Here is a 115,343-nt window from a genome sequence, read left to right as displayed (position 1 = left end):
CAATATCGTGCGCCTGATTGACCTGGCGCAGCAGCAGGGCCTGACGGTGTTTGATATTCAGCTGCCCTATGCACTGGAGACTCAACAGCTGGCGGCCATTCAGAAAGAGTGCGCGGAAGGCATCGCGATTGCCCTGGTGGGTGAGCGTATGACCGTCACCATTCCCCCTAAAAGCTGACCGGTTGCATCGACCGGCCGCCCGTTCATGGTTAGGCAATTGACTGACCGCGATGGCCTAACCATGAACGTGAAATTCCGCGCTGCGTAGCGGCCTGCCTTAAAGCCGGGTCCCGGCATTGGGGCCGGAGCGCAGGGTATAAATACTGTCTATATGAATGAGCACCGCGTATTTCGGCGGCTTCATTCCATTTTTTTCTGCAAATGCCAACGCGTCGTCAAACGGCTTGCCCGCCAGGAACAGTTCTGGGGTGCCGACGAAGCGGTAACCGTCCAGCGCCTCGCGGTCGATGACCACGACGGCCATTTTCGATCCCTCCCTGATATTTTGCAGCGTCTGGCCACCGGTATTTTCGTTGTAAATCAGCGTACGGTTATCATAGAGGCGCAGAGAACGTTTGGGGCCGATATCGGGCACGCCGTTCGGGCTGCTGGTTGCCTGTACAGGCAGCTGTTTGGCCAGCATTTTCTTCATGTCGTCATTCAATTCATTCATTGGCAGATTACCCCTCAGGTCGTGGTGTCGTTGTTAATGCACGGTGGCGGAATGGTTTACCGTGGGTGCGCAGACGCTGGTTTCCGGCAGCCGGTGTTCGCGCAGCACCTGCAGCGTTTCTATTCGGAAACGCAGCAGGTGCCGTTCGGCGACCTGCTGCATCTGTTCGCACAGCGAGGTATCGTCCATCACCTGCTCGATGGCGAGCCGGGCCTGATGCACGTGCGGCTCAATGCCGCGCAGGGGCTTTTGCCGCAGGCGCAGATGGGTCATGTTGTTGAACGTGACGATCAGCGCGGCAAGGGCTGACTCGAAAATATTCAGGGCTTCAAATCTGGCGGTATAGTCCGCATTTAGCCAGGGTTTCTCGGCGAGGATCGCCTGAGCGACTTCCAGCGCCTGTTGATAGTGCGTCATTGCCAGGCGATCGCGTTGCTGATTGAACGCCGTGTTGCCTTCGGCGATCAGCGCTTCCCAGGCGGCAAACAGGGGGAGTGTGTGCAGCAGTTTTTCAGCCATGAAATGCCTTCCATTTTCAGCCTGTCTTAACAAGACCTCCTGATGTTTCTCATCGGGGGCCTCACCTGTGTCCTGACGGTGATGCTATAAATGATAATGATAATTAATTGCATTTAAGATCGCAAGCGTGGCAATTGGCGGATCAATAGCGTGGAGAGAGGTAAAAAAGAGGAAAGCGGGGAAACGAAATGCGGCTGCTGGGCAGCCGCATTGGCAGGCGATGTTAGTGCAACATAAACCAGCCGGCAGGCAGCGTGGCCACCAGCAGCAAGAAGATGCTGCTCTTTTCCAGGCGATTCAGCAGATTGATATCCCGGTGGCCGCGGCGGGCATACATGAACACCAACAGCCCTGGCGCATACAGCAGCACCGACATCAGCAGGTGCATCAGCCCGGACGCGTACAGCAGCCACAAACCATAGACGCAGGCGCCGGTCGCGGCGAAGATCAGGCGCTTGTCGCGGCGGCGGTAAGCCACCTTGAACAGAAACGCGCCGACCAGGAAGTAAGGCACCAGGATCATTTCTGAAGCGATGGTCAACAGCGAGTTGTAGTTGCTGCCGGTCAGCCAGATCAGCACCAGCGCCAGCTGCACTGCAATGTTGGTCAGCCACAGCGAAGAGGACGGGGCGTGATGGCGGTTCTGCTTGCCGAACACGCGCGGAAACGCGCCGTGCTGCGCGGCCAGCAGCGGCACTTCGGCCGCCATGATGGTCCAGCTCAGGTAGGCGCCGCACACGGAAATGATCAGGCCGGCGGCGATAAGCACGTCTCCCCACGGGCCGATCAGTTCCACCATCAGCACCGCCATCGACGGGTTGCGCATTTCGGCCAGTTCGCTGCGCGGCACCACGCCCAGCGACAGCAACGTGACCATCAGATACACCGCCAGCGCCGACAGCACCGCCAGCATGGTGGCGCGGCCCACGTCTTTCTTATTGCGGGCGCGGGCGGAAACCACCACGGCGCCTTCCACGCCGATAAACACCCACAGGGTGATCAGCATGGTGTCCTTGACCTGTTCCCACACCGGCTTGCCGAGGGCGATGCCTTTGAAATCCAGCGTGAACACGTCCATTTTAAAGGCGATCGCCGCCAGAACGGCGAACATCCCCAGCGGCAGCAGCTTGGCCAGGGTGGCCGCCAGATTGATGCTGGCCGCGGTTTGCACGCCGCGCAGCACCAGCGCATGCACGATCCACAGCAGGGCGGATTCAGCGATCAGCGCCTGCCAGGTATTGCCGTCACCGAGAATGACGCTGCCGCCGCGATCGGTGAAGATACTCAGCGCCGCGAACACGATCACCAGATACGAGACGTTGGCGATCACGGCGCACAGCCAGTAACCCCAGGCGGAGCAGAAGCCCACCAGCTCGCCGAACCCTTCCTTGGCGTAGGTGAAGATGCCGCCGTCCAGATCCGGACGCAAACGCGTAAGCAGCAGCATGGCGAAGGCCAAAAACAGAATGCCGACGCCGGTGATCCCCCAGCCCAGCAGCAGCGCGGCGGGGCTGGCGACCTGCGCCATGTTTTGCGGCAGACTGAACACGCCGGCGCCCAGCATCGAGCTGAGCACCAAAGCGGTTAGCGCGGTAAGACCGAGTTTTTTTTCCAATGACGGATCCTGAACGCAGAATAAACAACTGGAAGGGAACTGCTTGGCGGCAACAATGTATTAACAACCACTGCGCGAATAGACAATAGCCCTAAAAATTGGCGCAAATTTTACGGAGGGATGATTAGAGATGCAATGATTGAATATGCGGAATTTACAAAAAACTATTCAACGTGCGATGAAAAAAGCGGCAATAAAAACGGGCAGCTCAAGGGCTGCCCGATGGTAAACCGAAAAGCGGGTTTTATTTGAACAGATCGGCGCTGACGGTCAGGTTGCCGCCGCTCTTGTTCTGCCACTGGCGGGTGACGTGGTAGTACTTGGCGCCTTTCTCGGCCGCGCGTTTCGCCACTTCGGTGGAGACATCGGTCATGCTGTTGAAGTGGCCGGTGAAGGTGACGGAATCGAACGGCACCATCTGCGCGGCGGTCACGTTGTTCACTTCCTGGATCTTGGTGCCGTTAGGCAGCGTGACGGTATAGCGCTGGCCGGTAGAGGACTGGGTTTCGAAGAAACGGCCCACGTCGCGGCTTGGCGAACCGGAAGACGCGACGCCAGGGATTTCGACTTTCGCGGCAGCGGCGCCACCGGCGGCCAGCGCGGCGCGGCCGGCGTCAGAATCGGCCGGAATGGCATCCGGGCTCTGCACGCGGCGTTTTGGCGCATCGGCCTTATAGATGTAGGCGGTGACGAACTGGTTACCGCCGGAGTTGGCGTCAACCTGGCGCACGATGAAGAAGGATGCAGCGCCTTTTTTCTTCGCTTCTTTGGAGATGGCGTCGTTGATGTCCGGCTGGCTGCGGTAGAAACCGCTGACGCTCACGGTATCGTAAGGCTCCAGCAGATAGGCTTCATCTTTAGGCAGTTCGTTCACGCCGTTAAATACGCGGTATTTTGGTGTTTTGCTCACTTCTGGCGCATCTTTATGATAAAGGTCTGCGGTGACGCGCCAGTTGCCGCCGTTGTTGCTGTTGTTGCTGTCCTGGATATAGAAGGAATCGGCACCCAGTTTGTCTGCACGGCGGGATACGGCGTCGACGGCTTCATTGATGGCATTGAAGCGGCCGGTAATCGTGATGCGATCAAACGGCTTCAGCGCCGCTGCTTTCTCAGGAGTTAACTCTTGCGCCGCATGAGCAGACAGCGCGGTGAGTGATAACAAGGCTGACGCGATGATCGTGGTCTTCAGCTTCATAAAAAATCCTTTCGCCTAGCGCATTAACGTTTATAACGTACTGAACTGTTTAAGTGTAATTCAGCCGTCGATTATTACATGTAATTCTGAAAACTGTCTCAGCATTTTATGTTATCCCGTGCGACAAATCGCCGACGTTGACGCGGGCCGCACGGATGGCGCCATCGTCATAAGTTTCCATAATAAAGGCTCTGGTGTCATTAATGTTAATTATTCACAAAATGATAACTTTTATGCTTTTTCGCCGCGAGTGGCCATAAATCGTTACGCCGAGCGTAAACCTCTTGTCACGCAGAATGCGCTGTTCTGTATGGGTTTTTTCACGGTAAATTGCGATTTGTCATATCACGCGCGGCGTTTTTATGTAAAAACAGAGCTGAATGCGTAAGCAATTATGGATCATCGACCTTATTTTCAGTAGGTTATAGTTGGCGTCTGAAATCAGTGCGGGCAAGTTAACGCCTCGCTCGCCGCTGGCGTCATGCTATGGGCAGGAAAATAATAAACATCATCCAAGACAGGTGAGAAGGGAACATTATGCGTATTGGTGTACCAAGAGAGCGGTTGGCCAATGAAGCCCGGGTCGCAGCCACGCCGAAAACGGTGGAACAACTGCTGAAGCTGGGTTTTACCGTCGCGATTGAACGCGGGGCGGGCAAACTGGCCAGTTTTGAGGACGTCGCCTACGAAGCCGCCGGTGCGGCGCTGGTCGACGAAAGCGAAGTGTGGCAGTCGGATCTGATCCTGAAAGTCAACGCGCCGCAAGACGACGAGATCGCCTTGATGCGCGAAGGCAGCACGCTGGTCAGCTTTATCTGGCCGGCGCAAAACCCCGAATTGATGGCCAAGCTGGCGGCGCGCAACGTCACCGCGCTGGCGATGGACTCGGTACCGCGCATCTCGCGCGCCCAGTCGATGGATGCGCTGAGCTCGATGGCTAACATCGCCGGCTACCGCGCGATCGTCGAAGCGGCGCATGAGTTTGGCCGCTTCTTCACCGGCCAGATCACCGCCGCCGGCAAAGTGCCGCCGGCCAAGGTGATGATCATCGGTGCCGGCGTGGCCGGCCTGGCGGCGATCGGCGCCGCGGGCAGCCTCGGCGCCATCGTGCGCGCCTTCGACACCCGCCCGGAAGTGAAAGAGCAGGTGCAGAGCATGGGCGCGGAATTCCTCGAGCTGGATTTTGAAGAGGAAGCGGGCAGCGGCGACGGCTACGCCAAAGTGATGTCTGAAGCCTTTATCAAGGCCGAGATGGCGCTGTTCGCCGCGCAGGCCGCGGAGGTCGATATCATCGTCACTACCGCGTTGATCCCGGGTAAACCGGCGCCGAAGCTGATCACCAAAGAGATGGTGGCGTCGATGAAACCGGGCAGCGTGATCGTCGATCTGGCGGCGCAAACCGGTGGCAACTGCGAACTGACGGTGGCCGACACCATTACCGTGACCGACAACGGCGTGAAAATCATCGGCTATACCGACCTGCCGAGCCGCCTGCCGACGCAATCTTCGCAGCTGTACGGCACCAACCTGGTCAACCTGCTGAAGCTGCTGTCGAAAGAGAAAAACGGCGAGATCGACATCGATTTCGACGATACGGTGATCCGCGGCGTTACCGTGGTGCGCAGCGGTGAAGTCACCTGGCCGGCGCCGCCAATCCAGGTCTCCGCCCAGCCGAAAGCGGCGCCTGCCGCCGCACCGGTGGCCAAACCCGAAGCCAAACCGACCTCGCCGTGGCTGAAGTACGGCCTGATGGCCCTGGCGATCCTGCTGTTCGGCTGGTTGGCGGACGCGGCGCCGAAAGAGTTCCTGTCGCACTTTACCGTGTTCGCGCTGGCCTGCGTGGTCGGTTACTACGTGGTCTGGAATGTCAGCCATGCGCTGCATACCCCGTTGATGTCGGTCACCAACGCGATCTCAGGGATTATCGTGGTCGGTGCGCTGTTGCAGATCGGCCATGGCGGCTGGGTGAGTTTCCTCTCCTTTATCGCCGTGCTGATCGCCAGCATCAATATTTTCGGTGGGTTCACCGTCACTCAGCGCATGCTGAAGATGTTCCGCAAGAACTAAGGGGTAACAAATGTCTGGAGGATTGGTTACAGCTGCATACATTGTTGCCGCTATTTTGTTTATTTTCAGCCTGGCGGGCCTGTCGCGCCATGAAACGTCGAAGCAGGGCAACCTGTTCGGCGTCGCCGGTATGGCGATCGCGCTGATCGCCACCATTCTGGGGCCGGATTCCGGCAACGTCGGCTGGATCATCATCGCCATGATCATCGGCGGCTCGATCGGCGTCTATCTGGCCAAGAAGGTCGAGATGACCGAAATGCCGGAGCTGGTGGCGGTGCTGCATAGCTTCGTTGGCCTGGCAGCGGTGCTGGTCGGTTTCAACAGCTACCTGGATCACGGCGCGCCGATGGAGCCGGTGATGGCGAATATCCATCTGACCGAAGTGTTCCTCGGTATCTTTATCGGCGCGGTAACCTTCACCGGTTCGATCGTCGCCTTCGGCAAGCTGCGCGGCATCATCTCTTCCAAACCGCTGATGCTGCCGAACCGCCACAAGCTGAATCTAGCGGCGTTGGTGATCTCGTTCCTGCTGCTGGTGGCGTTCGTGCGTACCGACAGCGTGGGCTGGCAGGTGGTGACGCTGCTGCTGATGACGGCGATCGCACTGGCGTTCGGCTGGCATCTGGTGGCCTCGATCGGCGGCGCCGACATGCCGGTGGTGGTGTCGATGCTCAACTCCTACTCGGGGTGGGCGGCGGCCGCGGCGGGCTTCATGCTGAGCAACGATCTGCTGATCGTCACCGGCGCGCTGGTGGGCTCTTCGGGGGCGATCCTGTCTTACATTATGTGTAAGGCAATGAACCGCTCGTTTATCAGCGTGATCGCCGGCGGTTTCGGCAGTGACGGTTCGTCTACCGGCGATGCCGAAGAGATGGGCGAATACCGTGAAACCACGGCGGAAGAGGTGGCCGAGCAGCTGAAGAACTCCACCTCCGTGATCATCACCCCGGGTTACGGCATGGCGGTGGCGCAGGCGCAATATCCGGTGGCGGAAATCACCGAGAAACTGCGGGCGCGCGGCGTGAAGGTGCGCTTCGGCATTCACCCGGTCGCGGGGCGTTTGCCGGGCCACATGAACGTGCTGCTGGCGGAGGCGAAGGTGCCGTACGACGTGGTGCTGGAGATGGATGAAGTCAACGAAGATTTCCCGGATACCGACACCGTGCTGGTAATTGGCGCCAACGACACGGTGAACCCGGCGGCATTGGAAGATCCGCGCAGCCCGATCGCCGGCATGCCGGTATTGGAAGTGTGGAAAGCGCAGAACGTGATCGCGTTTAAACGCTCGATGAACACCGGCTACGCCGGCGTGCAGAACCCGCTGTTCTTCAAGGAGAACACCCAGATGCTGTTCGGCGACGCCAAAGACAGCGTGGAAGCGATTCTGCGGGCATTGCAGAAGTAGTTGAGCAACCAAAAAAACGGGCCGCTTATTAGCGGCCCATTTTTTTATGCGTGAAGGCTAATCTTCGTCGTCGTGCTCATCGTCTTCATCCGCCTCGATCGGGCAGTTGAAGTTCTCCGGCTTAATCACCAGCAGATCGCATTTCAGATGGTCGATCACATGTTCCGCGGTGTTGCCGATAAAGGCCGCCGAAATGCCGGTGCGGCCCAGGGTGCCCAGAACCACCACGCCGGCCTGCAGGTGTTCGGCCAGATCGGGGATCACCTCTTCCGGCAGGCCTTTTTCCACGTGGGTGAACTCTTCCTTAATGCAGAATTTCTGCCGCAGCGCCTTCATGGCGATCAGATGCTGGCCGCGGATGGCGTCGTTGTAGACGCTCGGATCGAAGTCGGGCAGCTCGATGGCGATGTTGATCGGGGTAACGGGATAGGCGCCGACCAGGTGAACCTCGGTCTGGTTGACGTTCTGCGCCAGTTCGACGGTTTCTTGCACCAGTTTGATATTGAGCGGGTCGTGATAGGGTTCTTCGCTGGCCAGGTTGACCGCCACCAGCGCTTTGCCGCCTTCTGGCCAGGGTTGGTCTTTTACCATCCACACCGGGCAAGGGCATTTGCGCAGCAGGTGCCAGTCGGTGGGGGTGAAGATCACCGACTCCAGCCGGTCGTGCTGGTGCGCCATTTTCAGCAGCAGATCATGCTGGCCGGAAAGCACTTCCTGAATGATGGCTTCGAAGGGGCGGTTATGCCAGACCACTTTGATTTCGATCGGCACGCCGTCGTTGAGATAGAAGCGGCACTGCTCGTTGATCCAGGCGGCGCGTTGGCTGATCACACCTTGCCGCATCGCCGTTCTTTCGTCCGGGGAGAGCAGGGTCGTCATTTCGTAAGAGAAGTCATAAATGGGCAGGAAGGCTTTGATGCGCCCGCCGTTCCGTTTTACCAGGTACACGGCGCGGCGCAATGCCGGCTGATCGTCCTGATTGGGGTCAATAGCCACCAGAAGATTCTGATACTTCGCCATAGGGCCTCCTTACAGCTGAAATCAACAGTCTGTTAATTTACAGAGTAACCCAACATTGAAAAACAGAACAACAACAGAAGCGTGCCGGATCAACAATTTCGGTGAAATGTTGATCCGGCAGGGGAATCAGGCGTTGACGGTCACGTTGATGCGTGGCGTACCGGCCAGCACCGACAGGGCGTCGGCGTTTTCGATGGTGATGTATTTGCCTTTCACGCTGAGGATTTCGCTTTTCTGGAAGCGGCCCAGCAGGCGGCTGATGGTTTCCACCGTCAGGCCGAGGTAGTTGCCGATGTCGCCGCGGGTCATGGTCAACCGGAACTCGCGCGGCGAGAAGCCACGCTCCGCGAAGCGGCGCGACAGGTTGTAAACGAACGCCGCCAGGCGCTCTTCGGCATTTTTCTTCGACAGCAGCAGGATCATGTCCTGGTCGCCTTTGATCTCGCCGCTCATCAGTCGCATGATCTGCTGACGCAGATTAGGCATTTTGCCGGACAGATCGTCGAGGGTTTCGAATGGGATCTCGCACACCATCGAGGTTTCCAGCGCCTGAGCGAAGCTTGGGTGCTTCAGACCGCCGATGGCGTCGAAGCCCACCAGGTCACCCGCCAGGTGGAAACCGGTGATCTGCTCGTCGCCTTGCTCGGTGATGGTGTAGCTTTTGATGGTCCCGGAACGGATCGCGTACAGCGATTTCAGCTCGTCGCCGGCCTTGAACAGGGTCTGGCCTTTCTGGATGGGCTTTTTCCTCTCGATAATGTTGTCGAGCTGGTCCAGCTCGTGGGCATTAAGGGTGAAAGGAATGCACAGCTGGCTGATGCTGCAGTCCTGGCAATGGATCGCACAACCACCAGACTGGATACGACGAATCACGCGTTTTTCCGGGATCATAGATTACGCTCATTCAATAATTGATATGAGTCAATTTTAACATCTTTTGCTGCAGCTGATAAGGGTGGCATTAGCATGAATAGGGGTATTGTGTGCGAATTTTGCGCACACATGCCGCCGATTATTCTGTATCGCGCTGAAGTCGCTAGATTTATTTGGCACTTATGCGCAACGTGCGGTCGCCATTCCGGCGGCATAAGGCAGGGCAATCGGCGCGGGTGGTCTGCGCGGCTCGCATTGACAGGTTTTAGCGGCGTGAATCAATCATCCTTTGACACATTTACTGGCGAAAGCTTGTCGCATTCATCCGAATCCTCACCGCAAAGCCGCGCCGCATCGGCGTTAAGCTGAAGGTCAGAAAGGCAGGTGAACGATCCTGTTCGGGAGTGGATGATGAAAAAGCGCATACTGTTGATGGCGGCCGCCGCGGTGTTGATGACGGCCAGCGCCGCCGCCTTCGCCCACGGCTATTACGGCCACGGCTACTACCGGCACGGCTATTATTACGGCGGGCCGCGCGTGGTGATCGGCGTGCCCTGGGGGCCGCCGCCGCTCTATTACCCGCCGCCGCCGGTGGTGTATGTCACGCCGCCGCCGCCGCAGACCTATATCGAAAAGCCGCCGAGCTATGCCTACTACTGCCGCCGCCCGGCGGGCTATTACCCCCAGGTGCCGCGTTGTCCTGACGGTTGGATGAAGGTGGTGCCAGACGGTCCGTTCTCCCGGTGATTAAAGGCGGTGCGTGATGAGACACTCTTTTGCTTTCCCGATAGTGGCGCTGGCCGGGCTGTTGGCCGGCTGCGTCTCTGCGCCTTCCGGGCCCGGGGTCACCGCGCTGCCCGGCACGGGGAAAAGTTACGAACAATTCAATCGCGATGAGGCCATGTGCCGCGGCTATGCGCAAAACAGCCTTGGCAGCGGAGCGCAAACGGCGGCCAATTCGGCGACGGGAACGGCGGTGGCGGGAACGGCCGTCGGCGCGGCGGCAGGGGCGTTGATTGGCGCCGCATCCGGTCATGCCGGCCCCGGCGCGCTGATCGGCGCGGGTGGCGGGTTGCTGGTCGGCAGCGCGATGGCCAATAACTCGGCCTGGCGCAGCAGCGATGACCTGCAAGACCGCTATGATACCGTGTATACGCAGTGCATGTACGCCAAAGGTAACAAGGTGCCGGTGGCCTACGGTTATGGTGAGGCCACCTCATCGCCGGTGCCGCCGGACTACTATCCCGCCGCCCCGGCGGAGGGCGTCCCGCCGGACTATGTGCCGCGCTAGCGCGAGAGCAGATCCTGCGGCAAGTAACCTTCGTGCTGCAGCAGCCACTGCTTTCGCTGCACGCCGCCGGCATAGCCGGTCAGCGCGCCCTGCGAACCGATCACCCGGTGGCAGGGCACCACGATGCTGATCGGATTCGAACCGTTGGCCATGCCGACCGCGCGTGAGGCGGTCGGGCGGCCGATACGTTGCGCCAGCTGGCCGTAGGTCAGGATCTCGCCGCAGGGGATTTGGCGCAGCTGTTGCCACACGGTGCGTTGGAACTCGGTGCCGGCGGTCATCACCGGCAGCCGATCGATAATGCTCAGCTCACCGGCGAAATAGCGTTGCATCGCGTCGGTCAGCCCGCTGGGATCGCGCTGCTCGCGCAGGGTGAAGCGATCGGCGCGGTAGTGGGTATTCAGCAGCTTCATCAGGCGCGCTTCGTGATCGGTCCAGTCAATCGCCCGCAGGCGCCCCTGTTCATCGGCAATCAGCACCAGTTCTCCCACCGGCGTGGCGGTACGATCAATCAAAAAAGTCTGCATCTGGATCACTCCTCGGGTTGGTATGGCGATTATCGCATGAAAGCGGGGGAAGCGATGGCGGATTTCGGACATGCTGATGGGCAACCGCAGGGTTGCCCAAATAGCCGGCTCAGGGTAAGCCGGGGAGTCATTGCACGTTAAATTTATAAAATAAATTTATAAGTCATCAAGACAAGTTGTGTCTTGTTTATTATTTCATCAGACATTAACGCGTTGGCGTTACTTATAGCTGATGGTCACGCGCTTTAAATGGGGATCGTTATTCACCATTTCGCTGGTGACGGCAGAGACTAATTCTTTTGGCATTTCTTTTAACGAAGAGGAAATATACCCGTTCTGATATTCCGTCACTTTACCGAAGCAGTTGGAGATAAGCTGTTCATCCTGATGTGTGATGGTGCAGGCCGGGGTGGTAATGGCGCCGGTGAAGCGCACGACGCCGGAGGCGACCGGGCTGCCGGAAAGCGGTTTTGCTTGCAGAGCGAAGGGCAGAATGACCAATGCGCTTAATACGGCTAAGTAATGGTTCATACGCTTTTCCTCTCAGAGTAAAAATGCTGCCAATTAAAAAACAAGCACGCTTGTTTTCATCAAATAATCTATTTCGCCTGGCGAAATAAAAACGAATGGGCAAAAATCCTACTGCCTGCATCCAATGAATTTGATAATAGGGAGGTAGGGTGAGTAAAACCATGATTTGGATCATAGTGAAGACCGGTTAATGGTTTCCGGCGCGGGCAGGGTAAAAGGCTGTGATCGTTCTCTCAGGAAAGCGGGAAATGGCGGGATGTTTTCGCCCCCGTGGTGCAGCCACGAAACCGGGGGCGAGCGCGGGGTTACAGCATGCCGCTGCTGCCGCAGATGCGGATCTTTTCCGCCACCACTTCTTTCATCGCCAGCTTGCCGGGGACGATATATTTGCGCGGGTCGTTGGCATCCGGGTGCTGTGAAAAGTAGCTTTTCACCGCATCGGCGAAGGCGATTTTCAGTTCGGTGGCGACGTTGACCTTGCAGACACCGAGCGAGATCGCGCGTTTGACCATCACCTCCGGAATGCCGGAGGCGCCGTGCAGTACCAGGGGCACGTCCACCTGTTCGCGGATCAGCGCCAGGCGCTCGAAGTCCAGCTTCGGCTCGCCGTGATACAGCCCGTGGGCGGAACCGATCGCCACCGCCAGCGAATCGATGCCGGTGGCGGCGACGAACTCGCGTGCCGCCACCGGGTCGGTATAGAAACTGTCCGCCGTATCGACGATCAGATCGTCTTCCTGCCCGCCCAGGCGGCCCAGCTCGGCCTCCACGCTGGCGCCATAGCGGTGGCACAGGGCCACTGCGGCAGCCACTTTGGCGATGTTCTGCTCGAACGGCAGATGGGAACCGTCGATCATCACCGAGCGGATGCCGCTTTTCACCTTGTGCTCGATGTCGTCCAGCTCCTCGTGATGATCCAGATGCAGCGCCAGCGGCAAATCGTAGCGGTGCGCGGCCGATTGGCAAATGCCGATCAGGTAGTCGGTGCCGGCGTAGCTGAAGGTGCCGGGCGTGCCGGCCATGATCACCGGCGAGCGCAGCTCGGCGGCGGTTTCCGCCACCACCTGCACGGTTTCCAGATTGTGGACGTTAAACGCCGGGACGGCGTAACCCTGGCGCTGCGCCTTGAGCAGCATTTCTCGGTTGGATATCAGATACATGGGATCTCCTTACAGCACGGGGGAAGGGAAACGGTAAATCGTCACGCCTTTCACCACCCGGTTAACCTCGCCGGTTGGGCAAGGGTTGTCTGGGGTCAGCCCCAGCGCCAGCGAACTCTCGAAGGCCAGCATCTGGGTGAACAGCAGATATGGGAACAGCAGCCAGATATCGTCCGTGGCTTGGTGCATAGGCAGCAGGGCATCGGACGGCGTCTGGAGATCGCCGGTCAAACCGACCAATTGCATCGCCAACCCGTCGCGCTGCAGCTCGTTCCACAGATCGCGGTCATACTGGCGGGCGTAGTCGTCGTGGGAGAACATCACCACCACCAATGTTTGGCCGTCGACCATAAATTTCGGGCCGTGGCGCAGGCCGAGCGGCGAGTCGTAGCGCGTCACGATGCGCCCGGCGGTCAGCTCCAGCATCTTGAGCGAGGCCTCTTCCGCCAGGCCGGTAAAGCAGCTGCCGCCGAGGGTGATATAACGGCGGAAACCGCTGGCGGCCAGCGCCTTTACCTGTGGCTGCAGCGTTTCGCGCAGTGCGCGGCAGCGCTGCACCATGGCGTTCAGCGGCGCCTGGGCGGCCTCGAGCGAAAGCGGGCCGAGCAGCAGCGCGGCGCTCAGCATCATGCAGCTGAAGCTGGAGGTCATGGCGAAGCTCTGATCGTTGGAGCCTTGCGGCATCACCAGCGAACAGACGTTGTCGCGCCGATGCGCATACTGCGCCAGCTTGCTGTCCGGGTTGCAGACCAGCATCAGGTGGTAGCTTTCCGGCAGCAGTTGGTCGGCCAGCTCCACCGTCGCCACGCTCTCCGGGCTGTTGCCCGAGCGGGCGAAGGAGACCAGCAGCGTCGGCCGCTCAGGATCGAGGTACTGCCGCGGGTTGGCGACGATATCGGTGGTGCCGTAGGCCGCCACGTCGCGGCCGGTTCGTTCGCGCAGCCAGGGCGCCAGGGCGCGGCCGGCGAACGCCGAGCTGCCGGCGCCGCACAGCACGATTTGCAGCCGAGGATTGGCCAACAGCGGCGCCAGGAACGGCTGCCACTGCGCCTGTTGATCCTGCAGTTGCCGGTGCAGCGCCGCCCACAGATCCGGCTGCTGCCAAATCTCTGCGGCGGTGTGCCAGGCGTTGCGCTGCTTCAGCCAATCCGCCTCGTAAGAGAAATACGCGTTCATGATGACAACTCCTTAAAAGCCTCGGTTAACGGTCGGCGATAATCACGTCGATCCCTAAATGGTGCAGCGCCTGCAGATAGTGTTCCGGAATGCGGCTGTCGGTGACCAGGCGGTGGATCTGGCCGATTTCGCGGATCATGCAAAAGCTGGTGCGGCCGAATTTGCTGGCGTCGGCGATGGCGATCACTTCGCGCGCCACCTCGCACATCACGCGGTTCAGCTGCGCTTCGCCCGGATCCGGCGTGGTGATGCCGCCCGCCAGATCGAAACCGTCGACGCCGAGAAACAGCTTGTCGAACCGGTACTGGCGCAGCTGCTGTTCGGCGGCGGGGCCGTACAGCGACCAGGCCTTGCGGCGCACGCTGCCGCCGACCACCATCAGATCGATCTGCTCGTTGTTGGCCAGCTCGAAGGCGATGTTCAATGCATTGGTCATCACCACCAGATCCTTTTTCCCCGCCAGCTGCGGCGCCATCTGGCTGGTGGTGGAGCCGGAGTCGAGGATGACGGCATCGCCGTCTTCAATCAGCGCCGCCGCCGCGCAGGCAATGGCGTGTTTTACGTCGCGGTTGATGCGGCCCTTGTCTTGCAGCGGGCGATCGAAGGCGAACTGTTTGTTCAACATGGCGCCGCCGTAAGCGCGCACCGCGCAGCCGTGTTTTTCCAGCTGGCGCAGATCGCTGCGGATGGTGACGCTGGACACCGAAAACTGCTGGCTGAGCTGTTCCACGCGCACCGAGCCTTCGCGGCACAGCTGGTCGATAATTAATTCCCGGCGTTTTGCGGTATTGATCATTAACGCAGACTCCTGATTTACCTGTAGCCGTGCCCGACCGCGGCTTAATAAGCCGCAGCGATACCGACCGGAGCGCTTTCAGTTGTTCGTGGCGAATTACAGCAAACGAAACACTGAAATGCAATCGATTAATTTAAAAATATCTATATCTATCAGTTGGTTATATTTAATTTTGCTTTCGGTTTAGCGGTAACCGAAAGCGGTATTAACACAAAGTGAAAACGGCAAATTCGTTATTTTTCAGTCGACAATTCTCGCGATGGCTTTATTCGGCCCTGCGGCGGCGAAAGCCGCAGCGATCATTCGACAGCCGCCGGGCTTTCACTGTTTTTTTTATGCCGCCGTCTGTAATAGCGCCGCGCCACGCACGCCGCTGCTGTCACCGTGCACCGGAGGGAATACCGCTGCCGGTTCCACGCCCGGCAGCAGCCAGTGCCGCATCGCCGCCGGCAGCAGCCGATACAGCTCGCCGACGTTCGACAACCCACCGCCCAACACGAAGGCATCGACGTCCAGCAGCAGCTGCAAACCGGCCAGCGCGCTGGCCAGAATGTCGACGTAGACGGTCATCAGCCACTGTGCGAGCGTATCCCCCGCGCGATAGCTGGCGACCAGCGCCGGCACGTCGGCGGCCGGATGGGCAAAGTGGCGGCTCAGCGCCAGCAGCCCGCTGCCGGAGACGTAGCGTTCAAAGCAGCCGGTCAGCCCGCAGTTGCAGCCGAACAGCGGCAGATCGTAACGCTGCGCCAGCTGGGCGGAGATCGGCATATGGCCCCATTCGCCCGCCAGCCCGTTGCGCCCCTTGTGCAATTGCCGGTTCACCACCAGGCCACCGCCGGCACCGGTGCCGATGATGGCGCCGAACACCAGCGGCAGATGGGCGGTTTGCGGCGTGCTGGCTTCCGACAGCGCGAAACAGCGGCAGTCGTTCTCGATGGCGATTGGCCGCGCCAGCGCCTGCGTCAAATCATCCGCCAGGCAATGCCCGGTCAGGCAGGGCACGTTGACCGCCAGCTGGCGGCGGCTGACGGGATCGGTGATCCCCGGCAGGCCGATGCCGATGCTGCCGCGTGTATGCAGCTCGCGGTCCGCCTGCTCGACCAGCCCGGCGATGCAGGCCACGAACTCGCCATAATCGCCGGTTGGGGTGTGCACGCGCTGAAGCAGCACCTGATTGAGCCGGCGATCGTAAGCGGCCATTTCGATCTTGGTGCCGCCGATGTCGAAGCCGTAACGCATCTCTCTCGTGCTCATGGTCAGGCTCCGTTCAGGGCGATCACCGCGGCTTCGCGGCGCGAGCGTTCGGCGGCGAACACCATCAGGTGGCTCTCCAGCGCTTCCGCCGGGCCGGCCAACACCTGGCTCGGATCGTTGGTGCGAATGGCCGCGATAAAGTGCTGCATCAGGTAGTAGTCACCGCCGCCGTGGCCGGCCATGGCGTGCAGATCCTGGCCGGCGTCGGTGTCGTAATGCGTTTCGCCGTCGTCGAGGAACGAGGTGATGCGGATATGGCGGCCGTCGCCCTCCAGGCAGCCGCGGCTGCCGAAGATGCGGGTGTGGCGATCTTCGTGGCGGGTAAAGGCCGTCATGGTGAACGACGCGGTGCGGCCGCCGGCGAACTGCATGTTGACCACCTGATGATCGACCACGTTATTGTCGCAGCGGTAAACGCAGCGGCCGTAGGGCCCGTCGCGCAGCGCCGCCCGCAGCGTCGTCTGGTCGGGTTCTGGCGTCAGCACGCGCAGAAAGCCGGGCGTGGCCTTGTGGTCGTCGCCCAGATAGATGCGTTTGGCGGAATAGGGGCAGGACGCCTCCACCGCGCAATCCAGGCAGTTGTCCGCCGCGCCGGCCGGTTGGTTTTCCCGGCGGAAGTGGCGCAGGTTGCCGAAGGAGCTGACCTGTTCGCAGGGCTGCTCCATCACGTAGCGGATCCAATCGATGTCGTGGCAGGATTTCTGCAGCAGCATAAAGGCGGCCTGCCGATCGTTGCGCCAGTTGCCGCGCACGAAGGAGTGTGCCTGATGCCAGTAGCCGACCGGCTCCAGGTGTTGCAGGCTGACGATGTCGCCGATCGCGCCGTCGCGCAGCAGCTGCTTGAGCTTTTGGGTATAGCGGGTGTAGCGCAGCACGTGGCCGACCGAGAAGATCAGCTTTTGGCGCACCACCTCGGCGACGATGGCGCGGCACTCGTCGGCGTCCGGCGACAGCGGCTTTTCCAGCAGCATGGCGTAGCCCTGGCGGGCGAAGGCCAGCGCCGGTTCCAGGTGCATCTGATCCTGAGTGCAGATCAGCACCGCGTCGGCCAGCTTGCCGGCATCGGCGGCCTGGCGCCAGTCGGTGAAGACGTTTTCCGGCGCGATGGCGTGCTGCGCCACGAACTGCTCGCGGTAGGCGTCGCGCGGTTCCGCCACCGCCACCACCTGCATCAAATCGGGGTGCGCCAGCGCATAGCGCGAGTAGATTTCACCGCGCGCGCCGGCGCCGACCACCAGCACCAGCACCGGGCGCTGGGCAACGTTGTTGGGTTGTGTTGACGACATTGCTGATACTCCGCTGTTGTTATTTGAGGTTTTGGCCGCTGAGCTCGTCGAACAAATGCGCGCGCGTCAGATCGAATGCCAGATGAACGCTTTCGCCGAGGCGCGGCTCCCAGTCCGGCAGCGACGCCATGCGCAGCACGAAGCGCAGGTCGGCCAGTTCACAGTGCAGCAGCTCTTCGTTGCCCATGCGCTCGATGGTGACGATCTGCGCCGGGAAGCAGTTGGCGCTGCCGGGCGCGCACAGCCGCAGGGACTCCGGCCGGATACCGAGGCACACCCGCGCATGCGGATAGTCCGTCAACTGCCGCTGCAGCGCCGGCGGCAGCTCGAGCGGGTGCTGCAGGCCGATGCGCAGCCGCACCGTTTGGCCGTCGCGCACGATCGCCAGATCGTGCAGGTTCATCGACGGGCTGCCGATAAACTCGGCGACGAAACGGTTGGCGGGGTGGTGGTACAGGTTGATCGGTTTATCCACCTGCATGATGGCGCCGCGGTTCATCACGCAAATGCGATCGCCCATGGTCATCGCTTCGACCTGATCGTGGGTGACGTACACCATGGTGGCGGCGGCGCCTTCCTGCTTCAGCTGATTGTGCAGTTCGATCAGCTGCACGCGCATCGACACTCGCAGCTTGGCGTCGAGGTTGGACAGCGGCTCATCGAACAGGAACACTTTGGGTTTGCGCACGATGGCGCGGCCGACCGCCACCCGCTGGCACTGGCCGCCCGAGAGCTGGCCCGGCTTGCGCTGCAGCAGGTTGGTGATCTCCAGCTTTTCCGCCGCGTCGCGCACCCGGCGGTCGATCTCGGCCTTGCTCTCTTTGCCGATCAGGCCGAACGCCATGTTCTTGTACACCGTCATGTGCGGGTACAGCGCATAGTTCTGGAACACCATGGCGACGCCGCGATCCTTCGGCATGCTGTCGTTGACGCAGCGATCGTGGATCAGGATCTGCCCCTCGCTAACGCTCTCCAGCCCGGCGATCATCCGCAGCAGGGTGGATTTGGCGCAGCCGGACGGGCCGACGAACACCATAAATTCCCCGTCCTCAATGTCCAGATTGACGCCGTGCAGCGCGTGGAAACCGTTGGGGTAGACTTTTTTAACGCTGTTTAACTGAATTCCGGCCATGTCATTTACCTTGTCTGCGCGTTAGCCTTTCACCCCGGCGCTGGCGATGCCCTGGATGAAATAGCGTTGGAAAATAATGAACAGCATCAGCATCGGGATCACCGCCATCAGCGCCCCGGCCATCAGCAACGGGTATTCCACCCCGGCGCGGCTGGAGAGCGAGGCGAGGCCAACCGGCAGCGTCAGCTTCTCGGTGGTGGTATTGACGATCAGCGGCCACATCAGGTTGTTCCAGCTCCACAGGCCGTTGATGATGACGCAGGCGATAATGCCCGGCCGGATCAGCGGCAGCATGATGCGCCAGAAGATGGCGAAGTAGCTGTAGCCGTCGATCAAGGCCGCTTCTTCCATCTCCTTCGGCACCGCCAGAAAGAACTGGCGCAGCAGGAAGGTGGCGTAGACGCTGAAAATGCCCGGCAGCACCAACCCGGTGATGCTGTTGACCAGCCCCAGCTTCTGTACCACCAGAAATTGCGGGATCAGAAACGCCTGGCCGGGCACCATCAGGATCGACACGCACACCAGGAACACCGCGTCGCGGCCGCGAAAATGCAGGCGCGAGAAGCCATAGGCGGCCAGGGTGGCGATCGCCATCTGCAGGGTGACGGTGAAGAAGGTCGCCAGCAGCGAGTTGAGATAAAAACCGGCGAACGGGATTTCGTGCATCACCCGGCCGTAGGCCTGCAGGCTGGGGTGCGCCGGCAGCAGCGTCAGCGGGATCTGGATGCTCTCGGCCTGGGTTTTCAGCGAGGTCACCAGCATCCAGATAAAGGGCACGACCGAGGCCAGCGCCGCCAGCCCCATAAACAGGTACACCAGCGTTTTCTTGCTTGCGTTCATGTGCAGCTCCTCAGCTGACTTTCAGGCGCTTGCCGATCGCCATTTGAATCAGGGTGATCACCAGCGTGACGGCGAACAGCACCACGGTGATGGCGGAGGCGTAGCCTTTTTCCTGCAGGTAAAACGCGTACTTGTAGAACAGGTTGGTGACGGTCATCACGTCGTTTTCCACCAGCGCGCGGTCGAACATCAGGAACACCACGTCGAAGATTTGCAGGATCTCGATAAAGCTCATCACCGACACGAAGAACAGCGTCGGCACCATCATCGGCAGCGTAATGCAGAAGAAGCGCCGCAGGGTGCCGATGCCGTCGATATCCGCCGCCTCGTACAGCTGGCGCGGAATACTCTGCAGCCCGGCCAGCAAAATGATGATCTTCAGCGCCAGCGACGACCAGATGATGATGATGGACACGCTGATGCGCACCACGTCCGGATCGGACAGCCAGGCGACCGGCGCAATGTGCAGCAGGCCCAGCGCCTGGTTGATCAGGCCGAAATCCTTGTTGAACAGCCATTGCCACACCATGGCCACCGCCGCGGGCATGGTGACCGCCGGCAGGAACAGCAGGGTGCGCAGCAGGCCTTTGCCGCGGATGTTCTGGTTGAGGCCGATCGCCAACAGCAGCGACAGGCTCAGGCTGATCGGTACGCACACCACCACGTAGAACAGGGTGTTGGCGGCGGCGGTGTAGAAGTCGTCGTCTTCGAACAGGTTGAGATAGTTATCGACGCTGATGCTGCTCCAGCGCATGAACTGGTTCAGATCGGTAAAGCTGTAAAAAATGTTCTGCAAAAAGGGGATTAGGTAAAACACCGTGACCCCCAACAGCAGCGGCAGGATCATCACCCAGCCCCAGAAGCGTTCGGCGCGTTCGAGCCGATTGAGCGCGGGGCGGGCGGTGCGCCGGGATGATTTCAGGGTGACCGTAGCCGTTTCTGCCAGCGACATGTTGCCATTCCTCACCTATCACTTTCAGCGTGGGTCCACCGCGGCGCACACTCGGGGTAGCGCGCCGCGGCGGGGCGATTACTGATCCATGACGCGCGCGATCTTCTTGACCGACTTGTCCATTTCCTGCTTGGCGTCCGCGCCCATAAAGATTTTCTTCAGGCTGGCGATCCACATGTTCTGCCATTTCGGCGTATTGGTGCCGGCGGTGGGGTAAGCCTGGGTCACTTCAAGGGTCTGGATATAAGGCGAGACGTCGACTTTCTGGATCTGCTGCGCCCAGACCTTGGCCGCCGTCTTGTTGGCCGGGATCACCACCTTGGCCAGCTCCGCCTGCGAGGCTTCGCTGCTCATGAAGGCGATATATTTCCAGGCGGCCTGTTTGTGGGCGCTTTTGGCCGACATGGCGAAGGCCAGGCTGTGCGCTACGCCGGACTGGCGTTCAATTTTCGGCATCATTACCACGCCGATGTGATCGTTGATCAGCGGGTTGTTGGCGAACGGCGCCGCCAGCCAGGAACCGGCATAGACCATCGCGGCGCGGTTGGACTGGAAGATGTTCTCGGTTTTGACTTCGCTCATTTGCTGGGCGCTCGGCATCAGGCCGTCTTTCATCATGCCCTGCAGCTGCTGGTAGACCCAGATGGATTTGTCGTTGGCGATGTCGGTGGGTTGGCCGTCTTTCGGTACGATGTGATTGCCGTTTTGGAACAGCAGGTTCATATAGCTGTCCTGGCCGTCGATGCTGAGATCCATCACCAGCGGGAAGGCGGCGCCTTTCAGCCCGCTTTTCAGGGCGGTGGCTTTGTTTTTCAGATCGTCCCAGCTCCAGTCGCTGGTGGGGTAGCTGACGCCGGCCTGATCGAACAGTTTTTTGTTGTACCACACGGCGATGGAGTCGACGTCGCGCGGAATGGCCATCTGTTGGCCGTCGTACTGGTAGGCTTTTACCGAACTGGCGACCACGTCGTCCAGCTGAAGGCCGCTGTCCTTAATATAAGGCGCCAGCGGTTCCATAATGCCGTTTTTGGCGTATTGCACAAAATAAGGCATATTGATCCAGAATATATCCGGCGCCACGCCGCCGGCAGCGGCAGAATCCAATTTAACGAAATATTGCGCAGAGGGCGTTAATTCTATTTCTATTTTTATATCCGGATTGGCCTGTTCAAAGCGTTTGGCGATCTCCTGTTCGGCAGGTAATTGGTTTCTGTCCCAAACGGCATAGCGCAATGTTATTTTATCTGCAGCGTGGAGCAGGGTGGGTAATAATAATGCGCTGGCAAGAATAGAGTGCGCCAGCAGGCGTCCGGTATTTTTTATCGGTGACATTGCTTTCCCCTCGGTGAGCGACGAATAACGTTTTTCGCAACGTAAATTCTTTCTATCCCTTAACTTTCAATGTGTCAATACACCCCCGGATGCCCAAAAATGGGGCGAGAATGTTTCACTGTTGTTAAAATCGAAAGGCTTTCACGGCCAAGTGAAAGGTATGTTTGTTCACATTCCGTTAACCTGCTAATGGGTTTTCTCCCTGCTGTCGCGGCATTTAGCGGCCCTCGCAGGCATAGGAATAACTGATAACCCTTGCACCATAATGGGGATTAAAAACATTTTTATTGTGCAAGCATCAGCTTCTTTCATTTTTGTGATGCAAATAAACAAAAAAATCGGGTCGCGGCAGTCAAAGAAGGGTATGGGAACGATTTTTATTACCGGCTATTGTCTGTGGCGATAAAAGGCGCTAGCCTGAATTTCACCGTGTTTATTCATTAAAAATAAAGAGGGCCGAACATCATGCGCCTGTCTCTGGTATTTACTCATTGCCTGGAGAAAGTATTTCATCGCCACAGCGTGCCGCCTATTTCCGTGGAGGAAAGGCTGAGCGGGTTAAATAACGAGGTGCTTTCCTGGCAGGCGGTGTACTGTTTGCAAACGCCGGGCAACGAAACCCGCCATGAGCTGTGTTATCAACTCGACGGGCCGCTGGCGGAGTATATCAGCGTGCGCCAGGTGCAATCGGTGCCGAGCGGTTTTCCCTGTTATCGCGAGACCGACGAGAATTACCTGACGACCGAGCCGGGCTTATTTCCCGATCCGCTGATGCCGCTGCCGCAACGGCGTTTTTTCGCCGCCTGCCGCTATTATGGCAGCCTGTGGCTGACCCTGACGCCGCCGGCCGACGCGCAACTGGCCGGCGACTTTCCGTTGACCCTGCGGCTGCTGGATGCCCAGAGCGGCGAGGCGCTGGCCGAGGCCACGCTGACGCTGCATCTGGTGCCGGCGGCGTTGCCGCCGCAAACGCTGTTGCACACCGAGTGGTTGCACACCGACTGCCTGGCGGATTACTACCGTCTGGCGGTGTTCAGCCCGGATTACTGGCGCGCAGTGCGCCACTTTGTGCGCTGTGCGGTGCGCGCCGGGGTCAATATGCTGCTGACGCCGCTGTTTACGCCGCCGCTGGATACCGCCGTCGGCGGCGAACGCACCACGGTGCAGCTGGTGAGGGTGACGCGTTCGGCGCAGGGGTATGGCTTCGATTTCAGCCGCCTGGCGCAGTGGGTGGCGCTGGCGCAGGAAGAGGGCATCGAGCACTTCGAAATCGCGCCGCTGTTTACCCAATGGGGCGCGGCGCATGCGCCGAAGATCGTGGTGGAGGAGCAGGGCGAGGCGCGACCGCTTTTCGGCTGGCACACCGATGCGCAGGGCGAACCGTATCAGCGTTTCCTGCAGGCGCTGCTGCCCGAATTGACCGCCTGGTTCCGCGAACGGGGGCTGGAACGGCAGGTGTGGTTCCATGTTTCCGATGAGCCGACGCTGGACAACCTGGCGGCCTACCGGCGCGCCGCCGCCGCGCTGCGGCCGCTGCTGGACGGCTTCCGCACCTTCGACGCGCTGTCGGATTTCGCTTTCTATCAGCAAGGCCTGGTGGAAACCCCGGTCGCCGCGACCGACCATATCGATCCCTTTATCGAACACCGGGTGCCCGGCCTGTGGGCCTATTACTGCTGCGTGCAGAAAACCGAGGTCGCCAATCGGTTCTTCGCCCAGCCTTCGGCGCGCAACCGCATATTGGGCGTGCAGCTGTATCTATACCGCATTGCCGGCTTCCTGCATTGGGGATTCAACTTCTATAACAGCGCCCATTCGCGCGAGCGCATCAATCCGTACGCGGTGACCGACAGCGGCCATGCGTTTCCCTCCGGCGATCCGTTCGTGGTCTATCCGGGCGAGGATCTGCAGCCGGTGGAGTCGCTGCGCCTGCGGGTGCTGCACCAGGGGCTGCAGGACATGCGCGCGCTTCAGCTGCTGGAGAGTTTGACCGACCGGGCGACGGTGGAGTCGCTGATCGAACGCGAGCTGGGCATGCGCATCACCTTCAAGCGATATCCGCACCAGGCCGGGCCGCTGCTGCGCCTGCGAGAAGCGGTGAACCGCCGCATCGAAGCGTTGCTGGCGCCGATGTGAGGGGCAATGGGGGGGCAATGGGGGCGAAAATGCGTCTTTCGCTCCCAAATCGCCATTACTTTGCTATACCTGATAGTCGATGGATTCATTTTATTGTCATGTAACTGACACGTCAGAGTCACGGCTCTGGCTTAAGTTTGCAGCGACTACGTCAGGAGATAACGCGATGTTCAGCCTGGATTCTCTGTTGCAAGATGCATTTCCACACCGCAATACCCCTGCCTGGCAGCGCAGCCTGCTAAGAACCCTTCTCTTCGAAAAAGAATTCAAACAGTTCGCCGCCGACTATCCCCACCTGAAAGGGCTCGATCTGATCGAGCAGGTGGTGGACTACTTCAACCTCAGCTGCGAGCTGGTGGACGGCGATCTGGAAAACATTCCGAGTCAGGGGCCGGTGGTGCTCGTGGCCAATCACCCGATCGGTTCGCTCGACGGCCTGGTGCTGCTGCGCGCCGTCGCGGCGGTGCGCCCGGATGTGAAAGTGGTGGCCAGCCAGCTGCTGACCTACATCGAACCGCTGCGCAACCTGTTCGTGCCGGTGGATAACGTCGCTTATAAAACCAGCCGCAAGCAGATTGAAGGCATGCAGCAGCAGCTGGACAATCAGGGCGCGCTGATCCTGTTCCCGGCCGGCGAAGTGTCGCGTATGAGCCCGAAGGGCATCCGCGACGGCCACTGGCATACCGGCTTTCTGCGCCTGGCCGCCAAGGCGCGCGCGCCGATCGTGCCTATTCATATCAGCGCGCGCAACAGCAACCTGTTCTACTTTACCTCGCTGGTCTACCGGCCGCTGTCGACGCTGTTGCTGGTGCGCGAAATGTTCCAGCAGCGGGGCGGGCGCATCAAGATCCGCATCGGCGGCCGCGTGCCGTTCGCCAACTGGCACGACGGCCACACCAGCGCCAAGGATCTGGCGGAGCGTTTTCGCCGCCATGTGTATCGCCTGGGCCAGGGCAAGCCGGGGCTGTTCGCCAGCGAATCGCCGATCGCGCTGCCGGAAGAGCGTTTGGAGCTGAAAAAAGCGCTGGCGAACTGCGAACGCTTGGGGGTGACGCCGGACGGTAAAACCATCTACCTCTACCGCCGCCACGACGAAGCGCGCACGCCGATCCTGCGCGAACTGGGTCGCCTGCGCGAGATCGCCTTCCGTGCGGTAGGGGAAGGCTCCGGCCGCCGCCGCGATCTGGACAGCTACGACGACGACTATTATCACCTGGTGCTGTGGGATGAGGAGGAGTTGGAGATCGTCGGCGCCTATCGCTTTATTCCTACCGCCGAACAAATCGAACGCAAAGGGCTGGAAAGCATCTACAGCAACAGCCTGTTCCACTACGACCGCGATATGGAACCGATCCTGGCACAGGGCATCGAGCTGGGGCGCAGCTTCATTCAGCCCGCCTATTGGGGCAAACGCGGGCTGGACTATTTGTGGCTGGGCATCGGCGCCTACCTGTCGAAATACCCGCAGTACCGTTATCTGTTCGGCCCGGTATCGATCTCCGGCGGCATGCCGCTGGCGGCGCGCGATCTGCTGATCGCCTTCTATCGGCTCTACTTCTCGCCGGATCATGCCTTAGCGCAGTCGCGCCGGCCTTATCCTGCGTCGCTACCGCAGGTGCTGGCGCAGTTTGCCGGGGATAACTACCAGGAAGATCTGGTGCGGCTGAAGAGCCTGCTCAGCAACATCGGCTGTTCGATCCCGACGCTGTACAAACAGTACACCGAGCTGTGCGAGCCGGGCGGGGTGCAGTTTATCGACTTCGGCACCGATCCGGCGTTCAACAACTGCATCGATGGGCTGGTGCTGGTGGACACCACGCGGCTCAAGCCGTCGCGCTATCAGCGTTATATTGCGGTGCATCAGCCACAGCCAGCCGAGACGGCATGATTGTAGTCTGACTCATGCCTTTTTGATCTAAGCACGACCTTGGGGCCGGCGACGGGATAGCGCTACGATAAACGTTTCGCTTTCCACCGCCGGAGCCTTGCATGCCTCACTCGTTTATCCCGCCGTTATTGTCCGCCGATGAACCCTCTGCCGCCGCCGTTGAAATCCCGCATGGCAAAGCGCCATTTTTGCTGCTGTGCGATCACGCCGGCAAGGCGATACCGCAAGCCCTCGGCGATCTCGGCTTACCGCCCGGAGAGATCGAACGCCACATCGGCTGGGATATCGGCGCGCTGAGCGTGTCGCGCCATCTAAGCCGCCAGCTGGACGCAACGCTGATCCATCAGCGATATTCGCGGTTGGTGATCGACTGCAACCGGGCGCCCGGCATCGCCAGCTCGATCCCGCACTTGTCCGAGCTGACGCCGATCCCCGGCAATATCGGTATCGACGCCGAACACGCGCTGGCGCGCGAGCGCGAGGTGTTTTTGCCGTATCACCACGCCATTGACGATCATTTAGGGCAACGTCAACTGCGTGAACTGCCGACGGCGGTGATCGCCATGCACAGCTTTACGCCAGTGTTCAAGGGGGAATCGCGCCCCTGGCAGGTGGGGCTGTTGTTTAACCGCTACCCGGAGTTTGCCCATCTGCTGGCCGAGCTGCTGCGCGAAGAGGGGGATTTGCAGGTGGGCATCAACGAACCTTATGCGATGACGGACGCCACCGACTATACGTTGCCGGTTCATGCGGAACGCCGCGGTTTGCCTTATGTCGGCATCGAAATTCGCCAGGATCTGATCGCCGACGAACGCGGGCAGCAGGCGTGGGCGAAACGTTTCGCGCGCCTGTTGCCGCAGGCCTGGCAACGCTGGCAAATTTGACTTTAGGAATATTCCCAGAGATGATAACCGTAAGGAATACGTAAGACGTCATTAGAAAAAAAAGTCAGGAGAGACGTGTGGAGCACAGCGATAACGGACTGTTTATCAAACGGGAGCGTTTTGAAGTTCTGGCGATTCTGCGTGAAATTTGCAAACAACGCACGCCGCTGCGCGTAGAAAATCAGCAGCACCGGTTTCAAAGTCTGTTATTGAGCGTCGGGCCGGACAATATCGTGTTTAGCGGTGAGGAAGCCGCGAGCGCCATCGACGGCGCCTGCACCATCGTGATTGAAAGCAACGACGCCAAAATCGAGTTTTCCGTCGGCCAGGCGGAGCTGACCGAACATCAGGGCGTCCAGGCCTGCTCGACCCGTCTGCCGCAGGAGCTGGTTTACATTCAGCGCCGTCGCCAGTTCCGCATCACCACGCCGCACTGGCGTCAATTCTTCTGCACCGGCGAATACCCGGACGGTACGCCTTATGAGCTGCGGATCCACGATCTGTCCGCCGGCGGCGTCGGTTTGCGCTTCGACGGCCCGCTGCCGGAATTCTTCCAGCCGGGTTTGCAGTTCAAGAAAGCGCTGCTGGATCTGGGCAGCTACGGCAGCTTCAAGGTCAACATGGAGCTGGTGGTGGTCAACGACGATCAGGAAACTGACGACAACGATCAGGTGGTACACTTCTCGCGCCTGTCATGCCGCTTCCTCAAGCTGGGGCTGGCGATGGAGCGCAAAATCCAGAGCGCGGTGTTCGCCTTCGAGCTGGATTTCAACAAAAAGAAAAAACGCTGATCCTCTGTTCCGGCGCGTCGGGCTGGATGCCGCCCGGCCGCGCCGCCATTCTCTCCCCGTTCAGGGGACGTAAATAATCTCGAAGCTGGACGTATTGTCGTAGGAGGACTTTTTGCCGCCGTCGACGTAGATAATCTGCAAATCGTAGTGATACACCAGCTTCTTGTCCGGATGCAGGATCAGTTCCAGCACGGAAATCTTCACGTTAACCGATTGAACGGGGTGCTCCTTGTCCAGCTCAATGGTCTGATTGTCGATGCTGACCAGCATGCGCTTGATCGGCCGCGGCCCGGCGGGATCGTAGGCGCCGGCATCGCTGCGGAATTCCACGGTCTTATTGATGTCCGCCGGTGCGGATTGCTTGATGAAATCCGGCAGCCTGTTCTGGTATTTGGCGTCCAGCGCCAGCGCCACGGGCAGATTATCCGGGTTGAAGCCGGTGAATTGCACCGCCAGATACCCCTTGAGCAGCAGGTTTTGCGGCGACCGATCGAAGAAGGCATCCCAAATCAATCCAAATTGGCTGGCGGGCAGCGTGAATGAATCCACGATACCGCTCTGCAGATTGATCAGCGCGTTTTTTTCCTCCGTTTTGCCGTCCGGCAGCCCCAGCAGCAGCGTCAGGGTGTCCGCGTTGGCGAACGGTGCCAGCTTGCCGTCCGGTTGCATCTGCGTGAACTGTGCGGTGGCGTCGCCGATGCGCGCCTGATTGACCTTGGGTGACAGGAAATAGTCGAACGTCACCTCGACATCGTTGAGCGAGGTTGCGTGCGGCGCTGCAGAAAACGAGATAGACAGCATCGGTTTGTCGTCGTCGGCGGCGTTGGTCGCCAGCAGGAAAGTATCCGGCAGGTAATAAAGATAGTTTTTTCGTACATAGTCCTGATAGTAGTTGTACCACAGATGCCCGAAGGCCAGCGGCGTGAGGATCAGCTGCAGGCGCGGTGGCGGCGGCAGGATGCCCTGATAGATATAGGGATAGTAGTTCTCGGCGAAGTAGAAGACTTTCGGCGAGGTGATGGTGTTGAGGAGCCCGTTATCGGTGACGATGGCGACCACCAGCGTGGTTTGCGAGTCATAATCCGACAGCGCTCGCAGCAGCGCGTCACGCTGTTCCAGGCGGTCCAGGTCGAGCTGGGCGCGGTAGCGGGTCGGCGGGACGTCCAGCAAAACCTGTTCGAAGATCATTTCTTCAACCTTGCCGAAAGTGCTGAAGGTCAGCACCACGTAGGGCACCTGCTGAACGGCGCGGCTGAGCGCGAAATCCACCGTCATATGCCAGCGCGTACCGTCACTGCTGGTGGCGATGCGATAGCGCGTCTCTCCCGAGACGACTTCGGTACAAACATCGGCCTGCAGTTCGTCGGCCACCGGCGCGGGAGCGGCGCGGTAGCGCAGACGGGGGGCTTCGGCGTCGGGAAACTGTTCGCGCGCGTTGTCCAAAATGACCTTGTTCAGCGTCACCAGATCATTGAGAAAGATGTTCATAGCGATCCTCCAGGGAAGAAAGGCGTGCCAGATGTCTGAACTGGTTCAGGCAGGCGGAAGTCCAAAGAAAATGACCGTCGTGACGGCGATAGAGCGGGCTTTCGTCGTTGGTCGCCGGCAAGCGCCAGGCGGCCAGCGCATCGATCGCCGGTGCAAGCTGCGGCACCCCTTGCCGCCTGGCGTATTCCAGCGTACTCAGCCACTCATGCGGGTGGGCATAATAGGGCGTTAACGCGTTGAGGCGGTTGTAATCGCCGTCGCTCCAGTTCACCGCCTGATTCAGCATTTGGATAATGCGCGGATAGGCCGGCGGCAGGCTGCCGTGAGCGGCGGTCAACGCATGGATTAAAATCAGCGCGTTGGTATTCACGCAGCAGTCCAGTTGCGTGATGTCGCCGTCGTCTTTCATCCAGGTGTGAAAGGCGTAACACTCGGCCCAGGGATAGGGCGTCGTCTTCAGCCGCCGTTCGACGCGCTGTACCTGATAAGCCTGCATCTGCGCCAGCGTCTGTCTGGCTTGCGCCAACGAGCGCCGATGAAATCGATACAAGAGCTCAGTGATAATGGCGGTATCGTCGATGTCAGCGTCGATCCGCTGGCCCGCCATCCAGGCGGGGTGCTTGCCGGCAGGCCAAAAATGGAAGTGGTGCGGGTGGCTCTCGCAACCGAGCAAAAAGTCGAGCGCCAGCTCGATATGGGGCGCGGTCTGGGCGGTATAATCCAGCGTGCGCAGCACCTGGGCGGTGACAAAAGCATTTTCATCCTTGTGCCAGCGGCCATCCGGCGTTCTGACATGAGAGGGAAAGGCGCCGCTGGCACACTGCTGCGCCAACAGCTCCGCCAACGGCAATGGCACAAGCGGTGCCGTTTCGCGCGCTTTGCATGGCAGGATTTCGAAATGCGCGTTTTGCGGGCTGAACGTGCAGCTGACGCTGTGATTGCCCTGGCGATCGCAGGAAAAGCCGACGACGTTGTACTGCAACGGAACCTGTTCGCTCACCGCGCGGTTAAGCAGCGGCATGGCTTGGCCATCGGGTGCCAGCAGCGCGGTGATGCCGTCGAAAACGCGGCGGTTATCGCCGAAAAAACTTGCCGCCATGGCGAACAGCGTAAAACTCTCCAGATTGCCGTCCGGCGCGTATCCCAGACTGAATCCGTAGGTGGTCGGGGGGAAGTCCCGCCTGTCCTGCTGCCGCAGCGCGCGGTCCAGCAGCGGCATCAGGGCGGAAAAACGGCTTTCTCCCTCGAACAGCCGCATGACGGCGAGGATATCGTCACGCGTGATCCGCGCACTGTGCCACTGGTAGTAATATTCGCGCGGAGAGTTGGCAGATTCCGGGTAATACCCCACCATCAGCAGCGTCAATCCCGCCGCGCTGCGGGCCTCGGCGGTGAGCGGCCCTTGCAAGCCATCGGGTGCGGCCGCCATGTCCGCGGGGGTTTCAACGTAGACCTTGGTTTTGATCGCGTCCGGGGCGTATTTTCGCCCCAGCCAGGCACCGAAACGCAGCGGCTGAATGCTTGCACATTGCATACGTCGCACCGCCTCCAGGCTGTTGGCGGGATCGGCGAGCGGGGCCGCGGTGATCGCCTCACAGTGTCGGGCAAAGGCGCCGGCGCTGCGGCGCTGCGCATAGCGCGGTAAAAAGGGATCCAGCGTGCAGGCGAGCCCCTGCGGTTTGGCCGACGACACGGTGAACTCCAGCGGGCTGCCGTTATAACCGAGCAGGCTGGTGGTAAACGCGACGGACAAACCGCCGGGCGTCGCCTTCGTCCGGCTGAAGCGGGCGACGTCCGGGGCCAGCGTGTTTTGCAAATAGGGCGCTTCCTTGCACAGGGCGTTGACCAGGGCGTTCCATGCCGAGGGTAACACTGCGTTGCGATCGATCATGGTGCTCACCTAAACCAGGTTGGGGATGACGATCGCCGGCGGGTTTTCGCTGCCGCTGCGTTCGACGGTTTCCCCGCCAACCAGGAAGTAGATCAGTGTGTAATTGACCGCCCAGGGCTTCTCCGTCAGACAGCGGTATTTGAACGTTTGGCTCTCGTGCGCGCCTTGCGTAAAGGTATATTTCTTGGTCTTGCGGCTTCCTTTGTCGTCCTGATAGCTCAGCTCCACCATGACCTGGTTACAGTTTTCCCACGAGAATTTGCGGTCGAGGAAGATACTGATCTCGTTGAAAGACAGCACCGAGCCGGGATCCATGTTCAGCAGGGTCGAGGCCGATTTGGACTGCGGCTGATAGCTGCTGCTGCCTTCCCAGCCCGAGGAGGCTGCGGATTTGAACGCGAATTCGCTGGTGATATGGAACAGCTCGTTCTTATCGCTGCTGCGGGCAATGCGTTTGGTCCATGTCCCGTCATCGTTGGTGAAAGGCGCGCCGGTATAAACCTGGTTGTTGTAACGGATGTTGAAGGTGGCGGCCTTGATACCGTACTCCTCGAAGCTGTCCGGCCCGAGCACGGTCAAATCCAGCTGTTGGAAGAACGGATCGTTGACGTTGACCTGAATAAAGTAGGGCGCGGTTTTCTGGGCGTGCAGGATATCGCTGCCGATGAAGTTTTGCGGCACGGCGGACTGGCTGAGGGCTTTCGACGAGGTGTAGTTGAAGTTCAGGCTTTTGGTTTCCTCGATCCGCACCAGCTTGATCTCCAGCGAAGCGCTGGGGAACAGGCCGCCTTTGCCGGCTTCTTCGCCTTCTTTCTTGTCGCTGGCGATCAGCGAATCCAGAATGGCGTCGCTGGCGGATTTCGCCTGCGGGTTGCTGTCGTCGTTAGGTTTGAGCGTGGCGCTGAAAAAGCTTTTCAGGATCTCTTCCTTGACGAACTGCAGTGCCCACTCTTTCTCTTTGGCCTCTTCGTCGCCCGGCATGCTTTCGGTGACCTTGATCACCAGTTTCTGATCCTGCTGCAGTTTTTTGATGACGCTGTCGAAGCCCAGCCAGAAGCTGGCCGGCGTCTCAACCGGAATGGGAATGTTGGCGCCGAATTTCAGATCGAATTCTTTGTAGATGCTTTCGAACTGTGCGGTCACTTCGACCTTCAGCGCCGGCGTGATGCCGGTGAAGCTGAGGTTATAGGCGACGGCGGCCGGCGCCTTGGCCTGGGTGAACGCGGCTTCGAGGATCACCGCCTGGGACGGCGTCAGCTTGGCACTGAAAATGGCGCTGTTGTTGCCGAACAGGCTGGGGCAAGGGGCGCTGATCAGCTCACCGTTGGTGGCACCCGCGTCGAGCACGAAGAAGTTCACCGTGCCTTTATCATACGGCACCTGGGCCTTGCGGGCATTCTTGGGATCAACGTTCAGTTTGCGCAGATAGTCGTTGAAGGCACGGTTCAACACCGCTTCGTCGATCGCCGTATTGACCTCGAAGTTGATGTATCCCCCTTGCGGATCGCTGGCGTCGCCGGTGTATTTGATCAGCGAAAACACCGGTTCGCCCGACTTCTGCGCAATGTGGATATCACCGGGCAGATACCAGAACTGGTTATCGTCTGAATCGTCGGCGAAGAAGGTGATGTTGTTGATGGTGGCGGTTTTGGCTCTGAGTAATAACATGGCGTTTCCTTAGTTAACTGAGGGTGGCGAGATCGAGAGCGTTGGCGTCGGTCGAGCACTGCACGTTTTCGGGCCGATCGCCGCCTTCGCCGGGTTGATAGGTAAACCAGATATCCAGACAGACGATCATCTGCTCCGGATCAAGCTGATCGGCGCTGAAACAGCGCGGGGCGGCATCGGATTCGGTAAATTGAAACACCTGCTGCAGCGTTTCCGCCGGCGTGCAGGCGTAGCTGGCGGAAACGATGACCATTTCCACCCGGCGCCAGTCCATGTCGGCCGACAGCGTCAGCACGCGCTGGCGATACAGGGTCGAGAACAGGTAGACGTCCTGACCGGTCGGTTCTTGCAGCTCGGCGGAGATATGCGGTGAGTTGACGGCGGCGCTGTAGGTTTTGTCGACGTCGAATTGGTATTCGTCCGGCTCCGGCAGCATGACCGGGTAGTGGGCTCGCGGACTGGTCTGGTCAAGTTGGAAGCTGCGCGACACGCTGCTGTTCGGCTGTTGCCGGTGGCGATAGCGCAGCGTGACCAGCACGGATTGATAGCGCTGCCAGTCAAACTGTTGCGCCGCTTCGATCGCGAAATCATAGCGGCCGTAGAGCGACTCGACGTCCAGAAAGACCTCGCTCATCTCCGTTTGCAGGCTGCCGGAGCTGACCGAAGTCACGCCGCCTATCGACTGGTTGAAGTACACGGTGAAGTCATACTCGACCGGCCACAGCATTTTTCCCGTTTTCGGGTCGATCAGGCTGGGTTCCTTAAACGGTTTGGGCCCGAAGTCGTCGCGGGTAAATTTCAGCTGTCGGCTGTTTGAGCCATAGCGCAACCGGGCCGTCACCAGCAGGATATTGGCGTCAAGCGCATCCGACAGCAGGCTGACCCGCACCTCGCGATAGGCGAAAAAGTCATCCTGCAGATCGCGTTTGACGATCGCGCGATCGGCCTGATAGTCCGTGCCGTTGACCAACTGGGCGAACAGGGCCTGCGGATAGAGCGAACGCTGCACGACGGTGGTTTCGCTGATCTTGCCGCTCAGGCGGCGTTGATCGATGTTTTCAACCGAGACCTGTTGCAGATAAAAGCCGGCTTTGGGGCTTGTCTGCTGCGGTTCGTTGGCGATAACCGGCGTGAAGAACTGGCTGGTGAGGATCTGCGTCAGTTCGGCGGCCGCCTGCGCCATATGGCCGTCGGGATCGGTGTCCCTGACTTTGACGGTGACGATTTTCTCGCTGATCAACTGGGCGGATGTCTGCTCGATACCGACGCTAAAGATCAGCAGGTTAAAGCCTATCGAGCGCTGCAGGTAACGGTAAACCTGGTCCCAGTTGGCTTCCAGCTCGAAGGTGGCCGGCGGCAGTTGCTGCAGGTAGTCGATTTTGTAACTGACGGCGATCGGCGTCGAGGCCGGCGTGCGCATCAGGCTTGCCAGCAGCAGGATATCGTCGTCGTCGTCCAGTTTGGCGGACAGGTAGCAATATTGCTGGTCGCTCAGCGAGGTTTTGCTGGTCTGCCCGGGGATAAGATCGGGGATATTCAGCGTCGCGCTGCAGGCGATCGCCTGCAGCGGCAATAAGATCGCATCGCGCGGTATATCCGGGCTGGCGTCGGCGGCGCGTTGCGCCGCGTCGGGCGAACTGGCCAGCTGGGTCTGCAACGACAGCGTGGCGTAGTAAAGATCGTCCGGTTGGTTGAGGTTTCTGAAAATTTGCAGTTGGACATCGGGTTGATTGCCTGCGGTGACCTGCACGCTAGGCGCGGCGGCACAGTAGTAATACACGGGCCGATCCGGGTCCGCTCGAATAAAACAGATGTCTTGCATGATTACCTGATCGCGCATAGCGGCAACCCCACGTCATCAGAGAGGGAGCCGGAGCAAGGCGTGCTTGCTCCGGCGGAGACCGGCCGTCAGAAGGTCACGACCACGATGGTGCTGGTGCCCGTGATCGGCTTGGTGACGGTTTTCTCCTGGTTATCGCCGTAATAGACCGTGGCGGTGTAGCTGATCTGCGGCTCGTTGCCTTTCTCTTGCTGCATCAGGTTGAATGTCAGGTACTGCGTGAGTGACTTGGTGTCGAACTCGGTTAACGCAATGGGCTGCGTCTGCGAGAAGTCCCATTTCGGGTAGTTCACCGTCATCTCGAAGGTGATCAGCGAAACGTCTTTTTGCGACGGTTTGAAGATGATGGTGTATTTCTGCTGCTTCGGCAGGGCGTTGGCGATCAGGATCTGATTGCCGCGCGTTTCGCCATAGCCGGGCAGCTGCGGGTTGCTTTCCACGCCCGGCGGGAGGTAGGTCAGGCTGTCGCCGTCCAGCGCATAGTAGTCGGCCGAATAATAAAGCGGCTTTTCCACGTTGGTGCCGATCGGATAAATAAACGGCACCGGCGGGTTCTTGTCGCTGATCACCTGGGTGTATTGCTTGAGCGGCACGCTGTGCTCTTTGTCTTCGTACTGGGTCTTGACCACGACCTGGCTGAAGACCTCCCAACCCAGCGGGTTGAGCAGGGTGGAGATATCTGCGTAGACGATGCCGCTTTGCGCCGCGTTGATGGTGACCACCAGATCGTCTTTGACCTGGATGTCCCCAGACAGGTAAGGTCTGGCCTGCATGCCGGTGAAGTTGACGGTGTAATGATAACGGTAGGCGCGGCCGAGCTCGGGTTTGATAAACCATTTGTCGGTTTTCTTCGGCCCCGGATCCTTCGGCGTAAAGGTCAGCGTGCTCTTGAGATCGTCGTCGTATATCGCGGTGACCACGATATTGGCGATGTCATACTTGGCCATGTCTTCGGTGACGAAGAACTCCGGCTGGATGTACTGATAGAACGGGTCGTGGAGATCGTACTCTTTGAAGTACTGATCCAAATCGGCTTCGCCGACGATTGAGCGTATCGACGGCAGCTGAGTTTGCGGGTAAATGGTGGAGGACACCACGGCGTTCTCTTCATATTCGCGGGTGAAGCTCAGAGTTTGCGAGATTTTGGACTGGAATTTTTCGAAGCTGCCGGCGTCGTTCAGCAAATTGAGACTCATGTCGATGCCGGTTTGGCTGCTCAGGATCTGCTCGACCTGCTGTTGCCCCCAGTTCCGCAGACTTTCTTTCCATTTATCATAGGCGGCGGGTTCCATGCCCATCTCTTGCGCCGTCAACCCGATCCGCACGTCCACCTTGATCGCTTCCTTGGCGTAAAACTCCTGCTCGATCTTTTTCTCGTCGGCCGACCAGGTGTGGTAGTTGATGGTTTGCGCTACGGACTTGGCCTGCTCGCTGTTGTAGGTGACGATCACTTTGGCCGCCGACATGGAGGCATCCAGGGAGAGGTCGAAGCGCACGCCGACGCTGGCGTTTTTATCGGTGCCTTTCAGCACCTGTTCAAACAGCGTGGCGCCTTCCCCGGTCAGCGACAGGCTGAACACGGTATTGTTGTCGCCGAGGCCGGAGGGGGACAGCGGCGTTGGGATCTGGCGATAGAACTTATCGTTGCCGTCGAGGATCAGCATGGCCTGCGCCGAGGTGTAGCGCGGCTGCATCAGTTCGATTTTCGCAGCGTCCGCCGGCATCAGTTCGCTGAGGAATTGATCGTCGCCCTTGTTGCCGTCGTAGAGCGCGACAAACCGGTTGAGCTGTTCATCGCTCAGGCCGGTATTCTTCTGCGCCTGGTCCATCGCGGTCTTCTTGGTGTTGTTTTCCGGGTCCGCTTCATAGGCCTGTTTTGCCTTGATGTAGTCGACAATGAGCTTGGATTTTTTATCCAGCGGGCCGTCTTTTCTGCCAAGGCCGTTATACAGCTGCAGGCGGATGCGGTCTTTCATTTCCGCATTCGGCTGCGGCAGCTGCACGGTGAATTGCGCGTAGCCGCCTTGCGTATCTTCGCTGCGGTATTTGTAAAACATGAAGCTCGGCGTATTGGTATCCCGTTTGGCAAACACCGGGATCTCCGGCACCACATAGAAGATATCCTTGCTGTCGCTGTCGCCGTAGCAGGTATACGCGTATTCCTTGACGCCCAAATACTCGGTGACGTCGATTTTTATCGATTGCTGCAAAGCGGTGGTTAACATAGGGCGGTCCTCTTGTTTATGTCACTTGTGGTATTGCAGTTTGATGGGGCCGGTGGTGGCCTGCAGGGGGCCGGAGTCGTAGTTTTTGGGGAATAGCGCCGCCGTTTTCCCTTGCCAGCGATAGTCCACCCGGCCGTTGAGGCCGGCGGCATGGGCGTTGATCCACCAGGTGGCCTGCCACTGCGCGGCGGAAAAGGCGAAGGTGAAGTTTTGTTTCTTGCCCTGGCCCGCCGGGAGATAGCTGGCGCTGCCGGAGATCGTTTTGAATTCGGACTTCAGAGACTCGGCGTCGAACAGCAGGCTATAGAAACCCACATCCTGCGGCGTCAGCGCGATGGCGTTCTGCCACGCCAGCCGGCTCTCGAAGCTGGTGTAATCGGCGAAGGTCACCTTGAGTGCGATATCGCTCACCGCCGCTGTCGTTTCCAGCGTCACTGGCGGGAAGCTGGGCCATGCCATCGGCGTCTGTTGATCTGCCCAGCGCAGCTCTATCGCCATGATATTGAAGCCTTTCGGATCAAATCCCAGGCTGACGGTGCAGCGTTGAGGCTCGATCGGCTTATCCGGCCTGCTGGGTTCCGGCAGGGGCGTAGCGGTAAAGGAGATGATGCCGTCGGCCGGCAGCCGATTCAGCAGTTCGGCAATGTCGCGTTGCTGCTCCAGCAGATAGCGCTGGGGCACGGTGTCGTCGTATTCGATCTGGTAATTCAGCTTGTTGGGGATTTGTTCTGGCGACGAGATATTGCGTAGCGTGTTGGCGATCAGCAGTGAGGCGGTGTTTACCAACGCCTGGCGAACGCGAGCTTGCGTCTGTTCTGAAGGCGCATTGTCGAACTGCGCTTGCACAATGACGACGCCGGCGTCGATTTGTTGGTTCAGCAGCCTGGCGATCGCTTCCGGTTGCCGCGCCTGCTCGTTGAAGGCCAGGGTGACAAACGCGACCCAATCGGCCTGCAAACGGGCATTGACGCGGCTGTCGACGCTGAATCGGCTGCGGGTGAGAAAATAGACCTGGTCTTTTGTTCCCTGGATCGCGCCCGCCAGCCGGCCAGACTCCTCATGGGTCAACGCCATTTTGGACTGTTCAAATTCGACGCTGTAGGCGGCAGCAGCCGGCCGCTGCGCGAAGTGCAGCCACAGCGATTGCTGGATCTCCTCCTGCTCCAGGGTGATGGTTTCCGGAGCGGGGACGAAATGGCGGCGGATATAGTCCTCGATCGCAGCCCTGTCGACCGGCAGCTTCGGTGCGATGAAGGTCGCCAGGCCGCCGCCGGGGCTGGTCAGCAAATGCAGTGAGCTGATCTTGCCGGCCGGCGTTTCCTGCACCACCTGCGGCGTATAGCTGCCGTAGGTGTAACAGCCGCTGGGGCGCGTTTGGTCGTGAAACGCCAGCGCGCGGTCAAGAAGAAAGAAGTTTTGCAACGTACGTTGCGGATCCAATTCGTCGGTCATGGTGTATCACCCTTGATATCGATCGTTTGGTCGCCGGTGACATAAGGCGACCAGGGGCCAGTGGGAGTCTTGTAGCGGAAGCCGGCGGCGAAAATGGAGGTGACGTTCCATTTGTAGACGAAGCTCGGCTGCGAATGCGTAAAAGTGCGGTCGCTGGTGCGCTCGCTGTCCTGCGGCTGAAAACTCAGTACGGCGCTGAGCGACTGCGGCGGCAGCCGAACGGTGATCGTCGCCTGCTGTGCGCCGAACTGCGGAAAACTGTAGGCGCCGATGGTGGCGTTTTGCACGATCGGGGCGGGTAACGGGACGGCGCCGTCGCCGGAAAGCGAATAGGCGGTCGCCTCGGCAAAAGTCGGGTCGCCCAGGATCGGTGCGCTGAAATAGGGCGCCGATGCGCTGAGCGCCCACGTTTGGCGCCAGTCGGCGGAGTAATAGGGGCCGCCAAGTCGGCTTTGCTGGGCGAACGTTGGGTCGAGATACAGGGTCAGGAAGCGGCAAGGCAGCGCGGCGTAATCCAGCACCAGGTTATCCTCGTCGCAGCGACGTTGTTTGCCGGGCAACGTGCGGTAAACGCCGTCTTGCGGGTAATTCACGCGGATCTGGTAGAAAAACGGCTGAGCATCCAGCGCGCTGTTGTGAAACTTGAAGGTTAACCAGGTGCGGTCGGGGCGCAGCGCCAGCGTTTGCGTTTGCTCGATCGGGTAGATATTGCCGGGCGGTACGGTCAGCTGAATATCGATCGTAACGCCGGATTGCAGCCCCAGCGGGTAGGCGTAAAAGACGTTGATCTCGCGCTCTCCCGCCGGCAGCGGCGGTGCGGTGGTACGATGGATAATGGTATCGGGCGAAACTTTGGCGATCTGCTGCGCGGCGGCGAACGGATCCAACGTGAAGCAAAGTGGCCGCTGAGTCAGCGCGACATTGGCCAGATCGCACCGGGTCCGGCCGGTATGCGGGGGCGGCGTCAGAAGGATCTGCGCCACATTGCCGGCGGCGGGGCCGGCAGACGGCGCACCGTACAGGTTGTATAGCCGATCGAGCAAAGCCTGGCTGAGCAACAGATCCCCGGCCGGATCGTTCGCCGGTGGCGGTGGGTCGATGTCGAGCGGCAAGTGGGTGAGGTTGCGGCTGAGGTAGAGGGTCAGCCCGTCGTAGGGAAAGACAATCCCGGTATCGCCCACGGCATGGGCACCTTCCACGCCGGCGGCCAGGGCCAGGATCAGCGCACGGGCATCAAATTCCACCCGGTAGGCCAGACGCGGCGATACGCCTTCGACGAAACCGTCCAGACGCGCGTTGAAGCCTATCGTCTCATCGAGCAGGGTGCGCTCGATCAACTGAGTGCTTGCCGCATTGAGCAGAATGATGAATTGACTGCACTGTGCCGAATACCAGGTGGTGTCGTAGTGCCGGCCGTACAGTTCGCTGTGGTAGTCGATGGGCACGTCGAATCCCAGGCTGCCCGGCAAGACCGGCAGCGCCTTCACCGCACAATCCGGATACTGTTGCTTGAATACCTGCAGGCTTTGTTCACCGGCGAACTGCAATTGCGTGGTGAAATTCAGCCAGCCGTAGAGGCTTTCGGTACTGTAGCTGCGCACGATATCCAGCGAGAAAGCCAACGGGTCGGCCGCCAGAATGCTGAGCGCCTGCGGATATAAATAATAGGCGTCGTTTTGCCGATACGCGGCGACGAAACGTTGATCATCGCAGATAAGAATGCGTTGGAAGTCGGGGTAGCCTTCATACATGATATTATTCTTCCGCTGCATTGATCATATTGTGGTAATCCTGGTGCCACTCGGCAGGCAGCGTTTTCAGCACGTTTTTAGGGCGTTGGTGATATTCGTCTTCATAGAGGTGTTGAACCAGCGCGTCACCGACCAGCACGCCGTTAGCATAAAAAGTACTGAGGGCGCATTGCGTTTTTTGCAGCGGAGAGTCAGCGCTGAGTTGCAGGTTATAAACGGTTAACTCACCGGACTGGAGAGAGAGGGCGGTAATTTCGCACTCACCGTGCCGAGTTTTAAGACGCATGCCTGAGGTCAATTCACGGGCAAGACAAATACCGTTTGCGGTGACGAAAGGGTGCCCCAGGCTGGCTTTTATGCGATATTCACGTGCCGCCTGGTCGCGGGCGGTAATGTCAATGTAATGCTGCTCCTGCCCCGTGGTGATATTCTCAATGCGTCTGGGGTGGTTATTGCAGCAAATAACGAATTCATCTGCCGTGAGGGCATTTATCGGCTTTTCTGTCCCATCCTGCATTAAAATCAACGTATCCTCTGCCAGGCAGCCATAAATAATCTGCATCGGTTTGATTTGTACGGTATTGAGCAGGCGGCGATCCGGATCGCTTTCTTTGGGCGCGTTAGTAATAAAGGCGGCGATGCTGCGGCCTTCGACATCAAGCGTAATTTTAAAAACGTAATAAACCATCTCGCCGGATTCAAAATCGACGCGGTTGAATTTCAGCCAGTCAAGATCCCAGGTGATGTTATTTCCGCTGATTCGGGTTGCGGCAGAATTAAAAATATTATAGCCGCCGTAAGGGGTGATTGGATCGCCGCCGGCGCGGGTGCGGATAAGATAAATGGTATTGCTGGCGTTGACCGGCTTGCCATTGCTGAGATCAATATTGCCAAAATAGGTGATGTTGCCTTTTATCGGCACTTTAACCGTGCCGTCCTGATCGTAGCCGGTGCGATAATCACAGTCGCCATCGTCACGCGTCAGGCAAATCTTGATCATGCGCTGGTTATACAGATTCCTCGGGGAATCGTTGATCATTTCTTTCGGGTAGCTTTGCGTCGTGACGATTTCGGCGCCGTAAACGGTTTGCTGGCCGACCGTTTGCGCGAAGGTATAGATCACCGTAACCGGAAAGCTGCCGCCGGTCTGGCTTTGCGGATAGTCACCGCTGGCACCGATGGTGCAGTCCGCCGTGTAAACGTAGTCGCTTTTGTATTCCACCTTGCCGACGTTATCGGCGCCGCCGTCGAACAGGCCGAGGGTTTGCGTCACATTGGTCGCCTGAACCGGCAGAGAGCCGATGGCGTCGGTTTGATAACGTTTACCGTCGGTGGAATCCAGCCTGACGATGCTGTACACCGGCTGAGCGCCGCTGGTGTTGGCCTCGCTCATCCGGCCTGCGACCCGTTTGACGCGTTTCGTCTGCTGCCAGAGCTGGGTGAATTGCGGTGCGGCGGCGGCGGTGACGCCGGCCAGTTTTAATTGAATATCATAAAATTCGGTTAAAATCGGATCGCCTGGCTCGATAAGAAATACGCCGCTGTTCTCGTATCGGTCGATAACGTTTTTTACGATGCGTTTCTCATCTGACGTATAATCTTTTGCGAGCATAATATCGGCACCAATAAATTAATGGCATTGCCAGAGATGCACGCCATCATCATGGCGTGCCCATCGTTTTAACAGGCGTTATTTGCAGGTTTCTTTACAGTAAGCGTAAATGGCGCTCAGGCAATCTGAAGATAAATACTGTTCGAATTCCGCATCGGTGGGTTCAATATCGACATCCAGCGTCATTGCATAAAGTTCTTGAGCAAACATGTCTTTAGTGGCAGCGGGTTTGTTTTTAAAATAGGTTTTTATTTTGCCTTTGCTCACTTTCCGAATCCAGGCAAACTCACCGCCAATGGCCACTTTCCCGGTGAAAGTGAAGTCTTTACTGGTATAAACGCTGATGTCATTGGGGTAAACCTGATATCTTACCACCTGTTCCACGCCGATATTTTGATTGGTTTCTTCCCAGGTTTCTCTTTTTATTACATTCAACGCAAAGTTTTTTCCATCGACCGGGCCATCTTTAGCATCGGCGGTGCCGCCAAATAACATCGGGCAACCTCTGGCAAAACCTTCGTTCTTTAACCCTAATAGAATAAAATCGGAATTGCCGACAGCTTTGGGCGCGCTATCAAGAATGACATACTTTTTAATAGGCATAGTCAGATCCTTATACGCAGGATGGTATAAAAAGGAGGTGGTGAATCGCTTTGTCGCCGCGTTTTACTCACATTCAACAATAGCAATGGCGCTTGAAAAAGCAATACATACATAAAAATAAATTAAGTGTTTATTCTTGCATAACAGATAATCAATAAAATCACGGCGTTGTAAAAGAGGAGGAATAGTTTAAGAAATCAAAAAAACAGAATGTTTTTTGCGGTTTTTATTTTCTTATTGGCTTTAATTTTAATAAATCAATGTGTTGAGTGTGGTTATGATTTTAAATGGCTCTAATCATTAGTTGTTTAATCTTTTATATATAGTGAATTAATTTATCATTACTGTGCGCATCATTGACGGAGTAATAAATAAAATTCGCAGCGGAATGATTGCCACGGTGAGCAATCAAGACGGATGAGGCGGGGCAGCAGGCTGCCCCAGGTCAGGGTTTAGGTTAACGCCCGCAGGCTGCCGATCTCTTCCCAACCGAAATGCGCCGCTTCGGCCAGCACGTCGCACACTTCGCCGCCGGCGGCAACCACTGCTGCGTCGAGCGCGGTGCCGTGCAGCAGATGGCTCACCAGCAGTGCGGTGAACAGATCGCCGGTGCCTTTGACCGCCGATTTGACCTTCGGATGGGTAAAGCACTGCGCTTCCTGCCGGGTGACCAGCATTAAACCCACTTCGTCTTCGTGCTGTGCCACGCCCGGCGCGCTGGTGACCAGCACCCATTCGGTGGTGTCGTTCAACAGCGCCTGCGCGGCGTGTTGCGTCTGCTCCCGGCTGCTCAAAGAGCGGCCGCACAGCTGCTCCAGTTCGAAACCGTTCGGCGTCAGGCCGTTGGCCAGCCGCAGGAACGGCGAGCGATAGCAGTTGACGATGCGCTCATCCACGTAGATCCCTTCGCCGTAATCGCCCATCACCGGATCGATATAGATCTTTATCTGCGGATTGAGGGCGCGCACCCGCTGCAGCCAGTTGGCCAGAATATGGCACTGCATCACATCGCCCAGATACCCGACGATCACCGCCCGGGTGCGTTTCATCACGCCGCGGGCGATCAGATCGTCGAGAAAGCCGCCGAACCACTCGCCGGAGATGACGCCACCGTGCGGTTTGCCGTAATAGGGTGGGCAGCCGAACAGCACGCTGGGCACCTGCAGCGCTTCCAGCCCCTTTTTCAGCAGGGCGCGGTAGGCGATACCGTTGCCGACGCTGCCGTAGACCACCTGAGATTGAATGCTGATCACGTCGATGGACGGTGACCGTAAGGGTGAAGTCTGTTGCATGAGTTACATCCTTGGTTCGTTATTATCCAGCCAGCGGGCGAACACCTGCCGCGCACGCTGTTCCAGCTGTGTGCCGTGGCGCGCCGCCTGTTCGCGCAGGCTTTGGGGCGCAACGCCGGCCAGTTCCAGCTCGCAGGCATGGCCAATCAGCCAGCGTTCGATATCGCGATGATCCGCCTCCAGATGGAACTGCAGGCCGAGCGCAAACCCCTGATAGTCGAAGGCCTGATGCGGGCAAACCGCCGTGCCGGCCAGGCAGCGGGCGCCCTCCGGGATCGTGAACATATCGCCGTGCCAATGCAGCACCGGCGTATCGGCCAGCGGCGCCAGCGGCGAGTCGTCTTCCGCCGCTAGCGTGGTCAGCGGGGCGAAGCCGATCTCTTTGACGCCGAGCGAGATCACGTCGGCGCCCAGCGCCTGGGCGATCACCTGAGCGCCGAGACACACCCCGAGGGTCGGCCGCCGCTGCGCCAGGCGCTGTTTGACCAGCGCCAATTCATGGTCGAGAAAATCATAGCGCAGCGCGCCGGAAAAGTGCTGGGCAGCGCTGATCGGCCCGCCGAGCACCACCAACAGATCGGTCTCTTCATTATTGATAGCACGAATATCATCGCGGCCGGCATCGTAATAGTCGATCTGATAGCCACGCAGCGAGAGCAGGGAACCGAGGATGCCCAGGTTTTCAAAATTGACGTGTCGAATGGCGACGGCTTTTTTCATTGTTTAACCTCGTGAGCGTGGGTGAACGGCGTCAGCGCCAGCGACTCGCCCAGCACGGTGATGCCTTGCGCGCCGCTCTGGTAGACGATACGGCGTTCGCTGACCTGGCTGAGTTGCACCTGATAACCCTGCGCAGCCGGGAACAGCGCGCAGGCCTGCTCCAGCTGATCGGCGGCCCAGGGGGTGAACATCTCCAGGCGGGCAAAGGCTTTTCCTGCATACTGAATGTCGAGCACGTAATGTTTATCCATGGAACCCCTTACTTTTGGCCGCGGAAGCTGCTAATCTTGTTTGAACTAGTACAAAAGGATTTATGTATGACTTCATTGTATGCAAAAGGCGGCGGCGCTGTCCAGATTGCCGAGCAGATCGCCGCACGCATCAAAGGCGGCACGCTGCGACCGGGTGAGCTGCTGCCACCGGTACGCCAGCTGGCGGCGGAGCTGGAGGTCAATGCGAATACCGTCGCCAGCGCATACGCCCGATTGCGCGATGCCGGTCTGGTGGCGACGCGTGGGCGGGCGGGAACGGTGGTGCTGGAATCGCCGCTGGCGGCGGTGAGTGCGACCTATACGCCGCGCCAGGTGCCGGCGGGAATGTGCGATCTGGCCAGCGGCAATCTGGATGCCGCCCTGTTGCCGGCGTTGGCGCTGGGCGCGGCGGAGGGATTCCCGCAACAAAACGGCTATGACATCAGCGGCGATCTCCCGGTACTGACCGGCCTGGGGCGCGAGTGGCTCGGCCGCCAGGGCGTTAGCCTGGGGGAGCCTGCGGTATTCTCTGGCGCGCTGGACGCGATGGAAAAGGCGCTGCGCTGCCATATGCAGCCGGGCGCGGCGGTGTGGGTGGAAGACCCCTGCTGGCCGCCGCTATTGACGCTGCTGCGCCACCTGCGTTTGCGGCCGCTGCCGCTGGCGATGGATGAGCAGGGATGCCGGTTGCCGGAAAGCGGAGCGGCGGGCGCGGTGATCCTGACGCCGCGCGCCCACAATCCGACCGGCGCCTCGCTCTCTGCGCAACGCGCGCAGCAGTGGCGGTGTTTTCTCAGCGAAAATCCGCAGTGTCTGGCGATCGTCGACGATTTCTGGGGGCCTCTGTCGCAGCAGCCGCTGCATCTGCCGTTCGACGGCGATCGCGGCCTGTACGTGCTGTCGCTGAGCAAGTTTCTCAGCCCGGATCTGCGCATCGCGCTGGCCTGCGGCAACCCGATGTTGCTGCAGGCGATGCGCGCCGATCAGTACATCAGCGAACGCTGGGTCAGCCATATCTTGCAGCAGATTGCCGCCAGACTGTGGGGGCAGGCCTTGCAGGAGGGGCAGCTGCAGCAGGCGCAACAGGCGTATCAAGCCAGAAGGGATGAGCTGGTGCGACGGCTCAACGCGCTGAATCACACGGCGCTGGCGGTGGGTGAAGGGCTGCATCTGTGGTTGCCGGTGCGGTCGGAAACCGCCGCCGCGCAGCTGATGGCGCAACGGGGGTGGCTGGTGCAGGGCGGTGAACCTTTCCGCCTGAAGGGCGACCCTGCGATCCGCGTCAGCCTGGCCAACGTCGTGCCGGCGCAGCTGGCGCCGCTGGCGCAGGATCTGGCCGACGCCATGCGGGCCAGCGCGGCGATCAACTAGGCCGGCGTCAGGCTCTCCTCCGCCAGCAACTGCAGTGAGGTGAGCCGGGCGCTCGGTTCGCCGATCGGCGTGTCGATGATGAACTCGTCCACGCCGTAGCGCTGCTGCAGCTGCGCCAGTTGCTGATGCACCTGCGGCGCAGTGCCGAGCAGGATATGGCTTTCTCGGGGTTCGATGCGGTAGTCGGTGGCGCCGGCCTGCTGCACGAAACTCTCCGCCTGGGCCAGGCTGCCGACGGTCACGCTCTGCTCACCGGCGACGTGCACGCGGTATTGCTGAATATCCGCCGCCAGCGCCGCGGCCTGTTCCGCGTTTGGCGCCGCGATCGCCGCCACCGCCAGCAGCGCCTTGCGGCCACCGCTCAGTGCGGTGTAGTGCGCCAGCGCCTCGCGGATATCCTGCGGATTGCCGTTCAGATGCGCGGCGAACACGAAGGCCCAGCCGGATTCGGCCGCCAGCGTCGCGCTCTCTTTGCTGGCGCCGAGCAGAAAGCGCTGGGCGGCGTGCGGCGGCAGCGGTGTGGCGCTCAGTCCCGGCTCGGCGTCGTCGTTCAGATAGGCGGTCAGCTGCGACAGCTGCTGCGGGAAAGCCGGTTTGTTTTGGCGGTCATGAGCGGCCTGCAGCGCCTGGGTGGCGAGCGGCAGCCCGCCGGGCGCTTTGCCCACCCCGAGATCGACGCGCCCCGGTGCCAGCGCCGCCAGCAGGTTAAAGTTTTCGGCCACCTTGTAGGCGCTGTAGTGTTGCAGCATTACGCCGCCGGAGCCGATGCGAATGCGCGACGTCTGGCCGAGCAGGTAGCCGATCAGCACTTCCGGCGACGGGCAGGCGAGCTGCGGCGTGTTGTGGTGCTCCGCCAGCCAGAAACGCCGATAGCCCCAGCGTTCCGCCTGTTGCGCCAGATGCAGCGTGCGCGCCAGCGCCTGAGCGGCGCTTTCCCCGTCGGCGATCGGACTCTTTTCCAATATGCTCAAGGCATAAGCCATTTTCCCGCTCCTTTCCTCATCAGATATGCCTGACAAATACCATGCGGGCGGCGCGTGCCTTAATACTGATTGGCGATAGGATATTCCATTGATCCAAAACGGATTTGGATATGCGCAGAACAGAATAATGCCTAAGCGACGAAATGTTGAACGCCGTTCGGTGTAAACAACACTGGGTTTTAGATGCACACCTGAGGTTCAGGTATCTGAAATACCTGAGTGGAAAAACCTGACTCGTTTAATAAACTTGCCAGGAGCAGTTTCTTTAAACACGATCGCTTTGCAGTGATACGTGATTTTTTTGCAGCCTTTTGTTGATTGTCATGGCCGGGCTTTCTACCCATTTGAAGCTTAAATAGGCAAAAGCACTTGAAATGATCATCGACAGTACAATATTGATGTAGGGCGATGCCACAAATACGGATGCGATGACTTGCTGTGTTGGAAATGCCCAAAGATAAATGCCGTAGGAGATGTCATTTTTTATCTTAAACTTTTTCAGATAGGACGTCGATGCGCAGTATAATAGAAGCATAGTGGCGAAAACGTAAAATAACGCGGTCTTGCCGACCTCATCGTTGACGATAAAGAAAGCGATGAGTGCGATAATGGCTATTGCCAACAGGTCGCGGGTGGTTACCCGATCTTTCAGTATTGCCAGAAGGCAACCTATTGCAAAAAAAGGATAAAGTAAATAGATGCTTGGGCTGTCTGATTTCGCAATCAGATGACCTTTTAACGGCGTAAAGGGCTCAACGAGTATGACGATTGATATGAATGCGATAAATAGCTTCTTGTAGGGGCCAAAGATAAGGCTTGTCAGGTATATTAAGAGCAAATAAGAATATGCCTTCGCTTCCATAGGAATAGTCCAAAGAGAACCGTTTATGGCGTTGGTGGCATTGTTGCTAAAGACGCCGGGGAGATGGTACTGAACATCAAGTTTTAATGTTTTAATGACATAAGACCAAACGTCACTTGATATGAAATAATCGGAAAGACTTAGTGTGCTTAACCAAGGGCTAATGATGAGTGCTGATACGATGACCGTTAGCGCATAAGCTGGAAAAACCCTGAGAAAGCGTGAGCTAACATAATTTATTATTTTGCCATTGACAAGGAGACTATTGGTAACGAGTAGGCCGCTGATTAGGAAAAAGGTTTTTACGGCCAACCCACCGAATGAAACATGTCCCAGCAAGGTTATTTTGTATAAGATGTCATTACTGCCCTCTGATGGAGATAGGACGAAGGCATGGGCATAAATAACAAAATAAGCGCATAGAATCCTAATTAAATCAAGGTTGTTGTTTTCTCTTTTTATAAATTGATCAATGGTAATTGCTTTCATTCATAAACCACATTATTAAAATTTACCCGTCAGTATATTAACATTGTCGATGCAGGACAGGAAGGCAATTGCCCACGGTTGTATCCCTGTATCTCGGGAAAGCAATCGTTCTGCTATCGCTCCTCATTGCAGAGTGATACGCGTTGTGCCATTGCAGTAGCGGCTACAGCAGCCCGCGTTGCCGCAGCGTGAAGCGGGTGGCCTCGTTCAGATCGTACTCCGCCAAGCGCTCGCGCGGCACCCAGGCGTAGTCGTCAAACTCGTCGTTGATCGTCACGTCGCGGTTGGCGGCATGGCAGTCGAAAATCAGGTAAATCATATAGATTTGCTCGCGGCTGCCGTCGGCGTAGGTTTTGATGCGCACGTCGTCGCGGAAGGTCCAGGGCGTGATGCTGTCGAGGATCAGCGCGGCGCCCAGCTCTTCGCGCACTTCGCGTCGCAGCGCCTGTTCTATTTGCTCACCCGGCTCGACGCCGCCGCCGGACAGCGCCCACTGGCCGGGGAATACGCCCTTGTGCGCGGCCATCTTGCACAGCAGGAAGGCGTTATCGTTTTCAATCAGCGGGCAGACAATGATGCGTTGGCGCATGGAAGACTCCTGTCAAAAAACAAACCCGCAGGGTAGCAGGTTTGGGGGCGTAAGATCGGAAGCCGGATCGCGTTCTGCGCGAGAGAAAATTTTTTTGTTCCGCAGCGCTTAACGCCTTGATAAAGGAGTAATCTGGCGGGGTTGCGAATTCACTTAAGAGGGAACTTTATGAATTACCAGGTGGTGCCGTTTTGGTTTTACTCCGGCAAGGTTCTGCTGGCGGTACTGGCCGCGATCGGATTGGGGCTGTGTGGCGTCAACGCGGCGATTTTTTACTGCCTGCTGTTCGGGATTGCCTGGCCGGTCGCCGTTTCGATGCGGTTGCATCAGTGGGTGGAAAAGGGCGTGGCAATGAATCCCCGGCAGGCTTCGCAGTGGATGGTCTATGTGCAGGGCATTCCGGTACAGGAAACCCGCCAGGTGTTAACCAATCCCTGTTTTGCCCTGGAAAATCAGATGCGAGCCTTTTTTCTGCGCGCTTTCGCCGGGAAAGTTGTGCTGCAGATGGCGCTGTTGCTGCTGTTGATCGCGCAGCTGGCGGCGGTGAGCCCGTGGATCGCCTTGGCCGGCGCATTGTTTGGCGCCTGGCTGGTGTACCGATCCGTCGAGGGTGCGCGCGCGTTGCGCGAAGTGGCCCGGCAAAGCTGGGTCAGCGAGCGGTTAGTCACCGCACAAGACACCGTCTGGTATCGGGCGGCGTTTAACGGCCGTAAAGGGACGGTGGCGGCGTTGGATCGCCTGCTGGCGTGGTGAAAATGTGAAGGGCAGAAGACGGGCTTTCGCTCGTCGTTCTTCAACCGGGCGTCAATCGATAGTGTTATTGAGTATCATTTGCGATCGCTTCTGGTCAGGATAAAGAGGGCTTTTTAACCTGTCACGGAGTGGATAACGCATGCTTAATGGAATAAAACCGCTGTGCCTGACTCTCTTGCTGTTGCTGTCGGCCTGCCACAGCGCGTCGGTCAGACCGCCACCTCACGACGCTACGGCGTCTGCCCCTATCGATCCAACCAAGTCGCTTTTTCCGTTGGACAATTATTCGCAGTCTGTCGATAAATGGCTGCCTCCCGGCCCGCAGCGGCAGGTCGCCGTACTGGATGACGCTGCGCAGCAACGTCATTTTTCTGCCCTCAAATCCCACTATTTTGGCATGGGGCCGAATGAGGAGTCCCCCTGGAATCCGCATTACATCGCTTCCGTCTTGAGCCGTGAAGCGGAAAGCCACCGTGATGCTGCAATGGATAAATATCTTGGAAATGACAGCGTTTCCTGGGGGGAAAACTTCAGGGCTCACGCTGAGCGCTGGAAACAGCAGGTCAGGAATAATGCGTCTGTCGGCATTGACAAGGCTTATCATTCTTCGGCCAGAGGTATTGCGATTAGGGAAACGCTGGTCAGGATGTTGCCGACAGACGATCCGGCTTATGACGATCCGCGTCTGGCAGGGCAAGGTTATCCCTTTGATAATTTGCAGGACTCTTCTATCCGCCCCGGTACACCGGTATACGTTGTGGCGGAAAGCCGCGATAAACGCTGGAAATACGTCATATCGCCTACGGTGATCGGCTGGGTGCATAGCGAAGATATCGCGGCGGCGGATCGGCGGTTTGTCAGCGAATGGCTGGCGCTGGCAGGGAAAAATTTGGGGGCATTCATTCAGCAGCCGGTGTCGGTACAAGAGGGGGAGCTGTTTTATTTTACGGCGCGTCATGGCACGGTTCTGCCATTTTACCGCCATCGGCAGGGCGTTTTTAGCGTCGCCGTGCCGGTACGCCGGGAGGATGGTCGCGCGCAAATTCGCCGGATCGATTTAAAGGAGGGGGAGTTTGCCGCCATGCCGTGGCGAATGACGCCAGACCATCTTGCCACGCTGATGCGTTCGATGAGCGGCAGGCCCTACGGCTGGGGGAATGATAACTTCAATAATGACTGCTCTTCTGAACTGCGCAGCCTGTTGATGCCTTTCGGGGTGTTTCTTCCCAGGAATTCCGCCGCGCAGATAGAGGCGGCAAGCCGAGTGGTCGATCTCAGTCAGGCGAACACGGATGAGCGGCTGCGCTATCTCAAGGAGCATGGCAAGCCGTTCACCACGCTGGTCTACATTCCGGGCCATATCATGCTGTATATCGGCAATGCGGCGATTAACGGCCGGAGTGTCCCGATGACGTACCAAAATATCTGGGGCCTGCGCCCGGCAGATTCAAAAAGCCGCAGCATTATCGGCGGCGCAGTCTTTTTCCCGCTTCTGGCTACCTACCCGGAGGATCCTGAGCTGACCTCGCTGGCGGGCAAGGCGCAGTTCAAACTGGGTTTTATTGAGTAACGTCTGAATGCCTATCAAGTGGCCGCCTTGACGGTCTCTTGATAGGCGAGGGCAAGCGGGGCGTGTTAATTGCCTAGCCGGTTTTTGATGATTTTATTATGTTCATCCGTCAGGTTGGCGTAATTCCAAATAAACAATCCGCCAAGATTAAAATCCAGAACCTGATCGATAAAGTAATTTAAATTCCAGTCGGTCAATCCCCGGGTCGTCAGGGCCAGAATGCATTTTTTATTCTCGGCGCCGTTGGCCAACGATTGTTTTAATGCCGGGATGACATTGGCGACAATATCGTCATCGCTCCACATCGCTGCGGCATAGCAGTAATGAATAAAGCGATCGCACTGGCCTGACAGGATGATTTTTCTGACTTTCTCGTTGAGCTTTTTACCATTTTCCGTATTGGGATGATTGTAGGAATAGCCGGCAATAAAACCCAGGCTGGTCTCTTTTCGGGCCTCTTTTAGCCGTTTCATGGCTTCGATGACCCGTTCGGTGTTCATATTGCATTCGTCATCAAAATCGACGCCGTCCCAGCCCCGGTCTACCGTGGCTTCGACGATCCTCAACACTTCATCCTCATTTGCCGGCTTTTGCTGTGGGGAGCATCCGCCGCCGCCATAAACCCAGAGCGTCTTTCCTTTAAAACCGGGGAGAGTATCGGGTTTGTTTTGCTTTTCCGGGCTCCATCCTGGATGCGCTGATGTGCCCGTGGTCAATCCATCAAGGTTGGTGACCATGCCATACATCATGACATCGAACTCTTTGAGAGGCTGGCCAGTCAGAGACTGGCTCCATCCGCCTGTAATAAACGTATTCATTGTCGTTATCTCCTTATTGGTCGTGTTCCTTAAATAAATATGTCTTGCGTGATGGAGGGTACCAGTCTCTATATTCATGTTGCCATTGTGCGGTCGCTGAGCGGGCAAGGGATGAAAACGATGTTGAATGGCGATGACGTTTTTATGACGAAAATATTAATCATCGGGAACGCTGAAAATCATTAACGCCGATAGATAAAGATTGCTATAACAGCGGGGACGATCTGGGTTAACGGCGAAAGGCAGGATAAGGCGTTATGGTGCAACGGTTGGCGGAAAAGATGCACAAGCTTGATTTCGATGATGAAGTGACCGGGCTGATCTACGGCCATGCGTTTCGTTCCGGTGAGCCGCCGGCGCGCCTGAACTCGCAGCAGGTTTGCCAGGCCTACCAGGCGTTGCCGCCCGGCGACGGTTTTATCTGGTTGCACCTCAATCTCAACCACGCGGCGGCGGAGAAGTGGCTGAAAAATCATTTCGCCATTTCCGATTTTTTCTTTCACGAGATTCGTCACGGTTCCCATACCACGCGCATCGAGCGCCAGGGCGACGATCTGTTCGCCGTGCTCAACGACGTGATTTTCCACCCCGAGGACAGTAACCCGGAGACGGCGACGCTGTGGCTCTATTGCTGCCGTGGGCTGGTGGTCACCGTGCGTCACAAACCGGTGCGACTCATTGAACGGCTGCTCGGCCGCCTGACGGCGCTGCAGCTGGCCTCGTCCACTGAACTGCTGGCGCACCTGCTGGAAGAGCAGGAGGACGTGCTGGAACAGGTGGTGCGGCAGGCCAACCAGTATGTCGATACCATTGAGGATCGTCTGCTGACCCGCCGCGTCAAACGCAACCGCGCCGAGCTGGGGCGCATGCGCCGCATGTTATTACGCTTTCAGCGCCTGTTGGCGCCCGAGCCGGCCGCGCTGTTTCGCCTGTTGAACCGGCCGCCGACCTGGCTGAGCCGCGAAGTGGTGCAGGATCTGCGGCAGTTTACCGAAGAGTTCACCGTGGTGTTGAACGATCTCGCCAGCCTGACCGAACGGATCCGGCTGCTGCAGGAGGAGCTGGGCGCCAAGCTGATGGAGCAGAACAACCGCACGCTCTACACGCTGACGGTGATTACCGTGCTGGCATTGCCGATCAATATCGTCGCCGGTTTCTTCGGCATGAACGTGGGGGGGATCCCGCTGGCCAGCAATCACCACGGTTTTATCCTACTGGTGTTGCTGGTCGGCAGTTTTACGCTGATCGCCGGTTATCTGGCGTTCAGGCGCAGGGACGAGACGTAATTACAGGCGGGCGCGGTACTCTTCTTCCAGCCGGGCATGGGTGCTCCAGAACGGCTGCGGCGCCCGATCGTGCAGGCGATCCAGCAGGATATCCAGATGGGTGTGCCAGCCGCCGGCGACGCTGAGCATCTCGTCGCGGTTGGCCAAGCGCCGGTGGGTGACCGTCAGCAGCACGGCGCTTCCCTGTTCCGTCAGTTCGAAAGTCACCTCGGAAGGACGGCCCTGATCCTGTTCGGCCCAGGTAAAGCTCAGCAGGCGCGGCGGAAACAGGCAGGTGATGTGGCCGCGGTTGCTGACGCAGCCGCCGTGCTGTTTGTACTTGGCCGGCGGTGGTTCGTGCTCGCCCGCCAAATCGGAGTTGCGAAACTCCAGCTCCAGCGGCGCGCCGTTTTCCAACTTCATGGCGCCGGCCGCCAGCCAGGTGGCGCGCTTGTCGGATTCGGTCAGGTAAGCCCACACCCGCTCGATGGGGCCGGGCAGCAGCCGCTGGATGCGCAGCGTGCCGGGTTCGATAATCATGCCGTAATCATTCATGGTTCACTCCTTGGGAGGAAGCTGTTCGGGCTGCAGCAGCGCCTGTTCGAGCGCATCCAGCCGTTCAGTCCAGAAATGTTCATAGGTTTGCAGCCAGTGCATGGCCTGCGCCATAGGCTCGGGTTCGAGCCGGCAGATATGGTTTCTTCCTTGCACGGTGCGTTGCACCAGGCCCGCATGTTCCAGTGCTTTCACGTGCTTGGAGGCGCCGGCGAACGACATTTGCAGCGGCGCGGCCAGTTCGCCGATGCTGCGTTCACCGCCGGCCAGCGCGCGTAACATCGAGCGGCGGGTCGGATCGGCCAGCGCATGAAAAATGGCGTCCAGCTGTGAGGAAGATAATTCAACCATATGGTTGAATATAGAACAGGCAGGCTAATATTCAACCGTTTTGTTGAATATTTTTTGCCCCGGCGAAAAACCGGGGCGAGGTTCAGGCGTCGGCGTGTGCCAGCAGCGCGTTCAGCAAGACGTCGGCACCGGCGGCGGCCCAGGCGGGGGTGATGTCTTCCCGTTCGTTGTGGCTGATACCGTCCACGCAGGGAATGAAAATCATGGCGGTCGGCGCGACGCGATTAAGGTAACAGGCATCGTGGCCGGCGCCGGAAATCATGTCGCGATGGCGATAGCCCAAGGCTTGTGCGGCGTGGCGTACGCTGTCGATGCAGCCCCGATCGAAAGCGATCGGAGGATACTGAAAGATGCGCTCGGCGCGAGCGGTCAGGCCGCCTCCGTTGACGTGGTTTACCGCCGCCAGCAGGCGCTGCTCCATCTGCTCCAGGGTTGCCTCCTCTGGATGACGGAATTCGACGCTGAAAAAGACCCGGCCCGGCACCACGTTGCGTGAATTGGGGGTGATTTGTGCCATGCCCACTGTGGCGCGCGCATCGGGCGCGAAATCCCAGCCGATACCGTTGACCGCCGTCACCAGCTCGGTGAAGCCCAGCAGGGCGTCGCGGCGGCGATCCATCGGCGTGGTGCCGGCATGGGCGCTGAAGCCGACGACCTCCAGTTCGTACCAGCGCTGCCCTTGTGCGGCGGTCACGACGCCGATGTCGAGGTGTTCCGCTTCCAGAATCGGCCCCTGTTCGATGTGCAGCTCGAAGGCGGCGTGGGTCGGCATGCCGCCCACCGGATGCTCACCGGCGTAGCCGATGCGTTCCAGCGCCTCGCCGAGGCTGACGCCATGCTCGTCGCGGCGCGACAGGCCGTATTCCAGGTCGAAGACCCCGGCGAACACCCCGGAGGCGATCATCGCCGGCGCGAAGCGCGCGCCTTCTTCATTGGTCCAGTTGATCACTTCAATCGCGCGTTCGGTGACGATCTGCCGATCGTTAAGGCTGCGAATAACCTCCAACCCGGCCAGCACGCCGTAGATGCCGTCGAAACGGCCACCCTGGGGCTGCGAGTCGCCGTGAGAACCGGTGACCACCGGCGCCAGCTCGGGCCGCGAACCTTCACGGCGCAGGAACATGTTGCCCATTCGATCGACGCGCACGCTGCAACCGGCCTCCAGTGCCCAGAGACGCAGCTGATCGCGCGCCTGCCGGTCCTCTTCGCTGAGCGCCAGGCGGGTGACGCCGTTGTCGGCGATGGCGCCGAACTGCGCCATCGCGTGCAGGCTTTGCCACAGGCGCTCGCCGTTGACCCGATACGTCATTGTTCTTCTCCCGGCGTTTTGGCGGTGTAGCGGAAATCGCAGCAGGGGGCGCCGGACATGATGGTTTGGCTGCGCTGCAGCTCGACTTCCGGGGCATAGCCGACGATAAACTGGCTGTCGCGCGCGCAGGAGAGCAGGTGGCCGATTTCCCCCAGCCCCATCTCGTGATACATCTCGGCATAGCGGCAGCGGGTGACGTTATAGTCGAAGTGCTGTTCGTCCTGGTTGATCACCTCGACGCGCAGCGCATCGTCTTTTTCCCACAGGTACTGCAAGGCGGCGAAGCTGCGCAGATCCGCGCCGTTCGACTCCTGTGCGGCGAACTGCTTGCCTGCCGCGATGGCGGCATTCTCGATGGCTTCGCCGATCACCGCCTGAGCGCGCACCTTGCCGATTTCACGCACCAGAATCTGGTAGATCGGTTTGATGATCTCCGCTTCGATCTTTCTGCGGGCCAAAATGCCCAATTCGTTGTTTGCACAGCTCATCGCCTTGCTCCTCTTGATTTATTGTGGTTTGGCGCCGCCCAACACGGTTTGCGGCTGCCATTTGCCGTCCACGACCCGGTACAGGGTGAAGCTCGGCTGTTGCAGGTTGCCCTGCGCATCGAAGGCAATGGCGCCGGTCACGCCCTGGTAATGTATGGCGCGCAGTTTCGGCAGGTAATCGGCCGGATTGGCCGAGCCGGCCTGTTCGATGGCGGCGATCAGCACCCGGGTGGCGTCGTAGGCGAAGGGCGCATGCAGTTCGATGTGGGTGTGGTAACGATCGCGGTAGGCTTGTTCAAACGCCTTGCCGCCCGGCATCTGTTCCAGCGGCAGCCCGGGCTCCAGTGCCACCACGCCTTCGCCTTCCCGCTGCGCCAGCGTCAGGAAGGTCTGGCTGACAAAGCCGCCGGCGCCCATCAGCTGCGCGTTCATGCCCAGCTGTTTCAGTTTGCGCGCCAGCGGTGCCGCCTGGGAATCCACGCCGCCGAAGAAGATCAGATCGGCGTTTTTGCTGCGCACGGTGGTCAGCACGGCGCTGAAATCGACGGTCTTGTCGTCGACGTACTCGCGGGTGACCGGCTGCACGCCCTGGGCCTGCAGCGATTTGATGAACTCGTCCGCCAGGCCCTGGCCGAAGGCGGTGCGATCGTCGATCACCGCGATGCGCTGGGCTTTCAGCGTTTTCACCGCATACTGCCCGGCATAGTTGCCGCCGTCGTCGTCGTGGCCCATCACGCGGAAGCTGGTGTCAAAGCCTTGTTGCGTGTAGCCGTGGCCGGTGGCGACCGGCGCCACCTGGGCGATGCCGGCGTCGTGGTAGATGCGCGCCGCCGGGATGCTGGTGCCGGTGTTCCAGTGGCCGACCACGCCGGCGACGCCTTCGTCGACCAAACGCTGCGCGACGGCCACGGCGGTGCGCGGATCGGACTGATCGTCCTCGGACAGCAATTTGAAGGTGACCGGTTTGCCGTTCAGCGTCGGCTTTTGCGCGTTGGCGTCGGCGATCGCCAGGCGCGCGCCGTTTTCGAGATCTTTGCCGATGCGCGCGGAAGGGCCGGTCAGCGGCCCGGCCAGGCCGATCAACACGGTGTCGTCCGCCAGCGCCGGAAGGCTCAGGATCATCGTTACGGCGGCCAGCGCCAACGGCTTGATGCGAAAGTTCTGCTGCATGTCATACTCCTGGTGCGGTTAAAGGTAGCAACGGTTATTCACCCAAATAGATCTGTTTGATTTTTTCATCGTCCAGCATCGCGGCGGAGCGGCCGCTGTGGCTCAGGCTGCCGCTGTCCAACACATAGGCGCGATCGGTAGACTCCAGCGCCAGGCGGGCGTTTTGCTCGACCAGCAATAGCGTGACGCCGTCACGAGCCAACTGTTTGATGACCGAAAAAATGGCCTCCACCACAATCGGCGCCAGCCCCATCGACGGTTCGTCCAATATCAACAGGCGCGGGCGGCTGAGCAGCGCGCGGCCCATCGCCACCATCTGCTGCTCGCCGCCCGAAAGCAGCCCGGCCGGTTGATGCAGGCGCTCGTTCAGGCGTGGGAAGGTGGCGCATACCCGCTCGAAATCGTGCCGCACCGCCGGTTTGTCACGGCGCGTATAGGCGCCCAGCTGCAGGTTTTCTCGCACCGTCAGGCGGGTGAAAATGCCACGACCTTCCGGCACCATCACCAGCCCCTGTTGCAGCAAGCGGTGCGGCGGCACGCCGCGAATCGAACGGCCGTCGAACAGGATGTCGCCCTCGAACGGCTGCAGGCCGGTCAGCGCCCGCAGGCTGGAGGTCTTGCCCGCGCCATTGGCGCCGATCAACGTGACCTGCTCGCCGGCGTTGACCATAAAATCGATGCCTTTGACCGCGTGAATGCCGCCGTAAGACACGTTGAGTCGTTTAACGCTCAGCAGGGCTTCAGACATGCGCGCCGCCTCCCAGATAGGCCTGAATGACCGCCGGTTCACGCCGAACCTGCGCCGGTTCGCCTTCGGCAATCGCTTTGCCGTAATCCAGCACCGTCAGGCGATCGCACAAACCCATCACCAGCTTGACGTCGTGTTCGATCAACAGCAGCGTTTTGCCGCTGTCGCGAATGCGCAGCAGCAGCTCGCGCAGCGCCACTTTTTCTCCGGCGTTCATGCCGGCCGCCGGTTCGTCCAGCGCCAGCAGCCGGGGCTCGGTCGCCAGCGCGCGGGCGATCTCCAGACGGCGCTGGTGGCCGTAGGCGAGATCCCCGGCGCGGTAATGGGCAAATTGGCCGATGCCGACATACTCCAGCAGCGCATGGGATTTATCGCGTACCGCCTGTTCTTCCTCCCTGGCACGGCGGTGGCGGGCGATCGCCGCCCACAGGCCGTTGCGGGTGCGTACGTGGCAGCCGACCATCACGTTTTCCAGCACGCTCATTTCGTTGAACAGCCGCAGGTTCTGGAAGGTGCGGGCGATGCCGGCCTGCGCCACTTTATCGATCGCCTGGGGCTTATAGCGCTGGCCCTGCAGGCGAAATTCGCCCTCGTCGGCACGGTACAGGCCGGTGATCAGATTGAAGCAGGTGGTTTTACCGGCGCCGTTTGGCCCGATCAGGCCATAGATTTCCCCCTGGCGGATGCTCATGCTGACGTCATCCATCGCCGTCAGGCCGCCGAAGCGTTTGCTGACGTGGTGTAAAGCGAGCAAAGGCGTCATGCGGCATTCCCTCTTAGGTGGCGGGCCGGCCACAGGCCCGCCGGGCGATACAGCATCACCAGGATCAGCGCCAGGCCGTAAAACAGTTGGCGGATAATTTCCGGGTCGATCAGCACTTGGCCGAACAGCGCCTGCTGCAGCGGCCCCATGCTGCTGCGCAGCAGCTCCGGCAGAGCGGCCAGCAGCAGCGCGCCCAGGATCACGCCGGGGATGTGCCCCATGCCGCCGAGCACCACCATCGCCAGTACGGCGATCGACTCTTGCAGGGTGAACGATTCCGGCGACACGAAGCCCTGAAACGCGGCGAACAGCGCGCCGGCCACGCCGCCGAAGGTGGCGCCGATGGCAAAGGCCAGTAGCTTGAAGTTGCGGGTGTTGATGCCCATCGCCCGCGCGGCGTCCTCGTCTTCGCGGATCGCCGTCCACGCGCGGCCAATGCGCGAGTTTTGCAGCCGCAGGCTGATAAACAGGATCGCCAGCAGCAGCGCGGCGAACAGGTAGTAATAGAGATACAGGCCGGAGAAACGCACGCCGAACCACTCATGCATGCCGGAAAACTTCAGCCCGAACAGGCTGACCGGGTCGATGCCGGAAATGCCTTTGGGGCCGTTGGTGAGGTTGACCGGGCGGTCGAGATTGCGCATCAAAATACGCACGATCTCGCCGAAACCGAGCGTGACGATCGCCAGGTAGTCGCCGCGCAGCCGCAGCGTCGGCGCGCCGAGCAGAATGCCGCACGCCGCCGCCAGCAGCGCCGCCAGCGGGATCAGCCACAGCATCGACAGGTGCAGCCCATCGGGGAACCACTGCAGCAGCAGCGGGAACTGCTGCGTCAGATGCGGTGACGACAGCAGCGCGGCCAGATAGGCGCCAACGGCGTAAAAAGCGATAAAGCCCATGTCCAGCAATCCGGTCATGCCCACCACGATGTTCAGCCCGAGCGCCAGCATCAGGTACAGCAGCGCGAAGTCGACGACGCGCACCCAGTAGTTGCCGCCGGCGGCGCCCGCCACCCAGGGTGCCAGCAGCAGGGCGAGAATGAACAGCGTCAGCCCCAGCCTGGCGCGCCGAGGCGTGGCCAGAGGAAGCGAGGAAGTTAAAACGGTCATCGTGATGTCCTTATGCGCGCGTGGCGATGCGTTCGCCCAACAGCCCGGAGGGGCGGAAGACCAGCACGGCGATCAGCACCAGAAACGCGAATACGTCCTGGTAGTTGCTGCCGAATACGCCGCCGGTCAGCTCGCCGAGATAGCCGGTGCCCAGCGATTCGAACAGCCCCAGCAGCAAACCGCCGAGCATCGCGCCGCGCAGGTTGCCGATGCCGCCGAGCACGGCGGCGGTAAAGGCTTTGATGCCGGGCAAAAAGCCCATCGAGAAACCGGCGTTGCCGTAGTTGCTGGCCATCATGATGCCGGCTACCGCCGCCAGCGCGCCGCCGAGCGCGAAGGTCAGAACGATGATGCGGTCAGGACTGATGCCCATCAGGCCGGCGACCTGCGGGTTTTCCGCCGTGGCGCGCATGGCGCGGCCGAAACGGCTGTGTTCGACCAGCAGCCAGAGGCCGGCCATGACCGTCACGGCCACCGCCAGCGTGACGATCGCGGTGCCGGTGATCACCGCCGGCGCATGTTCGGCGCTGCCTGCGGTCAGGGCGATGGGCGTCATCGGCAACAGCTGCGGAAACATCAGGGGATTGCGTGACCAGATCAGCATCGCCAGGGTTTGCAACAGCAGCGAGACGCCGATGCCGCTGATCAGCGGGGCCAGGCGCGGTGCATTGCGCAACCGGCGATAGGCCAGACGTTCGATCGCCATCGAGGTGATGGCGCAGACGGCCATGGCGAACAGGGCCGCCAGCAGCAGCGTGGCGTAGGGCGGTAACGCGGGAAAATGATGCTGCAACGCGCCGATCGCCGACAGCGCGCTGAGCGCCCCGACCATCAGCACGTCGCCATGCGCGAAGTTGATGATGCGCAGGATGCCGTACACCATGGTGTAGCCGAGCGCGATCAGCGCATAGATGCTGCCGAGCATCAAACCGTTGACGGTCTGCTGTACCAGCGTATCCATAGGGAGAGTCCGGAGATAATGAGTCAGGAGGCTCACAGTAGAGAATTTAAAAAAATTGTAAAATACGGAAAAATACTTTCTTATACAAAAAACGAGTGATTTTAATGCTTTGATTTTTATGTATATTAAATAAAACCTTCTCCCTGACTTTCCATAAAACAATCGATATATGAAAAAAACAGAACAGTACGATGAGCCGTTGCCGATGTTGCCGAACGATCCGCCGCTGCGCGCCGTGCGGGCGTTCGAGGCCATCGCGCGCCTGGGCAGCATCAGCGCGGCGGCGAAGGAGCTGATGATTTCGCCTTCGGCGGTCAGCCATCAGCTGAAAACGCTGGAGGCATTCTTGCAGATGCCGTTGACCGAAAGGCAGGGGCGCCATCTGGTGCTGCGCGGCGAGGGGCGGGAATATTACCGCTCGATCCGGTCGGCGTTTAACGTGCTGCGCCAGGCGACCGAACACGTTCGCGAGCAGTCCGCGTCGCGGCAGGTCACCATCAGCCTGATCCCGCTGTTCGGCATGGGCTGGTTCATTCCGCGGCTGCGCGGCTTTCTGCGCGAAAATCCGGATATCGACATCAATGTGGTTTACGCCAACCACCGCAATTACCTGAGCGACGCCGCCGATCTGTCGATCCGCTTCGGGGTTGGGCAGTGGACCGGCTATCGCAGCGAAAAGCTGATGTCCGGCCAAATGGTGCCGGTGTGCAGCCGGGCATTCAGTAAACTGCACGGTTTGCTCGATACGCCGGATCAGCTGGCGGCGCTGCCGCTGCTGCATGACGAGGAGCGTAATACCTGGATGCAATGGTTTCAGCTGGCCGGCGTTAAACGCCCGCTGCGCAGCATCGGGCCGATGTTCGAAGACGGGTTGCTGACGCTGGCGGCGGTGCAGGCGGGATTGGGGTGTGCATTGATGCGCGAGCCGTTAATCGCCCAGTACCTTGAAAGCGGCGAGTTGATCAAAATGTTCGATCTGCCGATCGACGACGGTCGGGATTATTACCTGTGCGCTCGCCTGGATAGCGAACTGTCGCAGGAGGGTGAAAACCTGCGGCAGTGGCTGCGCCACGAAGCCGATGAGCGCCGGCTCGCTTAAAACTCGACGTCCTCCAGGCTGAAAAACGCCGTTTGATCGTTGTAGGAGAAGATTTCGCCGTAACGCCCCCAGTTGATCACCGTATCCAGCGTCTCTTTGGCGGCGCTGTCCGACAGCGAATCCTCCAGCTCCTGCTCGAAACGCACGCGCGGCGCGCGGTGCCCCGGCCGCTCGTCCAACACGTTTTTGATCAGCGCGGCCAGCGGCACATAGCGCAGCAGATGCTCCGCGAACAGCACTTTGCGCGCCTGAACGTCGCCGTCGGCGAAGGCGCGCGCCGGCGGCGTCAGGAAGATGTCGCCTTCACGCACGTCGGCGAAGCCCAGCGACTGCAGCACTTCGGCGATGGGGAACAGCTCATCGACCTCCAGATGCAGCGAGAGGGCGATCTCCGGCATGTCGGCACGGCCGAAATAGGGCGCGGCGGCCAGGGTTTCGATCAGGCCGGCGATCAGGTTGGTGGACACGTGCGGCAGCCGGGTGCCGAGCTTCAGCCCTTTCTTGACGTTGCCGTCGGTCGGGCGGGCGGTCATCTTGGCGTACACATCGTCCACCAGGCGGCGGAACTGCGGATCCAGCCGGTTGCGCGGGTGGCTGAACGGCACCTTGATTTCGGCGATCACCCGGCCGGGGTTGGAAGAGAGCAGCAGAATGCGATCGCACATGAAGACTGCTTCCTCGATGTTGTGCGTGACGATCAGCACCGATTTGATCGGCATTCGCCCCTCGGTCCACAGATCCAGCAGGTCGGTACGCAGCGTTTCGGCGGTCAACACATCCAGCGCCGAGAATGGCTCATCCATCAGCAGCAGCGTAGGATCCACCACCAACGCACGCGCAAAGCCTACGCGCTGGCGCATGCCGCCGGAAAGCTCGCGCGGGTAGGCGTTTTCGAAGCCGTCCAGGCCGATAAGATCGATGGCCGCCAATGCCCGCTCGCGCCGTTCGGCAGGGGCGACGCCCAGCGCCTCGAGGCCGGCCTCAACGTTTTGCAGCACCGTCAGCCAGGGGAACAGCGCGAAGGTTTGAAACACCATGGCGACGCCTTTGGCGGGGCCGTTCAGCGGCTGCCCCAGGTAGTTCACCGTCCCGGCGGTGGGGGTAACCAGGCCGGCGATGATGCGCAGCAGCGTCGATTTGCCCGAGCCGGAGCGGCCCAGCAACCCGACGATCTCGCCCGCCCGCAGCGACAGATTGACCCCGTCGAGGATCAGCAGCTCGCCATGTGCCTTGTCATAGCCATGGCTGACCGCGTTGACCGCTAAAATTTCCTCGCCGGGCGAGTGCGTCGCCTGCGTTGGGTGAAGGTCTGACATCTGAACGGCTCCTTAATCGATGCGGAAGCGGGATTCGGCGTAGGCGTAAAGCGGCCGCCACAGCAGACGGTTGAACAGCGTAACGAACAGTGACATCACGGCGATGCCCAAAATGATCTTGGGGAAATCGCCGGCGGCGGTGGTTTCGGCGATGTAGGCACCCAGCCCATGTGCCTTCACCTGGGTGCTGCCCCATTGCACGAACTCCGCCACGATGCTGGCGTTCCAGGCGCCGCCCGACGCGGTGATGGCGCCGGTGATGTAATAGGGGAAGATGCCCGGCAGCATCACCTGGCGCCACCATTGCCAACCGCGAATGTGAAAATTGGCGGCGGCCTCGCGGTAGTCGTTGGGCAACGCGGTGGCGCCGGCCACCACGTTGAACAGAATGTACCACTGGGTGCCCAACACGATCAGCGGCGACAGCCAGATATCGGGGTTCAGCCGGAAGTGGACGATGGTGATGACGAACACCGGGAACAGCAGGTTAGCCGGAAACGCGGCCAGAAACTGGGCGATCGGCTGGATCTTTCCGGCCAGCGTCGGGCGCAAGCCGATCAGCACGCCGAGCGGCACCCAGATCAGCGACGACAGGGCGATCAGCACCGCCACGCGCAGCAGCGTGATCAGCCCCAGCACCATCACATGGCCCACGTCATTGAGCGTCACGCCGGTCTGCACATAGAGAATGACGCGCCAGGTGATCGCCAGCGTCAGCAGGATGACGATGGCGCTCCAACACCGATCGATCGTGCGCGAACGCCGCTGCCGTTGGGCGCTATTGCCGCGGCGCAACGGCCGGGCGGGCAGGCTCAGTTTCAGGCGCGCGGTTTTGGCCAGCAGCGCGCCCAGCGGCGTCAGCAGCAGGTGGATCAGGCGCGTGCGGCGCATCAGGTTCAACAGCCAGGAAGTGGGGGCGCTCGCCGAGCGGGTGGTTTCCATGCGGAATTTATCCGCCCATGCCACCAATGGCCGAAACAGCAGTTGATCGTAGGCCAGGATCACCACCGTCATGGTGAGCAGCACCCAACCTATCGCGGGCAAATCCTTGCTGAGGATCGCCTGCGCGAGATACGCGCCGATGCCCGGCAGCGTAAAGGTGTTGTTGCCGACGGTGATCGCTTCCGACGCCACGATAAAGAACCAGCCGCCGGACATCGACATCATCATGTTCCAGATCAGCCCCGGCATGGCGAACGGCGCGTCCAGCTTCCAGAAACGTTGCCACGGACTCAGATGGAAGCCGTGCGCCACTTCTTGCAGATCGCGCGGCACGGTGCGCAGCGACTGGTAGAAGCTGAAGGTCATATTCCACGCCTGGCTGGTGAAGATGGCGAACATCGCCGCCAGCTCGACCCCGAGCACCCGGCCGGGGAACAGCGCGATGAAAAAGGTGACGGTGAAAGAGATGTAGCCGAGTACCGGCACCGACTGCAGGATATCGAGGATCGGCACCAGCACCTTTTCGGCGCGCCGGCTCTTGGCCGCCAGGGTGCCGTAGACCAGCGAGAACGCCAGCGCGGCCACCATCGCCACCAGCATGCGCAGCGTGGTGCGCAGGGCGTATTCCGGCAGGTTGGCGGGATCGAGCGATATCGCCTGCGTTTTCAGCGTGACGATCGGTTGCAGGGTTTGATGCAGGCCGATGGCCATCATGGCGATCAGGCCGATGATCAGCGGAAAGGCGATGACGTCCCAGCCATTGGGCAGCAGGCGCCGGGCGGAAACATGGGTGTTGAGCCGGACGTTCATTTCACTTCTCCCACGGCGGGCGCAAACAAGAAAGTGACAATCGCATAAGGACTATAGACCATCCGGCGCGGGCGATTCTAAACCGTTGCTCACCGGCGGCGGTTTCTGTGCCGCAAACGGGCGATACTGTAACCCGTGAAGATGACGGTTAAGTTATGCTTATCGCTGCCGAGCGAGTGGCGCGGCGGCAATAAAGTGACAATAATTCCAACTCACTGTGCAAGGCTAAGGAGCAAGCAGATGTCTGTCGGCAATGATACGGAAACCTCGAACAAGACCGGCCTGGCGCCGTTGGCGCTGGGCGCTTTGGGCGTGGTGTTCGGCGATATCGGCACCAGCCCGTTGTACACCCTGAAAACCGTGCTGTTTCTCTCCGGCGATGCGCCGTCGGCGCCGGTGATCCTTGGCCTGCTGTCGCTGATTTTCTGGACGCTGGTGATCGTCACCTCGCTCAAATACGCCATGTTCGCCATGCGCATCGGCAACCGCGGCGAGGGCGGCATCATGGCGCTGATGTCGCTGCTGGTCAGCAGGCGGAAATCCCGGCCGCTGGTGCTGTTCGCCGGCCTGTTCGGCGCGGCGTTGATCTACGGCGACGGCGCCATCACGCCGGCCATCTCGGTGCTCTCCGCCCTCGAGGGGCTGAATATCGTGCTGCCGGCGTCGCAGCCCTACATTCTGCCGGCGGCGGTAGTGATTTTGCTCAGCCTGTTCGCCATTCAGCCGCTGGGTACCGCACGTATCGGCCGCGTGTTCGGGCCGATCATGGCGCTGTGGTTCCTGTCGATCGCCGCGCTGGGCGTGTGGGGCATCATCCAGCACCCGGCGGTGCTGCTGGCGCTGAACCCGATGTACGGCATTCATTTTCTGTTCTCGAACGGGCTGACCAGTTTCCTGGTGCTGGGCGGCGTGTTTCTGTGCGTCACCGGCGCCGAAGCGCTGTACGCCGACATGGGGCACTTCGGCAAACGGCCGATTTGGCTGGCCTGGTTCGGCATCGTTTTTCCCAGCCTGTTGCTCAACTACGCCGGCCAGGCCGCGCTGATTTTGGCCGGCGCCGACGTCACGCAGAACATCTTCTTCCGCCTGTGCCCGCCGGCGCTGCTGATCCCGCTGGTGATCCTGGCCACGCTGGCGACGATCATCGCCAGCCAGGCGATCATCAGCGGCGCGTTTTCGATGACCCGCCAGGCAATCCAGCTGGGTTGGCTGCCGCGGCTGCGGGTTAAACAAACCACCGAGGAAAGCTACGGGCAGATCTACATCGGCGCCATCAACTGGCTGCTGATGGTGGTGACGCTGTTCCTGACGGTGTTCTTCAAATCCTCGGACAATCTGGCCGCCGCCTACGGCATCGCCGTTTCGTTGACCATGATCATGACCACCGCGATGCGCGAGGTGTGGCGCTGGGGGCTGGCCGCCAGCCTGTTGGTGGCGGGGTGTTTCTTCGTGGTCGATCTGAGCTTCCTGACGGCCAACCTGACCAAGGTGTTGCAGGGCGGTTACATCCCGCTGCTGCTGGCCGCCGCGGTCTATACCGTGATGCTGATCTGGCATCGCGGGGTGCTGGCGGCCGTGCGCACCCTCGGCGAGACGACGGTGCCGATCGCGGATTTCCTGGCGAAAATCCAGCGTGAATCCGTGCCGCGGGTGCTGGGCACCGCGGTCTTTCTCACCCGCAGCCTGCAGGGCACGCCGCCGGTAATGAAATGGCACGTCAAACGCAACGGCTCGCTGCACGCCAACGTGCTGGCGCTGACCATTGCCATCGTCAATGAACCGCGGGTATCGAATGCCGAACGCCTGGTGATGCGCGAACTGGTGCCGGGGTTTTGGTGCGGCGTGGCCAGCTACGGCTTTATGGAGCGGCCGAACATCCCGCAGCTGCTGCAGCACGTCGAAGCGCAAAAATGCGGCCTGAACTTCGACGAGGCGACTTACTATCTCGGCCATGAAACCGTGGTGCGCCGCGAGGCGAGCGACCGGATGCCGTCCTGGCAGCGCAACCTGTTCGCGCTGATGGTGCGCAACGGCATGCACGTCACGGATTATTATTACCTGCCCAGCGATCAGGTGGTGGAGATCAGCCGCCGGGTGCCGGTATAGGCCGGGCGGGCATAAGCTACAACCCGGGATTCTTTCCACGCCGGCCGCAGTCGGCGTAGAGTGCCGCTACGTTCGATAACCACAGGGGGGTACCGATGCTGTTCGATTTAAACCTGCAGGCGGCCGAACTGCCTGAGGCCTGGCGTTCTACCGTGCTGGGCCGCGTCGGTGCGGCCAATATCAAAGTGCTGCGCATGGATGAGCGCAGCATAGCGGATGAAGTGCATGATTACAGCGAAGGGCTGCTGGTGATCCGCGGGCAGCTGCGGCTGCAGGTGGCGGGGGAAACGATTGTGGTGCAGGCCGGCCAGCTGTATCAGGCCGCGGCCGGCGTGCCGCACCGCGTGTTGCCGGGCAGCGAAGGCACGCTGGTGATTTTCGATCTGCCCGAAGATTAAGCGTCGCCCAGGGCGGTGAGCGCCACCTTTACCGCCGCCAACAGTCGCGCTTCAGTGACGCCGTCACGCGCCTGAATCGACAGGCCGTGCAGGAAGACGGCGAAAAAGTCCCCCAGGCTGTCGGCGTCGGTGCCGGCCGGCAGTTCGCCGGCTTGCACCGCCTGCCGCAGCCGTTCGACGATCTGCTGGGTGCGCTGCAACCGATGCTCAGCCAGCCAGGTTTTGAGCCCGTCGTTCTCCGCACTGACGCTGGCGGCGGAGGAGACCACCATGCAACCCTGCGGCAGATCCGGCCGGCTGTAGAGCCGCACGGCATCTTCCAGCATACGTTGGATCGCCGGGCGAACGCCGCTTTCCTGCGCGAAGGCGCGATCGGCGAAGCCGCCTTCCTCGGTTTCATAACTGGCGATCGCCTCGCGGAACAGCTGCTCTTTGGAGCCGAACGCCTTGTAGATGCGTGCGGAAGCAATGCCCAATTCCGCCACCAGATCCGACATCGAGGTGCCTTCGTAACCCTGTCGCCAGAATAAGTTTCGCGCCTTCAAGAGCGCCTGTTCGCGGTCGAACTCGCGCGGTCTGCCTGCCATTCGCTGCTCCAATTTACCTGCCATTCAGCAACATAGGATCGCTTAAATCGGCGGGAATACCAATGTCTTTATAAATTTCGCTTGCGGTCATCGCGCTTTGCTCCTATTGTTTGTCAATCGACAACCAATAGGAGTATACGATGAAAACCCTCAAAGGTCCAAGCCTGCATCTCGCGCAGTTCAGCGATGAGACAGCGCCGTTCAATAGCCTGCCCGCCATCGCCGAATGGGCGGCGCAGACCGGCTTTAGTGCGCTGCAGATCCCGGCCTGGGATCGGCGTTTATTCGACGTGGCCACCGCCGCGGAAAGCCAAACCTACTGCGATGATTTGACCGGCATGTTGGCGGAACAGGGGTTGGTGGTCAGCGAGTTGACCAGCCATATCTTCGGCCAGCTGATGGCGGTACACCCGGCTTACGATGCGCTGTTTGACAGCTTCGCGCCGCCGGCGCTACAGGGCAATCCGCAGGCGCGTGGCGAGTGGGCGCGGCAGCAAATGCTGTTGGCGGTGAAGGCGTCGGCGCGGCTCGGGCTCAGAGAACTGGGCACCTTTTCCGGTTCGCTGGCCTGGCCCTATCTGTTTCCGTTCCCACAGCGTCCGGAAGGACTGATCGATACCGCGTTCGACGAACTCGCCAGGCGCTGGCTGCCGGTGCTTAACGCCTGCGACGAGCAGGGGATCAACCTGTGTTACGAAATTCACCCGAGCGAGGATCTGCACGACGGCGTGACATTCGAAATATTTCATGAGCGCGTCGGCCACCATCCGCGCTGCCGGGTGCTGTTCGACCCGAGCCATATGGTGCTGCAGCAGCTCAACTATCTGGAGTTTATCGATATCTATAAAGAGGTTATCGGCATGTTCCACGTCAAGGACGCCGAGTTCAATCCGACCGGTCGGCAGGGTATTTACGGCGGCTATCAATCCTGGATCGATCGCGCCGGCCGCTTCCGCTCGCTGGGCGACGGCCAGGTCGATTTCAACGGCATCTTTTCACGCCTGACGCAGTACGGTTATTCGGGCTGGGCGGCGCTGGAGTGGGAATGTTGCCTGAAAAACCCGCAGGACGGCGCACGCGAAGGCGCAGCCTTCATTCGCGATCGCATTATCCACGTCACCGACAAAGTGTTCGACGATTTCGCCGGCGCGCCGGTCAACCCACAGCAGATCAATGCCTTGCTCGGCATTCGCTGAGCCTAATCCTTCAGGGAGTTACCCCATGCAATACCGACAGAACGAGGTCACGTTGGCGGATCTCGCGGCGGAACACGTCTATCTCCAGGTCAACGGCCGGCGCCTTCACTGCGTGGTGGCCGGTGAAGGGCGGCCGGTGCTGCTGATCCCTGGCTGGCCGCAAACCTGGTACACCTGGCGCCATGTGATGCAAGCGCTGGCGGCGGCCGGTTTTCAGGCGATCGCCGTCGACCCGCCGGGCATCGGCGATTCTGACAAGCCCGCTGGCGGCTACGACACCGGCAACGTTGGTGCGACGTTGCACGCGATGATGGCGCAGCTGGGCCATGAACGTTACCAACTGGTTGGCCACGACATCGGCATGTGGATCGGCTACGCCATGGCGAGCGATTTCCCGCAGGCGGTGGAGCGTCTGGTGCTGACGGAGGCGGTGATCCCCGGGCTGGCGCCGCCGCCGCCAATTTTCGTCGCGCCGGAGGAGAACATCTTCCTGTGGCATTTCATGTTCAACCAACTGGCGGATTTGCCGGAGGCCCTGACCCAGGGGCGTGAGCAGGAGTATCTTGGCTATATCTTCAATCGCTGGTCCTATCGGCGCGATCGGGTGGCGGCGCAGGTGTATATCACCGCCTATTCGGCGCCGGGCGGCCTGCGCGCCGGATTCGACTATTACCGGGCGATCCCGGAGACCGTGCGGCAGAACCGGCTGCGCGCCGCCACGCCCCTGACGATGCCGGTGTTGACGGTAGGGGCGGAGCACGCGACCGGTAATGCGCCGCTGACGACGCTGCGGGGCAATGCGCACGATCTGCGGGGCGAAACGGTCGCCGGCTGCGGGCATTTCATTACTGAGGAGTGCCATGAGGAATTTATTGCCCTGATTACGCCGTTCCTGGCAGGAGAACCCCATGCCGCTCGATGAACGCATCGCCGCCTTCTTGACGGCGTCGGCCGATGCGCCGCCCCCCGCGTCGCTGGCGGAAATGCGTGTGGCCACGGAAACCGGTTTACGCCGGCTGCAGGGCGAGGCGGAGCCGAGCGGCGGCGTCAGGGACTATACGGTGGTCGCCGCCGATGGACACAGGATTGCGCTGCGCACTTATCTACCGGCAGGGGAAAACCGCGCGAACGCGCAACCGGCGATGCTGTTCGCCCACGGCGGCGGCTGGTGCCTCGGTTCGCTGGCGCTGTACGATCGGCCCTGTCAGGCGCTGGCCAACGCCACCGGCCGGGTGATCCTGTCGGTCGACTACCGTCTGGCGCCGGAATACCCGTTTCCGCAGCCGCTGGAAGATGTCTACCAGGCGCTCTGCTGGGTGGCGCAACAGGCGCCGCAGTTGGGGATCGACGCGCAGCGCCTGGCGGTGGGCGGCGACAGCGCCGGGGGCAATCTGGCGGCGGCGGTCGCGCTGTTGGCGCGGGATCGCGGCGGCCCGCACATCGAGCGCCAGCTGCTGCTGTACCCGGCGCTCAGCCGCGAGATGACGACGACGAGCTATCGCGAGTTTGCCGAGGGGCACTTTCTGACGCGCGACGCGATGGTATTTTGTTGGCAGCAGTATCTGGCCCAGCGGCGCGATCCCGGCGCCGAGCCGCTGCACGCCGCCACGCTGCGCGGGTTACCGCCGGCCACCATCCTGAGCTGCGAATACGATCCGCTGCGCGATGAGGCCGAGCAGTATGCGCAGCGGCTGCGCGAGGCGGGCGTGCCGGTGCGCTGCGAACGGTTGCCGGGCATGGTGCATGCCTGCATTCACATGCTGGGGCTGACCCCGGCGGCGCGGCGGCTGTTCGAACTGGCTCGCGAGTAAAAAAAAGCCCCGCACTGCGGGGCTTTTGGCTATTCATCCGACGCGCGATTAACGGCCGGCGACGGTGACGAAGCGGGTTTCCAGGTAGGACTCGATCGCTTCGCTGCCGCCTTCGGTGCCGTGACCGGAGTCTTTCACGCCGCCAAACGGCGTTTCCGGCAGGCCGAAACCGATGTGGTTGATGCTCAGCATGCCGCTCTCCACGTCGCGCCCCAGCGCATTGACGGTGGCGATGTTGCGGCTGTAAGCGTAGGCGGCCAGCCCGTACGGCAGGCGGTTGGCTTCGGCGATCGCCTCGTCATAGGTGGCGAACGGGCGCAGCAGGGCGACCGGGCCAAACGGCTCTTCTGACATGGCGCGCGCGCTCAGCGGCACGTCGCGCAGCACCGTCGGCTCGAAGAAGTTGCCTTTGCCCGCCACGCGCTTGCCGCCGGTGCTGGCTTTTGCCCCGTGGGCGACGGCATCCTGCACCAGCGCCTCGATATTGTCGACGCTGCGGCCCAGCACCATCGGCCCCATGGTCACGCCGTCTTCCAGCCCGTTGCCGAGCTTGAGCTCACGCACGGCGGCGGTGAATTTCTCCACGAAGGCTTCATAAACGCCTTGCTGGATCAGGAAGCGGGTCGGGGCGATACAGACCTGGCCGGCGTTGCGGAACTTGGACTGCGCCAGCTCTTTGGCCGCCGCGTCGAGATCGGCGTCGTCGAAGATCAACACCGGCGCGTGGCCGCCCAGCTCCATGGTGGCCTTTTTCATATGCTGGCCGGCCAGCGCCGCCAGATGCTTGCCCACGCGGGTGGAGCCGGTGAAGGAGATCTTGCGAATGGTCGGATGCGGGATCAGGTATTCCGAGATTTCCGCCGGGGTGCCGTACACCAGCGCGATCACCCCGGCCGGGATCCCGGCGTCGGCGAAGGCTTTGATCAGCTCAGCCGGCGAGGCCGGCGTTTCTTCCGGGCCTTTGACGATGATGGAACACCCCGCCGCCAGCGCGGCGGACAGCTTGCGCACGATCTGGTTGATCGGGAAGTTCCACGGCGTGAAGGCGGCCACCGGGCCGACCGGCAGCTTGAGGGTTTGCTGCTGCACGTCGCGGGCGCGGGACGGAATGATTTGCCCGTAGGTGCGGGTAGCTTCGCCGGCGAACCAGTCGATGACGTCGGCGGCGTTGAGAATTTCGATTTTGGCCTGCGCCACCGGTTTGCCCTGTTCCTGCGTCATGACGGCGGCGATGGCATTGGCGCGTTCGCGCAGCAGCGCCGCCGCTTTGCGCATCAGGTTGGCGCGCTGGTGCGCGGCGGTGTCGCGCCAGACGTTAAATCCGCGCTCGGTGGCGGCCAGCGCCAGATCGAGATCCTCTGTGGCGGCGTGCGCCACTTGACCGATTATCTCGTCGGTGGCGGGGTTGGTGACCGGCAGGGTTTTCCCGGCCAGCGCGTTGCGCCATTGTCCATCGATATACAGTTGAGTATCCGGATACATTGTTGCCTCTTGTTTGCGGAGTGTCAGGGGCCGATGAGCTTCGCGATGCGGCACGCCTGAAAGGGACAGGGACCTTAACCCTACGCCGAATGGCGGCGATCGTCCAGGCGAGGGGCACGAAAGCGCCAGGGCGGCTACTCAATCGGCGATGTTTTGGCTATGCTGAGCAGATTGTCAGCACGGACGAGGAGGTCGGGTGCAAGGGGTACCACAACAGTTTCCGTTCGAGAAGGATTGCGCGCAGTTCCGGCATTTGTCGCATCTGCCGGGCGTCGAACTTTATCAGGCGCATATCGAACGCTATGCCTTCGAGCCGCATACCCACGATGCCTTCGCTATCGGCACCGTAGACACCGGAGCGGAGCGTTTCCGCTATCGCGGCGCGCAGCATCTGGCGGCGCCGGGCGCGCTGGTGCTGATGAACCCCGATGAGCTGCATACCGGCGAAGCCGAAACGCCGGGCGGCTGGTGTTACCGCATGCTCTATCTGGCGCCCGAGGCGCTGGAGCAGCTGTCCGGCGATAGGAGCCAGTGGTTCACCGATGCGGTGCGCCACGATCCGCGGGCGGCGCAGCGCCTGTCCGCCATTCTCGCCACGCTGTGGCAAACCGACGATCCGCTCACGCTGGACGGCCTGCTGTTGGAGGCGGTCGAGCTGTTGCACCCGCACATTCGCACCGGGCAGCGGGAAAAAGCCGAGGCGGCGCACCGTTTTGAGGTGGTGAAAAGCTACCTGCACGACAACTTCGCCGAGGCGGTGACCCTCAATCAGCTGGCCGAGCTGGTGTCGCTCAGCCCGTACCATTTTCTGCGCAAGTTCAAGGCCGAATACCACGTTTCGCCGCAGCAGATGCTGATGGCGATCCGGCTGTCGCAGGCCAAACGCATGCTGGAGCGCGGCATGCCCGCCGCACAGGTGGCGGCGGCGGCGGGGCTGACCGATCAGGCACACCTGACGCGCGCCTTCGCCAATCGTTACGGCGTCACGCCAGTGCGTTTCCAGAAACAGGTGAAATTGGGCTAAAACAGCAACCTGCTACAATAATTCCTTCCCGCGTTTTCGCTACTCTGCCGCTGTCTTGTCGGGCGGGTTGGCCGCACCGGCCGTTTGTCGGAGTCGTTATGTTCATTGGCGTTGTGTTTGCCCTGGCCGCCGGGCTGATGTGGGGATTGATCTTCGTCGGCCCGCTGCTGGTGCCGGATTATCCCGCCGCGCTGCAGTCCACCGGGCGCTATCTGGCCTTCGGGCTGATCACCTTGCCGCTGGCGTGGTTCGATCGCCGCCGCCTGCGCAAGCTGCGGCGCCAGGATTGGCTGGAGGCGCTCAAGCTGACGGCTATCGGTAACCTGCTGTACTACCTGTGCCTGGCCAGCGCCATTCAGCGTACCGGCGCACCGGTATCGACCATGATCATCGGCACCTTGCCGGTGGTGATCGCCATCTGCGCCAATCTGTTTTACGGCCGCCACGACGGGCGGCTGGCCTGGGGCAAGCTGGCGCCGGCACTGCTGCTGATCGTCTGCGGGTTAGCGTGCGTGAACGTCGCCGAGCTGCGCGGCAACGCGCTGCCGATCGACGGCTGGCGTTATCTCAGCGGCCTGGGGCTGGCCGTGTTGGCGGTGGCGTGCTGGACCTGGTTCCCGCTGCGCAACTCGCGCTGGCTGCGGGAGAACCCGACGCAGCGGCCGGCTACCTGGGCCACGGCGCAAGGGCTGGTGACGCTGCCGCTGGCGCTGCTGGGCTATCTGGCGGTCTGCGGCCAATTGGCGCTGAGCGAACCGGCGTTCGCCTTGCCGTTCGGCCCGCGCCCTGAGGTGTTTATCCCGCTGATGCTGGTCATCGGCGTGTTCTGCTCCTGGCTGGGGGCGCTATGCTGGAACGAAGCCAGCCAGCGCCTGCCGACGGTATTGGTGGGGCCGCTCATCGTGTTCGAAATTCTGGCGGGGTTGGCCTATACCTTTCTGCTGCGCCAGGCCTGGCCGCCGCTGCTGACGCTGGCCGGCATCGTCTGCCTGATCGCCGGCGTGGTGTACGCCATGCGCATCAAGCCGCAGCCGGTGGTGGTGGCGCTGGAGGACAAGCAGGGGTGACGCCCGCCGCGAAGGCGGGCGCGAGGGTTAACGCTTGCTGTGGTGAATGATCTCTTCGGCCACGTTGCGCGGCGCTTCGGCGTAGTGGCTGAATTCCATGGTGTAGGTGGCGCGGCCCTGCGACATCGAACGCAGGGTCGTCGAGTAGCCGAACATCTCGGACAGCGGCACCTTGGCACGAATTTCCTTGCCGCCGCCGCCCGGTATCTCTTCCATGCCCTGCACCAGGCCGCGGCGTGAGGAGAGGTCGCCCATCACGTTGCCGGCATAATCTTCCGGCGTTTCCACCTCCACCGACATGATCGGCTCAAGGATCACCGGATCCGCCAGGCGGCAGGCTTCCTTGAAGCCGAAAATCGCCGCCATGCGGAACGCCTGTTCCGACGAGTCGACGTCATGGTAAGAACCGAAGGTCAGGTGCACCTTGACGTCCACCACCTGATAACCGGCCAGCACGCCGTTGTTCAGCGCCTCGAGCACGCCTTTTTTCACCGCCGGGATAAATTCGCCCGGAATGACGCCGCCCTTGATCTCATCGAAGAATTCGAAGCCTTTGCCGGGTTCGTTGGGTTCGACGGTCAGCACCACGTGGCCGTATTGCCCTTTACCGCCGGACTGGCGCACGAACTTGCCTTCCACGTCGGCCACCCGCTTGCGGATGGTTTCGCGGTACGACACCTGCGGCTTGCCGGTGGTGGTCTCAACCCCGAATTCGCGGCGCATGCGATCGACGATGATCTCCAGGTGCAGCTCGCCCATGCCGTAGATGATGGTTTGGCCGGATTCTTCATCGGTGCGCACGCGGAACGACGGATCTTCCGAAGAGAGGCGCTGCAGCGCGATGCCCATTTTCTCCTGGTCGCCCTTGGTCTTCGGCTCGATCGCCTGGGCGATCACCGGCTCGGGGAAGGTCATGCGTTCCAGCGTGATGATGGCGCCGGGGTCGCACAGCGTATCGCCCGTGGTGACGTCCTTCAGGCCGACGCAGGCGGCGATGTCGCCGGCGTGCAGCTCGTCGATGTCCTTACGATCGTTGGCGTGCATCTGCACGATGCGGCCGATGCGCTCCTTTTTGCCCTTGATCGGATTGTAAACGCTGCTGCCTTTGGCCAGCACCCCGGAGTAGACGCGCACGAAGGTCAGCTGGCCGACGAACGGGTCGGTCATCAGCTTGAACGCCAGCGCCGAGAATTTTTCGTTGTCGTCGGCTTTGCGGGTGATGATTTCATCGTGTTCGCCGTGGCCCTCCATCGGCGGCACGTCGAGCGGCGAGGGCATCAGCTCGATCACCGCATCCAGCATGCGCTGCACCCCTTTGTTGCGGAACGCCGATCCGCACAGCATCGGCTGGATTTCGCCGGCGACGGTGCGCACCCGCAGCCCGTGGACGATCTCCTCTTCGCTCAGCGGTACCTGGTTGAGGTATTTCTCCATAAGCTCTTCCGAGGCTTCGGCGGCGGCCTCAATCATGTTTTCGCGCCACTCCTGCGCCGAATCGCGCAGCTCGGCCGGGATCTCTTCGAAGCTGAAGTTCATGCCCTGCGAGGCTTCGTCCCACAGTATGGCCTTCATCCGCACCAGATCCACCACGCCGCTGAAGTGGTCTTCGGCGCCGATAGGGATAACGATCGGCACCGGGTTGGCTTTCAGGCGCTCGATCATCATTTTGCGCACGCGGAAAAAGTCCGCGCCGATGCGGTCCATTTTGTTGACGAACGCCAGCCGCGGCACCTTGTATTTGTTGGCCTGGCGCCAAACGGTTTCCGACTGCGGCTGCACGCCGCCCACCGAGTCATAGACCATCACGGCGCCGTCCAGCACGCGCATCGAGCGCTCCACTTCAATGGTGAAATCGACGTGCCCGGGGGTGTCGATGATATTGATGCGGTGCTGCGGATAATTATGCTGCATGCCGTTCCAAAAGCAGGTGGTGGCCGCCGAGGTGATGGTGATGCCGCGCTCCTGTTCCTGCGCCATCCAGTCCATGGTCGCCGCGCCGTCATGCACTTCACCCAGCTTGTGGCTGACCCCGGTGTAAAACAGAATCCGCTCGGTGGTGGTGGTCTTGCCGGCATCGATATGCGCGGAGATGCCGATGTTGCGGTAACGTTCGATAGGGGTGGTGCGAGCCATAATCAACCTTTCTTAGCCGCGTGAAGGAGAGCGGCTTAAACAGCATGGATAATGGTGATAATCCTCAGAGGGTTATCTGCCGGATCGCAGAGCCTCGCTCTGGTCACAAACTAATCGTAGTTGAAGGCGTTGGTTTTTTTAAGCGATGGCTGTGATAGATGAAAGTTTGCGCGCAGGGGGAGAAAAGGGCGAAAAAAAAGGCCCGTAACGGGCCTGTTGTCGAGCGGCGCATTCGCCGCTTATTTGCGTCCCAGCAAGAAGCCGAAAACGATGCCGACCGCCGCCGCAACGGCCACGCCGGCCAGCGGGTTGGCTTCCACCTGGGTTCTTACGCTGTCCGCTGCGTCTCGGGCGGCATAGCTGGCCTGGGAGGCGTATTTGCGCGCCGCGCCGCGCACCTGATGCTCCGGCGAATCGACGGCTTTGCCGAACGCTTCTTCTACCGCGCCTGCGGCTTCATTGGCTTTGTCTTCCGCTTTACCAAACATGCTGCTCTCCTGATCCTTGTGGGTTAACGAATCCTAAGCCTAGCAGGTAGACGCCGTTTTTTGCAGCATTCTGTGCGTTATAAGAGCAATCCGAGCAGAGAAAAATCTTGCCGGGCGCGCGGTGACGGCTTCACCCGCACGGCTTTTTGTGTTCTATTGGCTAGCTGTTTAACCGGGTATCGTTAACCTTTGACCGATTCGTTGAGTTGAAAGGACTCCCCATGTCAGTACTGCGTATTCTGGCGCTGCTCGCCGCGACCGCCGCCGCGTTGCCCGCCCAGGCCAAGCCTGTGCTCCACGGTGCCGCGACCGAGAACGGCATTCGTTGGCAATCATGTCTCAACAGCGGTTTTCAGCGCTGGTTCGATGAGCCGCCACCGCCGGGGCTGCGCTGCGGTTACCTTGAGGTGCCGTTAGCCTACGCCACGCCGCCCGCTCATGCGGCGCAGGCGGGCGAACAGACCGTGCGTTTGGCGCTGACCCTGCTGCCCGCCACCGGGCCGAAAAAGGGCAGCGTGGTGATGATCAGCGGCGGGCCGGGCCTGCCGGGCATCAATCCTTATTTGGGCAATGATGGTCACGTCGCCAGGCTGCGTAAATCCTACGATATCATCGGTTACGATCCGCGCGGCGTCGGCCAATCGACGCCGAAAATCTCCTGTCAGGTGGCCGAAGGCGACGAAACCCCGTCACCGGACGACAACGACGTGGCCGGTGCGGAGAACCAGACGCGCACCCTGATTGCCGCCTGCATCAAACAGACCGGCGCGGACGTGCTGCAACATATCGGCACCGACGAAGCGGTCAACGATCTGAACGCGATCCGCCACGCGCTGGGCGAACCGGGGCTGACGGCGATGGCGTACTCTTACGGCACCAAGGTGGCGGCGCTGTATGCCGAACGTTTTCCGAAGAAAACGCGCGCGCTGGTGCTCGACGGGGTGGTGGATCTGGCGGAAGACGATTTCACCCAGCGGCTGAACCAGGAGCGGGGCTTCCAGCAAAGCTTCCTGCGCTTCGCTGCCTACTGCGGCAAAACCGACAGTTGCCAGCTGGGCGGCGGCGCCAATCAGGCGCTGCAGCGTTATCATGCCTTGCTGCGTAAGCTGCATGAGCAGCCGTTCGTCACCGCGGCGGGGTATGAAATCTCCGCCGACGACGTGCTGACGGTCACGCGTTCGCTGCTGCTGTGGCCGGAGCGCTGGCACGAGCTGGCGACCGTGCTGCGCCAGCTCGATGCCGGGATCGCCGGGCAGCAGGTTTCCGATCTGATCGACGAAAGCTATTCGCCGGATGCCGATGACGCCCTGAACGTCATCACCTGTGCCGACGTCGCCAACCCGACGGCCGATACGCAGCTGTTGCGCCGGCAGCGGCAGGAGATCAATACCGCCGCTATGTATGCCCACTATCTGCCGCTGCACGAATACCCGCTGGAAATGTGCGATCTGTGGCCGTACCGCGGCAAAGATCGGCCGCACACACCGGTGGCGTCTGCCGCGTTGCCGCCGCTGCTGTTCGTCGCGCAGCGCTACGATCCGACCACGCCGTACCGCAACGCGCAGGTGATGGCCGCCGCCTTTAAAAGCCCGCTGATCACCCGCGAACGCGACGGGCATACGCTGGTGCTGAACGGCATCGACAGCTGCGTTGACGAAAGCGTGGTGGATTATCTGCTGGCGCCGAAAAAGCCGCGTCACGACAAGATTTGCCGCTGAGCGGGCCGGGCGTTAGCCCGGCCTTGGCTGTAGCGACCTGCATTTATAAATGGGCAAACCCGCCGCCAGAATACGATCGTCTTTTTTTAACCGAAAAAACCGGTCAGCAGGTGACCGGTTTGTGTGACGGGTGGTGTTAAATCAGAACTGGTAAACCAGCTCGTGGCCACGACGTTATCCGTCGGAACACCGGTATATAGGTCTAGGGAGTCATTGTGATGATCTCCCTAAATGAACTCGTGCCAGACTTGACCAGTGTCGGTCAAATAATCATCAAATTGCCTTCTCCCCACATACCAAGAAGTCACCGGACGTAAGTTTCTGGCATCCCTCAGAACAACATCGTTGCGGCTGAAACAGTAGCCTAAAATAACATTTTTATCTGTACTGTTTACTATACGAGAGTACTCACTTGTTGATATTCTCGAAAGGTTTCTGACAGATACCCTCGAGTTCCCTAGACTGAGGGAACGATCCTCGCGACCAAATTGGCGCACAATAAGACTATCGCGCCTGTAAGAGCCTTCCCAGTTAACGCCTCGAGAAGTACCATGGCTTCCAGATAGAATTACTATATCTTTATCATTGGCCTTAGATACAAAGTTGACAGCATCTTTCACATAATCGGCATTTATTACACGGTTACTCGCCATAAGATAGGTCCCATTCTCATTACGAATGGAATCGTCCCACGCTCTTGGATTCTCTTCAGAACCAGAATGGTAATCTATATTAACATGCTCCTCCGCGACTCCGCCTTCGATGCGACCTCTTGTTCTGGGATTGTCCGTCAATGTCCTCTCCATTGAACCGCCCACATCCTGCACCGCCGCCCCCACACCAACGGCGGCGGACGCCGCGCCGGTTCCCAGCGATACCCAGCCCAGAATACGACTGGTTTCGGGATGCGAATTGCTTTCCGCCTGACTGGCAATATTGGTTCCAGCGGACGTCACGGCGAGCAATGCTCCCGCTACCGCCAGCGGTCCGCCAAAGGTTGCGGCCAGCCCCAATCCGATAACGGATGCCACGCCACCGACAATGGCTTGCCAGCGTACGTGATGACCTGTCGGGTCGGTGTGGTTGATGGGGTCGCCCTCACAATAGGCATAGGGATTAATCCCTCCTTTCCCAAACGGGCTCAGGCTGTCAGGAGAGGAAAAACGTTTCAGGTAAGGGTTGTACAGGCGGTAACCGTTGCCCAAATGGTAACCGCCAAGAATCTCGTCCTGACGTTCACCGTTATACCCCAGCACGCTGCCGCCGGGATTATTGATGCTCTGGCCGTACGGATCGTACGTTCCCTGGTCTTGCCGGGCATCCTGCTCTATGCTCAGCACCGAGCCATTGGCATCCGTTCCCGTCAGCCAGACTCCGGGGTTAACGCCGGTGCGGATCTGCGCCAGATTGCCGCCCGGCCCCGTTATCAGCCGAACCTCATCTCCTGCTTTCTGCTGATTCACCAGCGTTGTTCCACGGTAGTGCAGCGCTGTTTCGTCCTGCTGTATCAGCCGGCCCATGGCGTCATATTGATAAACCGTGCTTTGCGATGAGGCATCTTTGAGCTTGCGCGTTGCGCTGGATAAACGCCCTTCCTGGACGGATGAGTAATAGTTCAATGTCCTCGCGGATGCCCCCATGCCATCATCCGTCAGCATGCCATTCAGGTCATATTTCATCGGGATGGTGGTTTCATAGCTTGGATGTGTATGCGTCGCCTGGGTCAGTTGGCAAGGGTCAGCGGGGTTGTTATAGGTGCAAGCCAGTGTATCCTTGCTACCATCCGCAAACGTACTCTGCACCGAGGTAATATTGCCGTAGGCATCATAGCTGAATGACTGTGACGTTATCTGGTTGCCTTGCTCATCTTGCGGCAACTCGCTGCCACTGGCGCTGTAGTTCGTGAGGCGGTTGCGCGGATCATAACTATAGTTTTCCGTACGTACTGCTTGTCCGCCGCGTTTTAGCATTTTCGTTTTAACCTGAGCATTGGAGTACCATTCAGACTCCAGCGTCCAGCTATGGGCACTTTGGTTACTGGTTACCGTACGCAGTTTTTCTCGGCCCAAATTATCCCACTGCACCGTCGTCGTCAGCGTCGCTTCGGTGGACAGATCCTTACTCACCCACTGATTCGGTCGATCTAATTCGTCATACCCAAGCGTTATCATCACATCTTTATCGCTGACCCCCGTCTGACGGCCAAAACCGTCGTAACTCGTTACCGACTGAACTATTTTCGTAACGTCGATGTAGCTCGTGACTTCACCGGCCGCCGTATAGGTGTACTTCGCCGCCACTGTTGCCTGAGAAAAAAGCTCAGCGGATAAGCGGCCCGACGGCGTATAGGTGTTAGTAATGCTGTTTTCCACCTGACTGCCATTCTTGACTTTCGCGGTTTTCAGCTTGCCCGTTGCACGATCATAGGTAAATTCTTTACGCTGCGGGAGTGCGGCACTCTGCGCAAAGGCCAGCTTGCCGCCCAGCGCCGCAATATAGCCGTAGTTGACCCTGTTGTTGTTTGGCGAGGTCAAACTGTCCGGACCGTGCAGGCTACCGGGCGATATGGCACCCTCTTTAAGCTTGGTTCCTGCGCTGTAGCTGGCCGTCCAGGTCCGGCCGCCAGATGTGCGGCTTGTCACCCGGCCTAAACCGTCAAAGTCCTGGGTACCCATGGATACCGGTGCTCCCCGCGCACCCGACTTAGTCTCGTTTTCCGCCGCTACCTGAATGTCGCTCAGCCAGGCTGATGGCGAGGCTTCACTGTAAATTCGGATGATTTGCGTACCGGCACTGATACTGTCGGAATACACTTTGGGCAATGTTGTCGCCGCAATCCGCCCAAACGGATCATAGTCGAACGCCGTTACGCGGCCCAGTTCGTCCGTTTGCCGACGCAGTTGGTTGAGACCGTCGAATTCCGCGCTGGTTGTACTGTCGGCGCTTTGAACGGCGAAATCGGGCGCCGTCGGATCTTTGGTATTGTTATAGACGTCAATTTGTACCGCCACCCGATTAAGATTGTACCGGGTGACCGTCGTGGCGCTGCGGACATTGTTTTTCCCAACGGTATAGGCAGTTATCGTCATGGCTATCGGATCCGTTACACGGTAATGCAGCAGGTCATGCGACGTCGCAACGTGATGTTGCAGCCCCCAGTCATCATAGGACAATGTGCTGGACAGGTTTTGGCTTGCTTTACTCTCCAGATTCCCTGAGCCCATTGGCAGATAGTCACTGTTCGTCACTGAGGTCGGGCGCAACAGGCTGTCATAGCTTCCCGTTTTTAACGTTTTCCAGCTTTGGCTCAGGTCGTCGGCCAGGCAGACGTCTGTGCTCATCATTTTTCCTGCACCGTTGTAGCCGGTACGCACCTGATTATGGTTCGCATCCGTCGCAGTGATGGAGAATGGGGTACTGTTGTCAGCGTTGATATCATAGACCCAGGTTCGCGTATTTTCATAATCCGTATTTTTCGCCGTAATGATCTTGGTCATGCGCCCCAGCATGTCGTACTCCATCACATCTTTCACACCCAGCGCGTCAACCGTTTCCCATACTCGCCCGGTGAAACGCGAGAGCCTCTGCTGATGTGTCAGGCTCAGGCCGTCATGCGTTAACAGGGTGTCAGTCTGGATTAATGCATTGTCCGCCGCATTCAGCGTGTAGGCCGTGCCGTTCGTGGTCTGATACGTCTTCCCCTCCTTTCCTGATGGATAATGGATATCAACCGTCTTAATCAGGCGGCCAAATTCGTTGGTCTTATCTTGTTTGTCCGAGTAGAAGTAGTCATAGTTCGCCAGTAGCTGCTTGCCGCGACAATGGGTTTCGCGGCTCTTCATGATGGTCAGAGAAATCGCCTCTTTTGCATCATCCGGCGTTTCCATGCCCACGTAAGCATAAGTGGTGACCTGCTCGGGGCTCTTGTAGCCGCCGGTCAGTCGGGGCGTCGCCGTCATTGTCTTGATAAACCGTATAAATCCGTTTGGTTCCGCTGGACAGCCAGTCCCGGCGGCGGCATCCGCCGTCTCCCCTCCAGCGGGATAATATGTCCAGACGATGTCGGTGCCGATGGGCGTGCACACCCCACTGCCGTCTTTCGATACTGTTGATTTTTTTAGCGGGTTCCCCGAGTCATCAAATGTGGTGCTGGTGATTTCACTGCGAGTTTTTGCCGATGTACCGCTGCCTCTGGTCCAGGTGGTGGTGGTGGTTTTGGGCAACTGATAGTTTGATGGCTGAACGTCAAACGTCGCGTTCTGTGCAATATGATATTCCGTAAGTTGCGCGGTAACGCAGTCGTTGCGTGTGGTCACCTGGGATTCGAGCAGGTGATAATTGTTATAGGTTCGAACGGTGGTCGTTTGTACCCCGGCATCGTCGGTGTACGTCTGGGTGGAGCTGTATTTATAGTCGCTTGCCGCACTGTAGAGATTATCTTGCTGCGCCTCCCAGCCTATAGATGAACCATAACCAAGAAAATTGTGGTCGGAATAATCATATTGCTGCGTCTGGGAAAACGACATGTCCGCCGTTGTTATGCTTGAGACACACGGCAACGGGGGGAAGCCAGCCCCTTCCGGAAAGCGTTGCGCATTATCACCGCAAAGGTAAGTGACGCTTTCCCTGAGCCCGCCTGGCCAGGTCAATGAGGTCGCCCACGGCCCCCAACTGTTTCCACTTTGTTCCAGCAGGTCATAGCCAATATTCCAGGTTAATGATGTATCTTTTTCACCCAGGCCATTACACCACAGCTCCGTCAGGTGATATTCATTATCCAGGGTTAACCAAACGTCGTACCCTTCCGTCTGATCAGGCAACACGTGCAGAACGGCGGAGTTTCCCGTGTATTCCAGGGTAAGTAAGGATATACCTGCCTCATCGGTAATATTGCTCAGCCGTAACGGGCCGCAGGAGACATCCCAATGTAGCGTGATATTGTTGCCGCTTGGCGTGAATATCTGGCTAGGAACGCAGAAACCGCCAATCTGCCCGAGCAGCTCTACGCTGCCATCTTTATGCAGAATACGATAGTTGTCTTCCGACATATCGAACCTGAAATTGTCGAGTTTTTTTTGCTGAATGCCGCCGTCAATGACCTGATAGCGTTCACCGGTGGCAAGCGTAAGCAACCCGGACTGAGCGTCACCGTGATAAGAAGACAGCCCGAGAGCAAAACCAATGCCGAAACCGATATCGGTGGTATTGAGAGGAGAATAACTGAGCGACAGAGGCAGGACCGGCCCCCGGCGATCGTTGGCAACCAACTGACCCAGGGTAATATTGATGCCGTATAGACCGGTACGCGGATCTACCCCCCCGGATACGGCGCTGATAAAGTTACTGGCTTGGGTGAAAAAGGCAGAGTCGTCACTCATGTGATTTTATCCTGTTTATAATGATAAGCGCCTTCAGTTGAAACCGCGGCAACAAGCAGGAGGCGATGATTTTATTTTATAGGTTTAAAAGACCACTGTAATGCAGGGAGGTTAGGGATATCTTCCGGGCTGTAATATCCGTCACCATAGACATGATAATAACCCCTCGTATGTGTGGAGGTTTCGTTTTCCGCTCTTAAATAGATATTTCCCGCGTAGGTGGCGATCCCAAATAGTTGTTGTGACCACAAAGGTTTTAAACTGAATGACGTCCAGTTATCATTGAGATTGCCACAAGGGATCATTTTAAAATCCTTGCCGCTTTTATTGCCCCGCATTAAATACCTCTCGGTATTCGTGCTGTATAGACTGAATATCGTGCGGCCAGGGGACTTGACCGGTGAGAGTGTCCATTTATAGTAATTGCTTAATCCGTCCTGGTGAGTTTGCGCCTCCTGGTTGTTCCAGATAAACATGTTACCGGAATGGTTGTTAACTATTGCTACGGGATAGTTTGTATTGATAACGTTATTCTGATTTCCACTACAGGGAGACCACGATGTATCGTTTAATAACTGTGCATAATTGGGCAGGTCAGGGCTCAGATAAAACGCGCCGGAATTTCCATTTTCATCATAAACCGTGATTTTGTTGGCGCTGCATCGCTGTCCCTCGGCATAATCCGTGTTCACGCTGAAAATCAGACTGATTCTTATCTTATCGCTTTCATCGCCAATATTTATGAGAGTCACATCGTTCTGGTCGGTTTCCGACGGAGAGATGCCAACAATTGGACGATCTTTTGGTGGCGAATTTTTTTGCGTTGACGGCCAAACATATGCGTCGGTACGATAACCGTTAATGGTACGCGTACTGCACGGGGACATAAGATTATTCGATTGTTTCTGCGGTGGGCATGAAATTTGGTAGTAAAGCTTACTTCCCGCACCGCTTACTCCAGGATCAATGCTGATGACGCCGTTATACTGCCGCCAGAAGTTATTGATCGAATCAATGCTCGAGTCCCAGGTATCGCTGCTGCCGCTATGGGATACCGGTTGCCACGAGCAGACAAAATTGTCGGGATAATAAGTTACTGTGGGGTTTGCGATAATGGTAAGGGGAGCCTCGCTAATGCCCTTTGGCGCATCATAATAGCTGCTGGCACCCGGTCCCGTCGGGGTGATCTTAACGCCTATTTGAAGACTGAGCATTTTTGGGCTTTTACACAGAACGTAATAGATCACTTGAGCACGATTGGTTGGTGTCACCGCATTGTTGGCTGCGCTTGACACAACCAGAAATTGATTAGGCTTATCCGTATAAGCCCAACCGTCACTCCAACCGTCAGGGGAAAGGTTATCCATAGTGGGGCAACTGGTTAACCTCTTTAATTCATTGTGTTTTATATCATTGTATACAATAAGCGTTGTGGCTTTTTTTAGCGTGGCAACGTCAGGCGTGTTTTTGGCCGGGAGGTTTTTATCCGACGTGCTGTTTCCATTCAAAAGGTCAAAGCTGACATAAACCTTTATCATATTGAGCCCATTACCAAAAATTTGCACGGGACTTGAATCCGCATCCGTTCTGATTTGGATGTTACTTACTGCCATCCACTGTGTGGAGACATCGGACGTTACAAGTTCACTCACATGATTTGATTTATTTTCCATTGCATCACCCCTTTATTATCGTTAAAGGAAAAATAATTTTTCGCCACAGAAAGCACAACATACTTGCAGTTTAAATTATTAAATAAATAATCAATTGCAGTATATTTGGCGTACCTAATTCAATAGAATAGCTTTAAAATAAATTAATGCTTTAATTATTTGTTACGGACGTAGGAAAATAGCCATATAAATTCATGTACTAATCAATATAAATTAATAAGATAATTATTGCATAGGAAATGGTTTTTAGTTTTCAAAATGTATCCATTAATGGGATGTCCCTATCTATTTATATAACAATGGTTTCTTTTTTTTAAATTATAAAAACGGACCTGGTACGTTCTATTCATCCATGAAACGACCGTGTTATGGACGCTATCCTGTGACGTTCACTATCGGTCTGCAATCCGCATGGCTGGGGTCGGTGCGGATAAATGCAGGTTCATTTGCAGGTATTGTGGGTCTGAGACCAGCGCTGGTTGCAGTTAATGTGGGCTGAAAATCTGGAGTAAATGCAGGTTTGCCCATTTATAAATGCAGGTCGCTACACTTAGCGTTTCGCTTAGGATCGTATCTCTTCCGCCAATGCCAACGTCAGGAACGGCCCCGACAGCGTCTGGTTGTGGTGGCGAATAATGGCCTCGGCGGCGAGGGGAGCGTCAAGAGGCTCCCCCCGCCATGTCAACCGGCGAAAATATGCGCCTGGCCCATCACGTTGAGAGTGACCTGAGAACCGGGCTGCAGGCCTTCGCGGCTGACGGTTTTGATCTCGATTTGCGCGCCGCCGGCGGCCATTTGCAGGTTGAGCGTAGAGACGAAGCCGGCGAAATCGATGCCGGTGATCACCGCCTGGCCGTGCTGCGCCGGATCTGACAAACCGATTTGAATCTGCTCCGGGCGCAGCATGATGCGCGCCGGGCCGCTGCGTTGCCGATCGTCGACGGCGATGCGCCCCAATGCGCAGTCGGCCCAGCCGTGCGCCAGTTCGGCGGTCAACACCAGCGTTTCGCCAAGGAAGCTGGCGGTCGGCTCATCGACCGGCCGCAGATAGAGATCTTGCGGCGCGCCCACCTGCGCCAGCCGGCCGTTGCGCATCACCGCTACCTGATCGGCGAACGACAGCGCTTCGCTCTGATCGTGGGTGACCAGAATCGACGCCACCTTGGCCTCCGTCAGCAGTTCGGCGACCGCTTTGCGGGTGGCGGCGCGCAGGCCGGTATCCAGCGCCGAGAACGGTTCGTCCAGCAGCATCAGCCGGGGTTGCTGCGACAGGGCACGCGCCAGCGCGACCCGTTGCTGCTGCCCGCCGGACAATTCGTGCGGCCACAGAGCGGCCAGACGGCGATCCAGCGCCACCATCTCCATCAGCGCCTCGATGCGCCGCTGTTTCTCACGCTTGCTGCCTTTAAGGCCAAAACCGATGTTGCCGGCGACGGTGAAGTGCGGGAACAGCGCGCCATCCTGCGGGACGAAGCCGATGCCGCGCAGATGCGCCGGCACCCAGCCGCCGCCGTTGCCCATGGCTTGCCCCTGCAGCAGGATCTGGCCGCCGTCGGGAATTTCAAAGCCGGCGATGATGCGCAGCAGGGTGGTTTTGCCGGAGCCGGAAGGGCCGACGATCGCCGTGCGGCTGCCGGCGGCAACCTGCAGGTCGATGTGTTCCAGCACCCTGATGGCGTTATAAGATTTTTCGATACCGTGCAGTTCGAGCGTGCTCATAGTCCCGCCGTGCGTTTAGATTGAGAATAAAGAAGCCAGGTGAGCGGCAATGACAGCGCCACCATAATCAGCGCATAAGGCGCGGCGGCGACGTAGTCTATCTCGCTGGTCAGCGCCCAAAATCCGGTGGCCAGCGTGCGGGTGCCGTTCGGCGCCAGCAACAGCGTGGCGGTCAGTTCATTGGCGATCGCCAGGAACACCAGCGCCGCGCCCGCCGCGGCACCCGGCGCCGCCAACCGCAGCGTAGTGCTCCACAGCGCCTGCGCCGGCGATTTGCCGAGGCTACGCGCCACGTTTTCCAATTCCACCGGCGCCTGTGCGATGCCGGCGCGCAGGTTGATCAGCGCCCGCGGCATAAACATCAGCAAATACGCCAGCAACAGGGTGATTTCGGTTTGGTAAATCGGCCGGAAGCTGTGAATGGTGATGGTCACCAGGGCCAGCGCCACCACGATGCCGGGCAGCGAGCTGGTCACGTAGTTACAGCCTTCCAGCACGCGGTACAGCCGGGCCGGATAGCGTACCGACAGCCAGGCCATCGGAATGGCGCACAGCGTGATCAGCAACGCGCCGACGCCGGACAGCGACAGCGTTTGCCACAGCGCAGGCCACAGCTCGGCGTTGCGCCACACCTCGAATCCCCCCAGCCACAGCCAGCGGGCCAGGGTAATGAAAGGCACGCCCAGCGCCAGCGCGGTCAGCGAAATCGGCAGCAGCAGCGCCAGCGCGGCGAGCGGCAGCGAAAGGCGACGCGGCGTTTGGCTGCGGGCGCTGCCGGAACCGACGCGGGCATAGCGCGCGCGGCCGCGGCTGAGAGCCTCAAGCAGCAGTAACCCGAGGCAGCACAATACCAATACGCCGGCCAGCATGTTGGCCGCCGGGCCGTTGAAGGTCGACTGGAACTGATCGAAGATCGCGGTGGTGAAGGTATCGAAGCGGATCATGGCATACAGGCCATACTCCGCCAGCAGGTGCAATGCGATCAGCAGGGAACCGCCCCAGACCGCCAGCTTCAGCTGCGGCAGCACCACGCGGAAAAAGACCGTCAGCGGCCGGGAACCGAGCGAGGTGGCGACGTCTTCGATACCGGGATCCAGACGGCGCAGGACGGCGGCGGCCGGTAGGTAAATAAACGGGAAATAGGCGAGCACCGAGATGAAGACCCCGGCGCCCAGGCCGTGCATCGACGGCACCAGGCTGATCCAGGCATAGCTTTGCACAAAGGCCGGCACCGCCAGCGGCGCGGTGGCCAGTACCGCCCAGAGACGGCGGCCCGGCAGCGTGGTGCGCTCGGTCAACCAGGCCAGGGCCACGCCCAGCACGGCGCAGATCGGCAGCGTCAGCACCACCAACAGCAGGGTGTTCAACAGCAGTTCCGCCACGCGCGGGCGGAAAACCAGAGCGTTGACCGTTTGCCAGCCGGTTTCAAACGCCACGCCGATAACGAATCCCAGCGGCAACAGCGCCAGCAGCGACAGCAGCACGGCGCTGGCCACTACGATCGCCCCCGGCCGCTGATGACGGGGGACAACAGAATAACGCCGCGCGGTCTGCGCGGCGTGGGTACTCAGGTTTGACATAACGATCAAAAACTCTCGGTTTGCCGGCGGGCCTTACAGCAGGCCGGCTTCGGTCATCAGTTCGACCACTTTTTTACTGTTCAGCTGCGCGGCATCTACTTTCGGTGCGTCCAGATCTTTCAGCGGCACCAGTTTCGGGTTGGAGGCTGCGCCGATGCCGACGGCGTATTCGAAGGCGTTGTTGGTGCGCAGGATCTCCTGGCCCTGTTTGCCGGTGATCCACTTGATGAACGCCTGCGCCTGCTGCTGATGCTTGCTGGAAGCCAGCACGCCGCCGCCGGAGATGCTGACGAACGCGCCCGGATCCTGATGTTTGAAGTAGTACAGCTTGATGTTGTTGCTGTTCTCGCCGGTTTTAGCGCCATCCACGAACGGGTAGTAGTGATAGATCACGCCGCTGTCGACCTGGCCGGCATTGACCGCTTTCATCACCGTGCTGTTGCCCTTATAGGCGGTGAAATTGGTTTTCATCGCTTTCAGCCACTCCAGCGTCGCTTTCTCGCCTTTCAGCGCTAGCAGCGCGCTGACGATCGCCTGGAAATCGGCGCCCGACGGCGAGGCGGCCCAGCGGCCTTTCCATTCCGGCTTGGCCAGGTCCAGCAGCGACTTCGGCAGCTGTGCTTCGGTCAGTTTGGCCGGGTTGTAGACGAACACGGTAGAGCGGGCGGCGATGCCGGTCCAGCGGCCGTGGCTTGGGCGATACTGCGGTTCCACCTGGGCCAGCGTCGCGGCGTCCAGCGGGGCGAACAGCTTGGCGTTATCCACCAACACCATCGCCGGGGAGTTTTCCGTCAGGAACACGTCGGCAGGCGAGGCGCTGCCTTCCTGCACCAGCTGATTGCCCAGCTCGCTGTCGCCGCCGTTGCGCAGCGTGACCTTGATGCCGGTGTCTTTGGTAAACCCGTCGACCCAGGATTTGACCAGGTTTTCATGTTGGGCGTTGTAAATGACGATGCCCTGATCGGCCGAGGCCGCCTGAGCGCCGAAGGCCAGCATCATCGAGGAGGCGAGCAGGGCGACGGGGCCGAGAGATGAAATACGCAGCTTCATGCAGTTATCCTTTTAGCGTTCGAATGAGGAAAACGAATATCGCCTGGCAAGCGCAAGCAGGCCGATTTTAGCCAAGAACATCAATAATGATAGTGAAAACGATTCGTATTAAATTATTTTTGACGATCGCTCACAAAATGAATTGCCCTAAGGATAAGTTAAGTTTCGGCTGGAATAATCTGTATTGATTGTCTGAATTTATTTCACCGCCGGTTCGCGACGTTCCTGTTCGGCGATGCCGGCCGCCACGTCCTCCCGCTTGTTTTCGTCAGTATTCGCCACTATTCCGTTGATAATGAAAGAAATTCAACACCGCTTTTGGTTATGACTCATAGCGATTAATGATTTAATTTATTCCACTGCCACATTGCATATTGAACGCGATAAAACACTTAACAGGGATATCGACGTGAAATATTCATTTAATGACAAGAAATTGGCTGGTTTAATCCTCCTGGCTTTTAACGCGACGGCAGCTCAGGCTGCCGACGTACCGGCGGGCGCTAAACTGGCGCCGGTACAGGAATTGGTGCGCGCCAACGGGTATGAACCGGCGACGCTGGATCCGAACCTGGCCGAGAGCAATGTGGAGTTCTACATCTTCAACGATTTGTTCGAAGGTTTGCTGCGCGTCGGGAAAGACGGCGAAGCGATCCCGGCGCTGGCGCAGAAATGGGAGCATCAGGGCAACGTCTGGACCTTCCATCTGCGGCCGCAGGCCAAATGGTCGAACGGCGATCCGGTGACCGCCGACGATTTCGTCTACAGCTGGCGGCGCCTCACCGATCCGAAAACCGCGTCGCCGTACGGCAGCTATCTGGCTTCGGCCTACGTGCTTAATGCGGCGGCGATCAACGCCGGCAGCAAACCGCCGAGCGAGCTGGGCGTCAAGGCGCTGGACGCGCATACCCTGCAGGTGACGCTGTCGGAGTCCAACTCCTACCTGCTCAAGCAGCTGGTACATTTTCCGGTCTTGCCGGTTAACCGCAAGGTGGTGGAACAGTACGGCAAGAACTGGACTCAACCGGCGCATTTTGTCGGCAACGGCGCATTCCGTCTCAGCCAGTGGGTGGTGAACGAAAAGGTGGTGGTGGAGCGTAACCCGCAGTATTGGGACAACGCCAACACCGTGCTCAACAAGGTGACGTTCTTGCCGATACAGGGCTTCCCGGAAGTGGCGCGTTTTCGCGCCGGCGAGGTTGAGTTGGGGTATACCACGCCGCCGGAGCTGTATCAGCAGCTGAAAAAAACGCTCGGTGAGCAACAGCTGGTGACCTATCCGCTGCTCTCCACCAGTTATTTTGCCTTCAACAACCGCCAGGCGCCGTTTAACGACCTGCGGGTGCGCCAGGCGCTGAATCTGGCGCTGGACAAAGAGATTATCGCCGGCAAGGTGCTGGGATACGGCCAACAGCCGGCCTGGACCTTTACCCCAACGGGGGCGGGCGGCTATAGCCTGCAGCCCGGCGCGGCGGCCGGCTGGACGCCGGAACAACGGCACGCCCAGGCGAAGCAACTGCTGGCGCAGGCCGGTTTCAACGCCGAGAACCCGCTGCGGTTTACCGTGCTGTACAGCAATGACGCCACCATCAAGAAGATCGTCATCGCCGCCGCCGCCATGTGGAAAAAGAACCTAGGGGTAGAGGCCAGCTTGCAAAGCCAGGAGCGTAAAGTGACGCTGGATAATATCAACCGCGGGCAGTACGGCGTGGCCTTTACCCGCTGGCTGGCAGATTACAACGATCCATCCACCTTCCTGAACGTGTTCCGTTCCGACAGCAGCGAGAACAGCCCCAAATACCATAACCCGGACTATGACCGCATTCTGCATCAGGCGACGGCGGCGCAGACGCCGCAGCAGGTGCAACAATATTTCCAGCAGGCTGAGGCGGTGCTGGCCGCCGATACGCCGGTGGCACCGGTGTACTACGAGGCTAACGCCACGCTCATTAAACCTTACGTGAAGGGGATCGACTTTACCCGTCAGGGCGCCTTGTACGATAAAAACGTCTATCTTCTCGAGCACTGAGAAATAAAAAACGGCTGATTTATATCAGCCGTTTTTATAGATTCGTGTTTAATAACATTATCCTAAATACTCCATAAACGACGGGCAATCTTTTCTTCCCGCTGAAGAAAACACCGCCTATACTGCGCCGGTAGTTTATATGCAGTATCTCGTTTGGCGAGGCTCCTATACAAACACAGGTTACTGATCTGACGACATCGAGAGATGCCCAAGGTTAAGACAGGCTTTATCGGATTAAGGTTCAGCCCAAAGTAACTTCCGAGCAACAGTTCGGATACGTTGTATAGTGCTAAAACCTGGACGCGGAGATAGGCAGTCTGCACTCCCTCTGTGGTTACGCCCCTATGCGATTCGCTGTTGAAGTTCAAAACAGAAATAGGGACTGACAATGATCAAGTCACATCAACATTATTCTTCTCCGGCGCTGAGCGCGACTGAAACTCTCGACGAGACCTCGGTCGCCGGCTATATGAACGCCGATTTTATTACTGTTCCCGCGACGATGACGGTCAATCATGCCCGGGAATATTTACTTTCACAGCTAAAAACGGACGAAATTCCCACCCGGGTATTTATTACCGCGGACGATTATCATCTGCGCGGCACGCTGTCGGTGAAAAAACTGCTGCAGTGCGACGAGCAGGATAAAGCGGTCGGCGTGATGATGGACCACAGCTATTTTCAGGTTTCGCCCGACGACGATCGCAACGACGTGGCGCATCTGCTCGGCAAGGGCGGCCTGGACGTGGTGCCGGTCGTGGCGAACAACACGCTGGTCGGCGTGCTGGGGGAGCGAGAGATCGCCCGCCTGGTCGAGGATGAAAACACCGAAGACGCGCAGCGCCAGGGCGCGAGCCTGCCGCTGGACAAGCCTTATCTGGAGACCAGCCCGTGGGCGCTGTGGCGTAAACGATCGGTGTGGCTGCTGATGCTGTTCGTCGCCGAAGCTTACACCGGCAACGTGCTGAAGGCGTTTGAAGATCAGCTCGAAGCGGCGATCGCGTTGGCGTTCTTCATCCCGCTGCTGATCGGCACCGGCGGCAACAGCGGCACCCAGATCACCTCGACGCTGGTGCGCGCCATGGCGCTGGGTGAGGTCAGCCTGCGCAACCTGGGCGCGGTGATCCGCAAGGAAGTGACGACCTCGCTGCTGATCGCCGTCACCATTGGCCTGGCGGCCTGGGTACGCGCCTGGATCATGGGCGTCGGCATGGAGGTGACGTTGGTGGTCAGCCTGTCGCTGGTGGCAATCACCGTGTGGAGCGCGATTGTCTCGTCGATCATTCCGATGCTGTTGAAACGTCTCGGCATCGATCCGGCGGTGGTATCGGCGCCGTTTATCGCTACCTTTATCGACGGCACCGGCCTGATTATTTATTTCAAAATTGCCCAGCAGGTATTGGGTATTTAACCGCGCTCCGCCCGATGTTGCGGGCGGAGATGTAAAGCCTTAATGAGGAGGACGTTAAAAAACATGGATACCGACCAACCCCGATATTTAACGCAAGGGGCTTTTATCGATAACATTTAACCTGAGGACAAAATAATGGGAAACATGACTATTTTTATGGGATTCCTGGCAATGATCAGCTCACTGGGCCTGTTAGCGGCCTATATGAGCACCAAATGGGATGATTGATGAACGCAAAAGATCCGCCTAGATGCATCCTCCCCGTAACCGCTATTTATTATGGGGAGGATTTTTAGCGGCGCGCCGAACGCGCGGCCTGATACGGGAGTTGATAATAATGACGATTCTTATTCTGGGATTGCTCTACGCCATTTTAATGATCTCGGTGGGCGTTAATGAGATTTATTTTTATTCCACCGGAAAATCCAATTTTCTTACTAGCCTCATGCTGACATTTTCTGGCAGTATGCTGCTGATCGCCTTTGTCTGGCAATTATCCTCTAAAGTAAAAAAATAAATCACCGTCCGAATGTGAGCAGCATAATGCAGAATGAAAAACAGGCCGTGGCCAGAAACTCGATGATCGCCAGCGGGTTACTGGCTACGGGCAAGTTCGTCGCCGGTATTTTTACCGGCAGTATTGGCCTGATATCCGAAGGGATCCACTCTTTTACCGATTTTATCGCCACCAGCATCACCTGGCTGGCGGTGCGCATCAGCGATAAGCCCGCCGATGACGATCATCACTTCGGCCACGGCAAGGTGGAAAACCTGGCGGCGCTGTTCGAGGTGCTGCTGTTGCTGGGCGCCGCCGGCTGGATCGTTTATGAGGCCGGCAGCAGCCTGCTCGGGCAACCGCATGAGATCGTCGCCGCGCCGGTGGTGATTGCGGTGCTGCTCATTTCCATCTGCGTCGATTTCTTCCGCGTGCGGGCGCTCAACCGCGTCGCCAAAGCGACCGACAGCGCGGCGCTGGAAGCGGATGCGCTGCATTTCTTCTCCGATATGCTTTCGTCCGGCGTGGTGCTGCTGGGCATGGTGTTTGTGCTGCTGGGCTTTGGCCGCGCGGACGCCATCGCCGCGCTGATCGTCGCCGGCTTTATCTTTGTCGCCGCGATCAAACTGGGCAAACGCTCCTTCGACTCGTTGATGGATGCCGCGCCGGCCGGGGCTACTGAGGCGATCCGCGCCACGCTGGCAAGTTTTCCGGCGGTGCTGGCCTGCGACAGCGTGCGCATTCGCAACGCCGGTGCGGTGCTGTTCGTCGAAATCACGGTGGCGGTGTGCCGCACCTTGCCGCTGGAACGCATCGACGCGCTGAAGCGAGAGATCGTTGAGCGGCTGCGGGAGCAGTACGCCAGCGCGGAATTTACCGTCATCGCGGTGCCGCAGACCCGCAGCGATGAAGACATGGCGACGCGCATTCGGGCGATCGCCGCCAACCACGGCGCGCAGGTGCAGAATGTGACCTTGCAGCAGCTGCCGACGCGCATGGCGATCGGCATGGATTTGGCGGTGCCGGCCAACGCCAGCGTGGCGCAGGCGCATGACATTGCCACGGAGATAGAGGGGATCCTGCGCCAGGCGATCGGTGAAGACACCGAGATAGAGACGCACCTGGAGCCGCAGACGCCGCATTGGCTGACCAGCGAGGATGTCGATGCGACGGAGCTGGCCGATATTCGCCGCATCCTGCAGTCGGCGCTGGAGCAGGGAGAGAGCGTGCAAGACGTACACAACGTCCGCGCGCGCAAGACCGACGGGGGCATCATCGTCAACTTCCACTGCCGGGTGTCGCCGGCGGTCACCATCGCCGCCGCGCACGATGCGGTCGATCGGGTCGAGCGCCGGCTGCGCTCGCTTTATCCTGCCATCACGCGCGCGATAGGGCACGTCGAGCCGATCAAGCCTGGCATTTGAATCAGTTCGACCAACTGCGGGTAGAGCGCCGCGTTGGCCAGCAGCAGCGGGTTGCCGCGCCGCAACCCGTCGTTGTGCATAAAGTCATTCGCCACGCCGCCGGCTTCGCGCGTCAGCACCCAGCCAGGCAGGCTGTCCCAGGCATTCATGTGCGGTTCGTAATAGCCCAGCAGCCGACCGGCGGCCACCTGGGCGGTCATCAACGCGCCGGAGCCGCTGCGCACAAACATCCCTCCCGCCTGCAGCAGGCGACAGAGAAAGCCGCTGAATTCCGCCGCTGAAGCGCGCGGTGAAATCCCGACGCCCATCACGCCATCCGCGACGCTGCGCCCGGCATGCACGCCGATCGGCTCCCCGTTGAGAAAGGCGCCGTGGCCGCGACAGGCGCGGAACATCTCGCGGTGGTTGGGATCGTAGACCACGCCTATCGTCGGCTCGCCGTCGATCACCACGCCTATCGCGATACACCAGGTATGCAATCCGTTCAGGAAGCAGGCGGTGCCGTCAATCGGATCGACGACCCAAACGCAGGCGGCGTTTTCGCCGGTGCTGCCGCTTTCCTCGCCGAGAAACCCGTCCTGAGGAAAGCGGCGGCTGATCATGCGGCGGATCAGCGCTTCGACGCGGCGATCGGCCTCGCTGACCACGTCCTGCAGCCCCTGTTTGAAGTCGACAGCCAGAGTTTGCCGCCGTTGATAAAAGCTGAAAGCGAGATCGGCGGCGGCGCGGGCGATCTCACGCGCAAAGCGGTAGCGCGCCTCGATGTCCCGTGGGGAAAGTGAAGTCATGGCAGGCTCGATAGCAAAGAACGAATCGGGTTACCCTGCCATAAAAGGATGAAGGTAATGTGTCGCTCAGCGCGGCGGGGATGAAAAACGCAGCTGCATTATGGCATCGGGGGCCGATAGCGGTTCGGTCGTGGCCCCGGCCGGTATTACCGCGCGCCAAAACGCCAGCCCGCGCGGATTATCCGGGCTGACCGACAGCGACCAGCCGCCGGGATGTTGCGCGAACAAGGCGTGGGCGGCCCGTTGCCCCAGCCCGATGCGCCGCCACTCGGGCTTGACGTAGAACTCCGCCATTTCGACGGTGGCGCTGTCCAGGCGCCGGACCAACGCGAAACCGGCCGTTTGCCGATCGCTCAAAATCAAATAGGGGTAGCGGCCGACCTCGCGCCAGTAGAGCGGCAGATAGGGGTAATCGCCATCGGCGCCCAGCTCGCGAAGGCAATCGGACAGCATGACCGCCAGCAGTGGCCGCTGCGCGTGTGTAGCCTGCTCAAGGGAAAATGCCATGTCGCACTCCGTCAAAAAACAGGCCGCCGGAGGGCGGCCTGTCAAGGTTAGCCTAGATTCAACCGGGCGGTGATGTCGGCAATCTCGCGGCGCCAGCGCGCCTGAAGCGCCGGTTTCTGGTGCTTCGGCTTGCGCGCCAGGTCGTCCTCCAGTTTGCTTTCGAGGGCAAACAGGGTGGTCAACAGCGCTTCTTCGCCTTCCAGTCGCTCATCCGGCGTCGGACCGCCTGCGTTGGCCTTGTCCGCCGTCGGCAGCGCCGGCGCTTCGCCCGCCAGGCGCTGATACACCGGCGCCAGATCGTGCCACTCATCCAGTTTTTGCTGGTCGATCAGCCAAAAGCGGTTGCAGCTCTGTTCGATCAGCATCCGGTCATGGGTGACCAATATGACGGCGCCGGCGAACTGGCGCAGCGTTTCCGCCAGCTCTTCTTTGCCTGCCATGTCCAGGTGGTTGGTGGGCTCGTCCAGCAGCAGCAGCGAATGGTTGGCCAGCGTCAGGCCGACGAACAGCAGCCGCGAACGCTCGCCGCCGCTCAGCGAACGGATCTGCTGATGGTGGCGCAGGTAAGGGAAACCGGCGCCGATCAGCGCCATTTTCCGCTGTTCCTCGGTCAGCGGCGCAAACTGCGCCAGCGCTTCGCTCAACGTGTCTTCATCGCGCAGCTGTTGCAGGCTCTGATCGTAATAGCCGATGCGCACGCGCGGGTGGAAGATCGCCGGGCGTTCCGCAGGGTGCTGATACGCCTGCCACAGCAAGCGCAGCAGCGACGATTTCCCGCAGCCGTTGCGCCCGACGATGGCGATGCGATCGCCGCTTTTGACGCGCAGATGCTCCAGGCTGAACAGCACCGGCGCATCCGGCGCCGGGCGCACGGTCCATTGCGGCAGCGCCAGCAGGCGATCGGCGTCCAGCGCCTCTCCCTGTAATCGCAGCCGCCACGGGCTACCGGCGGTCAGGGTGGTCTGTTCTTCCTTCAACCGATCGACGCGCTTTTCCATTTGCTTGGCTTTGCGCGCCAGATCTTCGTTGTCATAGACCTTGCCCCAGGTCGCCAGGCGTTTGGCGCTTTTTTCCACCCGGTCTATCTCTTTTTGCTCGGCCTGGCGCCGATGCTCGTCCGCAGCGTCCTGTTCCGCCAGTGCGGCGCGCGCAGCGGAGCAGGGCAAACGGAAGAACTGCAGCGTTTTATCGCGCAGGATCCAGGTACAGTTGGTCACCTGATCGAGCAGATAGCGATCGTGCGATACCAGCACGAAGCTGCCGCTCCAGCTGCGCAAGAACTGCTCCAGCCACAGCAGCGTGGGCAGATCCAGGTGGTTGCTGGGTTCGTCGAGCAGCAGCAGATCGGGCTGGCGGATCAGCGCGCGCGCCAGCAGCAGGCGGGTGTGCTGGCCGCCGCTGAGGGTGCCGGCGGTCAACGTCCAGCTCGTCGGTTCAAACCCCAGCTCGGCAAGCAGCGCTTCACAGCGCCAGCGTTCGCTGAGGTGTTGGCCCGCGGGCAATTGCGCCAGTACCGCATCCAGCAGGGTGCTGGCGTGCAGCTCAGGCGGCAGGTGTTGTTCGATGCGCGCCATCAGGCATTGGTGTGACAATGTCACCGTTCCGCTGTGGATGGGCAGGGCGCCGCTGAGCAGTTGCAGCAGGGTGCTTTTGCCGCAGCCGTTGTCGCCGATCAAACCGATGCGATCGCCTTTTTTCAGGCTGAAGGAAATCTCGCTCAGCAGGACGCCGAACGCGTTGTCGTAACCGACAGATTGTGCAGACAGTAGTGTGCTCATTGCTTACTCAAGAGTTACAGGCATGACAATGCCTATCGTCAAACATCGCTGACGACAACCCGGTAAGCCGGAGGGAAGATCCTGGATTTTAGTAAGCTTCGCTCAAGCTGAGTTATCGCAGCACGATACCGGTAATGCTTGAGCGGCGACGATTACCAAAGAAGTGTGAGTGAAAAAACAATTCACACGTCAGCATAGTAAGTCTCCTTTTATTGGTTGCAGGTTAATCGGTGGCAGGAGTATAGAGCGCTTTACGCTGCGCCGCCAGTGTAAAAGCGCCTGAATAATCAGCAGGCTAAGTCCGGTGGGCGCGCGTGGCACACAATGGGAATAATTACTGTATTTCGGCCGACATTAAGCAGCTATTATAATTAGCGTTTATGGTTAAGCGACGGTTCATCCGCCGCCTGTTCGTCTGTCTATCAGATAATGATGCTGAGCACTGAATTTATGTTAAAGCCTCGCCCGTTCCTGCTGTTGTTGTTATTGCTGTTGGGTTTGCAGCTGACGCCGCTCGCCGCCGTCGCCGCTACCCAGGATGATCCCGCCGCCGAAAGCGCGCCCGATCCCGCCACGCAGCTGAAAGCCGCGCAAAAGCAGTTGGACAGCATGAAGCAGCTGGTTTCCAAAGCGACCACCGATACCCAGCTCAGCAAACTGCGGCTGGCGACTGACGATCTGGTCGCCGGCATGGAAAAACTTGCCACCGATCTGCAGCCCGAGCAGGACAAACTGAAAGCGCAGCTGGACGTCCTGGGGCCGGCCCCGGCGGCCGGCGCGCTGCCGGAAACCCCGGCGGTGGCCCAGCAGCGCAACGCGCTGAACAACAGCAAAAAGCAGCTGGATGACGCGGTGAAACGCGCGCAGGCCATCAAGAACAGCGCCTTCGATCTGGGGCAGCAGATTGGCGATCTGCGCCGGGTGGCGTTTAAAACCCAGCTGGCGCTGAATACCGGCAGCATTTTGGGTATCAAATTCTGGGCGCCGGTGCTGCAGCCGTCAGAGGATGACGTACAGCGGCTGGATCAGTTCAACGCCGAGATGAAAGCGGCCTGGGACGCCAGTTGGCAGGACGAGTGGCGGTACGGCACGCTGGCGTTGCTGGCGCTGGCGGTGATTGTCTGGTCCTGGGGGCGCTATTTCTCCGAGCGTTTTCTCGCCTGGGTCAGCATCCGTTTCCTGCCGGACGGGCGCCTGCGCCGCAGCTTTATGGCGATCGTCACCGTAGCGGTGACGGTGATCACCACCTCCATCGCGCTGAACCTGCTGTATTACGTTTTTGTGCGCGTGCAGCCGCTGCCGGTGACGCTGGAGGATTTCGCGGAAGGTTTCAACCGTCTGGGGATTTTCTGCGCGCTGATCGCCGGGCTGGGGCGTGCTGCGCTGTCGTTGAATCGCCCGTCGTGGCGTCTGGCGTCCATGGATAACGACGTGGCCGCCGGGCTGCGTTACTTCTCGCCGCTGCTGGCCGGCCTGGCGCTGGCGTTCGGCACCGTGGAGCTGATCAACAACGTCGTCAGCGCTTCATTGGCCACCACCATTTTCGGCAACGGCCTGGTGGCGGGGTTGATCGGCATGGTGCTGCTGGCGGCGCCGCTGCGCGGCCAGCGCATTCGTCGCCGTCTGGAACAGCAGGGCGCGCACCTGGAAAAACGCACGCTGGTCGGCGGGCTGGTGCACCTCGTCACCCTGGTCTGTTCGATGGTGATCCTGTTTTCCCTGCTTATCGGCTACATCGCCTTCGCCCGCTTCCTGACCTACCAGCTGATCTGGGTGGTGCTGGTGCTGATGGCGTTCTATTTTATGGTGCTGTTCGCCACCGATTTGTGCGCCGCGCTGTTTTCGCCGCAGACCGTCAGCGGCAAGATGCTGAAGAAAACGCTCAGCTTCAAGGATCGCCATCTGGAGCAGATGTCGATCATCACCACCGCGCTGGCCAAATGTTCCCTGTTGCTGTTGATGATCGTCGCGCTGTTCAACGGCTCATTCGGCAGCACTACGCCGGGCTCGCTGATGGAGAAAATCGTCTCCATCCTGACCGGTGAAGGGCTGCAGCGTTTCAACATCGTGCCCGGCAACCTGCTCAACGCCGTGATCTGCCTGGCGATCGGCATCTATATTTTACGCGCGGTGCGGCGCTGGCTGGGGTCTGAACTGCTGCCGAAAACCATCTCGGACGTCGGCATTCGCGCCTCGCTGGTGACGCTGTTCAGCAATATCGGCTATGTGCTGGTGATTCTGATCACCCTGGCGGCGCTGGGCATCCAGTGGAGCAACCTGGCGTGGATCGTCAGCGCCCTGTCGGTCGGTATTGGTTTCGGTTTGCAGGAGATCGTGAAGAACTTTATTTCCGGCCTGATCCTGCTGACCGAACGCCCGGTGAAGGTGGGGGACATGATCGGCATCGGCGGCGTGGAAGGCGACGTGCGGCGCATCAACGTGCGCGCCACCGAAATCCAGCTCAGCGACCGTTCCACCATGATCGTACCGAACTCGCAGCTGATCTCGCAGAACGTGCGCAACGCCACCATGGGCAACGCGCAAGGAGTGGTGACTATCGCGCTGACGTTCCCGACCTCCATCGATCCGGAGCAGGTGCGCAATATCTTGCTCAGCGCCTATAACGAGTACGAAACCATTCTGGAAACGCCGGCGCCTTACGTGCGCTTCAGCCAGCTGGGGCCGGACGGCATTATCCTGAGCGTGACCGGCTACGTGCCGAGCCCGCGCATGGTCGGCGCCACCAAGAGCGAACTGCTGTTCAATATCCTCAAGCTGCTGCGCGCGCAGGAAGTGAGCCTGTCCAGCCCGCAGGAAGTGGTGTTTATGAAGCAGCAGGCGACGCGATATCAAGCCAACGAAGAGGAGCACTCCTCCTAGTCCCCCTAAGGCGGCGGGCCTTTACGCGACGGCCCGCCGAACGCGGCTAGTACATCGACGGCTCCACCGATTGCGAGCAGTCGCTGTTGGCGCTGGATTTGGTGCAGGTATAAGGCTCATTCGGCGATGCCGACGGCGCATTCGACGGGCCGCCGCCGCCGCCGATACACCCGCTCAGCATCAGCATCAAAAACACGAGAATTATTTTCTTCATCTCACCGTCCTCCATTGCGATTCCTCCCTTAAGTATATGTCGGGAAAGCGAACGGCACCGCTCGCCGGGGCGATCTATACTCCTTTGATGCCTTGTTGGCGCACAACGTCGGCGAATGAGGAGGAAAAGATGCAAACCGACGACGAGTTGACCCGCTTTGCCGCGCAGGGCGCGCCGCCGTTGCCGCCCACGTCCAGGCAGGGATTTGTCGAACATGACGGGGCGCGCATCTGGTATGCCGCCTATGGCGTGGCGCCGACGGTGATCCTGCTGCACGGCGGCCTGGGCCACAGCGGCAACTGGGGGTATCAGCTGCCGGCGCTGCTGGCCGCCGGGTATGGCGTGCTGGTCATCGACAGCCGCGGGCACGGGCGCAGCACGCACGACGCCCGGCCTTACCGTTACGATCGCATGGCCGATGATCTGTTGGCGGTGATGGACGCGTTGCGGATCCCGCACGCCGCGCTGGCGGGCTGGAGCGACGGCGCCTGCGTCGCGCTTATCGCCGCCCATCGGGCGCCGCAGCGGGTGGACGGCGTCTTTTTCTTCGGCTGCAATATGGATCCCAGCGGCGTTAAACCGCCGGCCGCCAACCCGATCGTCGAGCGCTGCTTCGCCCGCCACGTGCAGGACTATGCCGCGCTGTCGCCGACGCCGCAGGAGTTCGATGAATTTGTCGCCGCCGTGAGCCTGATGATGAGCAGCCAGCCGAACTACACCGCGCAGGAATTGGCGGCCATTCGTGTGCCGGTGACGATCGTTCACAGCGAACACGATGAGTTTATCCGCGCCGAGCATGCTGCCTACCTGAGCGGCAGCATTCCCGGCGCCCGTCTGGTGACGCTGCCGGGCGTCAGCCACTTCGCGCCGCTGCAGCGGCCGGCGGTGTTCAACCGCGCGCTGTTGGATTTTCTCGCCGATGTGATGCCGCCGCCTGCGCGTTGACGTGCGTTGTTCTATGCTGGAGGCGGGGTATTTTGACATCATCGAAGAGGACATCATGAGCGAAAGCATCGTGGTCAGGCCGCTGGAAGCGCGGGATTACGCCGCCTGGCTGGCGCTGTGGCAAGGGTATAACGCATTTTACGGCCGTGAGGGGGCAACGGCGCTGCCGGACGAGGTGACGCAGACCACCTGGCGGCGTTTTTTCGATGCCTACGAACCGATGTTTGCGCTGGTCGCGGAGCATCAGGGCCAGGTGGTCGGGTTGACGCACTACCTCCTGCACCGCAGCACCACCCAGCTGCAGCCTAACTGTTATCTGCAGGATCTGTTCACTGCGGAGACGGTGCGCGGCAAAGGCGTAGCGAGAGCGCTGATCGCGGCGGTCTACGAGCGTGCGCAGCAGCTGGGGTTGCCGCGGGTTTATTGGAATACCCACGAAACCAACCAGACCGCCATGCGGCTGTATGACAAGGTGGCGGAGCGCCCCGGTTTCGTGATGTACCGCAAGGCGCTTTGACGCCGGGCGAAAAGAAAACGGGCGCCAAACGGCGCCCGGAGATGGGGGGTTAGAAATCGACCGTCGCCTGCAGGCTGAGGCTGCGCGGTTCGCCTTCAATCACGCGCAGGTTACCGGCGCTGGAGGCGTAGTATTCGCGGTTAAACAGGTTTTTCACATTCAGTTTCAGCTGAGTATGTTTGCCAAGCAGCTTGCTGTCCCAGGCGACAAAGGCATCCGCCACGGTGTAGGCCGGCATGGTGAAGCTGTTCTCCGGATCGCCGGCGCGGCGGCCGACATAGCGTGCGCCGCCGCCCACGCGCACCTCGCCGGGCACCACCGGCAGCGTCATGCGGTGGCTGAGATACAGGCCGCCCATATTGGTCGGGGCGTTGACCAGCCGGTTGCCGACGTTGGCCGGATTGAGGTTGTCTTCGACGATCTCGGTTTTGTCGTAGCTGTAGTTGGCGGTGAGATCCCAGCTGGGCGCCACTTCGCCGTTCAACTCCAGTTCAGCACCGGTGGATCGCGCCTTGGGAATGCTGCGGGTCACGCCGTTGATAAAGATCGACATATTGCTTTCATCAATACGATAGAGCGCCAGCGTGGCGTCGAACGCCGGGGCGATCTGCCATTTGCCGCCCACCTCATAGGTGGTGCCGGTTTCCGGCGTGGCGACGTTGCCGTTATCGTCGATGGCGGTGGACGGCGTGAAGGAACGGCTGTAGTTACCGTACAGAGACAGGTTCGGCGTCAGCTTATACACCAGCCCCGCCTGCGGCAAAAACTGATCGTCTTTGTCATTGAGCGTATTTTTCGGCTTCTGGAAACCGTTGCTGTTGTTCTGGTAATACGACTGATAGCGTGCGCCGAGCACCGCAATCCACCGGTCGGAGAGATGAATGCTGTCCTTGGCGTACAGGGAACGGCTGAACAGCGTCGTGCGCAGGTTGCTCAATGCGTCGTTGTAGGTGGTGCTGTCGGTGACGGGCGCTTCGCCATACGCCGGATCGTACATGTTGAACGTCTTCGACACTTTGCCGCGATAGGAGTAGGCCTTGTAAGTCTGGTTCTTTTCGTAGTCCACGCCCAGCAGCAGGTCGTGTTGCATGCCGAACACCTCCGGCGAACCGGTCACATCCCAGGAATAATAATCGGTCTGGTGATTGAAGCCGCGGTTGGCGTCGGCGCGGCGCGAAACGATGCCGGTCGCGGTGTCGATCGCGGTGGCGCGCACTTCGTTGCTGTCGTAACGGCGTTGCAGCCAGGCGTAGTTGAGGCGGGTGGTCCAGATCGGATCCAGCGCATATTCATAATGGGCGTTCAGGCGTTTGTTCTTGCCCCAGGCGCGGTTGGCGTAGTCATCCAGCCGGCGGTTATAGGGCACATCGACCGGTTTGCCGTCGATAAACGCGGTGCCGCGATCGTAAGGAATGTCGTATTTGTACTCGCTGTAGGCGATGTTAAAGGAAGCCTGGTCGCCGAACCAGCTGAGTGAAGGAGCGATCAGCGTGTGTTCGTCGCTGCCGAAGTTACGCCAGTAATCCTCGTGCTGGCGCTCGGCGATCAGGCGGAAGGCGAAGCCGCCGCCCAGCGGGCCGGTCACATCGACGCTGCCGCTGCCGCCGCCGAAGCTGTTGGTGGCGCCGCTAATGCGGGTGTTCCAGTCATACTGCGGTTTTTTGCTGATCAGGTTGATGACGCCGCCGGGGCTGAGGATGCCATACAGCAGCGAAGCGGAACCTTTCAGCACCTCGACGCGATCGGTGGTGGCGTCCATGCTCAGCCCTTGGTTGCTGCGCACGCCGTCGATGAACACCGAACCGTCGGAGTTAACCCCAAAGCCGCGTTTGACGAAGCCATCCTCGGTGCCGCCGAGCGTGTTGCCCTGGGTGACGCCGCTGACGAATTTCATCGCGTCATTGACGCTTTTGACCTGGAAGTCGTCAATCACCTGTGAGGTGACGACGCTGACCGATTGCGGCAGTTCACCGATTGGCGTGGCGGTTTTGCTGCCGGTTGAGGCGGTATCGGCGCTATAGCTGCCGGCAGGCAGGGCGGTGGCGGTCACCGTGATGGCGTCTTCCTTTTTTGCGTCGGGCGCGGCGGCGATCGTCAGGGCGGGAAACAGGCCGGCGATCAGGGGCAGCGAGCGGAAAACGTGATTTTTTTTGTTTTTGTTGGGGCGGCGAAGAACTGACTGGTGCATATCATTCCATGGTAAATAATAAATAATAACGATTATCATTATAATTATCGTTTAATGGGCTTGGATAGAGGGCAAAGGAGAGATCCGCGCATTGCCCGATTTTATTTTGTCATCAAGGAAAAAGACGGCGGTTTTACCGGTAAAAATCCGACGAATTGACCATAATGATCAAGACGGCCGGGATGCCTTGGCAGTTTCTGCGCCAGATAGGCGAGTGTCGTCAATATATTGATACACAAATATATTTTTCCTTGATGAATAAACAGGTGTCCGGACCGGCAAAACTGGCAATAATAGGCGGGTCGGCCGTTTATCTTCTCCTCATCGTCGACGGTTGTGACACGCAAAGACTGTCACCTTACGCTAGCGGAAGTCTCTGGATCCAAGATGCAAACCACCTCGTTGTCCGATACCCGGAAAATCTGGCCCGCGCTCAGCATTTTTTTGCTGGTGTTCGCGCTGTGTCTGCTGGGCATCGTGAGCCGGCCCGGCAGTTTTCTGGCGATATTCTGGCCGGCTAACGCCGTGCTGCTGGCCGTTTTGGTGCGCCGCCCGCAGTGGGCGACGCGCGCCGGCTGGGGAATGGCGGTGCTGGGCTACCTGGCGGCGGATCTGTTGACCGGCAGCGCGTTGGAGAAAGCGCTGCTGCTGAACGCCGCCAATCTGGCCGGCGTGGTGGTGGGCTATCTGGTGTTCATGCGGCTGTCGCCGCCGGCGCGCATGTTGCAACGCGGCGCGTCCAGCATGTATCTGTTCGGTATCTGCCTGGCCGCCGCCGCCGCTACCGGCTTGGTGGGGGCCGTTGCCTCGCAGTGGCTGTTCGGCAGGCCCTATTTGACCTCGCTGGCGCTGTGGTTCTCATCTGAATTCACCAACTACGTCACGCTGATGCCGTTCATTCTGGTGTTTCCCGCCGATTGGCGACATCGCCTGCGCGCGGCCTGCGCCATGTTGATACAGCGCAGCCAATGGCCGCAGGCGGGGGGGAAACTGGCGGTGTTGGCGCTGCTGGCGCTGGCGGCGGTCTGCAGCGTGCTGATCGGCGGCCCCGGCGCGGTGATCTTCCCGATGCCGGTGCTGCTGTGGCTGGCGATGTCCTTTTCGTTGTTCAGCACCATGATCGCGGTGCTGGTTTACGTGCTGTGGTGCCATCTGGCGATCGACTTCGGGTTGCTTAGCACCACGCTCGACATGAAGGTGCTGCAGAACGCGGTATCCATGCGCCTGGGCATCGCGCTGCTGGCGCTGGGGCCGATCGCCGTCGCCAGCATGAACTATGCGCGCAACGCACTGTTGCGCACGCTGGAGCACGTGGCGAATCACGATGCGTTGACCCACGTGCTGACGCGCAATGCGTTTATGCAGCGCGGCGAGCGGGTGATCGATCAGAAAGGCGAGCTGGTGTGCGTCATGATGCTCGACATCGACTATTTCAAATCGATCAATGACCGTTTCGGCCACGCCGGTGGCGATCAGGCGCTGATGGCGTTTACCCGTGCGATCGCCGCCGATCTGAACGTCAACGATCTGTTCGGCCGCATGGGCGGCGAAGAGTTCGCCATCGTCTCGACGCTCGGCCAGCCGCAGCAGGGGTTGCAGCTGGCCGAACGGCTGCGGCAACGCATTGAGGCGGAATCGATCACCATGCCGGCCGGCCATCCGCTGCAGATCACCGTCAGCATCGGCATGGTGACCTGCCCGGGCGGTTCCGGCCATAGCCTGGCCGACCTGCTCAAACTGGCGGATCTGGCGGTATACAAAGCGAAAAATGCCGGTCGTAACCGGGTCGCCACGCCGGAATCTTACCCGCCGAACGATCCTGGCCGCTGAACTTCCGATCCGGGCCGCGCGCCCGCCGTCTAAACTGGTAGGGGGCACGGGCAACGTCGCCCGTGCTGAACCGACTGTCCTTAATCAGACAAGAGGATACCAGGATGAAATACGTAGACGGGTTTGTGGTGGCGGTGCCGGCCGCCAACAAGGAGGCTTATCACCGGCTGGCGGCCGCTGCGGCGCCGCTGTTCAAAGAGTTTGGCGCCACGCGCATCGTGGAGTGTTGGGGCGATGACGTGCCCGACGGCAAACTCACCGACTTTCGCGGCGCGGTAAAGGCGCAGGAGGGCGAAGTGGTGGTGTTCAGCTGGATAGAGTACCCCTCCAAGGCGGTGCGCGACGCCGCCAACCAGAAAATGATGAACGATCCGCGCATGAAGGCGCTGGGCGAGATGCCGTTTGACGGCAAACGCATGATCTTTGGCGGGTTCGCGCCGATCCTCGATGCCTGAAGGAGGCGCCGATGGCCAGAATTACGCAACATCTGTGGTTTGAAAAAGACATGGAGGCGGCGCTGAATTGCTACGTCGCGCTGATCCCCGGTTCGTCCGTGAACTGGTTTTCCGATCTGCCGGCGGATACGCCGAGCGGCCCGGCCGGCAGCGTGAAGCTGGCCTCCTTCACTCTGGGCGACCAGCGCTATGCGGCGATCGAAGCCGGGCCGTTGGATCCGTTCAATCACAGCTTTTCCGTGATGGTGGAATGCGACGATCAGGCGGAGGTTGACCGGCTGTGGGATGCGTTGAGCGAGGGCGGCGAGGCGGAGCAGTGCGGCTGGCTGCGCGATCGCTGGGGGCTGTGCTGGCAGATCGTGCCGCGGCGCCTGACCGAGCTGATGAACGATCCCGACGCCGCGCGCGTGCGGCGGGTCACGGAAGCGATGCTGCTGATGGGCAAAATCGACATCGCCGGCCTGGAAGCGGCGGCGCGGGACTAGCGGAAAGAGAACGTGGGAGAGAAAGGATGCATCGAGAGCGGCACAGTATTGAACGCATCGGCTGGCTGCGGGCGGCGGTGCTCGGCGCCAACGACGGCATCGTCTCAACGGCCAGCCTGCTGCTGGGCGTGGCGGCGGCCAGCGCCTCGCATTCCGCGCTGATGATCGCCGGCGTCGCCGGGTGGGTGGCGGGCGCGATGTCGATGGCCACCGGCGAGTACGTGTCGGTGTCGTCGCAGGCGGACACCGAGAAGGCCGCGCTGGCCGAGGAACAGGCGGAGCTGCTCGAAGACTATCCGGGGGAGTTCCGCGAACTGACGTCTATCTACGTGCATCGCGGGCTGGACCCGGCGCTGGCACGGCAGGTGGCGGAAAAGCTGATGGCGCATGATGCGCTGGAGGCCCACGCGCGCGACGAACTGGGCATTTCCGCCGCCACGCGCGCCCGGCCGCTGCAGGCCGCGTTGGCATCGGCCCTCAGTTTCTCTCTCGGCGCGCTGTTGCCGCTGCTGGTGGCGCTGTGGGTGCCGGTTGCCTGGACGCGGCCGGCGCTGGTGGCATCGGCGCTGATTTCCCTTGGCATTCTCGGCGGCATCGCTGCGAAAACCGGCGGTGCGCCGATCTTGCCGGGCGTGGCGCGTATCCTGATCTGGAGCGCCCTGGCGATGGCGGTTTCCTCCGGCGTCGGCATGCTGTTTGGCGTCGCGGCCGGCTAGCGCTGCGCTTGCATCAATCTGTTGCACCTCAAGTTCAGTATTTATCATTTGTCAGCCGCCGGCGTTCGCGGCATGGTGACGGCAACGCCAAATCAGTCAGGGACATTTATGCAAAAATCACAGATTCAACCGTGGGTTGCGCAGCATCCGCTGTTGCAACGACTGGTCGCCCTCGAGCCTATCACCTGGTTCAATCCGCGTGCGACAACGCTGGCCGCAGGCTTGCCCCATGTCGGCCTGACCGCCGCCGACGTCGCCGCAGCGGAGCAGCGCCTGGCGCGCTTCGCGCCTTATCTCGCCGCGGCCTTTCCCGAAACCCAGCCCACTGGGGGGATCATCGAATCCGAGCTGGTGGCGATCCCCGCCATGCAGCAGGCGTTGGATCGGCGCTATGGGCTGCGGCTTGGCGGGAAGCTGCTGCTGAAAAAGGACAGCCATCTGCCGATCTCCGGCTCAATCAAGGCGCGCGGCGGCATCTACGAGGTGCTGACGCACGCGGAGACGCTGGCGCTGGAGGCGGGGCTGCTGCAGACCGGCGACGACTACGCCCGGCTGTTTTCCGACGAATTTCGTCAGTTCTTCAGCCAGTACCGCATCGCCGTCGGATCGACCGGCAATCTGGGATTATCCATCGGCATCATCAGCGCCCGGCTGGGGTTTGACGTCAGCGTGCACATGTCGGCGGATGCGCGGGCGTGGAAGAAGCAAAAGCTGCGCGATAACGGCGTCACGGTGGTGGAGTACGCCGAAGATTACGGCGTGGCGGTCGAGCAGGGGCGCAAGCAGGCGGCGAACGATCCGCGTTGTTTCTTTATCGACGATGAAAACTCGCAAACTCTGTTCCTCGGCTACGCGGTGGCCGGTGGCCGCCTGAAGCGGCAGTTCGCCGAACAGGGCATCGTGGTGGACGCGCAGCACCCGCTGTTCGTGTATCTGCCGTGCGGCGTCGGCGGCGGGCCGGGCGGCGTGGCGTTTGGCCTCAAGCTGGCATTCGGCGATCACGTTCACTGTATTTTCGCCGAACCGACCCATTCGCCCTGCATGCTGCTCGGCGTCTACAGCGGGCTGCATGACGGCATTGCGGTGCAAGATCTCGGCATCGACAACCGCACCGCGGCGGACGGGCTGGCGGTGGGGCGCGCCTCCGGTTTTGTCGGCAGGGCGATGGAGCGCCTGCTGAGCGCGTTTTACACCCTGAGCGACGAAGAGATGTTTGCGCTGCTCGGGCTGTTGGACAAGCACGAGCATCTTCAGTTGGAGCCGTCCGCGCTGGCCGGCATGGCCGGGCCGTGGCGCGTTGCAGCCCATGCGAAGGCGCTCAGCGAGCAAGGCATCAGCGCCGAGAGTCTGGCGCAGGCGACGCACCTGGTATGGGCGACCGGTGGCGGCATGGTGCCGCCGGCGGAAATGGCGAAGTATCTCGCCGCCGGGCAGGCGGCGGAATAAGGCGCAGTAAAAAGGGGCGAAAATCGCCCCTGATTGCCTGCCGTGCGGTTACAGCTGTTCGCCGTTGCTGGCGATCACCCGGCGGTACCAGTCGAAGCTCTTCTTGCGCGAACGCTCGAGCGTGCCGGTGCCGTCGTCATGCTTGTCGACGTAGATGAAGCCGTAGCGTTTGCTGTACTCGCCGGTGGTGAACGACACGCAGTCGATGCAGCCCCACGGCGTATAGCCGATCAGGTCTACGCCGTCTTCAATCACCGCTTTCTTCATCTCTTCGATATGGGCGCGCAGATAGTCGATGCGATAGTCATCGTTGATCCGGCCGTCCGCTTCCACTTTGTCGAAGGCACCGAAGCCGTTCTCCACGATAAACAGCGGCTTCTGGTAGCGTTCATACAGCACGTTCAGCGAATAGCGCAGCCCGACCGGATCGATCTGCCAGCCCCAGTCGGAGGCTTTGACGTGCGGGTTGGGCACGTTGCCCGGGAAGCCGAACATGCCGTCGCTGCCGTCCACCGCGTTAGCCTGCAGGGCGTTGCTCATGTAATAGCTGAAGCCGATGTAGTCGGTGCAGCCCTCGCGCAGGATCTGCGCGTCCTGCGGCTGCATCTCGATTTTCAGCCCTTTGCGTTCCCAGTCGCGCAGCAGGTAGCTTGGGTAGTAGCCGCGCATCTGCACGTCGGTATACAGATAGCGTTGGTGCATCGCCTCGACGGCGTACATCACGTCGTCCGGCTTGCAGGAATACGGGTAGAACGGCACGCAGGCCAGCATGCAGCCGATCTTGAATTCCGGGTTGATCTGATGGCCGAGTTTGACCACCTGCGCGCTGGCGACGAACTGGTGGTGCAACACCTGGTACAGCGCCTGTTCCGGGTTGTCTTCCTGGGTGTAATCCACGCCGGAGCAGCAGTAGCCGAACAGCGGATAGCGGTAGTTGCTCTGGTTATTGATCTCGTTGAAGGTCATCCAGTACTTCACTTTTTCGCGGTAGCGGCGCATCACCACCTCGCTGAAGCGCACGAAGAACTCCACCACCCGGCGATTTTTCCAGCCGCCGTAGGCCTTCACCAGATGGTAAGGCATTTCGAAGTGGGACAGGGTGATCACCGGCTGGATGCCGTATTTCAGCAGTTCGTCGAACAGGTCGTCGTAAAACTGCAGGCCGGCCTCGTTTGGCGTCGCTTCATCGCCGTTCGGGAAGATGCGCGTCCAGGCGATCGAGGTGCGGAAGCATTTGAAGCCCATCTCGGCGAACAGCGCCACGTCCTGCTTATAGCGGCCGTAGAAATCCACCGCTTCGTGGTTGGGGTAGCGATAGCCCTCGAGCACGCCGTCGGTCATCACGCGATCCACGCCGTGCGAGCCGCCGGACAGCACGTCGGCAATGCTGGGCCCTTTGCCGCCCCGATCCCAACCGCCTTCAACCTGGTGCGCGGCAACCGCGCCCCCCCACAGAAAATCCTTCGGCAACTGTTTCATCGTCAATGTCTCATCGGTTTATTTAATGAAGGGTAATAACGCTGCGTTGAGAATAGAGTAGCAAGACCGAAAGAAATGTCACGATATAACAAATCACCGTGGAAAGTGATTTGTCACAATAAAAAAACAGCCTGTTTTATTTTGCCGAATTAATATGCCCGAGCCGTTTACCGATGGTTTCAATAATGTAAAGTACGGGGATCTGCGTGGTGATATTGTGATGCCCGCCGATCAAATGCTGCGGAACGTGGTAGGAGAGGTTGAAGTCCGCCAGCCTCGCCAGTGAAGAGGTTTCGTTGTTGGTGATGCTGATGATCTTGCAGTGGTGCAGGCTGAACTGGCTGGCCAGCCGCAGGATCTCTTCGGTTTCGCCGGTGACCGACAGCATGATCGCCACCGCGTTTTTATACATGTCGCTGTTGACGGGATAATAAGGATCGTCGATGTGGGTGCTGAATTTCCCGACGTTGGAAAAGAAACGCGCGCCATATTTCCCCAACGCGCCTGAGGTGCTGATACCGACGAAAATAATCCGCTCGGCGGCGGCGATATGGTGCACCGCCTGATCGATCAGCTGATTAAACTCTTCGTTGCTGACGCTTTTAAAAAAGCTGAGGATTTCGCCGATGCCGGAATCGGCCGGCGGCGCATCGGTTTGTTCCAGGTACAGCTTGAAACGGATGCGAAATTCCGAATAGCCGTCACAGCCCATTTTCTTGCAAAACCGCAGCACGGTGGTGGTGGACACGCCGGCGGCCTCGGCCAGCTCGCGGATGGTCATGTACATCACTTGATTCTTGTGTTTGCTGACGTAGGTATAAACCATCAGCTCCAGGGCGTTGAGCTCGGCGATTGCTTTATGGGTAAACATGAGTCGGTCCGGCGGCAGAAAACGGGAAGCTTATCTGCGGGTTAACATAGCAAAATTCACCGCCGCTGGCACTGCCGGGCAAAAAGAAAAGCCGCACCAGTCAGGCGCGGCCCAGGGTTCACGACGAACAAATAAAGCAAAACGTTCCGGAAGACATGCCATGAAAACGGGTTTCATCACACCGGGTTAGCATAGGTCAGCGGATCCCGGCGGCAAAATGCCGGTTTCTGCTTTCTAAAGTTAAAGAACGGCAAAGTTATGGCGCCGCATCCCTGGCGCGTGAGCGTGCCAGCAGCGGCGGCACCACCAGGTACAGGGCGGCGGCCAACGCCCACACCAGCCCAGGCCAGACATCGCGCGTGGCGGCATACAGCGCCGTCGCCACCAGCGGCCCCGCGACGCCGATCAGGCTGCCCATGCTGGCCAGCGTTCCTTGCAGCTCGCCCTGATGATCGTCGTCCACCTTGTGCGCCATCAGCGCCTGCAGTGCGGGCAACGCCATGCCGCCCGCGGCGAAGAACGGCAGCAGGGCGAACGGCGCCCAGCCGCGCGTGGCGACAGACAACAGCGCCAGGCCCACGGCGTCGGCGGCCAGGCCGATCAGCAGCGCCTTGCGCTCGCCGAGCCGCGCGACCAGCGGGCCGATGGCAAAGGCCTGCGACAGCGCGTGGCAGGCGCCGTAGCCGGCCAGCGACAGGCCCGCCACCATCATGCTCCAGCCGAAACGATCCTGACCGTATAAAATCCACAGCGTGGCCGGCGCCTGCGAAACCAGCGCCATAACCAGATAAATGCCGGCCAGCGGCAGCAGGCCAGGCTTGCCGTGCAGCCGGCGCAATGACGAGAAGGGATTAAGGCGAATTTTCTCGGCGGCGCGGGGGCGGGATTTACGCGATTCGGGCAGCAGGAAAAACGCCATCACCAGGTTGAGGGCATTCATCATCGCCGCCGCCAGGAAGGGCGCATGCAGATGCCATTCGCCCAGCGATCCGCCGAGCAGCGGGCCGACGATAAAGCCGACGCCGAACACCGCGCCCACCAGGCCGAAACGCCGAGCGCGCTGGCCGGCGGGGGTAATATCGGTGACGTAAGCGGTGGCGACCGCCATGTTGGCGCCGGTGATGCCCGCCAGCAACCGCCCCAGATAGAGCCAGGCCAGCGTCGGCGCGAACGCCATCAGCAGGTAGTCGGCCGCCGCGCCGGCGAGCGAAATCAACAGCACCGGCCGCCGCCCGAAACGATCGCTCAGCGCGCCGAGGATCGGCGAAAACAGGAATTGCATCAACGCATAGGCCGCCAGCAGGGCGCCGTAATGCACGCTGCCGGCATCGAGACCGCCCAGCGAGCGCAACAGCGCCGGTAGAATAGGCATGATCAGACCGATGCCCACCGCATCCAGCAACACCGTCAACAAAATAACCAGCATGGGTTTTTTCAAAATTGTGACTCTAACAGTGATAGAGTATGGAGTATTCCACAGTTACCCTATCAGTGATAGAGAGATGAGCGAAAAAAATACTGCGGCGCGTTTAACGCGTGAAACGGTCCTGCGCGGGGCGCTGGCGTTACTGGATGACATCGGCATCGATGCCCTGAGCACCCGCCGCCTGGCGCAGCATCTGGGCGTGCAATCCCCCACGCTCTATTGGCACTTCAAAAACAAGGCCGAGCTGCTGAAGGCGATGGCGGAAACCATCATGTTGGACCACCGCGAAGAGGTGCCCGCCGACATGCCCTGGCAGGCCTGGGTGACCGCCAATGCGATCAATTTCCGCCGCGCGTTGCTGGCTTACCGCGACGGGGCGCGCCTGCACGCCGGCACCCGGCCGCAGGAACCGCAATTCGCCATCATCGAGGCCAAGGTGGCGCTGCTGTGCCGGGCGGGCTTTACGCCGGAACACGCCGTTAATCTGCTGTTCGCCGTCGGGCGTTTTGTGGTGGGTTGGGTACTGGAAGAGCAGCAAATGCAGCCCGATGATGCGCTTAACGAAGCCGATCGCCGGCGCTACCCGCTGCTGTGTGGAGGCTGGGAAAAGCTGCAGGACAAGGGGGCAGACGCGTTGTTCGAAGCCGGCCTCCGGCTGTTGGTTGACGGCGCCGAGGCCGCGTTGACGAACGCCAATAATCACGGCGCGCAATCATAAAACCAGGCTTATCTATAGGAAATTTATAGAAAATACCCACTTTTCGTTAAAGCCATGGCGGCTACATTCCCTTAACATTATCAAGTCTTTTGATGATAATTATTAGCACGCTGCACAATTATTCATCGCAGTGATGTTACGGATTAAATCCGTTTGCTTAAGGGATAGTTTCACCATGGAAATCAATGTTAACGGCCGGGTGGTTCCACTCGGCGACATCTCGCCCGACACCCCGCTGCTGTACGTTTTACGCAACGATCTGCAATTGAACGGCCCCAAATACGGCTGCGGCCTGGGGGAGTGCGGCGCCTGCACGGTGCTGATCGACGGCGTCGCCGCACGCTCCTGCTCAATGCCGCTGTCCGCCGTAGGAAAAAAATCCGTCACCACGCTCGAAGGCCTGAGTACACCGGAGGCGCTGCATCCGGTGCAGCAGGGGTTTATCGATGAGCAGGCGGCGCAGTGCGGTTACTGCACCAACGGCATGATCATGACGCTGGTCGCGCTGTTCGAGCGCGAGCCGGAGGCGGACGAACAAACCATCAAGAAAGAGCTGGCCTACAACCTGTGCCGCTGCGGCACGCATATCGAGATCCTGCATGCCGCCGAGCGCGCCCGCGATCTGCTGGCCGCGCGGAGGCAAGCATGAGCCGCCTCGAACTGACCCGCCGCCAGCTGCTGCAGGCCGGCGGTGTGGTAATGGTCAGTAGCCTGCTGCCCGCGCCGTTTAACGCCTTCGCCGCCGAGGCGGTTGCATCGCCCGCCGAGCTGCCGCTGGATCGGGTGGACAGCTTTATCAGCCTCACCGCCGACGGCCGGGTGACGGCGTTCAATGGCCACGTCGATCTGGGCACCGGCATTCGCACCGCGCTG

General features: G+C 59.9%; 99 protein-coding genes and 1 riboswitch (2 of these 100 only partly in view). Of the genes, 38 read left to right on the top strand and 61 right to left on the bottom strand.

Going from position 1 to position 115,343, the window contains the following annotated elements; translation table 11 throughout:
- Positions 1–178: the 3' end of a hypothetical protein gene (locus QOL81_RS01280; protein ID WP_038880297.1), read on the top strand. 233 nt of this gene lie to the left of the window's left edge; 178 of the gene's 411 nt are visible here — the last part of the coding sequence; the start codon falls outside the window, past its left edge; its stop codon occupies positions 176–178.
- Between the two features lie 99 nt (positions 179–277).
- Here the strand turns inward: QOL81_RS01280 and QOL81_RS01275 are convergent, their stop codons facing one another.
- The 4 genes from QOL81_RS01275 to ydgH form a co-directional block, all read right to left on the bottom strand.
- The gene (locus QOL81_RS01275) at positions 278–673 is read right to left on the bottom strand and encodes a pyridoxamine 5'-phosphate oxidase family protein (protein ID WP_169318459.1); all 396 of its coding nucleotides are present in this window, start codon (positions 671–673) and stop codon (positions 278–280) included.
- Between the two features lie 33 nt (positions 674–706).
- A complete protein-coding gene (locus QOL81_RS01270) occupies positions 707–1,192 on the bottom strand; it encodes a DUF2753 family protein (protein ID WP_169318458.1) in 486 nt (161 codons plus the stop codon).
- A 223-nt stretch (positions 1,193–1,415) separates the two neighbouring features.
- A complete protein-coding gene (locus tag QOL81_RS01265) occupies positions 1,416–2,807 on the bottom strand; it encodes an amino acid permease (protein ID WP_047730635.1) in 1,392 nt (463 codons plus the stop codon).
- Positions 2,808–3,051: 244 nt separating this feature from the next.
- Positions 3,052–4,002, bottom strand: a complete 951-nt coding sequence (gene ydgH, locus QOL81_RS01260) for a DUF1471 family protein YdgH (protein ID WP_049198294.1) — start codon at positions 4,000–4,002, stop codon at positions 3,052–3,054.
- Between the two features lie 537 nt (positions 4,003–4,539).
- Between ydgH and pntA the strand changes: the two genes are divergently transcribed.
- Together pntA and pntB are read left to right on the top strand one after the other, a co-directional pair.
- On the top strand, positions 4,540–6,069 hold the full coding sequence (gene pntA / locus QOL81_RS01255) for a Re/Si-specific NAD(P)(+) transhydrogenase subunit alpha (RefSeq protein WP_141968606.1): 1,530 nt from the start codon (positions 4,540–4,542) through the stop codon (positions 6,067–6,069).
- A gap of 10 nt (positions 6,070–6,079) precedes the next feature.
- Complete coding sequence (gene pntB / locus QOL81_RS01250; protein WP_283439587.1) at positions 6,080–7,474, top strand: Re/Si-specific NAD(P)(+) transhydrogenase subunit beta; 1,395 nt, start codon at positions 6,080–6,082, stop codon at positions 7,472–7,474.
- A 57-nt stretch (positions 7,475–7,531) separates the two neighbouring features.
- Here pntB and uspE read toward each other — a convergent pair whose 3' ends face one another.
- Together uspE and fnr are read right to left on the bottom strand one after the other, a co-directional pair.
- A complete protein-coding gene (uspE, locus tag QOL81_RS01245; protein WP_004938281.1) occupies positions 7,532–8,494 on the bottom strand; it encodes a universal stress protein UspE in 963 nt (320 codons plus the stop codon).
- 126 nt (positions 8,495–8,620) lie between these two features.
- Complete coding sequence (gene fnr, locus QOL81_RS01240) at positions 8,621–9,385, bottom strand: fumarate/nitrate reduction transcriptional regulator Fnr (RefSeq protein WP_004938278.1); 765 nt, start codon at positions 9,383–9,385, stop codon at positions 8,621–8,623.
- A 393-nt stretch (positions 9,386–9,778) separates the two neighbouring features.
- Here fnr and QOL81_RS01235 point away from each other — a divergent pair, with 393 nt between their 5' ends.
- Both QOL81_RS01235 and QOL81_RS01230 read left to right on the top strand, forming a co-directional pair.
- Positions 9,779–10,114, top strand: a complete 336-nt coding sequence (locus tag QOL81_RS01235) for a hypothetical protein (protein WP_060418645.1) — start codon at positions 9,779–9,781, stop codon at positions 10,112–10,114.
- A 16-nt stretch (positions 10,115–10,130) separates the two neighbouring features.
- Positions 10,131–10,658 carry a glycine zipper family protein gene (locus QOL81_RS01230; RefSeq protein WP_089186032.1) on the top strand — a complete coding sequence of 176 codons (528 nt, stop codon included), beginning with the start codon at positions 10,131–10,133 and terminating at the stop codon, positions 10,656–10,658.
- On the opposite strand, the gene ogt is transcribed toward QOL81_RS01230, so the two are convergent.
- The 11 genes from ogt to QOL81_RS01175 all read right to left on the bottom strand — a co-directional run bounded on the left by ogt (position 10,655) and on the right by QOL81_RS01175 (position 21,644).
- The gene (gene ogt / locus QOL81_RS01225) at positions 10,655–11,185 is read right to left on the bottom strand and encodes a methylated-DNA--[protein]-cysteine S-methyltransferase (RefSeq protein WP_049198299.1); all 531 of its coding nucleotides are present in this window, start codon (positions 11,183–11,185) and stop codon (positions 10,655–10,657) included. The two genes, QOL81_RS01230 and ogt, sit on opposite strands and share 4 nt — an antisense overlap.
- 219 nt (positions 11,186–11,404) lie before the next feature.
- A complete protein-coding gene (locus QOL81_RS01220; RefSeq protein ID WP_049198300.1) occupies positions 11,405–11,716 on the bottom strand; it encodes a YmdA family protein in 312 nt (103 codons plus the stop codon).
- Positions 11,717–12,021: 305 nt separating this feature from the next.
- On the bottom strand, positions 12,022–12,876 hold the full coding sequence (locus tag QOL81_RS01215; RefSeq protein ID WP_283439586.1) for a tagatose bisphosphate family class II aldolase: 855 nt from the start codon (positions 12,874–12,876) through the stop codon (positions 12,022–12,024).
- A gap of 9 nt (positions 12,877–12,885) precedes the next feature.
- The gene (locus tag QOL81_RS01210; RefSeq protein WP_060418660.1) at positions 12,886–14,052 is read right to left on the bottom strand and encodes an SIS domain-containing protein; all 1,167 of its coding nucleotides are present in this window, start codon (positions 14,050–14,052) and stop codon (positions 12,886–12,888) included.
- Between the two features lie 25 nt (positions 14,053–14,077).
- The gene (gene agaR / locus QOL81_RS01205; RefSeq protein WP_038880262.1) at positions 14,078–14,848 is read right to left on the bottom strand and encodes a transcriptional repressor AgaR; all 771 of its coding nucleotides are present in this window, start codon (positions 14,846–14,848) and stop codon (positions 14,078–14,080) included.
- A 333-nt stretch (positions 14,849–15,181) separates the two neighbouring features.
- Entirely contained in the window at positions 15,182–16,087 is a 906-nt protein-coding gene (locus QOL81_RS01200; protein ID WP_283439738.1) for an ROK family protein, read from the bottom strand.
- Between the two features lie 17 nt (positions 16,088–16,104).
- Positions 16,105–17,388: a Gfo/Idh/MocA family protein gene (locus QOL81_RS01195; RefSeq protein WP_283439585.1), complete on the bottom strand. Its 1,284-nt coding sequence runs from the start codon at positions 17,386–17,388 to the stop codon at positions 16,105–16,107.
- A 19-nt stretch (positions 17,389–17,407) separates the two neighbouring features.
- The gene (locus tag QOL81_RS01190) at positions 17,408–18,520 is read right to left on the bottom strand and encodes an ABC transporter ATP-binding protein (protein ID WP_060418668.1); all 1,113 of its coding nucleotides are present in this window, start codon (positions 18,518–18,520) and stop codon (positions 17,408–17,410) included.
- A gap of 21 nt (positions 18,521–18,541) precedes the next feature.
- Positions 18,542–19,360 carry a carbohydrate ABC transporter permease gene (locus tag QOL81_RS01185; protein ID WP_004938251.1) on the bottom strand — a complete coding sequence of 273 codons (819 nt, stop codon included), beginning with the start codon at positions 19,358–19,360 and terminating at the stop codon, positions 18,542–18,544.
- 10 nt (positions 19,361–19,370) lie between these two features.
- A complete protein-coding gene (locus tag QOL81_RS01180) occupies positions 19,371–20,312 on the bottom strand; it encodes a carbohydrate ABC transporter permease (protein ID WP_047730640.1) in 942 nt (313 codons plus the stop codon).
- Between the two features lie 78 nt (positions 20,313–20,390).
- On the bottom strand, positions 20,391–21,644 hold the full coding sequence (locus QOL81_RS01175) for an ABC transporter substrate-binding protein (protein WP_197756961.1): 1,254 nt from the start codon (positions 21,642–21,644) through the stop codon (positions 20,391–20,393).
- 465 nt (positions 21,645–22,109) lie between these two features.
- Between QOL81_RS01175 and QOL81_RS01170 the strand changes: the two genes are divergently transcribed.
- The 4 genes from QOL81_RS01170 to QOL81_RS01155 all read left to right on the top strand — a co-directional run bounded on the left by QOL81_RS01170 (position 22,110) and on the right by QOL81_RS01155 (position 27,343).
- On the top strand, positions 22,110–23,780 hold the full coding sequence (locus tag QOL81_RS01170) for a DUF4091 domain-containing protein (protein WP_169318453.1): 1,671 nt from the start codon (positions 22,110–22,112) through the stop codon (positions 23,778–23,780).
- 166 nt (positions 23,781–23,946) lie between these two features.
- Entirely contained in the window at positions 23,947–25,668 is a 1,722-nt protein-coding gene (gene olsF, locus QOL81_RS01165; protein WP_283439584.1) for an ornithine lipid synthase OlsF, read from the top strand.
- A 101-nt stretch (positions 25,669–25,769) separates the two neighbouring features.
- A complete protein-coding gene (locus tag QOL81_RS01160; RefSeq protein WP_084827747.1) occupies positions 25,770–26,552 on the top strand; it encodes an N-formylglutamate amidohydrolase in 783 nt (260 codons plus the stop codon).
- Between the two features lie 77 nt (positions 26,553–26,629).
- Positions 26,630–27,343: a flagellar brake protein gene (locus QOL81_RS01155; protein WP_049199733.1), complete on the top strand. Its 714-nt coding sequence runs from the start codon at positions 26,630–26,632 to the stop codon at positions 27,341–27,343.
- A gap of 60 nt (positions 27,344–27,403) precedes the next feature.
- Here QOL81_RS01155 and QOL81_RS01150 read toward each other — a convergent pair whose 3' ends face one another.
- The 12 genes from QOL81_RS01150 to QOL81_RS01095 all read right to left on the bottom strand — a co-directional run bounded on the left by QOL81_RS01150 (position 27,404) and on the right by QOL81_RS01095 (position 44,136).
- Positions 27,404–28,831, bottom strand: a complete 1,428-nt coding sequence (locus QOL81_RS01150; RefSeq protein WP_141959338.1) for a hypothetical protein — start codon at positions 28,829–28,831, stop codon at positions 27,404–27,406.
- A complete protein-coding gene (locus QOL81_RS01145; protein ID WP_283439583.1) occupies positions 28,812–30,722 on the bottom strand; it encodes a hypothetical protein in 1,911 nt (636 codons plus the stop codon). Before QOL81_RS01145 ends, QOL81_RS01150 begins: the two co-directional genes overlap by 20 nt.
- Positions 30,723–30,731: 9 nt before the next feature.
- The gene (locus QOL81_RS01140) at positions 30,732–32,390 is read right to left on the bottom strand and encodes a hypothetical protein (protein ID WP_060418681.1); all 1,659 of its coding nucleotides are present in this window, start codon (positions 32,388–32,390) and stop codon (positions 30,732–30,734) included.
- A gap of 13 nt (positions 32,391–32,403) precedes the next feature.
- Complete coding sequence (locus tag QOL81_RS01135; RefSeq protein WP_283439582.1) at positions 32,404–34,170, bottom strand: hypothetical protein; 1,767 nt, start codon at positions 34,168–34,170, stop codon at positions 32,404–32,406.
- A gap of 128 nt (positions 34,171–34,298) precedes the next feature.
- On the bottom strand, positions 34,299–36,455 hold the full coding sequence (locus tag QOL81_RS01130) for a hypothetical protein (protein WP_060418685.1): 2,157 nt from the start codon (positions 36,453–36,455) through the stop codon (positions 34,299–34,301).
- A 21-nt stretch (positions 36,456–36,476) separates the two neighbouring features.
- A complete protein-coding gene (locus QOL81_RS01125; protein WP_100395734.1) occupies positions 36,477–37,907 on the bottom strand; it encodes a hypothetical protein in 1,431 nt (476 codons plus the stop codon).
- Positions 37,904–39,658, bottom strand: coding sequence for a hypothetical protein (locus tag QOL81_RS01120; RefSeq protein ID WP_283439581.1), 1,755 nt, complete (start codon positions 39,656–39,658; stop codon positions 37,904–37,906). Before QOL81_RS01120 ends, QOL81_RS01125 begins: the two co-directional genes overlap by 4 nt.
- Before the next feature lie 4 nt (positions 39,659–39,662).
- Positions 39,663–41,270 (bottom strand): Hint domain-containing protein, encoded by a 1,608-nt coding sequence (locus QOL81_RS01115; protein WP_060418690.1) that lies wholly within the window; start codon positions 41,268–41,270, stop codon positions 39,663–39,665.
- A gap of 78 nt (positions 41,271–41,348) precedes the next feature.
- Positions 41,349–41,873: an NUDIX hydrolase gene (locus QOL81_RS01110; protein WP_060418693.1), complete on the bottom strand. Its 525-nt coding sequence runs from the start codon at positions 41,871–41,873 to the stop codon at positions 41,349–41,351.
- A gap of 452 nt (positions 41,874–42,325) precedes the next feature.
- A complete protein-coding gene (locus QOL81_RS01105; protein ID WP_060418696.1) occupies positions 42,326–43,165 on the bottom strand; it encodes a PfkB family carbohydrate kinase in 840 nt (279 codons plus the stop codon).
- A gap of 3 nt (positions 43,166–43,168) precedes the next feature.
- Positions 43,169–43,885: a glutamine amidotransferase gene (locus QOL81_RS01100; protein WP_060418700.1), complete on the bottom strand. Its 717-nt coding sequence runs from the start codon at positions 43,883–43,885 to the stop codon at positions 43,169–43,171.
- On the bottom strand, positions 43,882–44,136 hold the full coding sequence (locus QOL81_RS01095) for a hypothetical protein (protein WP_004938217.1): 255 nt from the start codon (positions 44,134–44,136) through the stop codon (positions 43,882–43,884). Before QOL81_RS01095 ends, QOL81_RS01100 begins: the two co-directional genes overlap by 4 nt.
- Positions 44,137–44,202: 66 nt before the next feature.
- On the opposite strand from QOL81_RS01095, the gene QOL81_RS01090 reads away from it, so the two are divergent.
- A complete protein-coding gene (locus tag QOL81_RS01090; RefSeq protein WP_283439580.1) occupies positions 44,203–45,507 on the top strand; it encodes an aminotransferase class I/II-fold pyridoxal phosphate-dependent enzyme in 1,305 nt (434 codons plus the stop codon).
- Here the strand turns inward: QOL81_RS01090 and QOL81_RS01085 are convergent.
- From QOL81_RS01085 to nudI, 3 genes are all read right to left on the bottom strand, one after another.
- Positions 45,504–46,490 (bottom strand): MsnO8 family LLM class oxidoreductase, encoded by a 987-nt coding sequence (locus tag QOL81_RS01085; RefSeq protein WP_060418708.1) that lies wholly within the window; start codon positions 46,488–46,490, stop codon positions 45,504–45,506. The genes QOL81_RS01090 and QOL81_RS01085 overlap by 4 nt on opposite strands.
- A gap of 265 nt (positions 46,491–46,755) precedes the next feature.
- Positions 46,756–47,841 carry an acyltransferase family protein gene (locus QOL81_RS01080; RefSeq protein ID WP_060418711.1) on the bottom strand — a complete coding sequence of 362 codons (1,086 nt, stop codon included), beginning with the start codon at positions 47,839–47,841 and terminating at the stop codon, positions 46,756–46,758.
- 163 nt (positions 47,842–48,004) lie between these two features.
- The gene (nudI, locus tag QOL81_RS01075; protein WP_060418714.1) at positions 48,005–48,430 is read right to left on the bottom strand and encodes a nucleoside triphosphatase NudI; all 426 of its coding nucleotides are present in this window, start codon (positions 48,428–48,430) and stop codon (positions 48,005–48,007) included.
- A gap of 168 nt (positions 48,431–48,598) precedes the next feature.
- Here nudI and QOL81_RS01070 point away from each other — a divergent pair, with 168 nt between their 5' ends.
- Both QOL81_RS01070 and QOL81_RS01065 read left to right on the top strand, forming a co-directional pair.
- Positions 48,599–49,183, top strand: a complete 585-nt coding sequence (locus QOL81_RS01070; protein ID WP_060418717.1) for a hypothetical protein — start codon at positions 48,599–48,601, stop codon at positions 49,181–49,183.
- A 139-nt stretch (positions 49,184–49,322) separates the two neighbouring features.
- Positions 49,323–50,753 carry a C40 family peptidase gene (locus tag QOL81_RS01065; RefSeq protein WP_072265385.1) on the top strand — a complete coding sequence of 477 codons (1,431 nt, stop codon included), beginning with the start codon at positions 49,323–49,325 and terminating at the stop codon, positions 50,751–50,753.
- 65 nt (positions 50,754–50,818) lie between these two features.
- On the opposite strand, the gene QOL81_RS01060 is transcribed toward QOL81_RS01065, so the two are convergent.
- Positions 50,819–51,571 (bottom strand): hypothetical protein, encoded by a 753-nt coding sequence (locus tag QOL81_RS01060; protein WP_060418720.1) that lies wholly within the window; start codon positions 51,569–51,571, stop codon positions 50,819–50,821.
- A 257-nt stretch (positions 51,572–51,828) separates the two neighbouring features.
- Between QOL81_RS01060 and QOL81_RS01055 the strand changes: the two genes are divergently transcribed.
- Positions 51,829–52,857, top strand: coding sequence for a transporter (locus QOL81_RS01055; protein WP_060418723.1), 1,029 nt, complete (start codon positions 51,829–51,831; stop codon positions 52,855–52,857).
- On the opposite strand, the gene QOL81_RS01050 is transcribed toward QOL81_RS01055, so the two are convergent.
- From QOL81_RS01050 to QOL81_RS01010, 9 genes are all read right to left on the bottom strand, one after another.
- Positions 52,858–53,391: an SRPBCC family protein gene (locus QOL81_RS01050; RefSeq protein ID WP_060418727.1), complete on the bottom strand. Its 534-nt coding sequence runs from the start codon at positions 53,389–53,391 to the stop codon at positions 52,858–52,860.
- 3 nt (positions 53,392–53,394) lie between these two features.
- Positions 53,395–53,742 carry an ArsR/SmtB family transcription factor gene (locus tag QOL81_RS01045; RefSeq protein ID WP_004938187.1) on the bottom strand — a complete coding sequence of 116 codons (348 nt, stop codon included), beginning with the start codon at positions 53,740–53,742 and terminating at the stop codon, positions 53,395–53,397.
- Positions 53,743–53,824: 82 nt separating this feature from the next.
- Positions 53,825–55,051, bottom strand: coding sequence for a Zn-dependent hydrolase (locus QOL81_RS01040; RefSeq protein WP_060418730.1), 1,227 nt, complete (start codon positions 55,049–55,051; stop codon positions 53,825–53,827).
- Positions 55,048–55,539 carry an L-2-amino-thiazoline-4-carboxylic acid hydrolase gene (locus tag QOL81_RS01035; protein ID WP_060418733.1) on the bottom strand — a complete coding sequence of 164 codons (492 nt, stop codon included), beginning with the start codon at positions 55,537–55,539 and terminating at the stop codon, positions 55,048–55,050. The genes QOL81_RS01040 and QOL81_RS01035 overlap by 4 nt, the downstream gene beginning before the upstream one ends.
- Positions 55,540–55,557: 18 nt before the next feature.
- On the bottom strand, positions 55,558–56,661 hold the full coding sequence (locus QOL81_RS01030) for a branched-chain amino acid ABC transporter substrate-binding protein (protein WP_369803927.1): 1,104 nt from the start codon (positions 56,659–56,661) through the stop codon (positions 55,558–55,560).
- An 82-nt stretch (positions 56,662–56,743) separates the two neighbouring features.
- Positions 56,744–57,457 (bottom strand): ABC transporter ATP-binding protein, encoded by a 714-nt coding sequence (locus QOL81_RS01025; protein ID WP_141959310.1) that lies wholly within the window; start codon positions 57,455–57,457, stop codon positions 56,744–56,746.
- Positions 57,450–58,220 (bottom strand): ABC transporter ATP-binding protein, encoded by a 771-nt coding sequence (locus tag QOL81_RS01020; protein ID WP_060418738.1) that lies wholly within the window; start codon positions 58,218–58,220, stop codon positions 57,450–57,452. Before QOL81_RS01020 ends, QOL81_RS01025 begins: the two co-directional genes overlap by 8 nt.
- Entirely contained in the window at positions 58,217–59,329 is a 1,113-nt protein-coding gene (locus QOL81_RS01015; RefSeq protein WP_060418741.1) for an ABC transporter permease subunit, read from the bottom strand. The genes QOL81_RS01020 and QOL81_RS01015 overlap by 4 nt, the downstream gene beginning before the upstream one ends.
- 10 nt (positions 59,330–59,339) lie before the next feature.
- Positions 59,340–60,290 (bottom strand): branched-chain amino acid ABC transporter permease, encoded by a 951-nt coding sequence (locus QOL81_RS01010; RefSeq protein WP_283439579.1) that lies wholly within the window; start codon positions 60,288–60,290, stop codon positions 59,340–59,342.
- Between the two features lie 169 nt (positions 60,291–60,459).
- Here QOL81_RS01010 and QOL81_RS01005 point away from each other — a divergent pair, with 169 nt between their 5' ends.
- Positions 60,460–61,389, top strand: coding sequence for a LysR substrate-binding domain-containing protein (locus QOL81_RS01005; protein ID WP_283439578.1), 930 nt, complete (start codon positions 60,460–60,462; stop codon positions 61,387–61,389).
- Here the strand turns inward: QOL81_RS01005 and QOL81_RS01000 are convergent.
- Together QOL81_RS01000 and QOL81_RS00995 are read right to left on the bottom strand one after the other, a co-directional pair.
- Positions 61,386–62,705 (bottom strand): ABC transporter ATP-binding protein, encoded by a 1,320-nt coding sequence (locus QOL81_RS01000; protein WP_038880164.1) that lies wholly within the window; start codon positions 62,703–62,705, stop codon positions 61,386–61,388. The genes QOL81_RS01005 and QOL81_RS01000 overlap by 4 nt on opposite strands.
- A 12-nt stretch (positions 62,706–62,717) precedes the next feature.
- Positions 62,718–64,457 (bottom strand): ABC transporter permease, encoded by a 1,740-nt coding sequence (locus tag QOL81_RS00995; protein WP_283439577.1) that lies wholly within the window; start codon positions 64,455–64,457, stop codon positions 62,718–62,720.
- A 240-nt stretch (positions 64,458–64,697) separates the two neighbouring features.
- Between QOL81_RS00995 and QOL81_RS00990 the strand changes: the two genes are divergently transcribed.
- Complete coding sequence (locus QOL81_RS00990) at positions 64,698–66,563, top strand: potassium transporter Kup (protein WP_283439576.1); 1,866 nt, start codon at positions 64,698–64,700, stop codon at positions 66,561–66,563.
- A gap of 95 nt (positions 66,564–66,658) precedes the next feature.
- A complete protein-coding gene (locus tag QOL81_RS00985; protein WP_047730662.1) occupies positions 66,659–66,961 on the top strand; it encodes a cupin domain-containing protein in 303 nt (100 codons plus the stop codon).
- Here the strand turns inward: QOL81_RS00985 and QOL81_RS00980 are convergent.
- Entirely contained in the window at positions 66,958–67,548 is a 591-nt protein-coding gene (locus tag QOL81_RS00980; RefSeq protein WP_060418755.1) for a TetR/AcrR family transcriptional regulator, read from the bottom strand. The two genes, QOL81_RS00985 and QOL81_RS00980, sit on opposite strands and share 4 nt — an antisense overlap.
- Positions 67,549–67,688: 140 nt before the next feature.
- Between QOL81_RS00980 and QOL81_RS00975 the strand changes: the two genes are divergently transcribed.
- Genes QOL81_RS00975 through QOL81_RS00965 form a run of 3 tightly spaced genes read left to right on the top strand, consistent with a single transcriptional unit; the run spans position 67,689 to position 70,555 of the window.
- Positions 67,689–68,744, top strand: coding sequence for a sugar phosphate isomerase/epimerase family protein (locus QOL81_RS00975; protein ID WP_283439575.1), 1,056 nt, complete (start codon positions 67,689–67,691; stop codon positions 68,742–68,744).
- A 25-nt stretch (positions 68,745–68,769) separates the two neighbouring features.
- Positions 68,770–69,666, top strand: a complete 897-nt coding sequence (locus QOL81_RS00970) for an alpha/beta fold hydrolase (protein ID WP_060418759.1) — start codon at positions 68,770–68,772, stop codon at positions 69,664–69,666.
- Entirely contained in the window at positions 69,653–70,555 is a 903-nt protein-coding gene (locus QOL81_RS00965; protein WP_060418761.1) for an alpha/beta hydrolase, read from the top strand. The genes QOL81_RS00970 and QOL81_RS00965 overlap by 14 nt, the downstream gene beginning before the upstream one ends.
- A 48-nt stretch (positions 70,556–70,603) precedes the next feature.
- Here QOL81_RS00965 and QOL81_RS00960 read toward each other — a convergent pair whose 3' ends face one another.
- Positions 70,604–72,037 (bottom strand): NAD-dependent succinate-semialdehyde dehydrogenase, encoded by a 1,434-nt coding sequence (locus QOL81_RS00960; RefSeq protein WP_060418763.1) that lies wholly within the window; start codon positions 72,035–72,037, stop codon positions 70,604–70,606.
- A gap of 196 nt (positions 72,038–72,233) precedes the next feature.
- Between QOL81_RS00960 and QOL81_RS00955 the strand changes: the two genes are divergently transcribed.
- Both QOL81_RS00955 and QOL81_RS00950 read left to right on the top strand, forming a co-directional pair.
- Positions 72,234–73,061: an AraC family transcriptional regulator gene (locus tag QOL81_RS00955; protein ID WP_060387784.1), complete on the top strand. Its 828-nt coding sequence runs from the start codon at positions 72,234–72,236 to the stop codon at positions 73,059–73,061.
- Between the two features lie 98 nt (positions 73,062–73,159).
- Complete coding sequence (locus QOL81_RS00950) at positions 73,160–74,128, top strand: DMT family transporter (RefSeq protein ID WP_060418765.1); 969 nt, start codon at positions 73,160–73,162, stop codon at positions 74,126–74,128.
- 27 nt (positions 74,129–74,155) lie between these two features.
- On the opposite strand, the gene fusA is transcribed toward QOL81_RS00950, so the two are convergent.
- Together fusA and QOL81_RS00940 are read right to left on the bottom strand one after the other, a co-directional pair.
- A complete protein-coding gene (gene fusA, locus QOL81_RS00945) occupies positions 74,156–76,261 on the bottom strand; it encodes an elongation factor G (RefSeq protein WP_015377944.1) in 2,106 nt (701 codons plus the stop codon).
- 239 nt (positions 76,262–76,500) lie between these two features.
- Positions 76,501–76,749, bottom strand: coding sequence for a glycine zipper domain-containing protein (locus QOL81_RS00940; protein ID WP_004938127.1), 249 nt, complete (start codon positions 76,747–76,749; stop codon positions 76,501–76,503).
- 221 nt (positions 76,750–76,970) lie between these two features.
- Between QOL81_RS00940 and QOL81_RS00935 the strand changes: the two genes are divergently transcribed.
- Positions 76,971–78,467 (top strand): alpha/beta hydrolase, encoded by a 1,497-nt coding sequence (locus tag QOL81_RS00935; RefSeq protein WP_283439574.1) that lies wholly within the window; start codon positions 76,971–76,973, stop codon positions 78,465–78,467.
- 227 nt (positions 78,468–78,694) lie between these two features.
- Here the strand turns inward: QOL81_RS00935 and QOL81_RS00930 are convergent, their stop codons facing one another.
- From QOL81_RS00930 to QOL81_RS00910, 5 genes are all read right to left on the bottom strand, one after another.
- Complete coding sequence (locus QOL81_RS00930) at positions 78,695–83,845, bottom strand: RHS repeat-associated core domain-containing protein (protein WP_060418769.1); 5,151 nt, start codon at positions 83,843–83,845, stop codon at positions 78,695–78,697.
- Positions 83,846–83,916: 71 nt separating this feature from the next.
- Positions 83,917–85,518: a hypothetical protein gene (locus QOL81_RS00925; protein ID WP_283439573.1), complete on the bottom strand. Its 1,602-nt coding sequence runs from the start codon at positions 85,516–85,518 to the stop codon at positions 83,917–83,919.
- A gap of 681 nt (positions 85,519–86,199) precedes the next feature.
- Positions 86,200–87,237 carry an ABC transporter ATP-binding protein gene (locus QOL81_RS00920; RefSeq protein ID WP_060418771.1) on the bottom strand — a complete coding sequence of 346 codons (1,038 nt, stop codon included), beginning with the start codon at positions 87,235–87,237 and terminating at the stop codon, positions 86,200–86,202.
- The gene (locus QOL81_RS00915) at positions 87,234–88,817 is read right to left on the bottom strand and encodes an ABC transporter permease (RefSeq protein WP_070915172.1); all 1,584 of its coding nucleotides are present in this window, start codon (positions 88,815–88,817) and stop codon (positions 87,234–87,236) included. Before QOL81_RS00915 ends, QOL81_RS00920 begins: the two co-directional genes overlap by 4 nt.
- 33 nt (positions 88,818–88,850) lie before the next feature.
- Positions 88,851–89,867 (bottom strand): iron ABC transporter substrate-binding protein, encoded by a 1,017-nt coding sequence (locus QOL81_RS00910; protein WP_070915174.1) that lies wholly within the window; start codon positions 89,865–89,867, stop codon positions 88,851–88,853.
- Between the two features lie 409 nt (positions 89,868–90,276).
- On the opposite strand from QOL81_RS00910, the gene QOL81_RS00905 reads away from it, so the two are divergent.
- From QOL81_RS00905 to QOL81_RS00885, 5 genes are all read left to right on the top strand, one after another.
- A complete protein-coding gene (locus tag QOL81_RS00905; protein ID WP_283439572.1) occupies positions 90,277–91,896 on the top strand; it encodes an ABC transporter substrate-binding protein in 1,620 nt (539 codons plus the stop codon).
- A gap of 141 nt (positions 91,897–92,037) precedes the next feature.
- A riboswitch (M-box (ykoK) riboswitch) is annotated at positions 92,038–92,211 on the top strand.
- Between the two features lie 73 nt (positions 92,212–92,284).
- A complete protein-coding gene (locus QOL81_RS00900; RefSeq protein WP_049199101.1) occupies positions 92,285–93,307 on the top strand; it encodes a magnesium transporter in 1,023 nt (340 codons plus the stop codon).
- Positions 93,308–93,442: 135 nt separating this feature from the next.
- Positions 93,443–93,535, top strand: a complete 93-nt coding sequence (mgtS, locus tag QOL81_RS00895; RefSeq protein WP_004938109.1) for a protein MgtS — start codon at positions 93,443–93,445, stop codon at positions 93,533–93,535.
- A 109-nt stretch (positions 93,536–93,644) separates the two neighbouring features.
- Positions 93,645–93,824, top strand: a complete 180-nt coding sequence (locus QOL81_RS00890; protein WP_004938106.1) for a hypothetical protein — start codon at positions 93,645–93,647, stop codon at positions 93,822–93,824.
- A gap of 26 nt (positions 93,825–93,850) precedes the next feature.
- Positions 93,851–95,227, top strand: a complete 1,377-nt coding sequence (locus QOL81_RS00885) for a cation diffusion facilitator family transporter (protein WP_048234025.1) — start codon at positions 93,851–93,853, stop codon at positions 95,225–95,227.
- Here the strand turns inward: QOL81_RS00885 and QOL81_RS00880 are convergent.
- The 3 genes from QOL81_RS00880 to QOL81_RS00870 all read right to left on the bottom strand — a co-directional run bounded on the left by QOL81_RS00880 (position 95,170) and on the right by QOL81_RS00870 (position 98,300).
- A complete protein-coding gene (locus tag QOL81_RS00880) occupies positions 95,170–96,015 on the bottom strand; it encodes an inositol monophosphatase family protein (protein ID WP_060418778.1) in 846 nt (281 codons plus the stop codon). The two genes, QOL81_RS00885 and QOL81_RS00880, sit on opposite strands and share 58 nt — an antisense overlap.
- A gap of 66 nt (positions 96,016–96,081) precedes the next feature.
- Positions 96,082–96,522 carry a GNAT family N-acetyltransferase gene (locus tag QOL81_RS00875; protein WP_060418780.1) on the bottom strand — a complete coding sequence of 147 codons (441 nt, stop codon included), beginning with the start codon at positions 96,520–96,522 and terminating at the stop codon, positions 96,082–96,084.
- Between the two features lie 47 nt (positions 96,523–96,569).
- The gene (locus tag QOL81_RS00870) at positions 96,570–98,300 is read right to left on the bottom strand and encodes an ABC-F family ATP-binding cassette domain-containing protein (protein WP_060418782.1); all 1,731 of its coding nucleotides are present in this window, start codon (positions 98,298–98,300) and stop codon (positions 96,570–96,572) included.
- A gap of 450 nt (positions 98,301–98,750) precedes the next feature.
- Between QOL81_RS00870 and QOL81_RS00865 the strand changes: the two genes are divergently transcribed.
- Entirely contained in the window at positions 98,751–101,180 is a 2,430-nt protein-coding gene (locus QOL81_RS00865) for a DUF3772 domain-containing protein (protein WP_194572250.1), read from the top strand.
- Positions 101,181–101,226: 46 nt separating this feature from the next.
- On the opposite strand, the gene QOL81_RS00860 is transcribed toward QOL81_RS00865, so the two are convergent.
- Positions 101,227–101,394, bottom strand: coding sequence for a hypothetical protein (locus QOL81_RS00860; RefSeq protein WP_164550866.1), 168 nt, complete (start codon positions 101,392–101,394; stop codon positions 101,227–101,229).
- Between the two features lie 129 nt (positions 101,395–101,523).
- Here QOL81_RS00860 and QOL81_RS00855 point away from each other — a divergent pair, with 129 nt between their 5' ends.
- The gene (locus QOL81_RS00855; protein ID WP_102984646.1) at positions 101,524–102,339 is read left to right on the top strand and encodes an alpha/beta fold hydrolase; all 816 of its coding nucleotides are present in this window, start codon (positions 101,524–101,526) and stop codon (positions 102,337–102,339) included.
- Positions 102,340–102,394: 55 nt separating this feature from the next.
- Complete coding sequence (locus tag QOL81_RS00850) at positions 102,395–102,856, top strand: GNAT family N-acetyltransferase (RefSeq protein WP_060419689.1); 462 nt, start codon at positions 102,395–102,397, stop codon at positions 102,854–102,856.
- A gap of 49 nt (positions 102,857–102,905) precedes the next feature.
- On the opposite strand, the gene QOL81_RS00845 is transcribed toward QOL81_RS00850, so the two are convergent.
- The gene (locus tag QOL81_RS00845) at positions 102,906–105,044 is read right to left on the bottom strand and encodes a TonB-dependent siderophore receptor (RefSeq protein ID WP_502950660.1); all 2,139 of its coding nucleotides are present in this window, start codon (positions 105,042–105,044) and stop codon (positions 102,906–102,908) included.
- Positions 105,045–105,431: 387 nt separating this feature from the next.
- On the opposite strand from QOL81_RS00845, the gene QOL81_RS00840 reads away from it, so the two are divergent.
- The 5 genes from QOL81_RS00840 to dsdA all read left to right on the top strand — a co-directional run bounded on the left by QOL81_RS00840 (position 105,432) and on the right by dsdA (position 109,976).
- A complete protein-coding gene (locus tag QOL81_RS00840) occupies positions 105,432–106,874 on the top strand; it encodes a GGDEF domain-containing protein (RefSeq protein ID WP_283439571.1) in 1,443 nt (480 codons plus the stop codon).
- Positions 106,875–106,978: 104 nt separating this feature from the next.
- Positions 106,979–107,329, top strand: coding sequence for a DUF1428 domain-containing protein (locus tag QOL81_RS00835; protein WP_038871540.1), 351 nt, complete (start codon positions 106,979–106,981; stop codon positions 107,327–107,329).
- Positions 107,330–107,340: 11 nt separating this feature from the next.
- Positions 107,341–107,814 (top strand): VOC family protein, encoded by a 474-nt coding sequence (locus QOL81_RS00830; RefSeq protein WP_060439899.1) that lies wholly within the window; start codon positions 107,341–107,343, stop codon positions 107,812–107,814.
- Between the two features lie 26 nt (positions 107,815–107,840).
- A complete protein-coding gene (locus tag QOL81_RS00825) occupies positions 107,841–108,530 on the top strand; it encodes a VIT1/CCC1 transporter family protein (RefSeq protein ID WP_038871544.1) in 690 nt (229 codons plus the stop codon).
- 108 nt (positions 108,531–108,638) lie between these two features.
- Positions 108,639–109,976, top strand: a complete 1,338-nt coding sequence (gene dsdA / locus QOL81_RS00820; RefSeq protein ID WP_060439901.1) for a D-serine ammonia-lyase — start codon at positions 108,639–108,641, stop codon at positions 109,974–109,976.
- A gap of 48 nt (positions 109,977–110,024) precedes the next feature.
- Here the strand turns inward: dsdA and QOL81_RS00815 are convergent, their stop codons facing one another.
- The 3 genes from QOL81_RS00815 to tet(41) form a co-directional block, all read right to left on the bottom strand.
- Positions 110,025–111,461, bottom strand: a complete 1,437-nt coding sequence (locus QOL81_RS00815; RefSeq protein ID WP_087762786.1) for a 6-phospho-beta-glucosidase — start codon at positions 111,459–111,461, stop codon at positions 110,025–110,027.
- 130 nt (positions 111,462–111,591) lie between these two features.
- The gene (locus QOL81_RS00810; protein ID WP_047730675.1) at positions 111,592–112,326 is read right to left on the bottom strand and encodes a MurR/RpiR family transcriptional regulator; all 735 of its coding nucleotides are present in this window, start codon (positions 112,324–112,326) and stop codon (positions 111,592–111,594) included.
- A gap of 256 nt (positions 112,327–112,582) precedes the next feature.
- Complete coding sequence (gene tet(41) / locus QOL81_RS00805) at positions 112,583–113,764, bottom strand: tetracycline efflux MFS transporter Tet(41) (RefSeq protein WP_072265386.1); 1,182 nt, start codon at positions 113,762–113,764, stop codon at positions 112,583–112,585.
- A 64-nt stretch (positions 113,765–113,828) separates the two neighbouring features.
- Here tet(41) and tetR point away from each other — a divergent pair, with 64 nt between their 5' ends.
- From tetR to QOL81_RS00790, 3 genes are all read left to right on the top strand, one after another.
- Positions 113,829–114,470 (top strand): tetracycline resistance transcriptional repressor TetR, encoded by a 642-nt coding sequence (tetR, locus tag QOL81_RS00800; protein WP_060418801.1) that lies wholly within the window; start codon positions 113,829–113,831, stop codon positions 114,468–114,470.
- A gap of 175 nt (positions 114,471–114,645) precedes the next feature.
- Entirely contained in the window at positions 114,646–115,119 is a 474-nt protein-coding gene (locus QOL81_RS00795) for a (2Fe-2S)-binding protein (RefSeq protein ID WP_060418803.1), read from the top strand.
- Positions 115,116–115,343, top strand: the beginning of a protein-coding gene (locus QOL81_RS00790; RefSeq protein ID WP_060418805.1) for a xanthine dehydrogenase family protein molybdopterin-binding subunit. Its footprint extends 2,031 nt past the window's final position; 228 of the gene's 2,259 nt are visible here — the first part of the coding sequence; its start codon is at positions 115,116–115,118; its stop codon lies beyond the right edge, outside the window. The genes QOL81_RS00795 and QOL81_RS00790 overlap by 4 nt, the downstream gene beginning before the upstream one ends.

It is taken from the genome of Serratia sp. CC22-02, assembly GCF_900182895.1.
GTDB classification, from domain to species: domain Bacteria; phylum Pseudomonadota; class Gammaproteobacteria; order Enterobacterales; family Enterobacteriaceae; genus Serratia; species Serratia nevei.
This window is presented reverse-complemented; position numbering and strand designations above follow the sequence as displayed.

Bases quoted from the DNA above. Each gene is read 5' to 3' on its own strand.
- QOL81_RS00985 (WP_047730662.1), top strand. From the start codon at position 66,659: ATGCTGTTCGATTTAAACCTGCAGGCGGCCGAACTGCCTGAGGCCTGG.
- QOL81_RS01160 (WP_084827747.1), top strand. From the start codon at position 25,770: ATGCCTCACTCGTTTATCCCGCCGTTATTGTCCGCCGATGAACCCTCT.
- QOL81_RS01020 (WP_060418738.1), bottom strand. From the start codon at position 58,220: ATGACGCCTTTGCTCGCTTTACACCACGTCAGCAAACGCTTCGGCGGC.
- QOL81_RS01015 (WP_060418741.1), bottom strand. From the start codon at position 59,329: ATGACCGTTTTAACTTCCTCGCTTCCTCTGGCCACGCCTCGGCGCGCC.
- QOL81_RS00960 (WP_060418763.1), bottom strand. From the start codon at position 72,037: ATGTATCCGGATACTCAACTGTATATCGATGGACAATGGCGCAACGCG.
- QOL81_RS01115 (WP_060418690.1), bottom strand. From the start codon at position 41,270: ATGCTCGCAAAAGATTATACGTCAGATGAGAAACGCATCGTAAAAAAC.
- QOL81_RS00925 (WP_283439573.1), bottom strand. From the start codon at position 85,518: ATGGAAAATAAATCAAATCATGTGAGTGAACTTGTAACGTCCGATGTC.
- QOL81_RS01110 (WP_060418693.1), bottom strand. From the start codon at position 41,873: ATGCCTATTAAAAAGTATGTCATTCTTGATAGCGCGCCCAAAGCTGTC.
- QOL81_RS00860 (WP_164550866.1), bottom strand. From the start codon at position 101,394: ATGAAGAAAATAATTCTCGTGTTTTTGATGCTGATGCTGAGCGGGTGT.
- QOL81_RS01025 (WP_141959310.1), bottom strand. From the start codon at position 57,457: ATGTCTGAAGCCCTGCTGAGCGTTAAACGACTCAACGTGTCTTACGGC.
- QOL81_RS01010 (WP_283439579.1), bottom strand. From the start codon at position 60,290: ATGGATACGCTGGTACAGCAGACCGTCAACGGTTTGATGCTCGGCAGC.
- QOL81_RS01200 (WP_283439738.1), bottom strand. From the start codon at position 16,087: ATGCGTTACGGCTTCGACATCGGCGGCACCAAGATCGAAATGGCCGCT.
- QOL81_RS01220 (WP_049198300.1), bottom strand. From the start codon at position 11,716: ATGAACCATTACTTAGCCGTATTAAGCGCATTGGTCATTCTGCCCTTC.
- QOL81_RS01090 (WP_283439580.1), top strand. From the start codon at position 44,203: ATGACTTCATTGTATGCAAAAGGCGGCGGCGCTGTCCAGATTGCCGAG.
- QOL81_RS00995 (WP_283439577.1), bottom strand. From the start codon at position 64,457: ATGAACGTCCGGCTCAACACCCATGTTTCCGCCCGGCGCCTGCTGCCC.
- QOL81_RS00920 (WP_060418771.1), bottom strand. From the start codon at position 87,237: ATGAGCACGCTCGAACTGCACGGTATCGAAAAATCTTATAACGCCATC.
- QOL81_RS00845 (WP_502950660.1), bottom strand. From the start codon at position 105,044: ATGCACCAGTCAGTTCTTCGCCGCCCCAACAAAAACAAAAAAAATCAC.
- fnr (WP_004938278.1), bottom strand. From the start codon at position 9,385: ATGATCCCGGAAAAACGCGTGATTCGTCGTATCCAGTCTGGTGGTTGT.
- QOL81_RS00940 (WP_004938127.1), bottom strand. From the start codon at position 76,749: ATGTTTGGTAAAGCGGAAGACAAAGCCAATGAAGCCGCAGGCGCGGTA.
- QOL81_RS01070 (WP_060418717.1), top strand. From the start codon at position 48,599: ATGAATTACCAGGTGGTGCCGTTTTGGTTTTACTCCGGCAAGGTTCTG.
- QOL81_RS01005 (WP_283439578.1), top strand. From the start codon at position 60,460: ATGAAAAAAACAGAACAGTACGATGAGCCGTTGCCGATGTTGCCGAAC.
- QOL81_RS01180 (WP_047730640.1), bottom strand. From the start codon at position 20,312: ATGTCGCTGGCAGAAACGGCTACGGTCACCCTGAAATCATCCCGGCGC.
- QOL81_RS00935 (WP_283439574.1), top strand. From the start codon at position 76,971: ATGTCAGTACTGCGTATTCTGGCGCTGCTCGCCGCGACCGCCGCCGCG.
- QOL81_RS00970 (WP_060418759.1), top strand. From the start codon at position 68,770: ATGCAATACCGACAGAACGAGGTCACGTTGGCGGATCTCGCGGCGGAA.
- ogt (WP_049198299.1), bottom strand. From the start codon at position 11,185: ATGCAGACTTTTTTGATTGATCGTACCGCCACGCCGGTGGGAGAACTG.
- QOL81_RS00875 (WP_060418780.1), bottom strand. From the start codon at position 96,522: ATGGCATTTTCCCTTGAGCAGGCTACACACGCGCAGCGGCCACTGCTG.
- QOL81_RS01105 (WP_060418696.1), bottom strand. From the start codon at position 43,165: ATGCAACAGACTTCACCCTTACGGTCACCGTCCATCGACGTGATCAGC.
- mgtS (WP_004938109.1), top strand. From the start codon at position 93,443: ATGGGAAACATGACTATTTTTATGGGATTCCTGGCAATGATCAGCTCA.
- tetR (WP_060418801.1), top strand. From the start codon at position 113,829: ATGAGCGAAAAAAATACTGCGGCGCGTTTAACGCGTGAAACGGTCCTG.
- QOL81_RS01170 (WP_169318453.1), top strand. From the start codon at position 22,110: ATGCGCCTGTCTCTGGTATTTACTCATTGCCTGGAGAAAGTATTTCAT.
- QOL81_RS00795 (WP_060418803.1), top strand. From the start codon at position 114,646: ATGGAAATCAATGTTAACGGCCGGGTGGTTCCACTCGGCGACATCTCG.
- pntB (WP_283439587.1), top strand. From the start codon at position 6,080: ATGTCTGGAGGATTGGTTACAGCTGCATACATTGTTGCCGCTATTTTG.
- ydgH (WP_049198294.1), bottom strand. From the start codon at position 4,002: ATGAAGCTGAAGACCACGATCATCGCGTCAGCCTTGTTATCACTCACC.
- QOL81_RS01065 (WP_072265385.1), top strand. From the start codon at position 49,323: ATGCTTAATGGAATAAAACCGCTGTGCCTGACTCTCTTGCTGTTGCTG.
- QOL81_RS00950 (WP_060418765.1), top strand. From the start codon at position 73,160: ATGTTCATTGGCGTTGTGTTTGCCCTGGCCGCCGGGCTGATGTGGGGA.
- QOL81_RS01230 (WP_089186032.1), top strand. From the start codon at position 10,131: ATGAGACACTCTTTTGCTTTCCCGATAGTGGCGCTGGCCGGGCTGTTG.
- QOL81_RS00855 (WP_102984646.1), top strand. From the start codon at position 101,524: ATGCAAACCGACGACGAGTTGACCCGCTTTGCCGCGCAGGGCGCGCCG.
- QOL81_RS00880 (WP_060418778.1), bottom strand. From the start codon at position 96,015: ATGACTTCACTTTCCCCACGGGACATCGAGGCGCGCTACCGCTTTGCG.
- QOL81_RS01040 (WP_060418730.1), bottom strand. From the start codon at position 55,051: ATGACGTATCGGGTCAACGGCGAGCGCCTGTGGCAAAGCCTGCACGCG.
- dsdA (WP_060439901.1), top strand. From the start codon at position 108,639: ATGCAAAAATCACAGATTCAACCGTGGGTTGCGCAGCATCCGCTGTTG.
- QOL81_RS01125 (WP_100395734.1), bottom strand. From the start codon at position 37,907: ATGACCGACGAATTGGATCCGCAACGTACGTTGCAAAACTTCTTTCTT.
- QOL81_RS01080 (WP_060418711.1), bottom strand. From the start codon at position 47,841: ATGAAAGCAATTACCATTGATCAATTTATAAAAAGAGAAAACAACAAC.
- QOL81_RS01210 (WP_060418660.1), bottom strand. From the start codon at position 14,052: ATGAACGCGTATTTCTCTTACGAGGCGGATTGGCTGAAGCAGCGCAAC.
- QOL81_RS00975 (WP_283439575.1), top strand. From the start codon at position 67,689: ATGAAAACCCTCAAAGGTCCAAGCCTGCATCTCGCGCAGTTCAGCGAT.
- QOL81_RS01045 (WP_004938187.1), bottom strand. From the start codon at position 53,742: ATGGTTGAATTATCTTCCTCACAGCTGGACGCCATTTTTCATGCGCTG.
- QOL81_RS00810 (WP_047730675.1), bottom strand. From the start codon at position 112,326: ATGTTTACCCATAAAGCAATCGCCGAGCTCAACGCCCTGGAGCTGATG.
- QOL81_RS01235 (WP_060418645.1), top strand. From the start codon at position 9,779: ATGAAAAAGCGCATACTGTTGATGGCGGCCGCCGCGGTGTTGATGACG.
- QOL81_RS00850 (WP_060419689.1), top strand. From the start codon at position 102,395: ATGAGCGAAAGCATCGTGGTCAGGCCGCTGGAAGCGCGGGATTACGCC.
- QOL81_RS01190 (WP_060418668.1), bottom strand. From the start codon at position 18,520: ATGGCCGGAATTCAGTTAAACAGCGTTAAAAAAGTCTACCCCAACGGT.
- agaR (WP_038880262.1), bottom strand. From the start codon at position 14,848: ATGATCAATACCGCAAAACGCCGGGAATTAATTATCGACCAGCTGTGC.
- QOL81_RS01130 (WP_060418685.1), bottom strand. From the start codon at position 36,455: ATGTTAACCACCGCTTTGCAGCAATCGATAAAAATCGACGTCACCGAG.
- QOL81_RS01275 (WP_169318459.1), bottom strand. From the start codon at position 673: ATGAATGAATTGAATGACGACATGAAGAAAATGCTGGCCAAACAGCTG.
- QOL81_RS00885 (WP_048234025.1), top strand. From the start codon at position 93,851: ATGCAGAATGAAAAACAGGCCGTGGCCAGAAACTCGATGATCGCCAGC.
- QOL81_RS01145 (WP_283439583.1), bottom strand. From the start codon at position 30,722: ATGATCGATCGCAACGCAGTGTTACCCTCGGCATGGAACGCCCTGGTC.
- olsF (WP_283439584.1), top strand. From the start codon at position 23,947: ATGTTCAGCCTGGATTCTCTGTTGCAAGATGCATTTCCACACCGCAAT.
- QOL81_RS00865 (WP_194572250.1), top strand. From the start codon at position 98,751: ATGTTAAAGCCTCGCCCGTTCCTGCTGTTGTTGTTATTGCTGTTGGGT.
- QOL81_RS01185 (WP_004938251.1), bottom strand. From the start codon at position 19,360: ATGAACGCAAGCAAGAAAACGCTGGTGTACCTGTTTATGGGGCTGGCG.
- QOL81_RS01100 (WP_060418700.1), bottom strand. From the start codon at position 43,885: ATGAAAAAAGCCGTCGCCATTCGACACGTCAATTTTGAAAACCTGGGC.
- QOL81_RS01060 (WP_060418720.1), bottom strand. From the start codon at position 51,571: ATGAATACGTTTATTACAGGCGGATGGAGCCAGTCTCTGACTGGCCAG.
- QOL81_RS00990 (WP_283439576.1), top strand. From the start codon at position 64,698: ATGTCTGTCGGCAATGATACGGAAACCTCGAACAAGACCGGCCTGGCG.
- QOL81_RS01050 (WP_060418727.1), bottom strand. From the start codon at position 53,391: ATGAATGATTACGGCATGATTATCGAACCCGGCACGCTGCGCATCCAG.
- QOL81_RS01175 (WP_197756961.1), bottom strand. From the start codon at position 21,644: ATGTCACCGATAAAAAATACCGGACGCCTGCTGGCGCACTCTATTCTT.
- QOL81_RS01120 (WP_283439581.1), bottom strand. From the start codon at position 39,658: ATGTATGAAGGCTACCCCGACTTCCAACGCATTCTTATCTGCGATGAT.
- QOL81_RS01215 (WP_283439586.1), bottom strand. From the start codon at position 12,876: ATGTATCTGATATCCAACCGAGAAATGCTGCTCAAGGCGCAGCGCCAG.
- QOL81_RS01270 (WP_169318458.1), bottom strand. From the start codon at position 1,192: ATGGCTGAAAAACTGCTGCACACACTCCCCCTGTTTGCCGCCTGGGAA.
- QOL81_RS01085 (WP_060418708.1), bottom strand. From the start codon at position 46,490: ATGGCTTATGCCTTGAGCATATTGGAAAAGAGTCCGATCGCCGACGGG.
- QOL81_RS00890 (WP_004938106.1), top strand. From the start codon at position 93,645: ATGACGATTCTTATTCTGGGATTGCTCTACGCCATTTTAATGATCTCG.
- QOL81_RS00835 (WP_038871540.1), top strand. From the start codon at position 106,979: ATGAAATACGTAGACGGGTTTGTGGTGGCGGTGCCGGCCGCCAACAAG.
- QOL81_RS00965 (WP_060418761.1), top strand. From the start codon at position 69,653: ATGCCGCTCGATGAACGCATCGCCGCCTTCTTGACGGCGTCGGCCGAT.
- nudI (WP_060418714.1), bottom strand. From the start codon at position 48,430: ATGCGCCAACGCATCATTGTCTGCCCGCTGATTGAAAACGATAACGCC.
- QOL81_RS01000 (WP_038880164.1), bottom strand. From the start codon at position 62,705: ATGTCAGACCTTCACCCAACGCAGGCGACGCACTCGCCCGGCGAGGAA.
- QOL81_RS01140 (WP_060418681.1), bottom strand. From the start codon at position 32,390: ATGTTATTACTCAGAGCCAAAACCGCCACCATCAACAACATCACCTTC.
- QOL81_RS00900 (WP_049199101.1), top strand. From the start codon at position 92,285: ATGATCAAGTCACATCAACATTATTCTTCTCCGGCGCTGAGCGCGACT.
- QOL81_RS01095 (WP_004938217.1), bottom strand. From the start codon at position 44,136: ATGGATAAACATTACGTGCTCGACATTCAGTATGCAGGAAAAGCCTTT.
- QOL81_RS01150 (WP_141959338.1), bottom strand. From the start codon at position 28,831: ATGAACATCTTTCTCAATGATCTGGTGACGCTGAACAAGGTCATTTTG.
- uspE (WP_004938281.1), bottom strand. From the start codon at position 8,494: ATGGCGAAGTATCAGAATCTTCTGGTGGCTATTGACCCCAATCAGGAC.
- pntA (WP_141968606.1), top strand. From the start codon at position 4,540: ATGCGTATTGGTGTACCAAGAGAGCGGTTGGCCAATGAAGCCCGGGTC.
- QOL81_RS00930 (WP_060418769.1), bottom strand. From the start codon at position 83,845: ATGAGTGACGACTCTGCCTTTTTCACCCAAGCCAGTAACTTTATCAGC.
- QOL81_RS00980 (WP_060418755.1), bottom strand. From the start codon at position 67,548: ATGGCAGGCAGACCGCGCGAGTTCGACCGCGAACAGGCGCTCTTGAAG.
- QOL81_RS01035 (WP_060418733.1), bottom strand. From the start codon at position 55,539: ATGAGCTGTGCAAACAACGAATTGGGCATTTTGGCCCGCAGAAAGATC.
- QOL81_RS01055 (WP_060418723.1), top strand. From the start codon at position 51,829: ATGGTGCAACGGTTGGCGGAAAAGATGCACAAGCTTGATTTCGATGAT.
- QOL81_RS00840 (WP_283439571.1), top strand. From the start codon at position 105,432: ATGCAAACCACCTCGTTGTCCGATACCCGGAAAATCTGGCCCGCGCTC.
- QOL81_RS00910 (WP_070915174.1), bottom strand. From the start codon at position 89,867: ATGAAGCTGCGTATTTCATCTCTCGGCCCCGTCGCCCTGCTCGCCTCC.
- QOL81_RS00915 (WP_070915172.1), bottom strand. From the start codon at position 88,817: ATGTCAAACCTGAGTACCCACGCCGCGCAGACCGCGCGGCGTTATTCT.
- QOL81_RS00825 (WP_038871544.1), top strand. From the start codon at position 107,841: ATGCATCGAGAGCGGCACAGTATTGAACGCATCGGCTGGCTGCGGGCG.
- QOL81_RS01030 (WP_369803927.1), bottom strand. From the start codon at position 56,661: ATGATCCTGAGCCTTCCGGCGCTGGCGGACGACACCGTGTTGATCGGC.
- QOL81_RS00870 (WP_060418782.1), bottom strand. From the start codon at position 98,300: ATGAGCACACTACTGTCTGCACAATCTGTCGGTTACGACAACGCGTTC.
- QOL81_RS00830 (WP_060439899.1), top strand. From the start codon at position 107,341: ATGGCCAGAATTACGCAACATCTGTGGTTTGAAAAAGACATGGAGGCG.
- fusA (WP_015377944.1), bottom strand. From the start codon at position 76,261: ATGGCTCGCACCACCCCTATCGAACGTTACCGCAACATCGGCATCTCC.
- QOL81_RS01195 (WP_283439585.1), bottom strand. From the start codon at position 17,388: ATGTCGTCAACACAACCCAACAACGTTGCCCAGCGCCCGGTGCTGGTG.